This window comes from Micromonospora sp. NPDC049048 (assembly GCF_043197615.1).
Classification (GTDB): Bacteria; Actinomycetota; Actinomycetes; order Mycobacteriales; family Micromonosporaceae; genus Micromonospora.
Genome location: NZ_JBICTM010000003.1, coordinates 801,406 through 916,748, shown reverse-complemented (window position 1 = coordinate 916,748; position 115,343 = coordinate 801,406). Strand labels below are relative to the sequence as shown.

Here is a 115,343-nt window from a genome sequence, read left to right as displayed (position 1 = left end):
TCTGCGCCGGGGCGCCCCAGCCCTGGCTGGGCCGCTGCTGGAACAGGCCAACGGAGTCGCGGTCGCCGCCGCCCAGGTTCCGCAGGCTGGACTCGACCATCGCCGTGGCCACCGCGATCACCCAGCCTCGGGCCGGTATCCCCCGCTGCTGGCCCACTGTGACGATCGTGGCCGCGTTGGTGACCTGCTCGCCGTTCCACCGGCCGACCCCGCCGCGCGTGCCCGCGCTGCTCATGGCCTGGGCAGCAGCGGGAGCGCAGGCCACGGCCGGCGCTTCGGTGATCACCGACGCTAACGGCAGGCCACACACCAGCAGCAGCGCAGCCACCACAGCGACGCCGATGCCGGCCCGCTGCCCGTTCATCGCCGGGTGTCCTTCGGCATCCCGAGGGTGGCCACCAGCCAGCGTTGCCCGTCGCTTACGCACACCACGCGCAGGACGCCCGCGTCCGTGCCGACGTCGACCTCCGCCCGGTCAGGGGTGGTGGTGACGACGCGGGCGGGTGCGGTGATCCGGGTGGCGGGCACGTTGGCCGGGTCGACGGTGTCGAGCAGGTCCGCGTAGCCGGGCACGGCGTAGCGGCGCACGTCGGCGCGCCACTGGGCGGCGGGCAGGTCCGGGCGTGCCCACCGGGCGACGAACCGTGTCGCCGTGGCCGCGGCTGCGGGGTCCGCGGCGGTGGAGCGGGTGGGCAGGACACCGTCAGGGTCCGGAAGCATATCGGCCGGCGGTGTCACCGCCGGAGGGCTGCTTGCCTGCGGGGCGGGAGCTCCGGTCGTACGGCTGGTACAGCCGGCCGCCAGCAGCATCGCAGCCACCAGAAGTGCGCCTCGGCTGCAAGTGCGGATCATGCCTGCTCCGAGGGCTCGTGGGGCGACGGGTCCTGGGCTGGCGGGGAGCCGAGCGCGGCGTTGACGCGCTGCCCGAGCAAACGCAACTGGTGGTGGACGTCCACCAGCGCGGCGCGCCGCTGCGCGGTGGGATGCCGGCTGGCCGCGTCAACGAGGGCGCCGACGTCGCCGCGCAGATGGGTGAGGCTGTTGCTGATCGCGGCGAGCGGAGCGTCGAACGAGGTGCTTGTCGTCACTCGTCGACGTCGCGGGTGTAGTCGCCGTCGAGGTGCCCGTCGCTGGCCCAGTCCAGCTCCGTGTCCCGTCGTGTCTGCTCGTCGATGTCCGTCCACTGCTGCCTCTCTTCGTCGTCGCGCCAGGTGTCGCGTGTCTCGTGGATGCCGGCGATGAAGTCGTCGAGGGTGTCGACCCCGACGCGCAGCCCGGTAAGGGCGGCCTCGAACCGCTGCCAGTCCCAGACGCTGGTGATCTCGGCTGGATGTGTCATGTCCTGCCCCCTGTCTCCTGGGCCGCCGCCGCATGCGCTGGCCGTGTGCGGATGTCCTCGCTGACCGCATGGTCGGCGATGTCTGGCCAGGGCTGCGACCAGACGGTGTCCGGGCTGCGGGGGGTGTGCTGGCCGTGCCTGCAGCGGGTGGTGTCCCACTGCTGCCAGCGGGTCCGTGCGCGGTGCAGCGCCTCGTGCCATCGCAGCGGCGCGTCGGGGTCGGCCTTGGCCGAGTAGGCGTGGTGCCACGACACGGCCAGGGCGGTCAGCTCCTCCACCAGGGCCGGATGCGCCGGCCAGCACGCGCCGAGGTCCTGCGCCAGCCCGTACCGGTCGGACAGCCACCGGGTCCAGGCGATCAGCCACGCCCACAGCTCACGGGCGTCGTCGCGGTGAAGGTCCCGCCAGCAGTGCCGTGCCGGCACGAACCCGGTCGGGCTGTCGAGAGCGTCGACGCGGTCGGACAGCGCGACGTGCGCCTCGGCGAGCTGTTCCACCGCGCCGCGCAGCGTGTCGATCAGCCCGGCCAGCTCGGCGGTGGCGCGCTCCTGCGGTGACGCCTGCTCTGGGATGTCGAACAGGAAGGTGCGATCCGGCATCAGCGTGCCTCCCGAAGTCGGGCGCTGAAAGCGGCCTGCGCCCGCTGGAACCGGTCGGCGTCCGTGCGCTCCCACCAGGCCGGTTGCACCACCTCGACCGGTGGCATGTTGCCCAGCAGCACCAGGGCATGCCCGGTCGGCAGTGTGCGCAGCTCCGCCAGGTCGACCAGGTACTCCCGGCGGGTGTTCTCCTGGACGCTGGCCCGACCGCCACCCCAGGACGCCGCCGAGGACAACTCCTGCACCTGCCCGAGCAGCGACTGGGCGTCCTTGAGCGCGTTGACGTCCTGGGTGCCGCCCATCACGAAGCGGGCGTTCGCGCCATCGCGTAGCGCTTGGCCGCCGTCGCGACCCCACCGTTCTTCCAGTTGGTGGGTGTTCTGGCAGGCGATCGACAGGGCGATGCCGGCGCCGCCGCCCTCGGATGCCAGCGCGGGCAGCGACGGCAGCGGCGCAATGTTGGTGATCTCGTCACCGATCAGGTACAGGCAGGGCTCGACCCGCCCGCCCGGCGCGAGGAACGACCGCTGCAGGGTGCGGTAGATGATGTCCTCGGCGATGGCGGCGAACAACGGCGCGATCAGCGCCTGCCCGCTGCGGGTGCCGACCAGGTAGAGGGTGCCGGACTCGTCGAGCCACTGCTCGGGATGGAACTGCTGCCCGCGCGGCGGTGAGCACGCGTGCAGGATCCGGGGGTTGCTGAACGCGTCAAGCGCGCCGAACACCACCGACTGGATGGCGTCGCGGCTGCGGCCCGTGGTCTCCCGGTGGAACGCGAGACGGTCGGCCCACACGATCTGCCCGTGGTGGCGCAGAATCCGCTCTGCGCGCGGGTCGGCGGGGTTGGCCGCCCAGCTCGCAACCTCGGTCATCGTGGCGCGCTCGTCCAAGGCTGCGGCGTGCAGCAGACCGCGGATGATCGACGCCGCCTGATCCTGAAAGTATTGGCCGTTGTCGACGTTTTCCTTGAGGCCGGCGCCGGCCGCGAAACCTTTGGCGCGCAGCGCCGCGATGTCGGGATCTTCCGCGCCGTCGATGGGTGACCAGCGCAGTCGTGGCACCCCCGGCACCTGGCCCTGCGGCTCGAAGATCCACGTCGGGCCGACCTCGGCGCGCAGGTCGTAGGTGACCGATGCGACGTCGAGGCGGGTGGAGGTAGAGATGACCGCGCCGCGGGCGTCGGCGACCCTCGGGATGATGTAGCGGCTCGTCTTGTTGGCGAACCGGGCCGCCCCGGCCAGCAGTTCGGTGTACTCGTTGGCCAGGTACAGCGGCTCACCCGTCAGCGCGTGGTGGCCGAGCAGCCGGGCCACCTCCAGCGGGTCCATACGGCGCCGCTGCTTCACCGTCACGGTCTCGGGTGGGTCGGCGTCGCGGATGGTCAGGCCCGGCCGCAGCACGTCGACGCGGCGCAGCACCGCCTCGGCCGTCACCACCCGGTCGAGGTCCTTACGGCCGGCGAAGCCACGCCGGCGTACCCACCGCCGCGCCACCCGCATCGTCACCGCGCCGATGCCGACGACAGTGGCGCTGAGCAGGACGGCCCACAGCCCGTACAGCAGAGGCGCTGGCGGCAGCGTGTCACGGGCGGCGGGCGGCCACGCCCGGACCGGGTCGCCCGGGTTGGTGATGAGCCGCACGGCGATCCCTGGGGCGTCCGCAGGTGAGCTGTCCGGCCAGGCCGCGTGGGTGAGCAGCCCGCCGGCCTGCCCGGCGAGCCACAGCGTGACGGTGCCCGACAGCACCAGCAGCGCCGCGATGCCCGCAAGCGTCAGTCGGGCCAGGATGTCGGCGCGGGCCACTCCCCGGCGGGGCAGCCGGTGCCCCGGGGACATGAGCGAGCCGGCCATCACCGCACCCGCCCCACCACGACGGCCTGCTCCCCCAGCGACGGCGCCCTCTCCGGCTCGGCATCGGGGGTTTGCCGCATCCGGCTGTCGGTGTCGACCATGCGCCGTTCAATGGAGGAGAGCTGGTGCTTGACGACGTAGGAGCGCAGCCCGACCTTCCACAGCCCGACACCGCGGCGCAGGTGCAGCAGCAGGTTGGTCTCCACGTCCGTGGTGCCCAGGAACTCGCGCGCCGCATCCAGGGAGCCGGGCGCCTGCCGGTAGGACACCCGCACGCCGGTGTCCTCGATCAGCCCTCGGGCGATGCGAACCTGCTCGGAATCGGCGCTGCCGCTGGCCGACAAGTCCGTGAAGCGATGGAAGGCCAGGATGTTCGCCGTGCCAAGCGCTCGGGCAAGCTTCAACTGCTCGCGCATGCGCCTCATCAGCCCGAGATGGCGGCTAACCAGCGCGAACTCGTCGTACAGGCAAACGCGGGCGGGGGCGTTCGGGCGAGTCAGCTCAGCCTCCAGCCACGACTGCGCGCAGGTCATCGCCATCGCGGTCATCTGGTCGGACGCGCGGACTGCCCGCAGGTCCAGGATCGCGCCCGGCTGATCGAAGTCGATCGCCAGCGTCGACGCGGCCGGGGCGTCGAAGATCCCGCCGAGCGCGCCGGTGATCAGCCGTTCCAGGGCCAGCCGGACGCGGCGGCTGTCGGCGGTGAACTGGTCGACGTCGTAATGCACCCCAGCCAGCCGGTGCGCCCACCGGGACGGGTCGCCCATCGCGGCCAGGACCCGCGACAGGGTCGGGGTGGCCATCCGGTCCGGGCTAGTGCCGTCGTCGGCGCGGGTGACCGCGTCGAGGGCGTATTCGACCAACGATCGTTCCGCCTCGCTCAGCGGCCCGCCGAGCTGAATCTCCAACAGCCCTTCCAGCAGCAACAACCTGCGTGCCCGCTGGATCTGCAACCACTCCGCCTCACCCTGATCGGGCAGCCGGCGGATGCCCGCCAGAGGGTTCATCACCACGCCGGAACCGGGGCCGACCCGCACCGGCTGGATGCCGGCTACGTCGGCGAGAGTGTCGTACTCGCCCTTGACATCGACGATGTAGAACCGCACCCCGAACGGGATCCCGCGGAACGCGATGGTCTTGAGCAGCGACGACTTCGCCGACCCGATCTCCCCGGTGACCACCATGTTGGGAGCGCTGAGCACGCCCGCCCGATACAGCTCGTGCACCGAGAACACGAACCCGGCGCGGGAGTACACCTCCTGCCCGATCAGCGGCCCGTCCACACCCAGGCCCGGGTCGGCGACGAACGGGTACACGCTGCACAACTGCGCGCTGGTGGTGACCAGCGGCGGCAGCCGCAGCCGCCAGAACACCCGCCCCGCGGCCCGTCCAAACGCACCCCGCCCGTCGACGGAGGGCGGGCCCAACAGCTGCTCAGTCAGCCGCCGCAGCGCCCGCTGCTCCCGTGCCAAGTCCGCCTGCGCCGCCGCAAGGTCGCGCCGGGCGGCGGAATCCGCGAGGCGCTGCGACCACGACCCTTCCCGGCGTACCCGGGGCGTCGCCTGCCTGCGTGTACGGGTCATGCGAACCACCCCCGCATCGGCTTGAGGCCGCGCGCTAGGGGCAGCGCCCCGGCCACGAATGCTTGGTCCTGCTCGCCGTAAAGCACCACCGCCTGGCAGCCGCACCGGCCCAGCACCCGCCTGACGGCGCGCACGTCGTAGCGCAGCTGCTCCGGGCTGTCGGCCGTCACGGTGACCAGCACGGCGTACCGGTAGCGGACGTGCCCGGCGGCTTGCTCCCGGTCGATCTGCTCGACCGCGCGGGCTTCCTCGTCCTCCCGGGCGGTGCGGACCAGCCGCATCCTCCGCTTGGTCACCTCGTCACCGGCGCGGGCGACCTTGTCCCGCCGGGTCGCCAGTTGCGCCAGCTGCGCCGGCACCGGCTCGGCGACCACCGTCACCGTGCGCCGGCCGACGGTGCGGGTGAACAGCGGCGTCATCCACGTCATCGGCACCGGCTGGCGGGGCATCTCGTACACCCACAGCGTCTGCGAGAAACCGGAGTCGTGCCGGTACGACGACCAGCCCACCGTCTCCGCCGCTACCGGCCCCGCCGTGTGCGGCGCCACCTCGAGGTCGCTGTCCTCCGGGTCGAACTGGCCACGCAGCACCGCCGCGTACTGCCGGGGCGTCAACCAGCCCCCAGTCTCGATGCCGGCCTCCCGCACCGCCGCCCGAACACCGGTCAGCTTGTCCAGCACCACCGTGGCGATGGCAGCGTCCGTGCCGCCCGCGTCCGCGACCTCTCCGGACAGCTTCCGAACGTCGAACACCACGGTCAGGAACACGTCGTGGCGCTGCGTGCCAGGCCCTGCCGCCGCAGTGAGCTCGGCCAGCGACCGGTACGCCGCCGTGCCGGTGTCGACCGCCTGCTTCGCGAGGTACCGCTGTGCCCGGTTGCTGACATCCGGCACGGCCCGCGCCGTCAGCGACCACCGCGCAAGGCCGCTGTCGGCGTACTCGGTGCCGAGCAGGTTCGCCACGTCCGCCCACGCGGTGAGCCGCTGATGCTGCACCGACGTGTCCGCCAGGACGAGGTTGCTGCCCGCGCACGCCAGCGTCGCGGTCACGCTGCCCTCCCGCCGGTGGTGCAGCAACCCCACCTCGGTCAGCCCGTCCGCAGCCACCGCCGGTAGCCACTGGTAGCCGGCCGCCGGGCCGGGCAGGTGCAGATGCTTCGTGCCTGGATTCGCCGCCCAAACCGCGCCGCGGTAGCGGTCCTGCCGGGCTACCCGCTGCGCCAAAGCCCCCGCGACGATCGGCGTCCACTCGGTGACTCGGCGACCCCGGATCCGCAACAGCCCCATCGTGAGCAGCAGCACCGCCGCCAGCAGCAGACCACCGGCGGCGCCCTGCCGGCCGACCGCCAGCATGTTCGCGGCGATGACCAGGCAGATCACCCCGGCCACCGCCGTGCCGATCTGCCCCCAGGAGAAACCCAGGATCGACCCGCGGGTGGACCGCGGAGGAAAGTGGAACTGAGTCACGCCTACTCCTCTGCTCGCCTAGACGGGCACGATCGGAATCTCGGCGGCTGCACCGGCAGCGGCGGCACTGCCCTGCCCGCCCGCCGCCCCGCCCGCCTGGCCGGCAGCCGGGCTACTGCTCGTCGGTGTCGCGCCTCCGCTACCGGCCTCGTCGACCGGCGGCAGCTCGGGGCTGCTGCCAGGACCCGGCGCGCCGCTGACAGCAGACGGTGGGCTGCCGGCGACAGGGGCATCAGTTCCGGTGAACGCGGTTGCCTGTTCGCGCGCCCCCTGCGGGGTCACCGGCAGCGCACCCTGCTCGCCGGTGGCGTCGCCGGGCAGCGTGAGCTGGCCGTGGGCCACATCGCCCTGCGCCGTGCGGGAGTCGCGCTCCACCCCGGCGGCCTCGTCGGCGTTCTCGCCCCCGCCCTGCTCGCCGCCCGCCTGCCCGGCGGGCTCGCCGAACTGATGGCTGTCCCCCCGGCCGTGCAGAGCCTCGACCGTGTCGGGTAGCCCGGCGAGCGCGCCGACTGGCCCGCCGGGGTTGGTCGGGCTGGTGGGGATCGCCTCGGAGTTGCCCTGCATCAGCGACGTCGCGTCCATGTCGCCACCGCCGCCGCTCAACGGCTCGGCCAGACGCCGCGAAGCGGCGTCCATCCCCACCGCCGTCGCCGCCGAGGTCAGGAACCCGCGGGCATCGACGTCGGCGAGGTAGCCGTCCCACATGCTCGTCAGCCGCAGCAGGATCCACGGCGCGAGGACCATCAGCACGATGATGAACAGGCCGCGCAGCACGTTGACCACGTTGTCGCTCTCGTAGCTGGTGCGGGTGCCGTAGATCCAGAGCGCGGCGATGAAGAACTTGCTGCTGGCCAACGCGTTGCACGTCCAGAACCACTTCCGGCCCCACGCGCGGGTCTCGGCCATGACCTGGCCGGTCATCGCCATCGCCCCGAACAGCGCCGCCCCGGCGGCCAGCAACGACCGGAACAGCAGCATCACGAACACCAGCACCAGCCCGATCACGCCAACGATCGCGACGATGAAGGCCAGCAGGATCGTGCCGGTGTCGGCGGTGAGCGTGTTGAGCGCGTCGACCCACATGCTCGGCTGCCAGTCCCGCTGCTGGTTGCGGGCGATCAACGCCACCGTCGCCTCGTCCCAGGCCGCCATCAGCAGGTACGCGATGCCGCCAGCGAACGCGATGCCGAACATCGCCCGGACCAGCCCGCCCAGGCTCGACAGCGGCCCAGGTCCACTCAGCCGGAGCCCGTTGATCGCCGTTGAGAGCACGAAGACCACCAGCACCACGACAATCAGCACCCCGCTGATGTCGTTGTAGACGCCGTAGAACGGTTCGTCGGCGACGGTGGAGGACTGCGTAAACACGACCTCGGCCAACTTGCCCAGCGCCCACGCGAACCCTGCGACGGCAATGTCGGCCAGGCCTTCGAAGCCCGTACGGGCCGCCTCCTTGACCTGCGCTCCAACCTTGCAGGACACGTCCACCAGGCCACATTCCGACGACGGCTTCAGTGACGACGACGCCACCAGCACCGGGCGCAGCGCACGGCAGCGGTCCGCTTTCGCCTTCCACCGCTCGGCATTCTCCTGGTCCTGCGTTGCTTTCTCGTTCAGACGCTCGCAGCGCACCGGCTGCTCACCACCGGCAGGCAGGCGCTCGTCGAGGACCGATGGCGTGCCGTCCGGGGGCGGTGACTGCTCGGTCAGCGCCACCGCGTCGCAGCGTTCCTGATCGGCGGCGCTGGCCGCCGCGCTGCACACCGTCGTCCAACCGTCGCCCTCCTGCCACCGCACCCACGGCAGGCACCAATTCACCTGCGGCTGCGCCAGCGGCACCGCCCCAGCACCGGGCCGGGCATCAACTGGCGGGGATGGGCACGCCGAAGCGGACGGTGACGGCACTGGCGTCGGTGCCGCCGCAGCCCGTCCCGCCGCAGCCAGCCCGACCGTCGTCAGCGACAGCGCCGCCAGCAGCAGCCGCAGCATCGCGGGCACCACGGCCATCTGTCACACCGTCCCCGGCGCCCACGACCGCGCGCGGAGCACGTCGACGAGGGGCTGAGTGTCCCGCGGTCCGCCGTCGCGGCGCGCACCGCGCTGATCCGGAGGCGGCACCGGCACCGGGCGCTCCGCTGTCACCAGCCGCCACCGAGCCTGCGACCAGCGCACCGTCACCGACTGCACATACCAGCCGCCCGCCAATCCGGGATTCGGATCCGCAGGGCTGCTCGTCGTGACGCCGCTCAAGGTGCAGACGAGCATCCGCACCAACACCTCGCGGTCCTCGGGTACCACCGCGTCGAGGTCCGCGTCAGGCACCCAGACCCGCGCCACGACCGTCTGCGAGATCGTCTCTCCGTGCGCCGCCGGCCCCACGAGGGGCTGCACCGCCGATCCGGCTCCCTCGGCGGCGATCAGGTCCAACACTGCCTGTCTGCTCGTCGCAGACCGCGTACCGGCAGAGGCCAGCGACTGCGTGTACGCCGCCGCCGCGTCTCCGCCGCCGCGTGGCGTGCCCGGGAAGCCCACGGGCACCCCGGCCTGAATCCGCTCGACATACCGCGCAGGCACCTGCCGTTCCGGCGTACTCGCGCGTCCGGCGGCGAACACCGCCACGCCGGCGAGCGCCACCACGATCAGCACTGCAGCCACCATCGGCATCCGGCGGCCGGTGGTCGGCTTGAACTCCGCTCTGCTCATGACCGCCACCTGCTAAATCTCGGTGAGCAGGAACGCGATGATCGACGTGGCTGACCCGACCACGATCGCCACCAGGCCCGCTTTCCACATCATCGACTTCCCGCGATCGCTGATGATGTGCGCGCCGAAGATCGGGCCGATGCCGAACGCGATCGCCCCCGCCGCCAGCCCCGCCACCGCCGAGATCACGCCGAGGAACAGCGCGGCGTTGGCCAGCTTGTAGAACAGGTCCGACCGCGGCACGGCCGACGGGTCCGGGCTGATCCGGCTGAAGTCGAAACCATCGCCCGACGGTTCGGGCGTCGGCGTTGGCGCCAGCAGTGCCGCCACCGCCGGGGCACGCACCGTCAGGGCCGCCGCAAGCTGATGCAACACGATTAGTCCTCCCCGTTTGAATCCGGCGATGAAGTGCCGGAGAAAGCCGCGGGCTCGACCGGGCACCGGTCGATCACCGCTGCGGCGACCTCGGTCAACGCCGACCGAGTGGCCTTACTCAGCGCCCGCGGGTCAAGCGGATCCGCCCGCGCAAGCCCTGGGTCATACGGCACACGCACCAGGTCCGCAGCGGCCTGCCGCGCCAACTGCTCCACCGCCCGCACCTCACGCGCCACGGACGGAGAGGTTGCTATGACCACCACCACTGCCCGGTTCGGCACATGCGCGAGGCCCGCCGCCCGCATGTGGGCCAGCAGCCGCAGTGTGTGCTGCACCCCGTCCACCGTCGCCCTCGACACCAGCACCGGCACCGTCGACCAGCCCAGAGCACGCCACGTCGATGTGCTGTCGGCCGTCGGCAGATCCAACAGCGCCAACCGATAGACCGACCGCAGATGGCCGATCACGCCGAACATCTCCGGCCACGTCGGTGGGCGCCGCTGCGCGGTCAACTTGCTCTCCCCCACCAGCACCCGCAGCCCCGTCGGCCCTACCTGCGTCAACCGCTCCGCAGCCCCGCTGTCCGCCAAGCCGGCATCCGCGGCCACCGCGTCCCACACCGTCGACGAGCTGCGCCGGGCCACCCGATGCTCCAGGCCACCCCACGCCCGCAAAGTCGCGTCGACCGCCACCACCGGGTCGGGAACAGCAAGAGCCAGCAGCCCGCCTAGCCCGACGGTCAACACCGAACGGCCCACACCGCCGTCCGCTGAGGACACACACACCAGCGGACAGCCCGATCGCAGCGACGCCGCCCGCCACCACAGCCTCTCCACCCGGGTTCCCGCGCCGAACTCTCGCGGAATCTCCCGCACCGCCGCCTCACCAACAAGGCGCGGCCCCGAAGGCACCAAGGCCAGAGCCCGGGCGGCAACCTCCTCGGGGGTGGGAGCCGGCGGGAGGGCCCTCTCCCTACCCGCCGGCTCCCCCTGCTCACCGCCACGCCCGCCCAAAGGCGCGCGGGCGGCGAGCTGTTCGGGCTGCTCGTCCGATGGACCTTGCACGTCCGCCTCCCCGTAAGGCTTGCCGTACAGCACAGACCGACGTCGACATCGACGCGGCCGGTCCCCCGTTACTGTCACGACCTGGACGCTGACCAGACGAAGCAGGCCCTACAGCGACGACGTGTCCCCTCCTGCGCCGCCGCTCGCGGCCGGGATGCCATCTCGCGCACGGCGGCCCGATCCGCTACGCTCCAGGCAACTCCAGTTCGGGTTCAACCGAACCGCAGTTGCGAGCGATACCGAGAGCTAAGCACAGGTCACAGAAGAGCGTCAACCGCAGTTTTTGTTGTGGCCAACTGTGGTTGGAGTTGGGGGACTCCATGAAGGACACACCAGCCGACCAGGCCGAGGCTGCAGCCTCACACCTGATCCAAACGAGGCTCCGAACCCTCTTCGAGGCCCGCACCGAAGGTCGGCCACCTTACACAGAGGCCGAGGTTGCCCGGGAGCTCACCAAGGCCGGCCACCGCATCACCGCCGAGGGCATCCGCAACCTGCTGCGCGCACCTCGAATCAACCCCAAAGCATCCACGCTCCGCGCGCTCGCCCAGTTCTTCGACGTGCCCGCCGGCTACCTACTCGGCGACCAAGAAGAGCCTGAAGAACACAGCCGGCGCGTCCGCGTGATGGCACGATCCATCACCAAGCTCTCACCGGCCGCCCAAGACGGCATCGCCGTCATCATCGACAACCTTCTACGAGTTGAGGAAACCGCTCGAGGGGGCGACAGCAAGAGGCCAAGCCACCGACCTGGCCCTGAGCAGGAACCAGACAGCTCAAGGCAATAGGCCCCCATCTGCTTGGGGCCCTCGCAGCCGGCGACGTCGGCCGCGGCCTGCGTCCAGCCTCGCCAGTTCAGGAACGTCGTGGTCTGCTCGCAGCGGCCGATCGTGGCACACGGGACCGACAACTGCTTACCCTCACACCTCACAGAAGTGGCTCGTCGTAAGGCATAGAGCACGAGCGGAGCAGGGGCCGAAATTTTGGACCCGGAAGCCTAGCCGTTCAACCTCGGAGGGCAATCGTCAGGACTGCTCCTTCGTGAGCCAGTCCTTCGCCTTCTGTGACATCGTGTCCGGATAGTTCTTCTGAACAAACTCCAAGAACTGTTGCATACCTGCCGATTGGTCGTTGCCGTACGAGTCCTTTGTCGGTAGATCCAGCAAGCGGTCGAGGTCAGCTTCGGTGACCTCATCGACCACGAGCTCAAGCCGCATCAGCACGATGTTGCTGTGGTCGTAGCTCCGGGTGAAGTCAGCCTCGTCCAGCCACTTGGTCTTGAGCACCTTACGCACCGCAGAGGACTGAACTTTGGCAGGGAGCGTCAGGTTTCGAAGCCACTTGCCATCCTCGAAGTCACGGTAAAAGGCGCCTGCGGTTCGGTAGCTCTGGCGCTTGGCGAGAACCAGATCTTCAAGCTCTTTGATCGTGTCTTCGCTGACGTATCGCGTGATCAGGTCGTAGGCGAGGCTCGCCAGCGAGATGTAGTGCACGGCAAGGTTGGGTTCGAGAGGTGTTGCCGGTGTGTGGGCCTTCTCGTTTCTGAGATGCTGGACACCCAAGTGTAGGTACCCGATACCTCGGAAGAAGTCTGCTTCCGCGTCGTTGGCAGGTGTCGCCTTACCGAACAGGGCTTCGTAGTGTGCAGTGTTCTGGGCGCTGTTGTTGAAGACGTCCGAGGCCTTCTCCTTGCCCGTGATCTCGCGGAGCTTCCCGCGCACCAGCTTGTAGGACTCCTCGACTGCATGGAAGTAGTCCCCACTCGCCAGGTACTGCCCGATGTGGTTGTAAATGTCCCCGTGGATCTCGACCTGAATCTTGTTCTTTGAAACCGTCGCTTCGGTGGTGAAGATGGCGGGCGTGGGGTCAGCTACGTCGTCGGCCGACGTTGTCTGCCCCATACCAGCAGACGGTGCACCATCGAGATCCGCCCCGATCCTTCGGATCCTAGCGATCTGGTCATCCGTGATCTCCTCGCGGAAGCCTGAAAAGCCCGGAGCAGCCTGCTTCGCTTCGATGTAGTCCGCGAGGGTACCGAGCGTTGATGCGACCTCGGAATCTGAGCCGATCTTCCACAGAGTCCTCAACCTGTTTGCCTTCGACACTCCGTACTCGGCGTACTTATCCTCGTAGATGTCGATGGCGAGGTCGTCGAATAGCTGCGCCAATGATGTGTTTGTGAGGTCGAGGACATATCCACCACTCATGCCCAGCACAGCCTCCAAGAAGGTCTTGTCTGGCAACGACAGCTTGCTCACGATTCGTTGCTCCTCTGCTCGGCCTGTCGTTCCGTAGTGAGCCAGCATGATGACGTCTGCCCGTCTTCACGACCGAGCACAGGATTATTGCCAAGATCGGGTGTGCTGTCATCGGCACGTCGGACATCCGACACCACAACCTCCGTCATGCTCCGTAGCGAGCGGTTCACGGCTACTTAGAGACCGGATGTCAAGATCGGTCGAGGACTGCAATTCAGTCAGGCCGCACGCCGGGCTTGTAGGGCTGATGAACGCCGCGTCCTGCCCGATTATCGGTCCCGACAGTGGTGGTCACTGGAGTCGTAGAGGACGAGGAAGCCCCAGCGGGTTGGTGAAGGCTAATCCCGAGCAGGTATACGAGCGCCTGCCTGCCGGGTGGAGCGCAATGCAGTCCTGCGACCGCGATGGGTGTGGGTCTCAGTCGATGGTGCCTTCGATCTTGTCGGTCAGGTCGAGGATGTCAGGGACGGCGTCCAACACGGTGACCTCGACCAAGGCGCCATCGCGGCCGTACCGGCGGCGGTACTCGGCGTAGGGGTAGTCGGCGATCGGCAGCCAGGATCGATGCCCCCGCATGGGGTGGTTCTTCTGCGTCACGGCCCCGGAGTTGAGCCGGCGGAGTTCGATTCGTGGGCCGTGTCGCTCGACAAGGGCGCGGGTGTCGACGTGCAGGACCACCTGGTCCTCGGTGCGGTACTCCTTCGCTTGACGCAGCCGGTCCAGCCGCTCAGCGCTGGCCCAGAAGAAAACCCGGGAGTTGATGGCCGCGAGCGGCGTCATGCCTCGCACCACAGTCGACGAGCCCGTACAAGCACCACCGTCGAGACATCTTTCTGCTTCAAATGTGGCGGCGTCCAGGCAAGCACTACTTTGGCTGCGGTAAACGCCCGTCTCAACGAAATTCCGCTCAATTCGCCCCATTTGGACGCCGTCGCCGGCTTGGATGACGCCGTACACCTACTACGTTGTGAGCAGGCAGCGACATGTCACTATTTCTTAGTGGCTGTCAATGAGAATGTCGACGTCGAAGCGCGGGTGGCGGCCGTCGAGGTGTGGATCGCCGCGACGAAGCAGGCGCTTGTCATTGGTGACCTGACCTGGGATGCAGCCTGGTCCGACCTTCGCCGGATCGCGGTTAACTACATCCTTCGGCGTCAGCTCGAAGCGCTTGACGCCACCGTGGTGCTGGCCAAGGTCGGGCTGGGTCATCTGGCGGTCGGGTTCATCCGGCCCGCTCTCGATGAGTTGCTTTGGATGCTGTGGGTGAAGGACCTGCCGCAGGAGGATGCGCAGAATCTGCTCATGGTCATGGGGCGGTCCGACGGTATCCGCTCACTGCTCGCCCAGCGTGCCTACGTCGGCGATGCTGTGATGCAGGAGCTGTGGTATCCGGTAACCTTTTTAGACGCCCAGGAGCAGCAGCTAACTCGTGTGAACGATGAGCTGGCGAAGATCCGCGAACAGTTCAATTGGTCGGGGCGCCCGCTGCCGAGCGCGAGTTGGGTCGCAAAGCAGACCGGCCATAAAGACCTGTACGACTACTTGCATGCCGCCGCGAGTCGCGCCCTGCACTTTTCGATGGGCGAAGTGATGCGCAACGGTTGGGGCGAGCCTGACGGAAAGGTGGTCACCCTGAAACCAGAGTTTCGCGAGTACCGGACCAACTTCGCGCTTTACCAGCTACCCTCGCTATTCCTCAAAACCGCGTCTGCCTGCCAGGAATTCTTCGAATATGCAGGGATCATAGAACGGGAGGACGAGGCCGTGGGGAAGCAGGTTCTCGCCGCAACCGAGGCCCTCGGCAAGTTCGGACGCGTACCGCTCGTCCATGCCCACGAATGGAATCTGACGCCAAGCGGTCCGCTGAGGCTTCCTAAGAAGAATTGACAAAGCCCAAGGCTGCCAAACCGCATCAGCCGTGCAAGTCGGCGAATGGGCGAACGCCCTGACATCGGCAACCTCGTGCACCTGATCATGACGCCGTCCCGGGCCACGGTCGAGACCCGCACGCAACAGGCTGGTTCCGTTCGGATACCTACGGGGTTGCTGGTGTTACCGATCTTCGCTGATAGGGGTGGCCTGCCAGTTGAGCCTCAACCGGCCGTGCAACGGCGATGATTGCGTTCGCGCTGACTCGGCGCTAAAGATCGTAGGCCGAGTCACAGCCCTATTGTCGTGCCGGAACCTCTGTTGGCAGTTCACGAGACCGCTGCGCGAGCACGGAAGTGTAAGCGTCGATGTTCATAGCTGAGACCGTGCCCATTTGTTGGAGCCGGGCAAGGAGCCGCATCGCGAAGAATGCTAGGCCGACCTCGGCGTCCGCGGTGACGAGGCCGGGATCTGCGGTGGTGTGTTCGGGTAGCTCGAACGCGCCGTGTTCGAGACCGCAGCCGAAGTCGATGCGCTCGTCCTCGGTGAGATTGTCCAAGCCTTTGCGCAGTGCGTGGCCGAAGGGTGGATTCCAGTCGCTTCGGCAGGCCAGCAGGCCACTGAGGATTCGTGGCGGCGGCTTCGGATTGTTGACGGTGCCGCCTGCGTGCACGATGGGCGCGGTTGTGCGATGCAGCTGGCGGACACTGGCCGCCTTTTCTCCGGCCTCGCGCAGATATTCGAGGTTGAGTTCCTGCTTGGCTTCGAAGACGGCGTAGACGCTCTCTGCGGGCAGGAAGAGAGCATCGCCCATCTCCCAGAACAATGGGGTGAAGTGCCGGTCGTATACGACGACGTCGAGTTGGAGGCTTTGGTGGCCGCAGCTGTCGACGACGAAGGCCTTGTCGACGGCGTATCGCCTCGGTAGGAAGTCGCGAAGCATTGTGATCCATTCGGCTTCGCTGCCGTCGCCGATAGTCGGCATGTGACCGACGAGCTCCGGTGCGGCCTCCATGACGGCCCGTAGTCGCTTCGACTTCGCGGCGAAGGCGGTGCGCAGGTTAAATGGCCGGTTGTCGTCGGATTTGGCGCTCAAGAAGACTCCCTTGTCGTGAGGGCCGTGGCTTCGGCTTCCAGGCTGGCTGCCGGGTCCTCGGTGATCGCTACCTCAGCCTTCTCGATCTGGACGGGGTTGATGGCGACCACGGGCCAAATGTCTTGGCGGATTGCAACGCGGCCGTGGAGATGCGAGAGCCCCTGGGCTGGGTCGGCGAGGACGACGAGTGCTACGGGCCCCTGGGCGAGGCGGGCGATGGCTGCGAGGGCGCGCAGGTCGGTCCGGCTCGGGCCGATGTCAACGGGATGGGTGTGCCATTCGCCGACGTATCCCACCACGGGCGGGGCATCGCCGCGCCCGATGGCCATTCGGGCTTGTGCTTGGCGGTGGCGCCGCAGGTAGCCGCGTCGGCTGCTCTGCGGATCCGCGACCGTGACCGTGCGGGTGACCACAATGAGGTTTGGTGTGCGAAAGCCGAGCAGGATGCCGCCAGTTTCGTGCGGAAGCGCCGCCATCCCGTCGGCGATCGTCGCGTCGAGGGCTTGCCGGGTAATGAGGATGTCGCCCTGGTGCGCAGTCACTGATCCTGCCCTTCGGCGAGGGCACGTTGTTCGCCAGGCGCGGCGGCGCCGGGATTTAGCAGCAGGCCGATGGTGTGGCGGACGGCAAGGGCGGCGGCCTCCCACACCGCCGCCGGTGGTGTCTGGCTGATGGGACTGCCGCACCCGGTTTCGTAGACGTCGCTGCGGGGTGGCGGCAGTTGCGGGAGTGGCAGCGGCTGCTCGCCGTCACGGACGGGAGTGCGGTCGACTCGGATGGCGTAGCCGTCAGCGAGGACGCAGACGGACAGCAGGTGCCCGGCGCCAGCTCGCGCCGCCGCCGTGAGCATTGCGGTGGCGGTGGAGTCGGCCGTGGCATCGACGACAACATCGTGACCGGCGAGCAGGGTGAGAGCGTCGGCAACGGATCGCAGCCGCTCGTCTTGCCACTGCACGGCACCGAACCGGGGACGTGTCTTGCACAGGGCTTCCGCGACTGCACGGGCCTTCGGCAACCCGACCGCATCGCCGTCGAGCAGGTGGCGCGTGGTGTTGCCCGGCAGAAGGAGGTCACCATCGATCAGCACCAGTTCCCCGACGCCGCTGCGATGTAGCAGGTCAGCGACCACCGACCCGATAGCGCCGACGCCGACGACCGCGACTCGTTTGCTGCCGAGCACCTCCGCTCGGGGGTGAGCGCGGATGGTGCGCGTGGCGAGGTCGTCGGGAGCCGTTTTCAGGGACTTCACGGTCACCTTGTCGTCCTTGTCGGCGGCGAGCGCGAGTCCCAGTACTCCTCGAACGGTGCGGTGGCGGTAGATCAGCATTACCTTCCGCAGGCCGTCGTCGTAGGCGCGGGCCAGAGTACGGGCACCGTCAGCATCAACGGCGGCGCAGAGGTCGTCCCAGTCCCGGATCGGGCCGTCCAACTCCTTAGCGTCCAGAATGAGCACGGTGTCGGACGGCCAGATTCGGTGGCCGCTGGCGCGGCCCCGCCGCCGAGGCGCCGCTACTGGGCCGACGCGAAGAACGCCGTGGCGTTTCCGGCGCAGCTGGAGCACTTTGCCCTCGTGTCCGGCCAGATTGCCGTACAGGATGAGGGCTCGCTCTGCCGAGGGGTGCAGGTACCGGTCGAGGTCCAGCGCGGGTACGTCGTCGCCCCACCCTGCCGCGTCCTGGGCCAGCCAGGCACGGGCCTGGTCCAGCAACTGCTCGCCGTCGGCCCAGGGGATCCGAGTGTGATCTGCCTGGATGAACAGGCACATCGCACGGTCGAGGTCGCGGTGCCAGCCGTTGCTGGCCTCGTAATAGCTGTCGGTGAACGTTCGCCCGGTTACCTGCTCGGCCCAGCCACGGCTCAGCGGCAAGACCTTCGGTGCAGTGAAGGGGAAGTCTTCCTCAAGGACGACCTCGACCAGCGTCGTTCGCACCGACCCGTTGTCTCGATTGGCTGGCTGGAACGTCAGGGCACCGCGCCAGCGATCCTCTGGGCCGGCAACACGCCGGAAGCCGGCCTGGGCCAGAACGTCCAGGAGCGCGTCGCGGGCGACGGCCCTGCCGATACGCAGCGCTTCGGCCGCGTCGCTTCCTTCGACGGTGGTCATCCGAACCGGCGGTTACCTGCTGGAACGGCACGGTCTCCAGCGGTCACTGACGCGAACCGCTTGGCGGTGCCGTCAGCGTTGCAGTCCGCGGGCATCGGGAACACGTAGTCGTTGTCCCCTTGGTCATCGACGGCCTTACCGAGCAGATCACGAAACGCCTTCGCGGCAGCGCACCGATTATCGCTGGCCAAAGCTTCCTCGGCCCGATCGGCGGCGTCCAGAAAGGCATTGGCGAGGTCGCGCTTGTCCTCGTCCTCTGCCCGGACGGCCACCTTCTCGCCGGGGATCGTCGGATCATCGAGCCCGAAGCCGAGTACGAACGCGTCGTGCAGGACGTTCCCGGTCTCCCGTAGTGCGCTGGCGTAGTAGTCGGCCTGCGTCGGCCCCTCAACCAGGCCGGTGCGGAAAGCGTGCAGGGCGGCAATCTCGACGGTGAGCCCACCGGGCTTGCGCTTACCCATCAGACTTCGGCGCGTCTGCCGCAGCAGCTTGATAGTTGGCACGTAGAAGCCGTCGAAGTTGTCCGCGTTGTTCAACTCACTGGTCAGGCGGGTCAGCTCGTGAGGGTTCGTCGCCTGCCAGCCCTGCGGATCGTCACCGTCCTCGCGCTTCGGCAGCTGCCACGCCTCGACGCCAGTAGGCGAAGTCCATGGCCGCGCCGGGACCGCGTCCACGTACAGCCCGTCGTACTCCGGAAAGCTCACCTGGAGGCTGCGCGCCTGCCGGTGTACCCGCGTCTTGCCGTCAACTGGCGGGAACGCCTTCCTCAGTACACGCTCGAACTCGCCCAGGAGCGTGCTCGGCAAGACGTCACTCCCCACCTCGGTTAGCCGGCCGAATACGTCGACGTCCTTGATCCGCCGGATGCTGACGTGCCGCTTGTAGCTACCGATGAGCAGCCGCTCGAAACCCCAACCTGCGATCACCGAATCGTCGGCGAGCGCATCACTCACCTCTGCATGAGCCAACGGCGCGTTCGTCTTGTCGGCCTCCGTCGGCTCGATGTTCCTCAGCGCTTCGTCGAACTGCGTCACCAACGCCGGCATCGCCTGATCTCCTCCACGTGCCACCTACCCGACGTCTCAACAGTGAGTGCCCGGGCTGTGGGCCGTCCGCTAGCGAATCCACGGGGAACGCCTACCGTGGTAGCTCAATTCGTCCTGCTCACCCCGGCTATCGACAGTAGCGGGAGGGACTGACAAGAATGGTTCCTCAGCTGACGGTCGGACGCTACGAAGCGCACCAGCAGCCGCCCGAGTCCTCGGCCACCCGGGCACTCACCGTTCATTGCGGCCTTGGAGCGCGCTCTCATCGGCCAGAAGCGGATGCAAGCGGCTCGGGCTCAGGTGACTGTTTGAGGCGTGCTGCAGCGGATCCGGCAGCACCCGCCGCTCATCAGCAGACCCACGGACACTCACCCCAGGTCGCCGAAGTAGCCCTCCTCCTCGCCGAGCAGCAGCGGTACGTCGTACACCGACATGTCCGGCCGGAAGCGCGCGTACCTCACCCGGTGCCGCCATCGTCCGTGTTCGAACGCCACGTCGGCGTCGATCTCCGCCACCGCGCTGGGTTCCACCTGCACGTACCGCAGCGGCTCCGGCCGGTCCAGCTGTCCGGACCAGGACGCGGGTAACGGCTCCGGCCACGGGTGCACCACGGCGGCACCGTAGTGTTGCCGAGGCCGTAGCGGAGACAGCAGCCCGGCGAGCTCCGTCCGCTGGAGGCCCGTCAGCGGGTGTGTCCGCCCCGTGTACCGCAGCCGTCCCCTCCGATCGAACCGGCCGAGCAACAGGGTGTCGGGGTTGCGGATGCTGCCCGTCACTCCGCCGACGATCGCCTCGGTCACGATCCGGGTCCGGAACTTCCACCAGCCGCGCCGGCCAGGCTCGTACCGCCCGGCCAGCCGCTTGCTAACCACGCCCTCGATCCCGGCCGCGACGGTCCAGGTCAGCAGCCAGTCCGCCACCAGCCGCATGTCGGTCGTCTGCGGCGTCACGGCGAGCTGCGCCGGCGCGTCAGCAAGCAGCCGCTCCAGCCGGACTCGCCGCTCCGACAGCGGCAAATTCAGAACCACCTGCCCGCCGGCGTCCACGAGAAGGTCGAACAGCACGTAGTGGGCGGGGCAGTCGTGGACCAGGCGCAGCAGGCCGCGGCCGGCGGTGACGCGCCGCTGCAACTGCGCGAAGTTCGTCCGGCCGCGCTCCCACACGATCAGCTCCCCGTCCAGCACCACCCCATGCGGGAGCGTCCGGATCGCCCGGGGGATGTCCGGGAAGTAGGTGGTGAGGTTCCGGCCAGCCCGCGACTGCAGGTACACCCCGTCGGTCTCGCGGAAGGCGATGCACCTCCACCCGTCCCACTTGGGTTCATGAAGCAGGTCGGGACTTTCGGGTACCACATCGACCGGCGCGGCGAGCATCGGCGCGACCGGCCGGCGCAACGCGAGATCCGCCGCAGCCCGGCGCCGGGCCGGACTCACCGCCTGCGCGGGCTGTGAAAGCTCATCATCCCTGTCCCCTCGCCCATCGTCGGTGAGGGGCCACCCGGAACGGGCGAAGATCGGCTACAACAAATGTTCGTCTTGTCAGCCTTCAGGGTCACTTCGACTCAGCCGTCAGCGCCCGTCGCGGCGGCGTCGCCGCTTCGGCTCGTCAGGGGCGAGCACCTGGGCAACGACGTCGTGCACATGGCCGCCAACGAACCGAAGCTGCACGATGACGAATTCGTCAGCCTGCCGGAGGCTGTCGAAGACCCGTGATCCCTGAGGTCTACCTGCATTGCGACCCGTACACGCGAGCCCACCATGCCCCAGGTAAACCGCCCCTGTCGCGACAGCGCATGTACTTCCTGCTGCTACTTCCCCAGGTATCCGCACCGTCATCGAGCGCGATGGCGTCCAGCACTACGTACGCCCTGACGGCCGTGCCGAGCCTCATCGCTACGGCGAACCGGTTGCCGAAGACCGGGAACTGCGGCTTCACGGGTACGACGTGTACCGGTTCGGCGCCGCCGAACTAGTCGATCAGAATCTCGCCCGACAACGGCACTCCGCCATCTTCAACCGCCTCCCTGCCCGACACCGCAGCCAAGGTTTCGGCGCCAGCCGGGTTTGGTTGCCTACCCTCTCCCTGCCTGGGACCCGGGCGCGCCCGGTCGTCCGGCAGCACATCCGGCTTCGGACTGCGGCTCTCTGCGGCTGCTGGGCTCACCGCTCGCGGGCGAGGCGGTTGGGCAAGCACATGAGCGACCATGCTCGCCGGATCACCCTCGGCGCCGGACCCGACAATCTGCCACAACGCCCGGCTGAGGTCGCGCACAAGGTCATCGTCGGCTGTTGCGGGCCGCCAATGGGGAGCGGCTCGGTAGACCAGCGAACCGGCGGGACGCTCGAGGATGGCATCCCCTCGAACGAACAGATTCCGCCGCTGCGTCGCCGTGCGTAGGCCTCGGTGGAGGGCGGCGGCCATCAGCAACATCTCGCTGCCGAGCCGCGCGGCGTCCCTCCCCCGATGCTGCATGTGCCCCCGGGCTGCTGCAGGGCCCAGCAGCGAGCGGGCCCACCGCAGGGCCTCGCCCATCTCGGCGACGGTGTCCTGGGCCGGGCCGGCCGCCGGTGCCGCGCGTAGCTCGGCAGCGGCGATCGCCGCCTGCCGCCAACCCCCGGTCATCGCCAGGGATCCGTCGGCCGTGAGGACGTGCGCCGCCAGGCCGAGCTGCGTCCCGACCTGAAGGTGCACTCCCGTGACCTGGGCGGGGTGAAGCCACAGCCAGGTTCGCGCAGCGCGGACCGCTGCGATCGCCGCATCGACGGTGTCCACCGCCGGTGCCGGATGCAGCGGCGACCGGGCGATATCAAGCTCACGTAGGTCGGGCTGAGCCTTCGCGGCCGCGACCAGCTCCTTGGCGACGGCGCTCAACCGGCTGCCGCTCGTCCATCTGGCTGCCTCCGCCGCCGGCCTGTACGTCTGCGCCAGAGGTCCACCCCGGTCCAGCCAAGCGGGAAGGCGGCCGTCGAGCCGCACGGCATCCACGGCGAGCCGGGCAATATCACCAAGCCCTCCCTGGACACCGCCCCCGGCACGGATAGCGATCCCCTCTGGCGTATCGGGACGCCGCCCGGGTGGAACGTGACCGGCGATGATGTCACCCATGACGCCAATCGCGTCAGCGGCCCGGCGCAGCGACCGTGCCGCGCCATCGGAGACCTCCGGTGCTGGCGGTAGCCGCTCGTTCACCACTGCGGCGGCCCGCAACCCCACATAGAACCGGGTCAGGCTCTGCCCATGCCGCCCGAGAACCAGCGCGGCAGCCGCCTTGTCCGGCACCTCCGCCACCGGACGACCACCGACCAGCAGCTCCGTCACCCTGGCCAGCTGGTGATAGAGGTCCGACCGGGCACCCACCAGACCGTTGATCTCCCCAGCGGTCCCCGCACGGCGTCTGGTCACCGCCGCAGTGGCCGCCCGCATCGCCCGCTGCGCCTCCTCGTACCAGAAGCCGACCGTCATGCCAGGGCCGCTGCCGCCCGGCGTAGTTGCTGGGCGGCCGCGTCGTGGTCGAGCCGTTGAGCCAGCCCATCCTCGGCGACGGCACGGCGATCGTGGTGCTGGGCAAGGTGCTCAATGAGATCCCTCACCGCAGCCCGCACCTCGGGCCCGTCGGCGTCCGGGGCAGCCGCGTCCACGACGACGTCGTCCTCGTAAAGGCGGCTGCGGACGTCCAGGACCTCCAGTCCGAGGCGGTCCCACGCGGGATCAACCCCGCCCAAGTGCTTCCAGGCTTCGATGGCCAGGTGGACGGCACCGGCGGCGGCGAGGCTGTCACCGCCAGCGGCGAGACGCGCACTCAGGATGGTGGCTGCTTCCGGGAACTCCATGCGGGAAGCCTCCGACAATCGGCCGCGCCTCGTCCACCCCACCTGGTGCTTCCCTGTGGATATCCCGCGTCCGAGCAGGTCAGCGACGTAGAGCCTCACACGAGGTCTGGCTGGAGCCGAACAACCTCATCGCGCACCAGCCCACCGCACCGTCGCCGAAAACCGCGGGCCGGCGGATCCCCTGCATAGTGCGGTGACCACGAACGTTCACCGGGTCTGACCTCCGGCTGCTTGATCCTCGGTCCCTACCCATCGCCTCATGTACTGATCGACGACCCCTCGTACCTGACGGCGGAGGTCCGTGTACCTCATGTCGCCCATTCCCTCGGCCTCGAAGACCCCATCAGTGAAGCTGTCCACCTCACCCGGAGGGGACTCGCGAAGCCGTTGGCTCTCCTCGGGTGGCAGGCAGAAGCCCAGCTTGATGCACAAATCGTCGAGGAGCCGTCGGACATCAGACTCCCGGTTGTCACGTTGGCCCATGAGGGACAGCGTGACGACTCCTGCCTTGGTGCCAACCCGGCCAAGGTTTATGGTCACCGCAACAGCTGAGCTATGCCGACATGTGGGTCAGCCCCGTCGGTCGATCTTCATGTGCTCGCACGCGCCGTCGTGGTTCTCGGTAAAAGCCCCATCCGTTCGCCGCGCGACCTTCTGCCAAAACGTCCCAGCGGTGTCGTACTGAGTGGTCGTGTACCAGGTGAGGCCCGGGTACCGCCGATAGAGCTTGAGCACGGCGCGGGTGCCGATCCCATAGCCTTTGGCGGCCCCATCAACGCTGATCTTCCGCAGGTAGCCACGCCGACACCCCTGGCACACCTGAAAGTCGACCTGACCGACGACGAGCAGGCCCCGACGAAGGACCAGCCGGTGGAACCCGGCAGGCGCGCCGGCTGGTAGGTGGACCGCGCGGACGCGCAGTGCCGCCAGGCGGCGCAGCCACCACACAGGATCGCGGCGTCGCGCCGTGTCCCACCGGAAGGGCCCTGGATCCGGGAAGAGTTGTCCGAGGAGCCGGACCCGAGCATCATCGTCGTTGTCGGCACCGGCGTCGTGGACTATGCGCAGGGCCCGGTCCAGAAGGTTCGCAGTCTCCCCCCAAACATCCTCGTCCCCCTCGCCCTGCCGGCGTCGGCACACCGCGGCCGCCGCCGCAAACCGACCCGAATCCGCCTGCCAAGTATTGACGAGCACAGCGGCCACCGCAGCGACCCGCTCCGGTGACGCGTCGTCCAGTCCGATGGCAAACGACAAGGCCTGGTCAGCGTCATCCTCGGCGGACCGCCGAGGACCCGGCACCTGCGGAAAGCCCATAGCCGTCACCGTAACCGCGCTGTACGACGGCGAGCGCCTACCGGAGGGCCCACTCCAATCGTTTGGGGCGGACCCAGTCCGCCTAGGACAGGGCCCGCCCCAACACCCCACTACGCCAGCGGATGTGGCTCACCGGTAAGTGCCGCCAGCGCGGCAGCAACCTCGTGGATAGTTGCGCGTACGTAGGTGGCGGTGGTTCCGGCATCTCCCCCACTGGCGGAGTGACCGGCATAGGCCCGGGCGATGGCGTAGCCGAAGTTGCGCTCCACCCAGGTCAACGTGGTATGCCGTAGCCAGTGCGTGCTGATCTGCTGCGCGTGCACCCACGGCAGGTGCTCACCGATGCGCACCCACAGGTGGTCGTACCGCCGGTAGGTGATCGGCTGGCCGCTGCGGTACCGGAACAACGGTCCCATCTCGGTGGCGTGCCGCTGCTCGGCGTGCCGCTGCAGGTACCGCATGAGTGTGGGCGACACCGGCTGCCACCGCACCGTCTCACCCTTCTCCCGCAGCAGGATCAGGCACTGGTCCGGGTCCAGGTCGACCGGCCGCAAAGCTAGGGCCCCACCCCGGCGGCACGCCGTCTCGGTGTGCAACCGCAGAAGCAGACTGTCTAACGCCGGGTCGTCACCCGTGGACGCCGCTACCTCGTTGATCTCCGCCAACCGGGTGTCCGCCAATGCCCGCCGGGTGCTCGGCAGCCGCCGTGGCTTCGCCACCTTCAACGCCGGGTTCTCGGCCTCGGACAGGAGCCCGTCGGCGACCGCCCGCCGGTACAGGCATCGCAGCGCCGCGATCAGATGCTCCGCCGCGCTGCGCCCGCCCCGCGCGTTGCGGCGGGCCACCACATGCGTCTTGACGTACTCCGCAAGCCGCTCGATCTCCGATGGTGTCGGCTCATCGATACGCCGCTGGCCCCACTGCTCCACCACGCGCTTCCAGTACGACCCGTACGCCCGCCGCGTCCCAGCACTCACCGCAGCGGCAACCACCGGCACATACTCCGCGAACGTCGGAGCCGGCGGACGATCGGACGTCGCCGCCACCAGATCCGCTGGAGAGATGCCCATCCGCGATAGCAACAACCGAGCGGCCTCCAGTTCGGCCTTGCCCGCCACGCTGCTCACGACTCACCACCCGCGAACGCCTCGTCCTGCACCCGCGCGACCACCGCGTCCAGCGAGGCCGGCGGATGAAGCACGAGACGTCCGGCCTTCGGATCGGCCGCCAGCAGCACCCGATCGCCGGCTGTCAGCCCGCACCACTGGCGGACCACCGCGGGCAACCGCACATGGCCCTCTTTCGTCACCCGGAACACCCCACGCGGGTCAGGGTCGACGATGATCAGGCCGCCGCTTTCCCTGATGCCCAGCCTGAGGCCAGGAGCCCAGCCGAGAGCGATCATCACCGCCCGATCAGCGACGCGGCCGTGCACATCAAGAGTCGCCAGCCCATACACCGTGCTGCTGTCACGAGTAGGAGCCAGTCGCGCCAGCGGCAGAGGTGGTCGCTTCATCGCGGTACGCGAGTCGCCGCGGATCTTGAGCCCGCCTGATGGAACCACCGCCGGGATCACCGAATCGATTGGCCGGTCTGTCATGACCCACCTCGCCGAACGACGAGGCTGGCACCAACGGCGATAACAGAGAGTGAAATCAGGTGGTCAAGCATGCTTGACCACCTGTACGTCCAACGTCGCACGGTTGCTACGCGGGAGTGTCCGAGGGGGGACTTGAACCCCCACGCCCTATACGGGCACTAGCACCTCAAGCTAGCGCGTCTGCCATTCCGCCACCCGGACCTGCTCGTCCAGCCTACCGTGTCGGCCGAGGTGATCTTTCACCCGTCGGCCGCCCTGGTGGGCCGCACGGGGAGTTACTGTACACGCCCCGGGTGGATCATGCACATCGGCTTCCGTGGGGTGGAGCAACCCAGGTCGAAAGGCTTCTCGCCGCGCGCGAACCGTGACAAAGCGGCGAGCCTGGGTAGCGTCCGGCGGGCCTCACGCGGCAGCATGGCCACGTGTCCCATCCCTCTCCCCTGGCCGCCGTGCAGCACCGGGCCCTCGCCCTGCGCGCCGCGGGCGATCTCAGTTCCGCCCGCCGACTGCTCACCGACGCCGTCGGCTCCGCCCGACCGCCGTACGGCAAGGATCACCCGGATGTGCTGAGCACCGCGCACCTGCTGGCCCGCCTGCACCGGGAGGCGGACGACCCGGGTGCCGCCCGCCGGGTGCTGGAGGAGGCGTTCGCCGACGGCGAGCGGCTCTGGCCGCCGTCCGATCCGCTGATGCTGGCGATCTCCTTCGAACTGGCGGCGGTGGCCGACGAGTTGGGCAACCGCCACGAGGCGCGCCGCAACTACACCCGCGTCGCCACTCTCGGGCCCGCCGTGCTCGGCGTCGACCACCCGGCGGTACGCACGGCACGGCAGTATCTCGGCGACGCCGCTCCCGCCCCTCAGGCTGCCCCACCGCTCGCGCGGCCCGCCACGTCGGCGCTCTCCGAGCCGACGATGTCGCTGGCGGTGCTCTCCACCGCCTGGCGACCGCACGAGCCGGCCTCGGTCGGCCCGCCGCAGCCGCCGTCCGCGCAGCCGGTCCCGCCGCACGTCGCCAGTGGCCCGCCTGCGGCGCCGGCACACCCGCACAACCCATCTGTCCCGCCGCCGCCACCCGTTCCGGGCGTACGCGGCGTGGGGCGGGCCACCCCCGTTACTCCCGCGCCGCACCCTGCGGCGTCTCCGTATGTTCCCCGGCAGGTCGACTACGCGCCGCAGGTGCCGCCCGGACCACCGCAGCCGTACCCGGGCCCGCCGCAGGCCGCCCAGGTTCCGCCCCCGCCTGTGGTGCCCGCCCCGCCCCACCAGGGCTGGGCCCCGCCGGTGCCACCGCCGCACGTGCCAGCCCCACCGCAGGTACCCCATGCTCCCGGGCGGGGGCAGGCCACCCCGTACGCCGCTCCGCCGCAGCGGATTCCGCCACCACCGACGATCCCGCCGCCGCCAGTCGTGCCCGCGCCACCGGGGCCGGCCCGTGCCGCCGTACCGCCGCCTCCGGCCATGCCGACCTCGGCGGCTGCCCCGGCGCAGCCGCACACCCCGGTGGCGCCCATACCGCCGCCCCCGATCGTGCCGCCGGCGTCCACCGCCGCCCCGGCGCAGTTGCCCGTACCGCCGCCTCCGGTCGTTCCCGCGCAACGCCCCGCACCGGCGCCGCCACAGTCCCCCTGGGCGCCTCCCCCCGGTCCGGCCCAGCCGGGCCCGTCCACCCCGGCGCCGCAGCCCCCGCCCCGCCCCGCCCCGCCGGCGGCGGCCGGGGTGGCCTCGGTCGTTCCGTCCCCCAGGACAGCTCCGCCGCCCGCCATGCCGGTACCGGAGGCCCCGCCGTCGTCGCCGACGACCGCGGCACCGCCCGCTCCGCCCACCCCACGCCACGCGGCGGCCGCAGCCGAAGCGCCGGCCGCCACCGGTACGACGACCACGGCCCCACCGCCGTCAGTGAGCGCCCCGCCAGCGGGGCCGGCCGCACCCCCCTCGTCGCCGGCTAGCACGCCGCCCGCAACTCCGTCGGCGGCGGCGAGCAAGCCGCCCGCCACCCCACCGTCGTCGGTGGGTACGCCGCCCTCCGAGCCAGCGGCGACTGCCGTCGAGCCCGCGCGGCCCGCCAGGCCCTCCGTCGAGGCACCGGTCGTTCCCGCGTCGGAGGCGGCACGTCCGGAGGCAGCACGTCCGGAGGCGGCACGTCCGGAGGCGGAGGTGCCCGAGCGCCCGGCCGGTCCGGCGCCCGGGTGGGCCAAGCCGACCATCCAGGTCAAGCAGATCGAGCCGCTGCTCGCCGAGGAGATCGCTCGCGCCGCCGGTGCTTCCGCCAGGATGGATGCGCCGGTCAGCCCCGCGCGGTCGTCCGAGGTGCCACCAGCCGACGCGCCGCCGCCGGCGACACCCGCCGCGACGGTCAGCGCACCACCGGCACACCCGACGAGCAGCCCACCCGTCAGCGCACCCCCAGCGCCACCCGTCAGCGCGCCCCCGGCACACGCGACGAGCAGCCCACCGGTCAGCGCACCGCCCGCGCCGCCCGTCAGCGCGCCGCCCGTCCACCCGACGAGCAGCCCACCGGTCAGCGCACCGCCCGCGCCGCCTGTCAGCGCACCGCCCGTCCAGCCGACGAGCAGTCCACCCTTCAGCGCGCCGCCGCGCGGCGTCAGTTCGCCGCCGCTGCCCCCGATCCCGCCACCGCCGTCGGTGATGCCGCCGCCGGTCAGCGCGCCGCCTGCTCCGGTGCCGCAGTTCAGCGCGCCACCGCAGCCGGTGAGCGCGCCGCCCGGGGGCCCGTCGGTCAGCGCACCGCCGTGGAGCATGTCCGCGCCGCCGTGGAGCAGCACGGCCCCGCCGCAGGCGCTGACGGGCCCGGCGACCGAAACCGGCGTCGACGCCGACCACACGGACGTCGAGGAGGAACTGGAACGGGCGGAGTCCGAGCTGGAACGGGGGGAGGTGGAGCCGGTCGAGCCGGAGCGGGAGAAGGTCGACGACCTGCCGCCGGCGTACCTCGACATCGACGAGACGTTCCCGATGAAGGCGCAGCCGGTGCGCGCCGGCACGCCTGCCGGCCGCCCTGCCTCCCCGCCCGCGCCCCTCGTCCCGCCGCCACCGGCGTACCCGATGATGGCGGAGCCCGAGGAGGGCGGCCGGAACCGGACGGCGGTCATCGTCGCGGTGGTCGTCGCGGTCCTGGCCGTCGCGGCGGTCGTCGGCGTGGGCGTGCTGCTGCTCAACCGGGAGGCGGCGCCGCCGGCGGGGCCCGCCTCGCCGGGTGCCGTCCCCGGATCTTCGGCGACCGCCGCCGGTCCCCCGCCGGGCGGGCTGACGTTGAAGGACCAGTCGGCGACGGTCACCCTCAACTGGACGGACCCGGCGGGCGGCGGAGTGCCGTTCATGGTCGCCGGCGGGCGGGTCGGGCAGGCGCTGGGCGTGATGGCCACCGTGGACCCGGGCCAGACCAGCTACACGGTCAACGGCCTGAACTCGCGGGTCGACTACTGCTTCACCGTGCTGGCGGTCTACTCGACCAACTCGTTCGCCACGTCCGGGCAGGTCTGCACGCAACGGGAGAACGACACGCCGTCGAGCTGACCGTCCACTACGGCGTGGCGCACACGCTGGGTGTCGACAGGGGGACGGTGCGGGTTTCCCCGCCTTCGACCGGGCCATATGATGGCAGCCGGCTCAGGGGAGGGTCGCCGGACATGGCGCGCCACCTGCCAGGGACGACACGGGAGGCAGCCGGTAGTGGCCACCATCGACGATGCCGGAACCGCCGGCTCCCCGCGTCCCCGGCCCCGCCGGATGCGCGGCGGGCTCGTCACCATCGCGACGGTGGCCGCGCTGCTGGCCGCCATGGGGCTCACCGTGCACGGTCTCGGCGCGGCGGACAACGCGGTGGCGAGCCACGACGCGAGTTCCTGGTTGTGGAGCGCGGCGCGCAGCGAGCTGGCCCGCGTCAACGGGATCACCGCGCGGGTCGACACCCGCGTCGGGGTCCCGGGCGCCCGGCGGCACCCGGTGCAGGTCGCCCAGACCGACCGGCTGCTGGTCCTGCGGGACCTGAACACCGGCCAGGTCAGCTCGCTGGACCTGGCCACCCTCCAGATCACCGCCACCACCCCGACGACCCCGGGGCTGGGCGTCAGCGTCGCCCTGCACGAGGACGCGGCGTTCGTCGTCGATGCCGTGCAGGGCGTCGTCCGGCAGCTCGACCCACGGTCGCTGACCCCCGTCGGCGAGCCGGTGCGCTACCCGCCGGGCATCACCGGTGGGTCCTTCGACGGCGAGGGACGACTGTGGATCGCGGTGCCGAGCGAGGGCACCGTCTCGGCGGTCACGGCCGCGCCGCTGCCCTCCGCGCCCGTGTCGGCGGCCCCCGCCGGGGCCGGCCTCAGCCCGAAGAGGGTCGAGACGTACGACGTCGCGTCGGCGAGCCACGAGCTGGTCGTCTCCACCCTGGACGACGGCGTCGCGGTGCTGGACCGTACCGCCGGGGCGCTGGTCACCGTGCAGCGCGGAAAGGTCCGCACCACGCCGCTGACGATGACCGCGCCGGGCGCCCTGCCGGCGCGTACCAGCGGGCCGGACGTGCCCGTGACGGTCCCCGGCGAGCGGCGGGTGCACGTGGTCGACGACGGCGGCGCGGTGCGGGCGTTCACCGTGCCGGGCACGGGCGACAAGCTCAGCCCGGCCGTGGCGTGGGCCGGCCGCTACTACTGCGCCGACGAGGCGTCCGGCACGGTCTACGCGTTCGACTCCGGCGGGCAGCTCGTCGGCACCATCCGGGGTCGGGGCACCGGGCCGCTGGAGCTGGAGGTGCGGGAGAACCACCTGTTCATCAACGCCCCCGACTCGGCCACCGCGCAGGTGGTGGACGACCGGCACCAGGTTCGCGAGGTCGACAAGTACGCCAACGACGTGCTCGGCGGCGACCCGCCACCGGCGCCCCCGCCGCCGCCTCCGCCGAAGAAGCCCGAGGTCGGCAAGCCGGGCGCGCCGCGCGGCGTCACCGCCGCCGCCGGCAACGCGCAGGCGCGGGTGAGCTGGCGGCCGGCCCCGGCCAACGGCGCGGAGATCGTCCGGTACGTGGTGCAGGGCGCGGGCCAGCGCGTGCAGGTGGGCGCCAACCAGCGGGCCGTGGAGATCAAGGGCCTGACCAACGGCGAGACGTACCGGTTCTCGGTACACGCGGTCAACGCGAAGGGTGACGGTCCCGCGCGTACCAGCAATCCGGTGACGCCGACGGCCGCGGTGCCGGACCCGCCGGCCGCCGTCACCGCGCAGGAGCGTCCGGACGGCACGGTGCTGGTGAAGTGGCCGGCCGCGAACGGTCAGGGCAACAGGATCGCCAAGTACGTGGTGACGGCCACCTCGGCGGGCACCAACGCCCCCGCCGGCGAGTCCCGCCGGACCGAGCTGGTGGTGCCGGCGGGCGAGCTGGAGTACGGCACGCAGTACGCGTTCACGGTGGTGGCGGTCAACGACCGGGGCGCCGGCTCGGCGGCCTCGCCGGTGAGCAACACCGTCGTGCCGTACGCGGCCCCGGAGCGCCCGGCCGAGCTGCGGGCGAGCACGGTGGCCGACCGGCCGGGCGCCGTCGCGGTGCAGTGGTCCCCGGCGACGGCGAACGGCCGCCCGGTGACGAAGTACCTCGTGGACGTGGGCGGGCGCGGCAGCGAGGTCACCGACACCCGGGCCACCGTGGACGGGCTGGGCAACGGCCAGAACGTCACCGTGAAGGTGCGGGCGGTCAACGAGGCCGGCCCCGGCCCGGAGGCCACCACCACGGCCCGTACGGTGGCCGAGCCCCGGATCACCGTCACCGGCTCCTCGGCCACCGCCACCTCGGCGACGGTGACGTTCACCGTGGACGCCGGCGGCGGCAAGGCAACCTGTTCGCTGGGCACCGGCGGCGAGCCGGCGAAGACCGGGAACTGCTCCAGCATCACGATGACGGGCCTGACCCCGGGCACGAAGTACACGTTCACCGTGACGGCGAGCAACGCCGCCGGCAAGGGCACCGCCACCCGCGCCCAGGCCACCGGCGCCCTCTACGGGATCGCGACCTGCCGCAACGGGCCGGACGGCGACCAGCGCACGTACTGCGACAAAGACGTCGACGGCCGCAACGGCAACGAGATCTTCTCGGTGCCCCGGCAGGACAACGACCGGCAGGTCGGCTGGGCGAAGCCCGGCACCCGACTCAAGGCGTACTGCAGGAAGTCGGGTGAGCACGTCGACTCCTGGATCTACAACAACCAGAAGCAGAGCACCTGGTGGGTGCAGGTCGAGTACAAGGGGAAGAACTACATCCCCTGGGCCTGGCTCAACCTGGAGGGCGGCGACGACATCAAGGACCTGCCCACCTGCTGACCCACCCAGGCAAGGAGCACCACCGCCGTGAACCCCCCAGAACCGCTCACCCAGCCGGAGGTGCAGGGCTTCGCCGCCCTCGCCGCCAAGCTGGCCGAGAACGTCAACGCGGTGGTGCTCGGCAAACCGCAGGTCGTCCGGCTGGCGCTCACGGCGCTCTTCGCCCAGGGGCACGTGCTGCTGGAGGACGTGCCGGGGGTCGGCAAGACCACTCTGGCCCGGGCCATCGCCGCCACCGTGAAGGGGCAGTGGCGGCGCATCCAGTTCACCCCCGACCTGCTGCCCTCCGACGTGTCCGGGGTGACCATCTTCAACCAGGCCACCCGCGGTTTCGAGTTCCACCCGGGGCCGGTGTTCGCCAACATCGTCATCGCCGACGAGATCAACCGGGCGTCGCCGAAGACCCAGTCGGCGCTGCTGGAGGTGATGGAGGAACGTACCGTCACCGTCGACGGGGTCCGGCACCCGGTGCCGCAGCCGTTCCTCGTGGTGGCCACCCAGAACCCGGTGGAGATGGACGGCACCTACCGGCTGCCCGAGGCCCAGCTCGACCGGTTCCTGGTGAAGCTCTCCGTCGGCTACCCCGACGAGTCGGTCGAGGTGGAGGTGCTGCGCGGGGCGACGGTCCGCTCCCCCGAGGCGCTGACGGCGGTCACCGACACGACCACCGTCGGGGAGATGGTCCGGATGGCCCGCCGGGTGCACATCGCCGAGCCGCTCTACGCGTACGCGGTGCGGCTGGCCGCGGCCACCCGCAACCATCAGCAGGTACGTGTCGGGGTCAGTCCCCGGGGCGTGATCGCGCTGACCAGGGCGGCGTGCGCGTACGCGCTGATCGACGGGCGCGGCTGGATCATGCCGGAGGACCTGAAGACCCTGGCCGAGCCGGTCTTCGCGCACCGGCTGCTGCTCACCCCCGACGCGCAGGTGCGCGGGGTGACCGCCGCCGAGGTGCTGCGCCAGGCGGTCGCCTCGGTGCCCGTGCCGCTGCCCTCGGGCCGGCCGGCCCCGGTCCAGGGCTGACCGGCGACGCCGGTGTCCGCGCTCACCGCCCGCTGTGTCGGGCTGCTCGTCGCCGCCGTCGTGCTGCTCGGTGTCGGCTTCCGCTTCGCGTACCCGGAGCTGACGGTGCTCGGGGCGGCGGCCGGCATCGCCGTCGGCTACGCCGTGCTGTCGGCGGCCTGGCGGCCCCGCCTGGAGGTGACCCGCAGCGCCGACCCGGACCGGGTGGCGCGGGGCGAGCCGGCGACCATGACCCTGACCGTGCGCAACGCCGGACGGCTGCGGGCGGCCAGCCTGGTGGCCGAGGACCGGTGCGGGGACCGGACGGTCCCGGTCCCGCTGCTGCGGCTGCGGCCGGGCCGTGACACCACGGTCCGCTACGAGGTGCCGACCACGCGGCGGGGGGTGGTGCCGGTGGGGCCGCTGCGGGTGACCCGGCGCGACCCGCTGGGCCTGGTGGCGCTGGCCCGCCCGTACGGCGGCACGGTGCCGGTCTGGGTGCACCCGCGCGTGCACCCGCTGAACGCGGTGCCCACCGGCGCGGGGCGCAGCCTGGACGGCAGGGTGGACAAGGTGCCACACGGGTCGATCACCTTCGACTCGCTGCGCGAGTACGTGGTCGGCGACGAGTTGCGCCGGGTGCACTGGCGCACGAGCGCCCGGGTGGGCGAGCTGATGGTGCGGGAGAACGTGGACACCAGCCTGCCCCGGTTGGTGGTGCTGCTGGACAACCGGGCGGTCGCCCACCCGGAACGCCTCGACGGCGTCGCCGAGTCGTTCGAGTCGGCGTGCGAGGCCGCCGCCTCGGTGCTGGTCGCCGCGTACCGCGAGGCGCTGCCGGTGGTGCTGCTGCTGGTCGCCCCGGAACCGGCCGGCGACGACGTGGGAGCGCACGGGCCGCTGGACCGGCTCGCGGCGGCGGGGCTCGCCGACGCGGGCGACCTCCAGCCCGCCACCGCCCGGCTGCGGCGGGAGCGGCTCGGCGACACGCTGGTCTTCCTCACCGGGCCGGGTGGCCGTGACGACCTGGGTGCGGTGGGCGCGCTGCGGGCCGCGTACCCGTCGGTGGTCGTGGGGCTCTTCGGGGCGGCGGAGCCGGCGCCGTCGGGCGCGGCCGGCCTGGTGGTGATCGACGCCGCGAACGGCGCGGCGTTCGCCGCCGAGTGGGACGGGGTGCGCAGGTGGTGACGGTGGCCGGCGACGCCCCCGAACCAGCCGGTGGCGGTGGGGCGGCCGGGGTGATGCGGGCGCTCGGGCGGGCGCTGCGGGCGGTCCCGGTGCCGCTGGCGCTGATCGCGATGATCGGCCTGGCCGGCGCGGTGCTCGGCCGGGTCTACGCCGGCCCGATGCTGAGTTGGCTGGTGCTCGGGGCGGCGGTGGGCTCGGTGCTGGTCAGCGTGGCCGCCCGCCGGCTGCCCTCGTGGCTGGTCGCACCGGTCTCGGTGCTCGCGATGCTCGGCTGGACGGCCTGGTCGCTGCGGCTCACCGCGACCCGCGCCGAACTGCCCGGCAGCCTGGCGGAGGTCACCGCGGACGCCGCCGCGAACGGCATCCCCCGGCTGCTGACGGCGATGATCCCCGTGGAGCCGACCCCCGACACGGTGCTGGTGCCGCTGGTGGCCGCGTGGCTGGCCGGTCTCGCCGCGGCGGAGGTGGCGATGCGGGCGGGCCGGGTGCTGCTCGGCTACCTGCCGCCGGTGCTGCTCTACGCCGCCGCGCTCTACGTGGTCGGCCCGAACGCCGATCCCGCGATCGGGCCGACGCTGGCCCTCGTGGCCGTGGCGCTGCTCGGCCTGGCGGTTCCGGCACGCCGTGCGGTCGGCGCCGATCCGGCCGCCGGGCTGGCGCCGGCGGTGCGCGCCGCCGTGCGGGCCCGGCTCGCCGCCGCCTCGGCCGCCGGCCTCGCGGTGGTGGTCGGGCTGGTCGCGCTGCTCGGTCCGCTGCTCGCCGGCCAGGTCGACGGGCGGCCGGTCGATCCCCGCCGGTACGTGGAGCCGCCGCAGGTGGAGACGCTGGACGAGAACCCGCTCATCCGCATCTCCGGCTGGGCGTTGCACCCGGACCAGCAGCTGCTCGACGTCCGCACGCAACGGTCGGGCCCGCCGATCCCCGTGCCGGCGCCCGAGCCGGGGGCGACTCCCGCGCCGGCCGCCACCGCCCGCCCGGTGCCGATCCGGCTGGCGGTGCTCAGCGACTACGACGGGGTGACCTGGCGGGTCGGCGCCACCTACCGCAACGCCGGGCGGATCCTGCCCGTGACGGCGCCGGCCGGCGACAGCACCGTGGAGACGGTACGGCAGGAGGTCACCGTCGCCGGGTTGAGCGGCCGGCTGCTGCCCGCCGTCGCCACCCCGCGCGAGGTCACCGGGGCGCGGGTGGCGTACGACCCGACGACGGGGACGCTCATCCGGCCGGAGGGGCTGCTCCCGGGGCTGCGCTACCGCGTGACGTCGGCGCTGGAGACACCGGACGCCAATCTGCTCGCCACGGCGGAGGTGCCGGCCGGTGAGGAGGTGGCCCGGGTGCTGCGGGTCGCCGACGGGGTGCCCGATCCGCTGCGCCGCCTCGCCGCCCAGCTCGCCGAGTCCAACGGCGCCCCGTACGCTCGGGCCGCCGCCGTGGAGCAGTTCCTCGCCGAGCACTACCGTCTCGTCGCCGACGCGCCCAGCGGGCACGCGTACCCGAACCTGAACTTCTTCCTCTTCGGACCCCGCAACGCCGGCGGCCAGCGGGGCACCTCCGAGCAGTTCGCGGCGGCGTTCGCCGTACTGGGCCGGCTGGCCGGCCTGCCGACCCGGGTGGTGGTCGGTTTCCGTCCCGCCGCCGACGGTCCGGTCCGCGCCGGCGACGCGTACGCCTGGCCGGAGGTGCTCTTCGAAGGTCTCGGCTGGGTGCCGTTCGACCCGCTGCCCCGCCCCGACGAGGAGCCGCGCCCGGTCGAGGAGGACTTCCGCCCGACGCCGGAGGACCCGCCCCCGTCGGAGGTGCCGGAGCCCACGACCGAGCCGACCGCGCCGCCGGAGCCGGTGGCCGCGCCGGGCCGGCCGGCCGGCACCGGACCGTCGACGGCGCTGCTGGTCGGCGGCGCGACGGGCGGCACCCTGCTGCTGGTGGTGGCCGCCCTGCTCACGCTGCTGCTGATGCGCCGCGCGCTGACCCGCACCCGGTTCGAGGGGGGTGACCCCGGCCAGCGCATCGCCGGCGCCTGGCGGGAGGTCACCGACGCGCTGCGGCTGGCCGGCAGCCCGGTCGGCGAGGACCTCTCCGCCTCCGAGATCGCCGCCCATGCCCGTGCCGTCCTCCCCACCGGGGCCGGCGTCGAGGAGTTGGCGGGGCTGTTCAACCAGACGGCGTTCGCCCCGGGTACGGCCAGCGCGGAGCAGGCGGCCCGGGCGGTGGCGACGGCCGGCGAGTACGTCGCCGCGCTGCGCGCCGCCCGCCCCTGGTGGCGCCGGCTCCTCTGGTCGGTACGCCCCGGTCCCCTGCGCTGGCCCCGCTGAGTCCGCGCTCCGTCAACCCGGTCGGACAGTGGGATTTTGCACTCACAGTGCACTTGTCTCGGCCTCGGGGGCTGCTTAGCGTCGCATCATGCCTGCTTCCTGGACCTTCGCCGTGGCCCGCGACGACCTGAGCCGGACCACCCTCGTCGACGGCACGACGCCCACCCCGAACGACGGCGAGGCGCTGCTGCGGGTCGACCGCGTCGGCCTCACCGCCAACAACGTGACCTACGCCGTGCTCGGCGACGCGATGCGCTACTGGCAGTTCTTCCCGCCCGGCCCCCGCGGGCTCGGACCACAGTGGGGACTTCCGCCGCTGTGGGGCTTCGCCGAGGTGGTCGCGTCGGCGGTCGACGGGGTCACCGTCGGGCAGCGGGTCTACGGCTACCTCCCGCCGGCGGGCCACCTCCTGGTGCGTCCGGACCGCGTGGACGCTGCCGGGTTCCGCGACGCGAGCGAGCACCGGGCCGACCTGCCCTCGCCGTACAACGGGTACCGGTCGACCACCGGCGACCCGGCGTACCGGGCGGACCATGAGGACCTGCTGGTCCTCTTCCGGCCGCTGTTCTTCACCTCCTTCATGCTGGCCGACCAGGTCGTCGACGACGACTTCTACGGGGCGACGGCCCTGGTGCTGTCGTCGGCCTCCAGCAAGACCGCGTACGCCGCCGCCTTCGAACTGCACGGCCGGGGCCCCCGCCTGATCGGGCTCACCTCCCCCGGCAACCTCGCGTTCACGCAGTCCCTCGGCTGCTACGACGACGTCCTCACCTACGACGACATCGCCGCCCTCGACGCCGTACCGACCGTCTATCTCGACCTGTCCGGCTCCCCCGCCACCCGCGCCGCCCTACGGGCACGCCTCGGCGACCTGCTCGTGCGGGACGTCGCGGTCGGCCTCACCACCCAGACCCCGAACGCCGACGCCGCCGGGGAGGTCTTCTTCGCGCCCGTACGGATCCGCAAGCGCCGCCAGGAGTGGGGCCGCGACGGGCTCGACCGGCATTTCGCCGAAGCCTGGCAGCGGTTCACCGGCGTCGTGGACGGGTGGCTCGACGTCCGGGTCGACACCGGCTCCGAGGCCCTGCGACGCGCCTGGTCGGAGACGCTCGCCGGCCGGACGCCGCCACGCGTGGGTCAGATCGTCCGGCTGTGAGCGGCCCGGAGGATGAGGTCGGCCACCGGCCTCAGCAGGGCCGACCCCAACCGCCGGGGTGCGGGAGACCGCACCCCGGCGGTCGAACGATTCGCGTCACCAGATTCGGGCTTCTGGGCCGACGTAGCCCTCGCCGGGGGCCAGGGCGCACTCGTACCCCATGATCTTGGTGACGTTCCCAGCGAAATTGAACTCCCGGGTGACGGTCGTGCCTGACCCGCCGCGGTTCATCACGGTCTCGCTCCGCGTGCCGCCGTCGTTGTACTCGGCGTTGAGGATCAAGATGGCCGCTCGACCGTCGGCAACGGTGTCCTTGACCTTCACCTCCAGGTACAGGCGCCCGCCGGACCACCACCAGGTGCCGTGCGCCCAGACGCCGTAGGCGTCCCCGACGGTGCCGCTCAGGCTCCAACTGGTCGCCGCCTGGGCGGGTGCCGGAGCAACAGCCACCGCACCGAACGTCGTGGCTGCCGCTGCGGTCACGGCCGCGACGAACCGGCGCATCCTCATGTCGTACCTCCGTCGGGATCGGTCTGGCCGGAATACTTCCGCAACGTTCCGTGGCGGGCGTCAACCGACGAGTTGGCTTTCCGCTGCCACCTGCGCGGTACGGACCAGCGCGCACCTACTACCGGCGCGGTACCTGACACACCGGCCCCGTCACCGTCGCCGGGCGTCGCATCGGCCACTTAGGATCTACCGGTGTCACACCGTGAGCGGCTCCGGCAACGACTGCATGACGTGCCCGCGACGGTCGTCGACGCGGCGGTCGCCACCGCCATCGTGACGGTCACGGCCTGGATGGGGCGTGACTACCAACTGCCCGGCTTCCGCGAGTTCGACGGCGCCGCGCTGGTCCTGACCTGCCTGGCCAACATCCCGCTCGCGGCACGCCGCCGCGCCCCGATGGCCGTCCTGCTGACCTGCTGCGCCGCGGTGGCGTGGTTCCTCAACCTCGGCTACGTGCCCAGCCTGAACCTGTTCGGGCCGCTGCTCGCGATGTACACCGTGGCCGCGACGCGTCCCACCCGCAACGCTGTGCCGGGGGCCGCGGCGACGGCCACGGTGATCTTCTACAGCGGCATGGTGATCGAGGTCTACACGCCGTGGACGGCGCTCGCGCAGGCGCTGGTGGCGACTCTGGTGGCCTGGCTGTTCGGGGCCGGGGCCCGACGGCTGGCCGACCGCAACCACCGACTGCTCGCCCTGGCCGAGGAGCTGCGCCGGGAGCGGGAGGCCCGGGCCCGCAGCGCGGTCGTCGCGGAACGGATACGTATCGCCCGCGAGCTGCACGACGTGGTCGCCCACCACATGTCGGTGATCTCGGTGCAGGCCGGCCTGGCCCGGTACGTCCTCGCCACCGATCCGCCGACGGTGGGCGCGGCACTGGACACCATCGCCGACAGCAGCCACGAAGCGCTGGAGGAGATGCGCCGGATGCTCGCCCTGCTCCGGGTGTCCGACACCGACCCGCGAGGCGAGGGCGACGGCCGCGACCCCGCACCGGGGCTGGGCCGGCTCGACGAACTCGTCGAGCGGATCAGGGCCGCCGGCGTGCAGGTCACGGTGGTGGTCGTGGGCTCGCCCCGCCCGCTGCCACCGGGGGCGGACCTGTGCGCGTACCGGGTGGTGCAGGAGTCGTTGACGAACGTCCTGAAGCACGCGCGCGGCGCCCGGGCGAGCGTGACGCTCGACTACGGTCAGTCGGAGCGGCTGACCATCTGGGTTGCCGACGACGGTCCCGGGGCGCCTGGCGGGCCGGCGCACGGCCACGGTCTCGCCGGCATGCGCGAGCGGGCACGACTGTACGGCGGAAGCCTCTACGCCGGCACCGCCCCGGGCGGCGGCTTCACCGTCACCCTCAGCCTGCCCGTCGGAGTCGTCCTACCTGACAGGCACGAGCCGGCGGTCGGCGCGGCCGATGCGGGCGTAGAGCCAGGAGCGGGCCCGCTCGTCACCGGTCGGCGGCCGTCGCCCCCGGTCCGGGCCGCCTAGCGGAGCGTGCGCGCTCACCTGGACGGTACCCGCACATGCTGCTCATGCGCACCGGGGACCAGCACCCCGTGCTGACCGCGTTGCGGGACCACCTGCGAGCCTCAGGACCGCAGACATGCGATGACGTGTGGATCCCGGACTGGGCCCGCCGACCGGCCGATCTGGCCGACACGTCCTGCGCCTGAGGCCCGATCGACGGCGCGCCACCCTTCGGGGCTGCCGGGCCGCCGCGGGGTGGGTGAAGATGAGGGCATGCCGAGCCGCCTCGCCGTCATCGCCATCGACGCAGTACGACCACGACCGATCGCCGACTTCTGGTGCGCGGTTCTCGGCTGGCAGGTGGTCGACGAGGACGACGAGGTGATCACCATCGCGGCCGCCGACCGTTCCTGGCCGATGATCGACGTGGTGGCGGTGCCGGAGGGCAAGGCGATCAAGAACCGGCTGCACCTCGATCTGCGCGCCGACGGCGTCTCCACTGAGGAGGAGCTCGACCGGCTGCTCGCCCTCGGCGCGCGACGCGTCGACGTGGGACAGCCCTCCGACGTGAGCTGGGTCGTGCTCGCCGATCCTGAAGGCAACGAGTTCTGTCTGCTGTCTCGTCCTGTCCAGGAACTCCAGGGCAGCTCCCGGTGACCGGCTCCGGCAGATGCCCTGGGGCAGTTCCGATGGGGTACGGGAGATCTAGGCCGGCCGCACGGCCTTGCGCTGGGGGTGGCGGGTGCGCTCGATCCACCAGTGTGCGACGAGCAGGTTGAACAGCCAGCCGAGCCAGGAGACGCTCTCCACGAAGATGGTCGGGTCGAGGTTCTGCAAGCCCATGATCGCCGGGATGACGAGGGCCAGCACCCGGACGCTGAAGGCGTCGAGCGTCAACGCGTAGCTGTAGATCATGTAACGGCGGTGCTCGGCGTACCGGCGGCGCCGGACCATGTAGTACGCGATCCCGGTCGTCATCACCCACAGCGTCCCCAGCGCACTGCGGCCCACGAATCCCGGCCCGCCGGTGTAGCCCAGCAGCACCACAGTGGAGACCGCCCCGGGCAGCACCCCGCCGAAGACGTAGACCCGCCCGAGATAACGGTGCGCCGTCGGATACCTGCGCCGAAATGTCCCCCATAGCTGGAACGATCCCGCAACCAACGCGACCGAGCCAAAAAAGATGTGCGCGATCACCATGGGATACTTCAGCGGGTACGCGGCCGGCAGTTGCACCTTCGCCAAGCTGCGGTCGAGTGCGATGTAGTTCGACCAGATGTAAATCAGGGTGGCCAGCACCAGCACCCACAGGGCGATCATCGGTGGCTGCCGCCACCACGGCCGTTCAGTTCCCGACGCGCGGTCAACCTCGGCCTGCGCGGCTTCGATCTGCTGGGACATCCGGCGTTCCTTTCCGTGCGAGCAGCTCTTCGGCAGGTTGCTTCGTCATGACGTAGGGCCCGCCCTGCCTCGGCTGGCATGATCCGAGCTGGATGTTGGGCTGATCGTGCGGCTACCGGCCACCGCGCGCATCTTCTTTCTTGCGCACTTCGGCCCGCGCGGCGAGGTCTGGCCGCACGGGGGACACGGGCATGGAGAACCATTCACCGGTCCGTGACGTCCTGTTCCGCTGGGCGTGCCCGCCACGCCTGGATTGGCAGCGCCGCCCCGCCCCGACCTTCCCAACAAAATGCTCATTCCCGCCCCACTCAACGCATCCCGGCCGCATTCAACCGACTTTACTTTTGGCGGGATGACCGCCTGGATGTCGATTTACCACCGCGATCAAGTGACTACTTCGGGGTAAATCCGGTATGCGTCCACCGGCCGGGCAATCGGAACATAAACGTTTGTCGCCACGACGACCGTACTTTCAGTGGTCTGCGTGGTAAATTGCCCAACCCGAACCGTCGACCTTCACAGGAGGAATTAATGATGAGCACCCCGGGCCGGCGTATGCGGCGTGCGCCACGCCTGCTCACCCTGGCGGCAGCCGCGCTCTGCATCGCGCCCGCCACCCCCGCCGCCGCGACGCCACAGACAACGGTCGACGCCGATCTGACCTGCTCGATCACCCTGACCATCAACCTGTACCCCGGCCTGACCATGGAGCCACGCCACCAGGTCGTCACCAGCCACGGGCCGAACGGCACCGCCGTGTGCACCGGCACCGTCAACGGCCGACCGGTCACCGGTCCTGGCCACTTCGGCGACGCCTTGCACGGTGTCGGCTCCTGCGCCGAAGCCGTCTTCACCGGAATTTTCGTGCTGAAGGTCCCGACCACGGCGGGCATGCAGACGATCGCCGGACAATTCACCGAGACCGGCATCGCCCCACTCCCCGCCACCCTCGCCGGCGGCCTGACCGGCACCGTCGTGTCGGGCGTCGCCCTTCAAGGCGACTGCGTCACGACCCCGCTGACCCGCGCCCAGCCGGTGATCGCCGTCACCGTCACCACCTGACGGTCCCACTGCCGGGCAGCCACGCGGCTCGCACCGCTCCAGGCCGAGGCGGACGCCGAGGGACGACCCGCCGGTCCGCGCACTTCGATGCGCGTCCCGGCGGGTGCTGGCGAATGGTCCTGGCGTACGTGGAGACGCCGGTCACGGGAAGTCCGACGGCGACGGAGGCCGCCCCGTCGGCACCTGGTCGCGCGTCGACATCAGCCGACGACGCGCCCGACTTCCACGCTCGCGCGCTTGTCCGCCTCGTCGTTCGCCGCTCGGACCCGTTGACCGTTCACTCCGTGGCGGCCACCTGGGCGCTGGGCAGCCTGGTCTGGAAATCGAGGAGGCCGACCCAGGTCGGACGCACCGCGATCCGCGCCATCCGCGTGCCCGCGCCGCCCACGAACCCGAGGATGGCGCTGGCCACCTCCGCATCGACGTACCGCTGGGTGGCGAGGACGTACTCGTCGACGACGCCGGCGACCTCGTCGACAGTGGCCAGTCCCCGGATCAGGAGTATCTCCGGTGGGAACTCCTCTGTGTCGATGGTGATGGCGACGTGCGGGTTGGCCCGCAGGGCCGCGATGCGGCGCGCTGGACGGCGCACGCCCGGGCCGGCGATCTTGGCGGCTGTCACGATCTCCTCGCCGGTCCAGTGGAACCACACCGGGATGACCCTCGGCGAGCCATCGGTCGACGTGTAGGCCATCCGGGCTGGGATGGCCGAGTGGAGCAGGCGTTGCGCGAGCTCGGTATGGAGCAGTTTCGGATCGCCCTGCGCCAATACCTCAAGGGCGTCGACTGTGTTTTCGATGGCGCTCATCATCGAATCCTGCCACAGGTTTGCCGACGGGCATATGGGCAAGGAAGTGCAAACTATCCGACTGTATTCGCGGACGGGGTGGCCGCGTCCGCTGAGGGCGAGGTTGTCGGGGCGGACAGCGAATTTCGGCTTTGCCTGAGAGAGCGTTTTTATTCATGCCTTTCGCGCCTTGTGGGGTTAGCGGATCACTCGCCAAGTTGGTGCGCTTTCGCCGGTTATGCGGTTGGCCAGGATGCCGTCTCGGCAAAGTGGATCATGACTTTACGGCCAGCGGGGAGGGCTTATGGTCGCGGGCCGGGCGGCGGGGCACTCATCGCAGCCGCCACCCAACCCGCGCTTCATTTCGTCGGGTGGCTCCTCGGCCCGCGATCCTTCTTCGACGGGCCCCGCCCGGTCAGCCCGTGTCCGATTTTGCCAGGCCCCTCTCATGACGCCGGTCGCGCGGTAGGCATGCACAGTGCGGCACGAGGAGAAGTCGCGGGGCGGCTTTTCCCGGCGATACCGGTCGCTCCACGCCCAGAATCGCGTCGAAAACCACTCGCAATTCCGCGCGGAGGGCGGGCTGGCCGGTGAACCGCAGGTCAGCGGGGCCCACCGCCGAGCGGTCAACGTCGGGCTCCATCGGCCCCGACGCGCTTCGGGCAACTCACCCGGGTAACGCCTTCCGCCCGTCCAGTCGGATCAACCACACCAGACAGCGCCATTCGCGCCGACCTCCCGTTCTTTCAGGGAGGTTGGCGCGTATTCCCAGACCAGACGGAACACCGCCCTGACTGCCGACCAAACCGACTCCCTGATCGCGCTTGCAGAGCGAAGAAGCGCAGCGTGCGGAGCAAATCGCCTAAAAAGCGGGCAGGACATGCAGCTAGGGCAGATCGCTGAACGCCCTCTCGCCCGGCCGGACCAGACCGGACTCGTACGCCAGGACCACCGCCTGCGCCCGGCTGGCCAGGTCGAGCTTGGCCATCGTCCGGTTCAGATGGGTCTTGACGGTCGCCTCCGCGATCATCAGTCGCCCGGCGATCTCCGAGTTGTCGAGGCCCGTGCCGACCAGCCGCAGCACCTCCCGCTCCCGTCCGGTGAGGACGTCGAGGGCCGGCGCCGCATCGGGTCGCGGCGCGGCGGAGGCGGCAAGGGACTCGACGAGTCGGTGGACCACACGGGGTGTGAAGAGCATGTCCCCGCGCGCCACGGTGGCGACGGCGGCCAGCAGCCGCTCCGGGGGCGTGTCCTTGAGCAGGAAACCGCTGGCCCCGGCCCGCAGCGCGTCGTAGACGTACTCGTCGGTGTCGAACGTGGTCAGCACGAGGACGCGGGGCGGATCGTCCCCGGCGGCGGCGATGATCTCACGGGTGGCCGCGATCCCGCCGAGGCCAGGCATCCGGATGTCCATGAGGACCACGTGGGGCCGGGTGGCGGCTGCCACGGCCACCGCCTCGGCGCCGTCGGCGGCCTCGCCCACCACCCGCATCCCCGGAGCGGCCCGGAGCAGGGCGGCCAGGCCGGCGCGGATCAGCACCTGGTCGTCGACGACGAGAACGCCCACCGACCTATTGCTGCGGGACATGAGCCTCCTGGTCCTTACGGTTCGCCGCCGGCAGCGGACGGGTCCGACACCGCCGCGGGTTCGGCCCGGGCCGCGGGCGGGCGCGGCCCACGCTACGCCCACACGCGGCACGAATTTCGGCCACGCGCGCCGCCGGGAACCGGACCCCGCCTGACCTGTGCTGTCGCCGGTCGACCTCCGCCCGACGGCAGCGGCTAAGCCCTCAGGCGACGGACGAGTTTGCGCAGGCCGGACTGCCAGCCGTCCGGGTCCTCGGCCTTGCGGCGCGCGTAGTCGGCGACCTCCGGGTGCGGGAGGATCAGGAAGCGCTCCTCGGCGAGACCGGCGACCACCGCGTCGGCGACCTGTTCTCCGGTGAGCACCGCACCCGAGGCGGCCACGACGCGGGCGCCCAGGTGTCCGGCGGCCAGCCCGTCGGCGAGCATGGGCGTGTCCACGCCCTGCGGGCAGAGCGCGCTGATCCGGACCCCCTGGTCGCGGTAGGTGACGGAGAGCCACTCGGCGAAGCCCACGGCGGCGTGCTTGGTCGTGGCGTACGGGGCGTCGCCGACCGAGGTCAGCACGCCCGCCGCCGAACAGGTGTGCAGCAGGTAGCCACCGCCCCGGGCGAGCATCGCCGGCAGCACCGCGCGGGCCGCGTAGACGTGGGAGAGCACGTTGATCCGCCAGGCGCGGTCCCAGCCGGCGTCGTCGACCTCCAGCCCGCCGCCCGAGCTGACGCCCGCGTTGGCGCAAAACAGGTCGATCCGCCCGTACTGCTGCTCGGTGTCGGCGACCAGCGCGCGGACCTGTTCCTCGTCGGTGACGTCCAGCCCGACGGCGTGGGCGACCGGGCCGAGCCCGTCGGCCACCGCGCGGGCCCCGTCGGCGTCGAGGTCGGCCACCACCACGGCCGCAGCGCCCTCGGCGACGAAGCGGCGGGCCAGTGCGGCGCCGATGCCGCCGGCCCCGCCGGTGATCACCACGACCCGGTCGGTGAGGTTCACCGCGACCCACCCCCGCCCAGGCGCGCGATCAGGTCACCCAGCGCCGCCGCGCCGCCGGCGGCGGCCTCGGGGGTGGGCAGCAGGGCCAGCACCGGTACGTCCACGCCGGCGTCGGCGTAGCGGCGGACCTGCTCGCGGCAGTGCTCCGGCGAACCGTGCAGCACCAGCGCGTCGACCACCTCGTCGGGCACCGCCGCGCCCGCGCCGCGCCGGTCCCCGGCGGCCCAGGCCCGCCACATCGGCCCGAGCACCTCCTCGCGGCCCAGCCAGCGGTGGAACTCGGCGTACGCCGGGACCGTGAGGTAGCTGGTGATCAGCCGACGCCCCAGCGCGCGGGCGTGCGCGGCGTCCTCGGTCGGGCAGACGAAAATTCTTGCGGCCACCTCGAAGCCGGGGCGCCGCTCGCCCACCTCTGCCAGCGCCCGGGGCACGTCGGTGGCGGCGAGCCAGTTGAGGATGACGCCGTCGGCCTCGGCACCGGCCAGGCGCAGCATCCCGGGGCGCAGCGCCGCGAGCAGCAGCGGCGGCGGCACGGCGGGCTTGCGGTCCAGCGTGAAGCGGCGCACGGCGAAGGTGTCGTACTCCTCGTCGACCGTCGCGCCGGACAGCGCCGCCCGCAGGAACCGCAGCACGTCGCGGGTACGGCGGAACGGCTCGACGAACGGCACGGCGTTCCAGTTGCCGACGACGACCGGCGAGGACGCGCCGATGCCGAGCACGAACCTGCCCGGGGCGGCGTCGGCCAGCGCCGCCGCGCTCATCGCCAGCAGGCCCGGACCCCGGGTGAATACCGGCGTGACCGCGGTGCCCAAACGCAGCCGGGGCTGCCAGGCGGCGGCGAGCGCCAGCGGGGTGAACGCGTCCGCCCCGTTGACCTCCGAGGACCACACGTCGGTGAAGCCGGCCCGGTCGAGGGCCGCGTAGACCGCGGCGTGCTCGGCGAGCGGGATGCCGTCCAGCGGCACGGTCATGCCCCATCGCTTCGTCATCGGTCGATGGTGCCCGTTCGCCGGGCCGCAGAGCAAGATCCCGTTGAGGATCCCACACTCATGAAGCCAGCGGACGTACGCGTGGCGGCGGAGCGGTGGCGCGACCGTCGGCCCGGAGGACCGCGTGGCTGCCGTTCGGCGCCACGGTCGAGGCGCTCTCCAGCGCCTGGGCGGGGGCCTCGGTCGACGCGTCGAACCTGGTAGGCCTGGCGATCACCGCGGTCGCCGGTGCGACCGTCGCCGCGTTCCTGTTCCGCTGGAACTAATCTCGAGGAGTGACCTTCTCGCTCGTCGCCCGCTCCGACGACGGCCGCCGCCACGGCGTCGTCGTGGCCAGCCGGTTCCTGGCCGCCGGTGCGCTCGTCCCGGCCGCCGAGGCCGAGGTCGGCGCGCTCGCCACCCAGGCCCACGTCAACCTCGCCTACCGGCCGCAGGGGCTGACGCTGCTGCGCACCGGGGTGGCCGCCGCCGACGTGGTGGCCGGGCTGGTCGCCGCCGACCCGGACCGCGACCACCGCCAGCTCGGCGTGGTCGCCGCCACCGGCGCCGGCGCCACCTGGACCGGCCCCGCCTGCCATCCCTGGGCCGGGGGCCAGGCCGGGGACGGCTGGAGCGCGCAGGGCAACATCCTGGCCGGCCCGCAGGTGATCGACGCGGTCCGCGACGCCTGGCTGGGCGGGGCCGCGCTGCCGTTCGCCGACCGGCTGCTGGCCGCGCTGCGCGCCGGGGACCAGGCCGGCGGCGACCGGCGCGGCCGGCAGAGCGCCGGGCTGCTGGTGGTCGAGCGCGGCGGCGGCTACGACGGCACCGGCGACGTCCTGGTCGACCTGCGGGTCGACGACCATCCCGACCCGGTCACCGAGCTGGGTCGGCTGCTCGCGGTGCACACCCTGCTCTTCACCCGGCCCGACCCGGCCACCCTGCTCGACCTGACGGGCGCGGTCGCCGCCGAGGTCGGCGCGCTGCTGGTCGCGCTCGGGCACCCGGTCGATCCGGCACGGCCGGAGGAGGCCCTCTTCTCCTGGGCCGGGCTGGAGAACCTGGAGGAGCGCCTGGTGCCCGGCCGCATCGACCCGGTCGTGCTGGACCATCTGCGCAAGGCCGTTCCGCACGTGCCCGCCCCCCGCCCGGCGGCGGACCCGCTCGGCGCCGACGCCTGACCCGCCGGGTTCGGCGGCGCGCTCTTCCTCGCCGTCTCCGCCCGCCCGGGTCCATCGGTCGGCGGGGGTCAGCCGCCGAAGGAGAGCCAGCGGAAGCCGCTGGCGTCGACGGCGGCCCGCTCCCGGTCGGTGAGGTCGGCCCGGCCGGTCGCCTTGCGGATCAGCGTGAGCCGGTCCCAGCCCAGCGCGGGCGGGACCGGCCGCCCGTCGGTCAGCAGATCGGCGACGACCTGCGCCGCGGTGGGCGTGAGCCACGGCCGCCGCCCGAGCGCCGCCGCCAGGTCCAGGCCGTGCACGCCGACCTCCACGACGCGGGTACGCAGGAACTCGCCGAGCGCCATCGCGTCGCCGTGCCGGGTGCGGACCACCCGACCCGGCGGTGCGGCGTCGACGGCAGCGAGGGCGGCGCGCCAGGCCCGGTCGAAGTCGGTCACCAGGGCCGCACCGTCGAGTTCCCGGGCTTCCCGTCGGCCGGCGTCGACGCGGGCGGCGTCCACGGGCGGGGTGAACTTCGCGGCGCCGTAGTAGCCGGCGGCGTCCACCCGCGCGTGGGACGGCGCCGGCGCGGCGAGCATGTCGACCAACCGGCCCGCGCCGGTGCGTACGTGGGCCAGCAGTTCGCGTACGGTCCACGGCCGGCAGGCGGTCGGGCGGTCGAGATCCGCCTCGTCGACGCCGCGCAGCACCTCACCGAGGCACTCGCACTCGTCCCGGAACGCCGACCGTACGCCCTCCACGGTCCCCCACCGTACGCCCGACCCCTCGCGCACCCGCGAGCGCGCGCCTATGGGGACCCCATCCGGGGCCGGGTACGGCGGGATGGCGAGCGGTCAGGGCGGATGGGAGTGGTTCTGGCGCGTTCTGACGTGCGCGCGGGCGGCACCGAGTGTGACGGAACGGTGGCAGCTTGGCATGGCAGACGTCGACGCAGAGGTGAGGGGGCACACGTAGGTCTGCTGCGGGAGGCCAACGGTGGGCAGCAGGCGACCTTCGTCGAGCTGTTCTTCGACCTGGTGATGGTCTTCGCGCTGACCCGCCTGGTCGCGCAGGCCGTGCCCGGGTTCGACAACGACGAGTTCGCGCCGAGGTGGGCCAACGTCGGGCGCACGCTGCTGCTGTTCGCGCCGTTGCTGTGGCTGTGGACGACGACGGCCTATCTCACCGCGCGTTTCGCGCCCCGCTGGCCCGGTACCCAGCTTGTGGTGGTGGGCAGTGCGTTGGGCCTGTTGTTCATGGGTGCGGCGGTTCCTGACGCGTTCACCGTGGGTGGGCTGGCGTTCGCGGTGCCTCTGGTGGCGGTGCAGTTCGGCCGGCTGGCCGGGCTGGTGCTCTTTCTCGACTCGCACGCGCTGCGTCGCCAGTACGCGCGGGCCATGGTGTGGTACGCGGTCAGTTCCGTGTTCTGGATCGTCGGGGGATTCGCCTCCGGCGGGAACCGGGTGGCGTGGTGGACGGCGGCGGTCGTCGTGGATCTGGGGGCGGCCCGGTTGGGGTGGCCGGTGCCGGGCCTCGGCCGCGAACGGACCTTGACCTGGCGGTACGGGGGCCAGCACCTGGCCGACCGGTTTCCCCAGTTCCTGCTCATCTCGCTCGGGGAGACCATTCTGGCCGTCGGCATCGAATACTCCGCAGGTCCGCGCAGGGGCTACCAGACGGCCGCGTTGCTGGTGGCGTTCTTCACGACGGTGCTGTTGTGGCGCATCTACTTCTTCCGCGTCGGGGACCTGCTCGCCGACGCCTTCGAGCGCAGCCGTGACCCCGCGGGTTGGGGACGGCGCGTCGGCTTCGCGCACGGCGTGATGGTGCTGGGGGTGGTGGCCACCGCGATCGGCAACTACCTGGTGCATCACCACCACACCGACTTCACCTTCCCGTCCTGGCGGGTAATGATCATCGGCGGGCCGGTGCTCTTCCTGCTCGGACGCAGCCGGCTGGAGTACCTGGTCTTCGATCGAGTGTCCCGCCGGCGCGTCATCGGCATCGCCGCACTGCTCGCCACGGGCCAACTGCTGTCCGACACGCCTCCGCTGGCGCTGGCTGCTACGGCCGCGACGATCCTGCTGATCATCGCCGTCCTCGACCAGCTTCAGGCCCTCAGGCGACCCCCTGAGCACGCCAAACCGGCCTTCTGACCTCCGCCCACGGGCGGGACACGATGGTGGCCGCTGCTTCCGTTGGACGCTCAGCCCTTGACCCGGGGCACCAGCCGGTGCACGGCGGCGAGCACCAGCGCCATCACCACGCCCATCGTGCCGACGATCCCGGCGGCGCTGCCGGCGTACCCGACGAAGAGCGGCCGGCGGGCCAGTTCGCTGGGCGGGGTGGCGCGCAGGTCGACCAGCCAGGCGAGCGCGAGCCCGCAGGCCACCACCGCCAGGAGCCCGCTGACACCGAGCACCGTCGCGGCGACCCGGTGGGCGTCGGCCGACTCCACCTGCGCCTGCTCCCGCTGGGTGATCAGCAACAGCAGCCCTGCCAGCGCCGCCCAGACCCCGACGACCAGGAACGCCGCCACCGCGTCGCTGGGCCGGTGCCAGCCGGCGGAGAGCGTGGCCACCCCGGCGATCGCGGCGTAGCCGGCGCCGACGAACGCGCCGAAGACCCGTACCGTGCGGGGCAGGACGAGCACCAGGGCCACCGCGACGGAGGCGGCGACGGTGGCGTGCCCGCTGGGCAGGCTGTTGCCGGCGTAGATGCGTTCGGGGTCGATGCCGAAGTCGGGCCGGGCGAGGCCGTACTTGAGCAGCTGGGTGGTGGCGTTGGCGCCGGCGATCAGCAGGGTCGCCGTGACGGCCAGGGCGATCCGGCCCCGGATCAGCGCGATGAAGCCGATCACCGCGGTCGCCGCCAGCAGCGAGACGACCGACATGGCGTTGAGGATGCGGTCCACCGGACCGTCGATGCGGTCCTGCCCGATCCGGTTGCCGGTCAGGGCGACGGTGTCGACCCACTGGCCGATCTCGACGTGCACGGCGACCCGCCAGACCGCGAGGAAGGCCGCCGTCTGGACGATCGCCAGGACGACCAACCAGACCGCCGTCCAACCCCTCGCCGTCGCTCGCACCCGCACACCGTAGCGGCAGGCACCGCCCCGACGAAGGGTGGCCTGCCGGTCCGGGACGGCTAGGTTGATGGCGGACGTGAGGAGGTTACGGTGACGCGTACACCGGATCGTGCGGCGGCCCCGGCGGACCGGACGGAAACGTTCGCGGACCTGCTCGGCGGGCGCCGGGGCGCGGTCGACGCCAGCCTGCCGCCGGTGGCGTTCGCGCTCGGCTGGCTGCTCGGCGGTCACTCGCTGTGGGGCGGGGTGGGCGCGGCGGTGCTCACGGGTGCCGCGCTGGCGGGCTGGCGGCTGCGCCGGGGCGACCGGCCGCGTTCGGTGCTGGTCGGGCTGCTGGCCGTCTGCGTGGCCGCGCTGATCGCGTTGCGCACCGGTCGCGCCGAGGACTTCTTCCTCGTCCAGCTCCTGTCCAACGCGGCGAGCACGCTGGCCTGGGTGGTCAGCATCGTGGTGCGCTGGCCGCTGCTCGGGGTGGTGGTGGGCGCCGTACTGGGCCAGCGGACCCGGTGGCGGCGGGATCCGGCGCTGCTGCGCGCGTACGGCCGGGGTAGCTGGGTGTGGGCGGCGACCTACGTGCTGCGGGTGGCGGTGTTCCTGCCGCTGTGGCTCGGCGGCCAGGTGGTCGCGCTGACGGTGGCCCGGGTCGCGCTGTCCTGGCCGCTGGTGGCGGCGGTGCTCGCGGTGAGCTGGGTGGTGGTGCGCCGGTCGCTGCCGGCCGGTCATCCGGGGCTGCGCCACCCGGTCGTCGCGGCCGGGAGGCCGGCGGAGCCGGCGGCAGACGTGAGCGGCCGCGCCGGCGAAGAATAAGGGAGAGGCCGCCACGGGGGGAGCGGCCTCTCCGGTGACGTACGTTACTCCGTTCCGGCCTCGTACGTGATCCCGTGCCGGCCGGTTTTTCGGGCGTTTTCGCGCCGGGTGCGTATCCGGGTGTCGGTGGGGTGGGCCGGCTGCCCCGCTGCGTCGGCCGGTTGACCGGCCCACCCCGGCCCGACCGTGGGAGTCGGGCCGTCCACCGACCGGGCGTTCGACGTTCCCCCAGGCCCGGTCGGTCCCCGGGTGGGCGGGCCGCGCCGCCCACCCGGAGGAGCCGGTTCAGCCGTTGGGGAACAGCTTGCCGTAGTCGGCGTACGCCATGGCGATGTCCGCCTGCGCCCAGAACCGGTGGTACCGGAACTCAGGCTCGGGACCGCCGTCGAGGTACGCCTGGACCTTCGGCCAGGCCGGGTCGTTCTTGTAGAAGGAACGGATGTCGAGGAAGCTCTTGCCCGCGGCGATGGCGTCCCCGTTGGGCATGGTGCCCGTCCAGCCCGGCGGCACGTAGAGGCCCTGACCGGTGCCGGCGTCGTAGACGTCGTCGAAGCGGCGGTAGTCGCCGCGCTTCTCCACCGTGGAGACGCCCTGGGCGTCGCTGGCCCCGTGCAGGGCGTCCAGCAGCCCCTTGGCGGTGTTCTTCGCCGCCGCGTTGCCCGACTTGGCCGCGTACGCGATGAGGGTGCGGGCGTAGGCGGCGGCGATGCCGACGTCCTGGCCCTTGACCGTGACCTCGACGTGCAGGTCGGTGTTGGGCTGCGGGTTGGTCGGGTTCCAGGTGGTCGGCTGGCCGGTCCACTTCAGGTCCGACGGGATCGACCAGTCGGTGCCCAGGGTGGTGTTGGCGATCGCCCACGGCACCCACTTGTCCAGCAGCGCCTTGGCCTTGGCGTTGCCGGTCTGCAGGTACAGCTCGGCGATGCGCTGCATCGACCAGGCCTGCATGCCGAACCACTGGTTCGACGGCGGGTCGTTGTAGACCGGGTCGACGTCGTAGTACATGCCGTAGAAGGTGGACGTGCCGGCCGGGGGCTGGCCGTAGTTGCCGCCCCAGCTGTTGGTCGCGCCGCCCGCGATGCCGCCCTCGGCGGACTGGAGCCAGGTGTAGAACTCCAGCTGCCGCTCCAGGCTCTTGGTCCAGTCGGTGACCGCCGTCGGCGACTTCGGCTTGAGCTCGTTGACGTTGGTCAGCGCCCAGGCCGCGAACGGGTTCTGGTAGCCGAAGTGGTTGTGGCTGGAGCCGATGCGCCACGACCAGTTCTGGTTGGTCTCGTACGCGCCGCCCCAGGCGTAGTACCAGGACATCAGGTAGTGCGCCGAGTCCTTGCCGGTGCCGGCCGGGCAGGCGCTGGCGCCCACGCAGTTGCCGATCTTCTTGAAGTACTTGTCGAACATGGCGTAGCGCAGGTAGTCGCCCATCTTCGCGGCCTTGGCCACGGTGGCCGCCACGTCGGCCTCCTTGCCCTGCTCCTTGGCCCAGGTCAGGGCCCAGTACGCGGCCTGCACGGCGCGGGCGTCGGCATCGGGGGCGTTGGTGTACTTCCACTGCTTCGCCGGCGCGTTCGCCTCCTTGACGAACAGGTCGAGGTAGCCGTTGCGGCCGCCGTGGGCGAAGGTGTCGCAGGACGGCTGCGGCACGGTCTCCCACACCGACTCCTGGGTGCCCCGCTGGAAGGTGTTGATGTACGCCGGCCGGGTGGTGCCGTCGCCGCAGCGGCCGTAGCCGTAGGTGTTGTCCACGTCGAGCAGCCAGTGCATGCCGTAGATGTCGCCGGTGCCGTAGGTGCTCTGCAGCTCCGAGCGCAGCGGGTCCTGGCCGACCGGCACGGACGCCTCGAGCTGCGACGGGTACTGGCTGGGCAGGTCGTGCTCGGCGGCGTACTGCGGGGTGCCGGCCGCGCCGGCCGTCGGCTGGTCTGAGTGATTCGGAATTATATATTTTTCCATCACCGTCCAGGAGTTGTTGAACGGGGCCCAGTTCTGGGTCACCCGGCCGTACTGCGCCTCCAGCCACAGCCAGAAGCTGAACGCCTCGGAGGTCGTCTCGTGGCCGTGGTCGGGAGCCTCGACGATCAGCGTCTCGATGGAGTGGTACGGCACGCCCTCGGGGCTGAAGTAGCCCGAGTTCTTGATCTTGCCGTACTGGTCGAGGAACCGCTTGACGTACGTGTCGTCCCCGCCGCCGGTGTCGTTGTCGATCTCGGTGGCGGTGATCGCCAGCGGCGCGTACCCGGTGGCCGAGGCGGTGATGGTGGCGGTGCCGCCGAGCGTGTCGGCGTCCTCGGCCGCCGCGACGGTCACGTTGACGCCGGTGTTCCAGTTGCTCGGGGTCAGCGTCACCGTGGCCGGCGAGACGGTGATGTCGGTGTCGCCCGTGCGGGCGAGGGAGACCGGCACGTTGGCCGTCGGCGCGGCGCTGAGTTTGAGGTTGACCGGCGAGCTGCCGCCCTCGGCGACGCTCACCGCCGACGGGGTGGCGACCAGCACCGGCCCGGAGGCGGCCGTGACGGTGAAGGACTTCTCCGCGGTGGCGGTCAGGTTCGCGTTGTCGTACGCCTTGGCCTGCACGGTGTACGCGCCGGCGGGCAGGTCCTCCAGCGTGTAGCCGTACGGTGCGGTGGTGTCGGTGTTGACCAGCAGGCCGTTGCGGTAGAACTCGACCTTGCTGATCGTCCCGTCCGGGTCGCTGGCGGTGGCGCTCAGCGGCACGTCGGCGGGGGCCTCGAACGGGCCGGCCGGCACGCTCAGCGCGACCGTCGGCGGCTGCTGCTGGGTGCCGCCGCAGGTGACGTCGTTGACCGAGAACGACGTCGGCTTCGCGTTGGTGCCGCTGTGCGAGCCGTTGAAGCCGATGCTGGTCGAGGCGCCGGTGCCGAGGCTGCCGTTGTAGGACTCGTTGGTGGCCGTGACCTGGTTGCCGGTCTGGCTCCACCTGGCCGACCAGCCCTGGGTCACCCGCTGGTCGCCGGGGAAGGCGAACTTCAGCGTCCAGCCGTTGATCGGATCGCCGAGGTTCTTGATGGTGACGTTGGCGGTGAAGCCGTTGTTCCAGTCGGTGGTCGCGTAGACCACGTCGCAGGCGGGGGCGGCCTGCGCGGCGCCGGCCGGCAGGGTCACCCCGCCGATGGCGAGCGCGGCGGCGGCGACCATCGCCAGGCGGCGACGTCTTGCCAGATTTCTCATGTGCGCGGTGTCTCCTCGGACCTGGCCGGGGACGCGAAGGTCCCGGCGGGGCGCCTCCCGCGAACGGGGATTCGAGGCGCCCGGGATGGTGGTCGCCCCGGCCCGGGGCCGGGGTGCGGCGGGCGGCGCCCCTGCGGGGCAACTCCACCGACTGCGTCGGATGCCGTACCGGAGACACCGGCTGCCCTCGGCGACCCACGCTTGCGCGATCTGGCTCCGCGTCGCGGTGGCGACAGTGTGCCACGCATGGAAGCGCTCCCACAATGGCGACGACGCACCAACACAGCAACATGTTTCGATCTCGTTTTGGGGCTTTCACAAAGTCGTGACGGGCGTTACAGTCGCAGCATCGGTCGATGGGAGCGCTTCCATCGACGGAGTTCCAACTAGAAGATCACTTGGGTCGGCCACCCGGCCGACTCGAGGACTCAGCCCGAGGGCTGACGGCGGGCCAGCCCGGACACCGCCGTCAGCCATCCCACCGAACATGGAGGGAGGTGGATCTCCAGCCACTCGCGTGGCCCGGCTCCCGCGCGACACGCACGACAGGACGCCAATTCCGCCCGTGCGTGTGCAGCAATGGTGGGGACGGGGGTTGCCCTCCCCCGTCCCCACACACTAATCCCCCATCCCCGATGGGAACAGAGGCCGACGGGACTGGCCGTGTCGCCGTTCCGACCGGCCTCGTCCGCTGTCCCGCCCGTACCGCCCGGTCGACGCCCGCGCCCCCGGCGCCCCGGCGTCCCGCGGCCGGCCACCCGAGCGCCGGCGCGCCGCCGCCGGCCCGCTCCCGCGTGGGCGTACGACACACCCCTCCACCACCCCTGTCGCCCCCACCCCTGTCGGGCGGGAGCGATCGCGACGGGTCCCCTGCTCTATGCTGGGAGCGCTCCCGGCCCGGCGGTGGCCACGCAGACCATGAGGAGAACCGATGTCGATGCCCACCCCGCGCCCGCCCCACGGCGCCGCGCTCTCCGCCACCGCCCCCGCCGCCACGACCGGCACCGCGACAGACGCCGCAGACGACGGGGACCGGAGCGCCGACGCCACGGCGCGGACCGACGAAGCGGCGGCCGGGCTGCGCTTTCCCCCGGGCTTCGGGTGGGGAGCGGCCACCTCCGCCTACCAGATCGAGGGCGCGGCCAAGGAGGACGGCCGGGGCGAGTCGATCTGGGACACCTTCAGCCGCACCCCGGGCCGCACCCGCAACGGCGACACCGGCGACGTCGCCGCCGACCACTACCACCGCTACGCCGAGGACCTGGACCTGATGCGCGGCCTCGGGCTGGACAGCTACCGGTTCTCCATCTCCTGGCCGCGCGTGCAGGCCGACGGCACCGGCGCACCCAACCAGCGCGGGCTGGACTTCTACCGCCGCCTCGTCGACGGGCTGCACGACCGGGGCATCGCGCCGATGGCGACGCTGTTCCACTGGGACCTGCCGCAGGCCCTCCAGGACGCCGGCGGCTGGGAGTCACGCGACGTCGCCCACCGCTTCGCCGACTACGCCGAGATCATCTTCCAGGCCCTCGGCGACCGGGTGCCGGTCTGGCTGACCGTCAACGAGCCGAAGACGGTGGTGCAGAACGGCTACCTCGAAGGACACCACGCCCCGGGCCGGCAGGACCCGGCCGCCGCGTACCTGGTCGCCCACCACCTGCACCTGGCCCACGGGCTCGCCGTCGCGGCGCACCGCGCCACCGGCGCCGGCCGGATCGGCCCGGCGCTCAACCTGCACCCCTGCTACCCCGCCGACGACTCGCCCGAGGCGGCCCGGGCCGCCCGGCTCTACGACGGCTACGAGAACCGCCTCTACCTCGACCCGATCCTCACCGGCCGCTACCCGCAGGACGTGCTGGACGACCTGGGCCCCGACAGCCGGCTCGTCCGCGGCATCCGCGACGGCGATCTCGCGACCATCTCGGCCCCGGTGGACCTGCTCGCCGTGCAGTACTACACGCCGTACTACGTCACCGGCGACGGCGCGACGATCCCGCGCTGGCCCACCTCACAGGCCCCCTGGCAGCAGATCTACCCCGACGGGATGTACGACATGCTGACCCGGGTGACCCGCGACTACGGTCCGATCCCGCTGACCGTCACCGAGAACGGGCTGCCGACCCCGGACGTCCTCGCCGCCGACGGCACGGTCGACGACGCCGGGCGGGTGAGCTTCCTGCGCGAACACCTCGCCGCCGCCCACCGGGCCCTGGCCGCCGGCGTGCCGCTGGAGAGCTACCACGTCTGGTCCCTGCTCGACAACTTCGAGTGGGACGCCGGATACGACGAGCGCTGGGGCCTGATCTACGTGGACTACCGGACCCAGCGGCGCGTGCTCAAGCGCAGCGCGCACTGGTACCGCCAGGTCATCGCCGCCAACGGCCTCTGACCGCGGAGCACCCCACCCCGGCGCCGGAACCGGCACCGGGGTGGGGCGGCGGCCCGCTCAGCGGGGCAGGGCCTGCTGGAGTTCCGCCCGCAGCGCCGGGGTGAGCATCTCCCCCGCCTGCTTCGCCAGCCGCGCCATCTCGTAGCCGACCACGCCGATGTCGGCCTCCGACCCCGCCATGGTGGCCAGGATGGACCCGTCGCGCACCTGCATGACCAGCAGGTAGCCGCGCCCCATCTCGACGACCGTCTGCTTGACGACGTCCCCGTCGAACATCTGCGCCGCCCCCGCCGTGATGCTCATCAGCCCCGAGGTCACCGCGGCGAGCTTGTCGGCGTGGTCCCGGGGCAGATGGTCGGAGATCGCGACCAGCAGCCCGTCGGAGGAGACCACGATCGCGTGCACCACCCCCGGCACCCGCTCCGCGAACCCACTCACCAGCCAGCTCAGGTCGCGGGCCTCCCGACTCAACGTCGTCATCGCTGTCTCCCTTCGGTGCGTACGCCGCCCGGCGGCATGACAATCTCCGTGGTCTCCTCGGCCTCGGCCCGCCGTACCCCGCTGTAGAACCGGGACAGCATCCCCGCGACCGCCTCCGGGTCCGGATCCTGGTGCACCGCCGACGGCTCCGGCCGCGCCGGCCGGGTGTTGGCGGTGAGCTGCGCCATGGGCACCCGGACGGGCAGACCACGCTCGTTGGTCCCACCCGTGACCGGCACGGCCGGCGGCGTGGGTGAGGTCCCGGGTGCCGGACCGGGCGCCGGGCCCTCGCGGGACCACCAACCCCCACCGGTCGACGCGGGCGGCCGGCCCGCCGGGGCGAGCACGTCGTCGGCCCGCACCGGGACCGAGCGGGCCTGCCGGGGCGGGACCGGAGGGCGCCCGGCCACCGGCCGCTGAACCGCCGGCCGCGGCCCGACCCACACCGGCGGCCGACCGGCCACCGGCAGCTCGCCGGCCGGCGGCGCACCGGCCGCGGTGGCGGCCAGCATCCGCGCCGGCACGGGCGTCTCCCGGTCCGGCGCGGGCGCCAGCAGACCTCCGGGCAGCCGTACGCGGGCCACGAGCCCGTCCTCGCCGCCGTCCAGGCGTACCTCGACGCCGAGGCGGGCCGCCAGATGACTGACCACGAACAGGCCCATCCGCTCGACCGTCGCCACGTCGGCGGCCGGCGGGGTGGCCAGCACGGCGTTCGCCCCCGCCAGGGCGGCCGGGCTCATCCCGAGCCCCCGGTCGGTGATCTCGATGACCGCACCGGCGACCTCGGCCCGGGCGGTGACCGCCACGACCGTGTCCGGGCGGGAGAAGGAGGTGGCGTTCTCCAGCAGCTCGGCGAGGATGTGCACCAGCTCACCGACGGCGTGCCCGACGACGTGCAGGTCGGCCACCGTCCCGTGCCGGACCCGCTGGTACTGCTCGATCTCGGCGCTCGCGGCGAGCAGCATCGCGCGGAGCCCCACCGGCCGGTTCCACCGGCGGGTCGACTCCGTCCCGGCGAGCACCAGCAGGCTGTCGTCGTTGCGTCGCATCCGGGCGGCCAGATGGTCGAGCTTGAAGAGGTTCTCCAGCTGGTCCGGGTCGCTCTCCTCGCGCTCCAGCTCGTCGAGCAGCTCCAACTGGCGTTCCACGAGCACCTGGCTGCGCCGGGCGAGGTTGACGAACATCGCGTTGACGTTGCGCCGGGTGGTCGCCTGTTCGACGGCGACGTTGACCGCGCTGCGGTGCACCGCGACGAACGCCTCGGCCAGCTCGCCGATCTCGTCGAGCGAACGGACCACCGCCGGCGGCACCTCGATCGCCGGTACGCCACCGCTGACCGTACGCAGCCGGTCCAGGGCGTCCGGCAGCTCCAGCTGGGCGATCCGCAGCGCCTGACCGCGCAGCAGCCGCATCGACCGGGCGATCGACCGGCCGACGAGGACGGAGATGAGCAGAGCCACCAGCAGCACCGTCACGACGCTGCCGACGACCAGCAGGGTGGTCCGCAGCTGCGACGTGCTCACCTCGTCGGCCTGCGCCACGGCGTCGCCGAGCACCGACGCCTCGACCCGGCGGAGCAGCTCCTGACGCTGCTCGCTGGCCGCCCACCACTGTGGAGCCGGCAGTACGGCCGGCGCGACGCCGCCGGTCGGCAGGCTCTGCTCCTCCAGCCGGGCCGCCGCCAGGAACGCCGGGTCCGCCGAGGTGTCGTCGTAGCGGCGGATCTGCTCGGCGGTGGCGGCGACCCGGAACGCGCCCAACGCCGTCAACTGCTGGGCGCGCAGGTCGGTCAGGAGCACCTGGTCCTCCACGCCGTAGCGACCCGCGCGCGCGGCCTCGTAGAGCTCGGCCCGCACCCGCGAGGACAGCTCCTTGACCCGGGCGAGCTGCACGTAGCGCAGCACCGCGTCGCTCAGGGCCGGCCGCTCCTCGCCCGGGGAGGGTTCGGCGAGCAGGCGCAGCAGCGCGTCGACGGCCCGGTGGTAGTGGCTCAGGATGGTGTCGCTGCCCAGCACCGCCGGGGGAATCGCCGCCCGGATGTAGACGACCTGGTCGTAGGCCTGCAACACCTCCAGGTAGGAGACCCGCCAGGAGGCGTCGGCGTCGGCCAGCGGCGCGGCGGCCCGACGCAGGTCGCGCAGCGCCTCGTCGGTGGCGGCCTGCAACGGCTTCAACATGACGATCGCGGCGTCCCGGTCGGCGCCCGCGCCGCCACGGCGCAGCTCGCCCAGCTCACCGGCGGCCCGATCGCGTTCCTGCTGGAGCTGGTGCACCGCCGCCACGATCTCCCGGCCGATGCCCACCTGCTGCGCGAAGTCGCCCAGGGCGGTCGTCCGCCCCACCAGGGTGTGGGTCTGCACGCCGGCCAGCACCAGGAACGCGACCGACGGGATGACCAGCACCGTGGCGAGCTTCGTCCGCATCCGCCAGTCCCGCAGGCGGAACGGGGAGCGGCGGCGGTGCGGCACGACCCGGACGTCGAACCGGCGTCGACGGTGCGGCGACGGCGCCCCGCCGGACGCTTCCGGACCTACCCCCACTCCTACCGCCTCCCTGTCCCGCGTCCGCCGCGAGCCGGGGAGCGGAGTCCATCCAACCAGGCCCGCGAGCTGTGTCAACGGGTCGGGTTGAGGTGCTACTGGGAGGGTGAGCCGGGCTCATCCGTCCGGACGATGGCGGCGAGCCGCGAAGCGTCACCGACGCGTCCCAGGGCCACCAGCGCCGCGCCGCTCGCGCCGACCTCCGGGTTGCGCCCGTACCACACCGGCCGGGGCGCGAGCGCCGCGGCGAACGCCGTACGCCACCAGGCGGAGGCCGCCATCGCTCCCCCGCCGAGCACCACCTCCACCGGGCTGTCGACGCTGGACTCCAGCACGGCGAGGTCGGCGGCGACCAGGTCGCACAGGCCCCGCATCAGCCCCGCCAGGATCTCCACGGCGGTGGTGTCGAAGCTCAGACCGCCCAGGACACCCGAGCCGGCCGGAGCCCTCCCGGGCGGCCGGTCCCCGCCGAAGCGGACGTTCACCGGCAGGCCACCCCGGTACGGCACCCGCGCCAGGGCCGCCTGCAACTCGTCGCCCCCGGGCAGCCGCAGCTCCCGGTCGGCCCAGGCGAAGAGGTTGCCCCCGGAGGAGTACGCGGCGCCGGTCACCACGTGCTCGTGGTCGACCCGGTAGCGCCACAGCTCCGCGGGCAGCGGCGGCATGGCCTGCCCCGCCGGGACACGCTGCATCAGCCGTACCGCCGCCGACGTGCCGACCGTCACCGCCACCCGGTCCGGCCGCACGCAGCCCGAGCCGACGTTCGACGCCCCGCCGTCGCCCACCGGGCCGGCCCAGGGTGCGTCGGCGAGCTGCGGCCAACGCCGCGCGTACGCCGGGCGCAGCCGACCCCGCCAGCCCGTCGGGGCCAGCTCGGGCAGCTCGTCGGCCCGGCTGTCCGCCAGCGCGCACGCCTCGGCGTCCCAGTCCAGCGTGCGCAGGTCCAGCAGGCCCGTGCCGGAGGCCTGGGAGATCGACATGGGCGCCGCGTCGAGCAGCTCGCCCAGCACGTACTCGGCCAGGCCGGCGAACCGGGCGATCCGGCCGCCGGTGTGCCCGCGTAGCCAGGGCAGCCGGATCGACCAGTAGCAGCGGTGCCACCACGTGCCGGTACGCCCGTGGAAGTCCTCCGGGTCCGCCGGGCCGACCGCCCCGGCGGGGGCCTCCGGGCGGGTGTCCAGCCAGGTCAGTACGGGCCCGAGGGGCGCGCCGTCCGTGCCGATCGGCACCACCGAATGCCACTGCGCGGACGTCGCCACCAGCGACACGTCACGCAGGTGCCCGCCGGCCGCCAACTCGTCCAGGCACTGCGCGAGGCAGGCCAGGTAGCCGGGGCCGTCCAGGGTGCCGGTGCCGTCGTCGCGCACGACGAGACTCACCTTGCGCCGGCTCAGCGCGCCGGGCAGCGGCCGGGCGTCCGCGTCCAGCACGAGTCCGCGTACCGAGGAGGTGCCCAGATCGAGCGCGAGAATGTTCATCGCGGGTCAAGTTACCCGGTGTGCCGTGTCCCGTCGTCCCAGCCGGTGGGCCGTACGCCCGATCGGCTTTCCGGTGCCGGCGCGGGACCGTAGGGTGATCGCATGCTCGCGCACCTGTCCTGCTGGTGGCCCGCCGACCCGGCGGCCATCCCCCGCGCGTAGCTTCCCCACGCGGCCGCCCGACGAGGCGGCCGCCGGTCTCTTCCCGGCCCTCCCGGTCGCCCCGCCGGGCGCCGCCCGGCCCGAGGAGACCTGATGACCGACCTGACCGAGCTGCTCGCCACCGCCGGCGCCGGCGGCGACCCCGGCCCGTTCGCGCTCGTCCGCCGCGAGGGCGCCGCGCACCTGGAGCTGTTCACCGGCACGGTACGCACGGCCGACCGGCTCGCCGACCTGCCCCTGCCCGACGGGACGCCCGGCCCCCGGACGCTGGCGCTCGTGCCCTACCGGCAGGTCACCGAGCGGGGCTTCGCGTGCGTCGACGACGGCGCCCCGCTGGAGTTCCTCGAGATCGCCGGGCATCGGCGCCTCGACCTGACCGAGGCGCTCGCCGCGCTGCCCGACGTGCCCGTCCGTACCGCCGACGCCGGCTTCGACGTCACCGACGACGAGTACGCCGCCACCGTCGGCCGGGTGCTCGCCGAGGAGATCGGGCGCGGCGAGGGCGCCAACTTCGTCATCCACCGTTGCCTGCGCGCCACCGTGCAGGGCCCGCCGCTGGTGGCCGCCCTCGCCGCACTGCGCCGGCTGCTGACGGGCGAGCGGGGGGCGTACTGGACGTTCCTGGTGCACACCGGCACCCGCATCCTCGTCGGCGCGAGCCCGGAGCGGCACGTCAGCGTCGACGACGGCCTGGTCATGATGAACCCGATCAGCGGCACCTTCCGGCACACCGGCGCGGACGCCGACCGCGCCGCGCTGCTGCGCTTCCTCGCCGACCCCAAAGAGGTCGAGGAGCTGTACATGGTGCTCGACGAGGAGCTGAAGATGATGGCCACGGTCGCCGAGCACGGCGGCCAGGTGGTCGGGCCCCTGCTCAAGGAGATGTCCCACCTGGCCCACACGGAGTACCTGCTCGCCGGCCGGGGCACGAAGGACGTGCGGGAGGTGCTGCGGGAGACGATGTTCGCGCCGACGGTCACCGGCAGCCCCATGGAGAACGCCTGCCGCGTCATCGCCCGGCACGAACGCACCGGGCGGCGTTACTACGCCGGGGTGCTGGCGCTGCTCGGGCGCGACGACGCCGGCCGGCAGACCCTCGACGCGCCGATCCTGATCCGTACCGCCGAGATCTCGCCGGCCGGCGAGCTGCGGGTGCCGGTCGGCGCCACCCTGGTGCGGCACTCGACCGCCGAGGGCGAGGTGGCCGAGACGCACGCCAAGGCGGCCGGCGTGCTGGCCGCGCTGGGCCTCGGCCCGCAGGCGCCCGCCACCGGGCCGCATCCCGCCGTACGCCTCGCCGACGACCCGGAGGTGCGGGCCGCGCTGGCCGCGCGCAACACGCCGCTGGCGCGGTTCTGGTTGGACCAGCGCTCACCCGGTGCCGGTGCCCTGCCCGGGCTGGCCGGCCGGCGGGCGCTCATCGTCGACGGCGAGGACACCTTCACCGGCATGCTGGCTCACCAGCTGGGCGCGCTCGGCCTGGCCGTGACGCTGCGGCCGTGGCACGCCGCCGGCCCGGTGGACACGTACGACCTCGTGGTGGTCGGTCCCGGCCCCGGCGACCCGGGCAGCAGCACCGAGCCGAAGATGCGGACGATGCGCGGGCTGCTCGCCGACCTGCTCGCCGAGGGCCGGCCGACCCTGGCCGTCTGCCTGGGGCACCAGCTCCTCGCCGGCCTGCTCGGGCTGGCGCCGCACCGCCGGGACGCGCCCTACCAGGGGCTCCAGCGGGAGGTGGACATCTTCGGCACTCGCCGCCGGGTCGGCTTCTACTCCACCTTCACCGCCCGCGCCGACACCGACCGGCTCACCACCGGGTACGGCCCCGTGGAGCTCGCCCGCGACGCGGCGGACGGCGCGGTGCACGCGCTGCGCGGGCGGGGGTTCGTGGGAGTGCAGTTCCATCCGGAGTCGGTGCTCAGCCCCGACGGCATGGCCGTGCTGGCCGATCTGCTGAGCGGGCTGCTGCCGGCGCAGCCCTCGACGCCGACCGGGGAGGCAGCGCAGCCCTCGACGGCGGCTGGGAAGGCACCGCGGACGTCGACGGCGGCCGGAACGGCGACGCAGGCCTCCACGGCGGCCGGGAACGCCGTCGGGAGCGGCCGGGCGTGCTTAGCCGACCCGATCGGGGGGTAGAGGTGCTGCGACCGGCGGTCCGGACGGGTCGAGAGCCCTCGCCCGGGCCGTCGGTCCACAACGGCCCGACACGCGGTCGTCCGGGGGAATCCGACCACCCGGTCGTCCGGGCGGTCCCGCCGCCTGAGCTGGCAGGCGGGCCCGAGCACCTGATCTGGCAGCGCGGGCCCGCCGGTGGTGACGGCTCAGCCGCCCAGGCCCGCCTTCAGCGCCGCACCGATCTGCACGGCCCGCTTGGCGGTCAGCGCGCAGGCGCCGAGCGCGATGTCGTCGGGCGCGGTCTCGCCGTTGTTGCTGGTGTGCGAGGCGCCGTAGGGGTTGCCGGCGACGAACTGGCTCGGATCGGTGTAGCCGGGGGTCACCACGACCCCGCCCCAGTGGTAGAAGACGTGGAACATCGACAGCAGCGTGGCCTCCTGCCCGCCGTGCGAGGTGGCCGTCGAGCAGAACGCGGAGTAGACCTTGTCCGCCAGCGCGCCCTGCGACCACAGCGGCCCGGTGGTGTCCATGAACTGCTTGAGCTGGGCGGCCATCACGCCGTACCGGGTCGGGGTCCCGAAGATCACCACGTCGGCCCAGGACAGGTCGTCGAGCTGTGCCTCGGGGACGTCCTGGGTCTCCAGGTGGTGCGCGTGCCAGCCCGAGTTGGAGCGGATCGCCTCGTCGGGCGCCAGTTCGCGCACCTTGCGCAGCCGTACCTCGGCACCCGCCTCACCGGCGGCTTCGCACGCCGCCTGCGCCATCTGGTACGTGATGCCGGTGGCGCTGTAGTAGATCACCGCGACCTTGGTCTGCGCAGCCATCGGATGGTTCCCTCCTCATGTCGGGTCAGCTCCGGCGATTACCCGACGACCGCATCGTCAAACGGTCGTCCCCGGCGGCCGCGCGCGGGACCACCTGCGTTCAGGGGGTCGACCGCGAAGATCGCCACCAGCCGGACGGCAGCTCAAGAAATCCGCAAGGTTCGATCCGCTGACCGCCGTTCCGGCCGTCGGCCGGGGATGCTGGTCGCACCCGGAGTCGACGGACCGGCAACCGTCCGGCACCGGCCAACCTGAACGGGGGATCGCGCTGTGCCGCCATCGTCGCCGGCGCAGCGCGATCAGGACACCCGTGCCGGCGCAGCGCGATCAGCGCACCGGTTCCGTGCGGCGGCGCGTCCGCGACACCGCACCCGACGGCGGCGGAACCGCCCGGTCAGCTGTCGAGGCGGTCGCGCAGGTCGTCGACCTCCCGTTGGATCCGGTCGACGGCACTCTGGTCGTTGAGGAACGTGGTGACCCCGGCGGCGAAGGCCAGCCCGATCAGCACCGCCAGGGCGCTGAGCACCAGGCCGCCGATCGCCACGCCCCGGCCGGTCACGCCGGGCCGAGCGGCCATCTTGAGCCCGACGATGCCCAGGATCACGCCGATGATGCCGAGCAGCAGGCCGATCCAGGACAGGATCACCGTCAGCACGCTGATCAGCGCGGCCACCCCGAAGACCAACGCGAAGGCCGCCGCGGCGCTGGTCTTGGCGGCGGGGCCGCCACGACGGGCACTGGTCGTCACGCCGGCACCCCGGCCCGGCTCACTGGACGCGGTCATGTCGCTCCCTCCGGGCGCGCGGACGGCGCCCCTGGCGGTCGGCCGCATTCCCGCCGCGGCGGCCTTCATGCGTCGGGTGTCGTACCTCGGCCCTAGGCTGGGGCCTCATCCCGATCCGAGGAGCCCCATGCCAGCGGAGCTGACCGGGCGCGAGGCGCTCGCGCTGCGGATGACCAGCCTGCTGCTGCGCCCGCACCCCACCGTGTCCCCGGGCGCGGTGGCCGACGTGGTGGAGTGGTTCGGGGCCATGCAGGCGCAGGACCTGGCCAGCGGCATGTGGTCGCTGGGGGTGCGCCTGCCCGCGTTCACCCACGCCGACGTGCACGCCGCGCTGGAACGCCGCGAGGCGCTGCGCACCTGGCCGATGCGGGGCACCGTGCACCTCGTGCCGCCCCGCGACGCCCGCTGGATGCTGGAGCTGACCGGCGTACGCTCGCTGGCCGGCGTCGCCGGGCGCCGGGCGCAGCTCGGGCTGACCGAGGCCGACGCGGACGGCGCGCTCGACGTGCTCGGCGCCGCGCTGGCCGGCGGCGGTCGGCTCACCCGGGCACGCTGCCTCGCCGCGCTGGAGGCCGCCGGCATCGGCACCGGCGACCAGCGCGGCTACCACCTGCTCTGGTATGCCAGCGTCCGCGGCGTCACCTGCCTCGCGCCCAACGTGGGCACCGAGCAGACCTTCGCCCTGCTCGACGAGTGGGCGCCCGCCGCACGCCGGCCGGAGCGCGACGAGGCCCTGGCGATCCTCGCCCACCGCTACATCCGTGCGCACGGGCCGGTCACCGCCCGGGAGTTCGCGGGCTGGACGGGGCTCACGCTCACCGACGCCCGCCGGGGCTTCGCCGCGGCCGGCGACGCCCTGGCGGCCGTACGCGTCGACGGGCAGGAGGCGTTCGTCGACGCCGCTCTGCTCGACGCGCCCCGCGAGCCGGTCGACGACCTGCTGGTGCTGCCCGGCTTCGACGAATACCTGCTGGGTTTCAAGGACCGCTCGCTGATGCTGGATCCCGCCCACGCCCAGGCGATCGTGCCGGGAGGCAACGGCGTCTTCCGGGCCACGGTGGTCCGCGACGGGCGGGTCGTGGGCACCTGGAAGCGCACCGTCGGCAGGGCCCGGGTGACGGTCGCGGTGTCCCCGCTGGTGCCCTTCGACGAGGCGACCCGGACCCGCGTGGCGGATGCCCTGAGCCGTTACGCCGGCTTCCTGGGGCTGCCGCTGCACATCGACTGGCCCGGCGCAGCGGCGAGTCTGCCCGGCTGAGCGGCGTCCCACGGCCCGGCTGAGCGGCGTCCCACGGCCCGGCTGAGCGGCGTGCTCGGCCTGGCTGCGCAGGGCGTCGGCGGCGCTCGCCTCGGCAGTCCCACCGGTCTTCGCAGCCCCAGGCGTCCCGGCGGGTGTCCCCCTGCTCGCGGCGCTGCTCCTATCCGTCGGGTCGACGACGAATCCGGTGGGGCCGGCCGGGTATCCGGCCCGTGACACGAGAGGGAGGTAGACGACCGATGAAGCTCACCGAACAGCAGGCCAACTCGCTGTACGGCCAGGACGTCAAGGACCGCTCGGGGTCGAAGATCGGCAGCGTGGGCCAGATCTGGGCCGACGCCGCCGGCGAGCCGACCTGGGTCAGCGTGCGGACGGGTCGGATGGGCCACAAGGAGTCGATGGCTCCGCTGGACAAGGCCCGGATCACCGACGGCGGGCTCACCGTCGACTACGACAAGTCGACCGTGAAGGACGCCCCGGCCGTGGACGCCGGCACCGACCAGCCGCTGGACACCGCGCAGATCGAGCAGCTCTACGGCCACTACCGCCTGACGCCGCAGGTCCCGCCGACCCCTGACCGGGGACGGGCGCCGGCGGCCGGTGGGGACCTGATCCGCTCGGAGGAGCGGCTGCGGGTCGGCACGGAGAGCCAGCCCGCCGGAGCGGCACGGCTGCGCAAGTACGTGGTCACCGAGGACGTGCACACCACCGTGCCCGTCGAGCACGACGAGGTGTACGTGGAGCGGGAGCCCATCGCCGCCCGCGACGCACGCGGCATGCGCGCCGACATCGGCGAGGCCGAGCAGGAGATGACCCTGCGGGCCGAGCGGCCGGTGGTCGGCAAGGAGGCGGTGCCCGTGGAGCGCGTCCACCTGGCCAAGGAGGAGGTCGTCGAGCAGCAGCCCATCGACGACCGCATCCGCCGGGAGCGGGTGGACGCGGACATCCCGGAACGCAACCGGCGACGCCGCTGACCGTCGACCCGACGACGGGCGGGTGGGTCTCTTCGACCCGCCCGCCCGTCGTGGCGTACGTCAGCCGGCGAGCGCGCCCGCCGCCCGTCCCTCGTGCAGGGTCAGGTTGCGCCCGTTGGACGGGTCGAACAGGTGGATCTTCTCCAGGTTGCACCACACCCGCCGGGTCTGGCCCTCCTCGACCGGGGACTCGGCGGACAGCCGCGTGACCAGGCTGGCGCCGCCGCCGCTGAAGTCGGCGCCCGCGTCGGCTGCCAACTCCTCCAGCTCGGCGGCGCTGGCCCGCTCCCCCTCGACGCTGAAGTAGACGTACTTGTCGGAGCCCATCGACTCGACGATGTCGACCGGCGCCTCGAATTCCATGCCCCGGCGGCGGGTGTCGTCGTCGACGAGCGCCGCGTCCTCGAAGTGCTCCGGCCGGATGCCCAGGATCAACTCGCGCGGGGCGTCGGCCCCCTCCAGCTCGCGCCGGATCCGCTCGCCGATCGGCACGTCGCCCAGCGCCGTACGCAGCTTGCCGTCCTCGATCGCGGCGTGCAGGAAGTTCATCGACGGCGAGCCGATGAAGCCGGCGACGAAGAGGTTGCGCGGGTGGTCGTACAGCTCCTGCGGCGGGCCGACCTGCTGCACCGCGCCGCCCCGCATGATCACCACGCGGTCGCCGAGGGTCATGGCCTCGGTCTGGTCGTGGGTCACGTAGACGGTGGTGGTGCCGAGCTTCTTCTGCAGGCGCGACACCACCGTACGCATCTGCACCCGCAGCTTGGCGTCCAGGTTGGACAGCGGCTCGTCCATCAGGAACGCCTTGGGCTGCCGGACGATCGCCCGTCCCATCGCCACCCGCTGGCGTTGGCCGCCGGAGAGGTTCGCCGGCTTGCGGTCCAGCAGCGCCGACAGCTCCAGGACCTTCGCCGCCTCCTCCACCTTCTGGTGGATCGTCTCCTTGTCGAGCTTCGCCAGCCGCAGCGGGAACGCCATGTTCTCCCGGACGGTCATGTTCGGGTAGAGGGCGTAGGACTGGAAGACCATCGCGATGTCCCGGTCCCGGGGGGCCTTGTCGTTGACCCGCTCGCCGCCGATGCGCAGCTCGCCCGAGCTGATGTCCTCCAGGCCCGCGATCATGTTGAGGGTGGTCGACTTCCCGCAGCCGGACGGGCCGACCAGGATGACGAACTCCCCGTCGGCGATCTCCAGGTCGACGTCGGCCACCGCGACGGTTCCGTCCGGGAACTTCTTGCTCACCTTGTCGAGCACGATGTCAGCCATGAGTACCACCTATCCCTTGACTGCGCCGGAGGTCAGGCCGGAGACGATGCGGCGCTGGAAGAAGAGGACGAACAGGATGATCGGAATGGTGATCACCACGGCGGCGGCGCAGATCGCCCCGGTGGGGTCCTCGAACTGCGACTCGCCGGTGAAGAACGACAGCGCCACCGGCACCGTCCGGGCCCGCTCGGTGGAGGTCAGCGTGATGGCGAAGAGGAAGTCGTTCCAGCAGAAGATGAAGACCAGGATCGCCGTGGTGAACAGTCCCGGCGCGGCCAGCGGGGCGATGACCCGCCGGAACGCCTGGGCCTGCGTGGCGCCGTCCATCTTCGCCGCCTTCTCCAGGTCCCACGGGATCTGCTTGAAGAACGCCGACAGCGTGTAGATCGCCAGCGGCAGCGCGAAGGTGATGTACGGCAGGATCAGGCCCGGCCAGGTGTCGAAGAGGCCGAGCTGGCGCTCGATCTCGAACAGCGGCGACACCAGCGACACCTGCGGGAACATCGCGATCAGCAGGGAGACCCCGACCAGCAGCCGCTTACCGGGGAAGTCCAGCCGGGAGATCGCGTACGCGGCCATGGCGCCGAGCACCACGGCGATCACGGTGGCGATCAGCGCGATGCCGATCGAGTTCACCAGGGCGCGGACGAACTGGTCGGTGGAGAAGATCGACCGGTAGTTGTCCAGCGTCCACTCCTGCGGGATGAACTTCCCGTCCGTCAGGGTCGCCGGGGTCTTGAACGACAACGACATGATCCAGAGCACCGGCACCAGCGCGAAGACGACCACGATGGCGTCCAGCAGGCCCCAGCGCAGCTTGGCCCGGGTGGTGGTGTCAGCCATCTCAACGCCTCTCCCCGTCGTCGCTGCCGGGGGCAGCGGTACCGAACAGCTTCACGAAGACGAAGGCGATGATCGCCACGGTGAGGAAGATCAGCACCGACATCGTCGATCCGATGCCGAGGTTCAGGCCCCGGATCAGGTTGTTGTAGGCGAGCATCGACACCGACGAGGTCTCGTTGCCGCCGGCGGTCAGCACGAAGATGTTGTCGAACACCCGGAACGCGTCCAGGGTGCGGAACAGCAGCGCGACCAGGATCGCCGGCTTCATCACCGGCAGCATCACCTTGGTGAAGCGCTGCCAGGAGGTGGCGCCGTCGGTGGAGGCGGCCTTGAGCAGGTCCTCCGGCACGAGGGCGAGACCGGCCATGAGCAGCAGCGCCATGAACGGCGTCGTCTTCCAGATCTCGGCCAGCATGATGATCGCCAGCGAGCTGGCGCGCTCGGTCAGCGGCGCGCCGTCGCTGAACAGGTTGGCCAGGTAGCCCGTGCCCGGCGTCCACGCGTACCGCCAGGAGAAGGCCGCGACGACCGTGACGATGCCGTACGGGATCAGCGCCGCCGTCCGCACGATGCCCCGGCCCACCAGCGTACGGTGCATGATCAGCGCCAGCCCCATGCCGAGCGCCAGCTCGACGGCGACGGTGACCACCGTGATCAGCGCGGTCACCCCGAACGCCGTCCACCAGAACTCGTTGGTCAGCACCGTGACGTAGTTCTCCAGGCCCACGAACTCGCGCTCGGCGGGGAAGCGCAGGTCGTAGCGCTGCAGCGACAGCCAGACCGAGTAGATGATCGGGTATGCGGTCACCAGCACCATGACCAGCGCGGCGGGCGCGCAGAGCAGCCACCCCAGCCGGCGTTCGGCCTTCTTGTTCTCGCTCAACGGCGCCTTGCGGCCCCGTCCGCCGCGCTGCGCCGGCACCCGGGATTCCCGGCCCGACCGGGCGGCGGTCTCCTCGGCGGTAACGTCGGCGCCCGCCGGCGTGGCGTTGACGCTCATCCCGCCACCTCCCGGCGGTCGGCGTCGAGTCGCCGATTGCGCTCGCTCACGGCAGGACCCCCTTCGATTCGAGGGCGTCGGCGATGGCGTCGCGCAGCTCGTTCGCGGTCCGCTCGGGCCGGATCGCCGACGGCGGCGACAGGATCGCCGACATGACGGTGGAGATGCTCTGGTACGCCGGGGTCAGCGGCCGGACGGCCGGCTCCTTGAGCTCTTCGAGGATGGTGTCGCGCATCGGGTACGCCTCGGCCATCTCCGGGTCGTCGTAGACCTTCTCGATGGTCGGCGGGACGCCGTCGTTGACGGCCGAGAACTTCTGGTTCTTCTCGTTACGGATGCAGCGGGCCGCCTCGAAGGACTCCTCGGGGTGCTTCGAGTAGGCGCTGACCGCCATGTTGATCCCGCCGATGGTGACCTTGCTCGGGGTGTTCTCGTCGACGCCCGGGATCCGGGCCCAGCCGACCTGCTTCGCCAGCTCCGGGTTGGCCTCCTGCATGGCCGGGTAGACGAACGGCCAGTTGACCTGGAAGGCGCCGTCGCCGGACTGGAACTCCAGCCGGACCGGGTCCTCGGTGGCGTTGCTGAACGACGGCGACGTCACGCCCGACGTGGCGAAGCGCTGGAGCTGGTCCAACGCCCGTACGGTGCCCTCGTCCATCACGGCCTGCTTGCCGTCGTCGCTGAGGATCTTCCCGCCGGCGCTCTCGGCGAGGGTGTTGTAGAGCACGACGAGCCCCTCGTACTGGGCGCCCATGGTGAGCACCTGGTACGGCTTGCCCTGCTGCTTCAGCTCCTGGGCGACGGAGATCATCTGGTCCCACGTCTTCGGCGGCTGCGGCACCAGGTCCTTGCGGTACCAGAGCAGCTGGACGTTGGTGTTCTTCGGCGCCGCGTAGAGCTTGTCCTCGTAGCGCGCCGTCTCGAGCGGGCCGGCGAGGGTGCCCTGCTCGACCTCGGCACGGTCCTGCCCGGTCCACTCCCTGATCCAGTCGGCGCTGGCGAACTCCTGGGTCCAGGTGACGTCGAGGCCCAGGACGTCCATCCCGCTGTCCTGCGCGGCGAGCCGGCGCACCATCTGCACCCGCTGGTCGTCGGCCTGCCGGGGCAGCACCCGGTAGACGATCTGGTAGCGCCCCCGGGCCTGCGCGTTGCAGTCGTCAACGACCTTCTGCAGGTTCTGCTCCGGCGGGTAGTACAGGTTGATCGTGGGCGTACCGTCGTCGCCGCCGGAACCGCAGGCTGCCGCCATCGGTGCCACCAGCGTCAACGCCGCGACGGCGGCCACCGCGCGCACGCGTGGCCGCCGTCGGCGTCGGGCCTTGTCCGGGTCGCTCATCACCCCTCCCCTCGTGTCGGCCAAAGGCCGGGGTGAGGCTTCGTGCCCCGGCGCACGGCGAGCCGTCCGGGCCCTCTGACCAGCGGTTCCTTCGCCCGAACGCGTCGTGGCCCAACACTGCCCGACCTGCGAAGTTGCGAAACCTGGCACTGGTGGGACGATGCCGGCCCCGTCGGACGTGACGCCGGGTCACTGCCGTGCGGGCCGGCCTGGCCGCCCGTAGGCTCGACCGATGGACGCCACCTTCTTCCTCGACCCGGCCTGCCCGTGGACCTGGCGCACCTCCCGCTGGCTGGTCGCGGTCGCCGACGCCCGGGGCCTGCACATCGAGTGGCGGGCGTTCAGCCTGGCCATCCTGAACGCGGGGCGGGTGCCACCGGAGTACGCCGACGCGATGACCGCCTCCAGCCGCGCGCTGCGGCTGGTGGAGGCGCTGCGCGCCGAGGGACGCCACGACGACACCGCCCGCTTCTACGCGGAGGTCGGCGCCCGCAGCCACGACGCGGGCAACCCGCTGTCAACGAAGATCGTGGACGCGGCCGTCGAGGCGGCGGGCCTGGGTGCCGCCGCGCCGGCACTCGACGACGACCGCTGGGACGAGGCCGTACGCGAGTCGCACGCGCTGGCGTACGCCTCGGCCGGCCCGGACATCGGCGCGCCGGTGCTCATGGTGCCGGGCGCCGAGCGCGGCATCCACGGTCCGATCCTGACCGAGGTACCCGGCACCGACGACGCCCTGACGATCTGGGACTCGCTGCTCCCCCTGCTCCGGATGCCCGCCTTCCACGAGGTCAAGCGCGCCCGGCACTGACGGGCGGCGGGACCGCCCCGGTAGAGACGGCATGGCGCGCCGGGCGTTCCAACCGACCGCGAAGGTTACACGCAGCGTCCCATCCCGTGAGCGGAGAGCTACCCAGGAGCGGGTGGGTCCGCTAGCGTTTCCCTGGCTCCACAGCCAGCGTTCGCCGCCGACGTCGACACGCCTCCGGCCGACCGGCCCGCCCCGATAGGTGGGTTCTCGCGGGAACCTCCCTCCGCCGCCGCACCGGTTGGGCAGGATCGTTGCCAACGAGGAGGTGCCGTCGTGCAGGACACCCGCGCTCTCGCCCTGACGTTCGAGGTGAGCGGCCTGCCACCGGTCAAGACCGAGGCGCTGTCCATCTTCGCCGCCGGGCACCGGCAGGCGACGAGGGTCCGCGCCCTGCTCCAGGCGGCCTGTGCCGCGGCCCAGCACACCGGCTGGACCCCGCTGTCCGGGCCGATCGAGGTGGACCTCGTGCTGCGCTGCCCGCCGGGCCACCGCACCGCCGACGCCAGCACCCTGCTGGGCGGGGTGTTAGCGGTGCTCCAGGACAAGAAGCGGGTGTCCAGCATCGGCCTGGCGCACCTCGGCGTCCTGGTGGACGTCGCCCTCTACGACGACGACCGGCAGATCCGCCGGCTGTCGTACGCGGAGGAGCCGGCGGAGGACTACTCGTACCAGGTCCGGGTGGCCGCCGTACCGACCGTGGTTTGACCGACGGACGCGGTGGGGTACCGCGGACGCCGACGAAGGGAGCGCCGATGTCGGAGCCACATGTCACGCTGGACCCTCGCGGGCTCGACCCCGTGCAGCAGAAGCTGCGGGGCCCGCTGGAGGACCAGCTGACCTCGGCGTTGCAGGCCGCCACGGAACGGGTCAGCGCCAGCTACGCCGGCGAGCCGGTGGAGCAGGTCTGCCAACGCCTGCTCGACGAGACGCGCTCGGGGCTGCACCCCGACATCGCCGCCGGCTTCACCCCGGACATGGACGAGTTCTGCCGGGTCGCGGTGGCGATCGTACGCGGCGAGGTCTCCTAGGAGAGGGTGCGTGGCGGGCCGGTCAGGGTTCGCCCCCGCTTCGGCCCGCCATCGGTCAGGCGACCAGCGGACCCACCCGCCGGCCCGTCGACGCGCCGGTCACCAACCTCGGCTCGGCGGCCAGCTCGGCCGCGTACTCCCGCACCAGCGCCGGCAGCAGATGACCCCCGGGCTCGTTGCGGTGCGCCTGGAGCAGGTGGGCATCGGCCAGGTCGTCCAGGGTGCGGTGCAGCCGCGCGGCGGAGATCCCGAGTTGCCGGGCGACCCGTTCGGGCTGGCGCAGCGCGTCGGGTGCCGCGCCGAGCAGGGCGAGGATCCGCCCCGCCACGTCGTCGTCGGCGCGGACAGCGGCCACCACGGTGTCGAGGCTGGTCCGTACCGACAGGTCCTCGTAGTCGAGCAGGTCCAGCCGCTCCCGCCCGTCGGCGAGCTGACCGACCAGGGCGCCCACCGACATGCGCCGTCGGGCCGCCAGGCGCGTGCCGGCGACGCGCAGCGCCAGCACCGAGCCGGCGCAGAGACGTACCAGCTCGCCGGTGGCCGCCGGGTCGACGGCCAGCCGCTCCGGGCCGGCGAGCGCCGCCAGCAGGTCGCGGGCGTCGCCGGCGGCGAGCGGGCGCAGCGTCACCCGTCGTACGCCGTCCAGGCTGCCCAACCGGCGCTGCGCGACCACGACGAGGCCGGGACCGGGCCCGGCCGGCAGCAGGGGGCGGACCTGGGCGGCGCGCGTGACCCCGTCCACCACCAGCAGCAGCCGTCGCCCGGCCACCAGGGACCGGTACCAGCCGGCCCGCTCGTCGGTGTTCGCCGGCACGTCCGCGGGGTGGACGCCGATCGCACGCAGCACCCGGGCCAGCACCTCGCCGGGGGCCGCCGGGTTCCGGGTGTTGAGGTCGACGTAGACCTGCCCGTCCGGGAAGTCGGCGGCGACGACGTGCGCGGCGCGTACCGCCAGGGCGGTCTTGCCACTGCCGAACGCGCCGGTCACGACCACGGTCGCGGGGGTCGGGGCACGCAGGGCGGTGGTGATCTCGTCGGTCTCCCGTTTCCGGCCGACGAAGGTGACCACGCCCGCCGGCAGCTCGCGGGGCACCGCCCAGCAGGCACCCCCGGCGGGCCGGGACGGGGGCGGCGCCACCCCGGCGGCGTCCGGCGCCGGCGGGGCGACCGGTGCGGGCGCCGTCGCGACCGGTGCGGGCGGCGGGGTGTACGCCAACGCGGGCGCCCGGTCGAGCATCGCCCGGTGCAACGCGGCCAGTTCCTCGCCCGGCTCGATGCCCAGCTGCTCGTCGAGCGTCCTCCGGGCGTCGCGGTAGACGGTGAGCGCCGCCGGGACGTCCCCGCACCGGTAGAGGGCCAGCATGAGCTGAGCCCAGGCCCGCTCGCGCAACGGGTGGGCGGCGACGTGTCCGCGCAGCTCGGGCAGGAGATGCCCGTGCTCGCCGGCGGCCAACCGCGCCTCGGCCAGCTCCTCGAAGACCTGGAGGCGCTGCTCGTCGAGGCTGGCCCACCGGTTGTCCAGCGCGGTGCCTCTGGGCAGACCGTCGCCCGAGACTCCGCGCCACTGTGCGAGTGCGGCGGTCAGGGTGCCGACGGCGCTGGCCGGGTTCGTCGTGGCGAGCAGGGCCCGCCCCTCACCTGCCAGCCGGTGGAACTCCGTCACGTCCAGCTCGTCCGGCGAGAGCCGCAGCTCGTACGCGTTGGGGCGGGCGACCAGCCGGTCGGCCAGCACCCGCCGCAGCGCGGCGGCGTGGGAACGCAGGTTCGCCGCGGCCGAGGCTGGTGGCACGTCGGGCCAGACCATGGCGGCCAGCCTGGACAGGGAGACCGGACGGTTGGCCTCCAGGGCGAGGCCCGCGAGGACCGCTCTCCGCTTCGCCGCGCCGGGCGTGACGGACTGGCCGTCGACGCACAACTCCACACTGCCCAGAAGTCTGATCTGTAGTTTCATGGTGCCGCTCCCCCGTTGAACCTCGAGCGCGCTCATGCTAAATGGGGAGGTCCGGACGGAACAAGACACGCAGGGAGGGGTAGAGGGTGGCAAACATCAATGCCCTTCGGCGGCGTGTCACCGTAACGAAATCAGCCAGGAAGACGCTCCCAACGATCCTTGACAGGCTGTGACGGGCCTCGTCTCTCATCGAGCCAAAATACCCGATCGGTGAGGCAGAACACCCGCCCAGGAACCCGACGACGGTCGTAATGCAGCAGCCGGCACGCATGGCCCCGCGACGTCGCAAAGCCAAAACGGTGGCCTCTGGCGCAGGTTGCCCGGCAGCAGCAGGCGGTGATGTCCCTGTGAGCCCTGCGCAACGGTCACGCGATCGCCCGCTCAGCACAGGCCAGATGGGCGGCGACGAAACCAACGGCCCGGTGCACCCGACAGGCGCACCGGACCGCTGGCGACATCACTTCATTGCACGGTCGTCAGATGAAGGTCGAGCGTTGCTCCCCTCGGCCTCTGGTCATAGCGGTGACCGCAGCCAAGCCCGCGGGCTGTCGATGAACAATTCGAGAACCTTCAGTGATGGCGCGGCCATACCTACGCTATGTCCACTCACCTGTCACGACTCCTCTTGCCACCCCTCCACATGCAGCCGATTCGAATTCGCCTCATCGCAGACCTGCTGAACCTGCCCAACAGAAAGATGCCGAACATCCCAGATAAGACCGGCTACGTCAACTGCCGCAGGATTAACTTTCGAGCTGGCGTGAGTTGCTTCAACGCCAATCAGGGCGGCCAGGTCGCGATCAGAGATCGCTAAGACCGCCGCAAAGCCCGTCAACAATTCAGGAGACAACTCCTCGCGCCCATGGGCAATGGCTCCGACCGTCGATGCAGCCAGAGGGCCAATGCCGGACAGCCGGAAGAGAACCTTGGCTGAGTTCAGCCAATCCAGATTTCTGTTGTGCAGCATACGCACGATCAAGGCTCCAGCGTGCGATCGATACTGCTCGTGTGCCGGTCGAGGCGAAGCATGCCCTACACGCGCCCGAGGTAATGATTGGGCATACCGTCGCAGCCGACTCCGCTGCTCCGGCTGCAACTGAACGGCGCACCTTACAAGCTCGCCCACTGCCGAGGCAGCCCTCTCCCCTGACGGGGAAAGATCATCCGGCATCTCCAGCTCAGCCATTATGAAGAGATCGGCCGAGTGAAGGCCGAGCGCGGGAGCGAGCCGCCGAAGCATCGGCGAACTTGGCGCCAGACCATCGAGTACCGCCTGAAGTTCTGGTTCAGGGACTGCAGCGGCTCGCGACAAACCAGCAACGTCCAGCTTCCGACAATCCAGTAGACGGGCTAGGCGCACCCCAAAGTTCAATAGCTCCGTCATTCTGCCAGCCTAAGCCATTCCAGCGACAACGTCTTGAATAGCAAGATCCGGCTCCTTCTAGGAAAAGTCATACTCCCAGACACCTGGCGAAAGCCCATGCCTCTTGAAGGCAGCGCGAGCTATATCTTCGAGCGGCGTGAATCCCCGCACGTTCTGCGGCCCATAGCGGCCCGACCAATTACCAAATTTCGTAATTCGGCCAAACTCATCCACTACAAAAGTTCCCGCCATGTGAACAGGCCGATTCCCAGCCAAGCTCGTGTGTCCTGCACTTGCGTCAAGGCCAAACATGTCATCGTTGTGCATTGCGCGAAGAGATCCGTCTTTCATAACCACGTAGTGGTGCTCACCCTTGCGGAGAGCCTCACCTGGCTTGATTCCGACATTTGATGGAAGCGGTGCCTGCTTATCAGTTGCGAGGCCCGGTCGGTTTCCTGGCTTCCAATCATACGCGCCTCCACAGTTGTGGACGAGCACCGGCGCATCGTCCGCCACCACATAGTACGTGTGGATTCCCGCAACGGTGAGGTTGTGCACGCGGGCGAATTGTGTCCAGGCGCGGACCGCGAGAACCTTTACCAGCTTCCCGTCCGACGACCGCAGCCAACTTCCTGGCTGAATGTCCTCGGCGTTGGCCCACTTCTTGAGGTCTTCGAGCCAGAACGGGTGCTGGTCGGTGGCGACAACCATGCCCGTCTTGTCGCCACCATCGCCACCGGTGTCGACGGTGACCTCTATGAGATCTTTCTGCCCCTCGCCAAGGATAAGGGCCTCGACACTGCGCGCCTCGGTCCGGCCAGTCTCCGGGTCGGTGGCGAGAACCTCGTCGCCAACGCGTATTTTATCGATAGCCTTGCGCGACCCGTCAGCCATCACCACGAGGGTTCCGGGAACAAAACTGTTTCGGCAGCCGCCCAGCCGCACCTTGGCCGGAGCCACGGAAGTAGCTATGGTCAAGCCGTTCTTGGTGCCGGCGCGTGCCCAGCCCTCCAAGTCTCCCTCTGCGGCGGCCTGCACACCGCTCCACCAGGTGGTGCCAACGTCGGACACCATTCCCCACAGCATCTTGTATGGCTTGGTGTACGTGTCGACCGCCAAGCCGCCCGCCCGCTTTGTTGCGCTGCCCCAATCGCCGTTCGAAGCGTCCTCGACCACTTGTCCCGCTTCGGCGTAGCTGCCGGAGATATCGGCCCAAAGACCCTTTGCGCCATCGACGACACCACCGAAGAAATCCTTGGCACCGCTGACGATTCCGCTACCGATGTCGGAGATGAAGCTGTGCCCGTCCATTTCGATGGCACTGATCGGATTGCCGCCACCGAAGGCGTACCGGCTGGAGTATTAGCCGATCTGAGCCACCGAGGTTAGCCAGCTCAATAAGCTTTCCATCCTCGATCGCCACGGAAACCCTTTCATCCCTCGAATACTCAACACCTCCTTCGCATGTCACGACGGCTCCAAGTCTCCCGTCTGGGAGTGTGGACAAGTTGACGAAGGCTGGCTGAGGGCAAAAGCCGACTGGCGCAAGAGCCACTTCTCGTGGCATTTCCTTCCCGGAGGTGAACTCGACGAGCTTGGGCTCGTCTTCGGCTCGAGCACGATGAAGGCCGAAGATACTGTAGCGCCGTCAGCTCGCCATGCGATGTCTTCGACATGGCCGCCGATAGGCTTACCCAGCCGCTTCCCCGGGGGCTTGGCGTCAGAGCTGCAGGCCGTCGCAGAGAGGAGGGATGAGGCGGCAATGGCGGCCAAGCAGCATCGCATGAACCGATTGACACCAGTGGACGCCATTACTGAGATGCTTCTATAGCTGTCAAGTGGTGCTGGTGGCTGGGTGGGCGCCGTTCAGAGTCCGGAAGAGTTGCCGGCTGATGTAGCGCTTGAGGCTGCGCATGATCTCGCGTTTGGTGCGTCCTTCGCGGGTGCGGCGGGTCACGTAGCCGCGGGTGCGAGGGTCGTGGCCCATGCGGACCAGCGCGACGGTGTAGAGCGCTCGGTTGAGGCGTCGGTCGCCGCCGCGGTTGAGCCGGTAGCGGGTGGTATTGCCTGATGAAGCTGGTAGCGGTGACGCGCCGGCCAGGGCAGCGAACGCGGCTTCGGAGCGAACGCGGCCAGGGTGGGACCAGGCCAGCAGAACGGTGGCGGCGACAACGGCGCCGACACCTGGCAGGGCGAGCAGTTGTGGCGCTTGCGCGGTGACAGCTTTGTGCAGCGCGGTGTGGTTGGCGGCGAGTTCTGCGTCGAGAGCGCGGATGCGACACGCCAGCCGGATCGCCTCGGCGCGGCAGACGGCCAGGGTGGCGTTGTCGCTGCGGGTGCGCCAGGCCGCGACGGCGGCGATCGTCGTGGTGGTCAGGGCGCGGCGGGCGTCGATGCCGAGGTCGACGGTGCGCAGCAGCGCGGTCAGCGCGTTGACCGCGGGGTGCGTTCGCCGCTCATCTGTTCGCGAGCCACTGTCAGGACGCGCAGTGCTGTGCGATCGCCGCCGGCGCGTGGCCAGCATAGTTTGTTGATGTCGAGGCTGCGAGCTGCTTGAGCCATCGCGACGGCGTCCACGGCGTCGCTCTTGCCACGGCGACGCCGGGTGGTGGCCGCAACGTCGGGGGCCTCGGCGACGGTCAAGCCGGCTGCAGAAAGTTGCTCGGTGAAGGTGGCGCCGTAGGAACCGGCGCCGTCGATGACGATCAGCGTCGGCGCCTGGTGGGTGTGGCGTTCGATCCAGTCGACGGCACGGCGCAGCCCTGACGGGCTGGTCGGGAACTGAGCCTGCTGTCCGACTGCGCCGGTGCCAGCGGTGATCAAGGCGAGCGTGTGGGAGGCGGCGTGGGTGTCCACGCCGATGACGAAGTCGTACTGGTCTGCGACGATGGCCATTGCGGCGTACTGCCTTCCCGGGAGACGTCGTGACGGCGTCGGCCCGGGCTGTGTGCTCTCGCGGCAGGACTGTGATGAGCCACGATCCGCTGCAACGGACCGGGCAAGCTTCTGATCAAGCCACCGAGAGGGACAGGGCCGGCGCCCGACCGCAGACCGGATGGGCAGATCTCACTGAGAGCACCTCGTGGGGCCACCATTTTCATGAGCCACACCCAGCCGCGATCATGACGCTGACCCTGCCAGCTAGCCCCAGGCCAGCCAACACCTACCTTCACAGCCCTTTTCATCGTGGTGTTGCTGGTCACGAGACAGCCCTTGGCCATTGATCATCTCCCCTCGACAAGAAGAGTGATCAAGCAAGGGCTGTCACCATGACCAGCCGGAGTCACCAACCGGCCGCCATAGGTTAAAGATCAAGTTAGCGCAAAATTCGAGGGGCCGAACACCTACGCATTCCCAACGGGGAATTTCGATGATTCCCACCCTTAGCCTCGAATCCACAGCTATCCGCAGCCATGGGAGACGGTTGCAGCAGCCAGCAAGGTGCTCTTGTCGAAGGTGGTTGTCCACGGCCCGCCAGCCTCGGTACGCACCTCAACCTCGTACTCACGCACGAATCTGGCGCTCTCAAAGGTGTTCTCCGGATCGAATTGTCCGAACGTCTCCACGAAACAGGCAAGGTCCTGGCCCGCCTCCCGGCTTGTCAGACCGGCACGCGACCGGACCCGCACAATCTCGTAACGCGTTGTCAAAACGACGTGGTCAATTACAACCAGGTCAAAATCGCCACCTGGCGATACCGCCACCACGGTACGTCCGCCATCTGCGCTGACTTCTTCGAGAATTGAATCAGTCGCCGAGATCCGGTAGCCAACTGCACACATAAGAACCGTCAGGGCCACTACGGCGCTTGCCAATATCCGCACCGCTCGCTTTTTTCTGAGAAGCAGCCACACCGCGAAGCCCAGTATCGCCGGGGACAGCATCAATACCGCCATGACGACCGGCGTCCGGCCAAATGGGATCAGATACACGTAGTGCCGCGGGTCGTGAGCGGCAACCAGGACGATGAGCACAGCTAGGACCACCATGCCGATAAGAGTTCCTGCAAACAGGCGACGGCGTCGCACGACGCCAGTTTCGCACTTAACCCGGTTCTCGGCCATATGGTCAATTCCTCCACAGCACGGGACTCCACATCAGCGGACTCGCCATTAAGTACCTACAGCGATTAAATTCTCGCCATTACCAGTTCAACAATCGCCGCAAGTGGATGCCATCTCATCAGGAGAGACGACACCCACTCACGGATTGTTAAATCTGACCGTTTACCAATCAACTCTCAGGCAGTTGTTGCCGCATGCGCTAGGGTCCATTGCCTGAAGAGCCAGTTTTCCCAACTCAGCCAGAGGATCGTACCTCCAATTCGGAACTCCAGCTCGTCCACCCGTGTACCCACCGGGCTTCCGAGCTATAGTCTCGCCAGTTCTTGCCTGTTCCCCCAGTCGCAGGCTGACGAAATTGTTATGCATGTCCTTGTTCGACTCCGGGCCATAAAGAGGCGGATCCTTATCCGAAGAGTGATCAAGTTCGTGAGCAACTCCGAACATCATCGCATCATGTTCGGAAACTCCCAGAACGCGCATGGCTCCCATCCAGAGTCCATGCTGGTACGCATTCGCCTCCTTTGGATCCCAGCCATACTTCTTCCTCATTTTGGCGACTTCCGCCCAGGTCCACTCCGAGGCTTTCTGCACAGCCATACAGTCCAGTCCGAGGTAATTACACACTGCGATCTCGTTTGGCCCCAGCTTGTTGCCTTTAGGGCCATCGCCTTGACGAGCGCACGTCAAGGAAGGGCCGTCGTCAGTAAGGCAGAGGCCCGCTTCCTTGGTGTTGTGCGTCTTCGCTATCTCCTCAACCTCCGTCTTGAGCGCGCTGAGCGGTCTCGCATCAACCGTCTGCCCATCGGGACGTTCGTACAGTTGGCAACTGTCGTCGCCGCACGGCTTGTGGCCGTCGTCTTCGATAACACTGATCGGATTTCCGCCGCCGAAGGCGTAGCGGCTGCTGGTCCAGGGGTCGAGGCTGAGCCGCAGGTCAGAGAGCGCGCCGTTGTAACTGTCACGGGATAGAAATCGATTGAGGCCAGGACTGTAGTCGCGGAAGCCCATGTCGTAGGTGCCGGAGCCCTGGTCCCAGCGCTTGGCATTATACCGGTAGGCGTTGTACGGCTCCTTCGTCGGATCCGTGGCGTCGGGCTTGTCGATGCCGGTGAACTGCGCGTCGTCGTTCTTGCCGTAGGCGGTGTAGCCGTAGGTGGCCTTCGTGTTGCCGGCCTCGTCGGTGATCTGCTCGACGTCGGTGTGCGGGTTGTAGCCGTAGTAGGCGTCCTCTTCGCTGCCGTCGTCCTTGTGGGTGATCTGCGACAATCGCTGACCCCACGGTGAATACTGGTACGACTTGGTGACCTGGCCAGCCACCTCCTCGTTGAGGACCTCGCCGGAGAGACCAAGGTAGTTGAAGGTCGTGGTCTTTCCCGCGGCACTGCCGGCGTCGGACGTCTTCGTCGTCGTCCGGTCCAGGGGGTCGTAGGTGTATCTCGTGATCGAGGTGGCCGTGCCGGTCGTCTTGCGGTTCTCGATGACGTGGTCGAAGCCGTCGTAGACGTTCCGCTCGATGACCGTTCCGGCCGCTGTGACCGTGTCGAGCCGGCCGAAGGGGTCGTAGTTGTACGACGCCTTCACACCGCCGGTGGTCGCGGTGAGCAGCCGGTTGCGGTCGTAGTTGAAGGTGGTCGTGGTGTTCTTGATGGTCTGGTCGATGACGTTGTTGTTGGCGTCGTGCACGTAGGTTTCGGTGTCGGCGCCGTGACCGGTCTTGACCAGTTGGGACAGGCGGTCGCGCGGGTCGTAGGTGTAGTCGCTGGTGGTGTCGAGGTACGCCGAGTGGTTGTCGGCGTTCATCTTCCTCGCGACGTCCCGGGCCCGGTTGCCGTTCAGGTCGTAGGTGTAGGTGTGCTCCGACACCAACGTCCCGTTGGACTTCTTCTCGGCCTGGGTCTTGAGCGCCCCGTCCAGGTAGTAGATGTGGTCAACGGTGTTGCCGTTGCCCTTGGTCATCCTCAACAACTCACCACGGTCGGTGTACGTGAGCGTGGTGGTCTTCTTGTCCGGGTCCGTGGCGGACTTGCCGTTGACCACCGTCGAGACCAGGTCACGAGGGTCGTAGGCGTAGCTGGCGTACTGGCTGTCGTGTGTGGTCGTCTTCGGTGCGCTGTTCTCGTTGTAGGTGTAGGTGGTGTTGTTCTTGACCGTTCCCGACTTGCTTTCGGTGACCGTCTGCACCTGGTTCAGGTCGGTGTAGGCGACCGAGTAGGTGTCGACGCGGGCACTGGGTGACGAGTCGGTGATGGTCTTGAGGTTGCCGTTCGGGTCGTAGCGGTAGGCGTAGTCGGCTTTCTCGTTGTCGGTCTCGCCGGTGTTGTTCCGGACCAGCTTCACCGCGTCGGCGACGACCGTGCCGCCGGCCTGGTCGGACAGCGACACCTTGTGGCTGTTGCCCTCGGTGAAGCTGTACGAGCCGAGGCTCACCCAGGTGCCGGCGTTGGCGGTCTGGTTGACCGTCTTCACCGTGTTGCCGCCGCCGTGGTTGACCGTGAACTTCGCGTCGGTGGCGGCGCCGGACACGCTCGGGTAGCGGGCGAACGCCTCGTACGTGCCGGCCTGGGGCACGTTGAGTTGCCAGGTGAAGGTGTTCGTGCCGGTTCCCGCCGGGCGGGTGACGTAGTTGTGCCCGTACTTGTTCGTCGCCGAGGTGGCCGCGGTCCAGGTGCCGGTGGCCGCGGTGTTGTTGAAGTCGGAGTTGTCGACCAGGACGACCTGCCTGCCGACCGGCACGCCGTCGTCCGTGCGGGACTTCAGCTTGCCGTCCGGGAAGTAGGACCAGGTCATGGTCCGGTTCGACGATCCGCCCGCCGAAGTGACCGTCCGCGCGGTCTGGGCACCCAGCTTGTCGTAGTCGTAGGACGTGACGATGTCCCACGGGTCGCTGCTGGTCTTCGTCAGGCCGTTGTCGAAGTAGGTGTATGTCGTGTCGTTGCGGACCGACTCACCCGCCGACGGCGGCATGCTGACCTTCGCCAGCTGGCCCACGGAGTCGTACTCGTAGGTGGTGACGTCCGCCGTCTTGTAGCGGGCGTCGTCCTTGTCGTACGCCGTGCGGGTCTCCTTCGCCCGGTTCAGCTCGTCGTAGACGGTGACCGTGGCGAAGTCGTCCGGGTCGTCCGTGGTGGCCACACCCCGCGGACTGATCGTCCTGGTCTGGTTGCCGACCTCGTCGTACTCGTACTTCGTCGTGCGGTAGGTGATGACTCCGGCGTCGTTCTTGTGCGGCACCTTGACCTGGCTGGGCAGTCCCCGCGGGTCGAAGGTGACCTCGGTGGTGTTGCCGAGCTGGTCGGTGGTGGCCTTGACCAGACCGTCCCGGTCGTACGTGCTGGTGGTGAACTTGCCCAGCGCGTCCGTGGTCTTGGTCAGCCGGTGGGACCAGTCGTACTCGTACAGGGTGGTGTAGTCGTCGGTCGCGGCCGACGCGTTCTTGATCGGGTCGATCACCTTGCGGACGTTGCCGACGTTGTCGTACTCGTAGGTGATCCGGTCGCCCTTGGCGTTGACGACGCCGGTGAGCTGGTAGATCTCGTCGTACACGTTGGTGGTGACGAAGTCACCGGCCAACGTCGTGAGGTTGCCCTTCGGCTCGGTGGTGGTCAGCAGGTTGCCGACCTTGTCGTAGGTGAACGACGTCTTCCGTTCCGGATCGCCTGCGACGTCGACCGGGGCCAGCGTGTAGGTCACCTGGTCGGCCTGGTCGTAGACCGCCTTGCTGACGGCACCGTTCGGGGCGTACGACTCGTAGACGTTGTCGTTCTGGTCGTACTTCGGCGCCGGGGTGACGACGAAGTCCCCGGCGGCCTGGTCCTTCGGGACGCGGTTCTCCAGCGGACGCCCGAACGTGTCGTACGTCTGCGTGGTTTCCTTGCCGTTGGCGTCGGTGACCTTCAGGACGTTGCCGCGCACGTCGTAGACGAACGTCGTCGACTTCTGCTTCGCGTCGGTGATCGTCTGCGGGTAGCCGTTCGGGTCGAAACTGTTGTTGACCGTGGTGTTGCCGTTGGCATCGGTCGCCGTCAGCATCTGGCCCCACGCGTCGTACGTGTAGGAGGTCTTGTAGTCCTCCGGGTCCGTCGTGGTGTTGCCCATCGGGTCGACCACCCAGGCGAGGTCACCGTCGGCCTCGTAGCCAAAGGTGTGCTTGCGCCCCTCGGGGCTGGTCTTCGCGGTGACCTCCGCGACGTAGCCGTTGAGCTGGCGCTGGTAGGTCAGCACGGTGCCTGACGTGCCGTTCCTGACCGCCTCGGCGTCCTTGATCTCGGTCGGGTAGCCGGTCTTGGCGTCGTACGTCCAGGTGGAGACGGCCTGGTTGGCCTCCTCCAGGCGGATCACGTTGTGGTTGTCGTCCCAGCCGAACTTCGTGGTCTGGTTCTTCGCGTTGGTCGTCTGGGTCGGCCGGCCGTAGCCGTCCATCTGGTAGGCGGTGGCGTGGTTCTCCGCGTCCGTGACCGTGGTGTGGATGGTGTTGCCCTGCGGCCCGTCCGGGTCGACGTAGGCGAACTGCGTCAGGTGGGTGAGACGGTCCTTGTACGACTTGGTGGTCCAGTGCCACTTCGGGTCGTCGCCGGCCTGAGGGTAGTTGTAGGTCACCTCGGTGGCGTTGCCGCGCGGGTCGGTGGTCTTGACCAGCTTGACGTTCTTGTTGCCCTGCGTCATGTCGTAGGCGAACTTGAACGTCTTCGGCTGGCTGGAGCCGGCGCCGTCGATCAGCTCACCCAGCAGACCCTTGTCGGTGTAGGTGAAGGTGAGCTTGCGTCCCGAGATGTCGGTGATCTGCGAGACGTGGTCGATGATCTTCGGGTTGGTCAGGTTGGTGCCGGACTGTCGGGTCCAGGTGGTGTCGTCGATGTAGTCGAACGCCTGGCCCTTGGCGTAGTAGTCGACGGTCAGCGTCTGCCGGCCGGTCGCGTCCGTAACGTACCGCAGGAACTTCGTCGGCTTGTTGTTGGACTTGCGCTCCTCGTAGGTGAAGCGCAGCTCGTTGCCGTTGCTGTCCACCACGCTCGACAGGAAGCCCTCGCAGTCGTAGAAGAACTGCGTCCGGTCGGGCTTGGTGAGCACCCACGCCTTCGGCTCCTGCGTGTTGGGCTTGCACTGCACGCTGCTGTGCTTCTGCAGGTGCAGGTGCACACCCTTGGGGCTCTTCCACTCGTTCGCCGCCGCGTCCCAGGTGAACCGGTGGCTGGTGCCGTCGCCGTCGGTCAGGGTGACCTTCGTCGGGTTCGGGTTGGGGTGGAAGTCCAGCGGCGTCCCCAGGCGCATCAACGACGACGCCTGCAACGACCAGCCGTAGCCGGCGACGGTGTCACTGGTGTCCAGCGAGTTGTACGCCAGCCGGACGAAGGTCGACAGTCCCCGCGACGGGTTGTTGAACGCGTTGTACGACCAGACGGTGTTGCCGGCGTACAGGTTGTTCATCAGCGTGCCGCCGGCACCGGTGTTCTTCCCCGCGTACGAGTAGAACTTCTCCAGACCGAGCTGGTCGGAGGTCGGCTCCTCCACGGCGATGTTCTGCGGCAACGCCTTGATCGCGGGGGTGGTCTCGGAGAGTTTCTTGCCGGTGACCTTGTTGCGTAGCTCCCAGTCGAGCACGTAGTCGGTGCGCTTGTTGCCGTCCGACGCCGGCGGTGGGGTCTTGACCTGGGCGTTGACGTCGACCGTGCCGGCGATCGGCACGGCGGCCGGCAGCGGCGTCGGCACGTGGATGGCGGCGTCGGAGACCGGCAGGCCGTCGGCCCGCTTCCACTGGTAGGTCAGCTCCCACTCGGTGGCGGCGAACGCCGCGCCGGTCGGGTTCGACACGGTGACCGGGACGGTGTACGTCGAGGCCGGTGCGAGCTGGTGCGGGGTGCTCGGCGCGTGGTAGGTCGACTCGGCGCTCTGCTCGAGGTAGGTGACCTCCAGCGTCGGGCGCAGCAGCGGCTCGGGTGCCTCCGACGACAGCATCATGGCCCGCGCGGTCTGGGTGGCCTCGTTACGCATCCGCAGCAGGAAGCCCTTGTTGCTGCCCGGCGTGGCGACCCAGCTCTTCACCGGGTCGGTGACCGTCCAGGTGGCCCACTCCGGGTCGTTGGTGAACCCGTTGAACCCGGCCTTCCAGGTGGTGTCGTAGTCGCCGCCGGGGGTGGTCCAGGCGGTGGTGGCGTTCGCCTTGTCCCAGGTGGCGGTCGTCTCGTCGAACCCCTGGGTCAGTTTGTGGACGTCGACGTACTCGGTCTGGTTGTCGCCGGGGAACAGCGAGGTGTTCCACATCCGCAGCTGCGCGTCGACGACCCGCGCCGTCGCCGGGATGCCGGCCAGGGTCGGGAACTTCACCAGGCCCCGCGTGGTGCCGAAGTACGTCGAGTTGTTCCCCACCCCCAGGTACGGGTCCCCGACGTAGCTGTCGACGTTCTCGGTGCGCCGGGTCAGCGACAGGTTCGTGTCGACCACCCCGTTGACGCCGGTCGGGTCTCCGGCCGCCGCCGCGTTCCGGTAGATCCGGGTGATCTGCCCGGCCTTGGGCAGCATGACGGCCTGGCTCGGCCCGGCCAGGACCTGCCCGTCGCGGGTCTTCACCGCGACCATGTAGTAGTAGAACTTGCGGGCCATCGGGTCGGTGTTGTCCGCCGCCGTCGGCACCGCCGTGGTGTCCTGATAGGTGAGCGTGCTCGTGCCGACCGGGGCGATCAGCGTCGCCGACGACGGCCGGAAGTCCTGGTAGATGCTGCGGTGCACCTGGTACTCCACCGCGTCGTCACCGGTGCTCGACGACGGGTCCTGGTACTGCGGCCAGGTCAGCACCGCGCCGGTGGCGGTGACCGTGGTCGGCGGGTGCACCGCCACACCCGGCCGGCCGTACGTGACGATCAGCCGGGGCAGGTTCTGGTCACGCCGGTCGTTCTGGTACGCGTACTCCGACGCCTCGTAGATCGGCCCGCCGCGGCCCTTGGTGTCCTCGTCCACCGCCTTGATCACGAACCCGTGGTTCGGCGTGCCGTTGAGCCACTGCTGCACCACGTCCCGGACGGCGAACGAGTTCCACACGCTGGAGACGTTCTTGGCCTTGTTCGCCACGCCCCACCGGGTGAAGCGCACCGCGTCGGCGATCACCGCCTTGCCCGCCACGTCCTGCAGGACCACCCGGCCGGAGGTGCCGGCGTTGAAGCGGTACGTGCCGAGGGTCGCCCAGGCGCCCTTGCTGTCCGGGGTGGTCTGGTTGACCGACGCCGCCGTCGAACCGTTCGCGTGGTGCACCGTGTACGGGGTGGGGTTGGCCCGGTCGGACGCGCCCACGTAGTGCACCTCGACCTTGTAGTCCCCGGTCTCGGTGATCGTCGGCGTCCAGGTGTGGGTGTCCCCCGCGGTGGCGTCGTTGTTGAACCGGTAGTCGGCCTTGACCGCGTGCTTGGTCATGTCCGGGTTGCCGGACCAGGCCCACGAACCGGTGACCGAGGTGCCCGCGTCGCCGTCGTCGACCTGCACGAGGTTCCCGGCCGGCTGCGGGGCGATGTTCTGGTGCGTGTTGTTCCACGTCGCCGACTCCGCCGTCCACGGCTGCGTCATCCGACGCGCCTCCATCAGCACGTCATGCTCGTGCGAGGTGTGGGTCTGGTCGTAGTACAGCTCGAGCCGGGCGTCGTCGATCGCCGTCCCGGACGGCACCGCCGCCAACGGGAACCGCACCAGCGACCGCCAGATCCCGGTGTCCGTGCCGACCCGCAACGGCCACGTCGTGGCGTCCTTCTGGTATTCGTGATCCGGGTTGCCCGAGTAGACCTGCACGTCCTGGGAGTCGGTCGGCACCGGCTGGATCCGGATGGTGGGGTCGATCACCACCGGGTAGACCCGCTTCGGGTCGGCCAGCCAGGCGGCGTCCGCGGTCACCGTCACCGTCGTGTCCGCACCCGAGCCGGCGACGGTCTGGGTGACCTTGTCACTCCACACCTTGCCGTGCGGCGACGCCTTGTCGTTGCGGTCGTCGTACATGAACGGGGGCGGCATCACGAAGACCGGCGCGCCACCGCCCGGGGCGACGAAAGCGATCGACCCGTCGGCGCGCTGCTGCGCGGTGAGGCCGGTGGCGTCCAGGGTGAACGTGTACGAGGCCGGACCGCTCGGGGCCCGGTGCAGGACGATCTTCTCCTTCAGGGCCGTCGAGGTGACGTCGTAGACGACGTCCGCCCCGTCCGCCAGGCCGGGATAGGTGACCGTCGAGCCGGCGACCTTCGGGGTGACGTCCCGGGCGGCCCCGGACAACCCCAGTTCGATGCTCCGGCCGTCCCGCTCGAACCGCACCAGGTCGTCCGAGCTGTCGCCGAAGAGGCTGGTGAAGCTGTTCGTCTTGTTGCCCTGGACGTATCCCTTGTCGTTCGCCGGGCGCACCGTGGTGTCGATCGTCTGGTAGCGCCCCTTGGCGTCCCGGTAGTGCAGCGGGACAACGGAGATCTCCGCCTGGGTACGCCCGTCGGACAGCTGGTAGACCCGGCTGTTCTCGGTGCGCTTGCCGGTGAGCTCCCGGACCCGCTTCTGCGCCGGCCACACCTTCGCCGGCGGCGTCTTCTCCTGCACGGCCAGGCCGGCGCTGACCACCTCCGGCCTCCCCGGACGCGACCCGCCGTCCACCAGAGCCTTCGCGGCGTCGCCGAGCCGGGACAGCAGGCCGTCGTCCTGCTCCGCGGTCGCGGCGTTGTCCGGCTCCCGCTCGGACAGGACCTGTGTCCCGCCCACGGTGGCGGCCAACGCCACCACCAGGCCCGCGATCAGCGGCCCCCGTAGTTTCCTCTTCACCCGTCACCCTCCGACCAGGAGCCAGTACGACGGGTAGAAGCTAGGAGGGCCTTGCATATCGACAGCTATCGTCCGGCTACCGCACGGATCGGCTGGTTGCAGGCAGCTGAGAGCGGGGTTGGCGGCCGCTGAGAGCGGGCTGGCGACGCCCCGGCGGCGCGGGTGTCAGGACCGGGGCCGCAACTCCCCGGTCCTGTCCCCAGCCGTCCGGCGTCGTGAACGCACCGCGCGAGCGCGTGGGCGTGGCACGCCGCCCACGCCGGGCTCTACGCGGCGAGCCTGCCGCTGCACTCAGCTCCGTGTGCCCGGCCACCGGACTTCGGCACGCTCCCGGCCCACCCCGAAGGGCCGCGAGCGCCGAATCAGGCTAGGCGGGCCGTCGGGGCCCGGACAAGGACGAGCCGGGGTCGACGCGAGTGATTGACATCAAGGCGAAAACGCGGCATGTCGACGTAACACGGCCCTACCGGCCAGCGCTGTTCCCCGTCGAGGCCGGCAGTGCGCCCACGGGTCATTCGGCCCCGGCGTCCTCGGGGCTGGAACGGGCCAACGCCGCGAGTGTGTCGAGCGCCCAGGACAGGGTCGACAGCGGCGGTGCGGCCAGCCCGAGCCGTACGGCGTTGGGAGCGTGGCTGGTCCCGACGGTGAACGCGGCGGCGGGGGTGACCGCGATGCCCCGGCGGGCCGCCGCCGCGACGAACATCTCGGCGCGCCACGGTTCGGGCAGCTCCCACCAGCAGTGGTAGGCGTCCGGATCGGAGCGCAGGAGCTGGCCGGCCAACCTTTCCCGCGCCAACTCCTGCCGGGCACGGGCGTCGTGGCGCTTGCCGGCGGTGATGGTGTCGACCGTCCCGTCGCCGAGCCATCGGGTTGCCGCTTCCAGCGCGAAGCGGGGAGCTGCCCAGGTGCCGGACCGGATCGCGGTCGCGAGCCGGTCGGTGAGCTGCGCCGGCGCGGCGGCGAAGCCGACGGTGAGGCCGGGGGCGAGCCGCTTCGAGAGGCTGTCGACGAGGATGGTGCGGGACGGCGCCAGCGCGGCCAGCGGTGTCGGGGCGTCGGTGAGGAACGACCAGACGTCGTCCTCGACGGCGTACACGCCGAGCTGGTCGAGCACGTCGGCGAGGGCGGCGCGACGGTGCGCCGGCATGGTCGTGCCGAGCGGGTTGTGCAGGGTCGGCTGGAGGTAGACGGCCCGTAGCGGCGCGGCACGGTGCGCCTCGGCGACGGCCTCGGGCAGCAGGCCGTCCTGGTCGACCGGCAGCGGGACGAGGGTGACGCCGAGCCGGCCGGCGATGGCCTTGACGACGGGGTAGGTGAGCGCCTCGACGCCGAGCCGCCCGCCCACCGGGACGAGGGTGGCGATGGCGGCGGCGATCGCCTGCCGGCCGTTGCCGGCGAACAGGATCTGCCGCGGGCCCGGGGTCCAACCGGCGCGGCCGAGGAGCCCGGCGACGGCTTCCCGCGCCGCAGGCGTGCCGGCCACGCCGACCGGGGGCAGCGCCGTCGCCAGCGCGTCGGACCGCAGCAGGGCGGCCAGCGCACCGGCCAGCAGGGCGGGCTGTTGCGGCAGCACCGAGAAGCTCAGCTCCAGGTCGACGCGGACGTCACCGGGCTCGGCGAGGGCGGGCTCCGGCGGCGGGGTGGCGGCCCGGACGAAGGTGCCCCGGCCGACCTCCCCGGTCACCAGCCCGCGCCGGGTCAGTTCCGCGTAGACCCGGGCGGCCGTGGAGCTGGCGATGCCGTGCCGGCGGGCGAAGGTGCGCTGCGGGGGCAGGCGGTGTCCGGCGGCGAGCCGGCCGGCGGCGATGTCGGCGGCGATCCGGTCGGCGATCCGCCGGTAGTCGTCCACGTTCCGCTCCAAATTGCTCCGAGGCCATTGTTTTTATTGCACTCGACTATTGCACCGCCTAGCGTCCTTGTCGAGATCAACCGGAAGGAAAGACGATGGTCATGGCAGAGGTCGACGGCATCGACATCGCGTACGACGACCGCGGCGACGGGGACACCCTCGTCCTGGTGCACGGGCACCCCTTCAACCGCTCCATGTGGCGTCCACAGGTCGACTTCGCGGTGGCTGCCGGCTGGCGGGTCGTCGCCGCCGACCTGCGCGGATACGGCGAGAGCACGGTGGTGCCGGGCCGCACCACACTCGACGTGTTCGCCCGCGACGTCGCCGGCCTGGCCGACCGGCTGGGCGTACGCCGGTTCGTCCTCGGCGGACTCTCGATGGGCGGGCAGATCGTGATGGAGTGCCTGCGCCAGTTCCCCGAGCGCATCTGCGGGGTCCTGCTGGCCGACACCTCCGCGCCGGCCGAGACGGACCTCGGGCGCGCGCAGCGCAACGCCCTCGCCGACCGGCTGCTCCGGGAGGGTATGGCCGGCTACGCCGAGGAGGTCCTGCCGAAGATGCTCGCCCCGCGGAACATCGCGGCCCTACCCGAGATCGCCCGGCAGGTCGGCGACATGATGCGGGCGACCTCGCCGGTCGGTGCCGCCGCCGCCCTGCGCGGACGTGCCGAGCGCCCCGACTACGTCGGGACGCTGCGCCGGGTCGAGGTGCCCACCCTGGTCGTGGTGGGCAGCGACGACGAGTTCACTCCGGTCGGCGACGCCGAACTCATCACCGGGTGCGTACCGGGCGCGAGGCTGGTCGTGGTCGACGGCGCCGGCCACCTGCCCAACCTGGAGCGGGAGGCGGTCTTCAACGCCGCGCTCGGGCACCTGCTTGAGCAGGTCGAGGCGGTAGGGGCGCAGCGGTGACGACCGTCTTCGTGACCGGCGCCAGCAGTGGTTCCGGCGCCGCCTTCGCGCGGCGCTTCGCTGCCGGGGGCGCCACCAATGCCTTCGGCGCGGCCCATCTCCGCAGCGGCTGCCTCAGAAGTGGTGCAGCAGGTCGGGGAAGGCCGACAACCGCAGCACCCCCGGGTCGGCCGGGTCCAGCTCGTCGTGCTCCAGCACCCAGGTGTTGTCGTTGGGGATGAACACGGCGTTGAGCCCGGCGGCGCGGGCAGGCCGAATGTCGGACTTCGGGGAGTTGCCGATCATCCAGGTGACGGCGGGATCGATGCCGTGCTCCCGGGTCAGCCACCGGTACGTGTCGACGTCCTTCTCCCGCACGATGTGCGCGGCGCGGAAGTGGTGCAGCAGGCCGCAGGCGTCGAGCTTGCGCTGCTGTTCCTCGCGCTCGCCCTTGGTCAGCAGCAGCAGTTCGTGGCGGCCGGCCAGGTCGTCCAGCGCCTCGGCCACCCCTGGCATCAGCTCCACCTGGTGGGCGACAAGGGCCGCCGCCAGCTCGTCGATCCGGCGGCGCTCCGCCCCGGTGGCGGGCCGCTGCCGCAGCCGCTCCAGGCACTCCCGGAGGCTGCGCAGGAACACCTTGCTGCCGTAGCCGTGCGCGACCGCGTTGGCCCGCTCGATGTCGTCCAGGATGGCCCGCGTCCCGGCCCGGTCGAGGGTCGGATGGTCCAGCCACTCCAGGAAGTCGTCGATCACCCGCTCGAACAGGACGTTGTTCTCCCAGAGCGTGTCGTCGGCGTCGAAGACGAGCACCTGCCCGTCGCGCCGGCGCGGCCCGTTGCCCATGGCTCCCCTCCCCGCGATGCGACTCCGGCCCGACCTGGCGGGGGCGCACCCATCTGGATCGTGGACAGTTTCCGTGCGGCGCGAACCGTAACCGTGCACGATTCCGCGCGGCAAGCGGGTTGCGAGCGGCCCACGACAGGGCGCGGGGTCACGGGCTGGCGAACACCCCGGACACGATCATGTCCTCGCGCTGCTCCTGCTTGTCGGGGCGCAGCCGCCCGCCCCGGGTCAGCATGACGGTGCCGTGCAGCAGCGCCCAACCGACCTCGGCGAGCGTGTCGGGGTCACGGCCGGCGGCCAGCGGCGCCAGGGCCGCGCGCAGTTCGGCGAAGGCCGCCCGGGGCGCCCCGGGACCCGGGTCGCGGCCCAGGGTGAGATCCGAGGTGTGGGCGAGCATCGCGTCGTAGACCTCGGGACTGGCGTACGCGAAGTCCAGGTAGGCCGTCACCACGGCCGGCCACTCGCCGTGCCCGCCCCCGATGGCGGTCTCCCGGGCGGCGGCGAGCGCGGCGGCCAGGTCGGCGAAGCCGAGCACCGCCACGGCGGACATCAGCGCGGCGGGATCCGGAAACCAGCGGTAGACGTCCTCGATGTCGACCCCGATCCGCTCGGCCAGCCGGCGGTGGGTCACCGCCGCCCACCCCTCCGCCTCGGCCAACCCCCGGGCGGCCAGCGCGACACGCTCGCGCTCGGCCGGTGCGGCGTCTGATCCGTCTGCTGGCGACACGCCGCCGATGCTAGCGAGCGTCACCGCCCGTGACGACTCCGCGACGGATTGACGACTGTCGTCGGCCGGGAACGGCGGACCGGAGCCGGGACGCACCTCGGCAGAGACAGCGAGGTCAGCGCCGCCGGGTGAGGATCAGGTCGGCGACCAGCGCCGTCCATCCGGTCTGGTGCCAGGCGCCCAGCCCCGCGCCGTTGTCGCCGTGGAAGTACTCGGGGAAACAGATCAGGTCCCGCCAGTCCGGGTGGGTCTGGAAGAGCTGGGCGGCACCGTAGATCGGCCGCCGCCCCCAGCCGTCGCGGGTGAACAGCGAGATCAGCCGGGCGGAGAGGTCGTCGGCGACCTCGTCGAGGGTCCGCTTCACGCCGGAGCGCGTCGGATACTCCACCTGCAGGTCGTCGCCGAAGAAGGCGGCGTAGTCGCGCAGCGCGCTGATCAGCAGGAAGTTGGTCGGCATCCAGATCGGGCCGCGCCAGTTCGAGTTGCCCCCGAACAGGCCACTGGTCGACTCGGCCGGTTCGTAGCCGACGCTGAACTCCTGCCCGCCGAGGGTCACCGAGAACGGCTTGTCCAGGTGGGCCCGGGACAGCGTACGCAGGCCGTACTCGGAGAGGAACTCGTCGGTGTCGAGCATCCGGGCGAGCAGCCGGACGATCTGCTCCGGGCCGACCATGGACAGCAGCCGGTGCTGGCGGCCGTCGGGCCCCAGCCGCCGGGCGCCGATGACGTCGGCGTACTCGGGGCGGTTGGTGAGGAACCAGCGCAGCCGGGCGTGCAGCTCGGGCAGCCGGTGCAGCGTACGGGCGGTGAGCCGGGTCGTCGCGGCCAACGGCAGCAGGCCGACGACCGAACGCACCCGCAGGGGCACCTTCGTGCCGTCGGCGAGCCGCAGCACGTCGTAGAAGAACGCGTCCTCGGCGTCCCACAGCCCCTGCTCGTACGCGGCGGCGGCGATGTAGGCGAAGTGCTCGAAGAACTTCGTGGCGGTGTCGACCCAGGTGCGGTCGTGCTCGGCCAGCACCACGGCGATGTCGAGCAGGTTCAGCGCGTACATGGCCATCCAGGCGGTGCCGTCGGACTGCTCCAGCACCCCGGCCACCGGCAGCGCCGCCGAGCGGTCGAACGGGCCGACGTTGTCCAGCCCGAGGAAGCCGCCCTCGAAGACGTTGTTGCCGACGGTGTCCTTGCGGTTGACCCACCAGGTGAAGTTGAGCAGCAGCTTGTGCATCACCCGGGCCAGGAAGTCGTGGTCCCGCCCGCCGTCGATCTCGAAGACCTTCAGCGCCGCCCACGCGTGCACCGGCGGGTTCACGTCGCCGAACGCCCACTCGTACGCCGGGATCTGGCCGTTGGGGTGCAGGTACCACTCCCGCAACAGGAGCAGCAGCTGCTCCTTGGCGAACCCGGGGTCGACCCGGGCGATGCTGACGCAGTGGAAGGCCAGGTCCCAGGCCGCGTACCAGGGGTACTCCCACGGGTCCGGCATGGAGATCACGTCGAAGCTCGTCATGTGCCGCCAGGCGCTGTTGCGCCCGTGCCGGCGGCCGGAGGGCGGGGGCGCGGAGCCGGGATCGCCCTCCAGCCAGCGCTTGACGTCGAAGTGGTAGAACTGCTTGCCCCACATCAGCCCGGCGATCGCCTGCCGGGCGACCAGGGCCTCGTCCGGGGTCGCGGCGGCCGGGATCACCCCGGCGAAGAACCGGTTCGCCTCCGCCCGGCGGGCCCACACCACCGCGTCGAAGCCGTCACCGAGGTCCGCCCGCGGTGGCGGGGCGCCGCCGGGCGGCGGGGCGGTACGGGTCAGCCGCAGCCGGATCCGCCGCTGTGCCCCGGCCGGCACCTCCAGCACGTAGTGCAGGGCGCCCTTGGTGCCCTCCCGGGCGGGGTTGACGGTCTCGGCCCCGTCGACCACGTGGTCGTTGATGCCGTCCTTCGGGTAGCGGGAGCGGCCGGGCAGCCCCCAGAGCCGCTCGGCGTTGGTGTCGTTGTCGCAGAGCAGCGGCGTCGGCTCGCCGTCGCCCTCCAGCAGCAGCTGGCCGAGCACCCGGTGCTCGCCGACCAGCCGCGATCCCTCGCCGACCAGCCGGGGCACCCGGTCACCGCCGGGCAGCCCCCAGGCCCACGTGTTGCGGAACCAGAGGGTGGGCAGCACGTGCAGGGTGGCCTCCCGGTCACCCCGGTTGGCCACGGTGATCACGACGCACAGGTCCGTCGGGGTCGCCTTCGCGTAGTCGACGGTCACCGCCCAGTACCGGTCGTCGTCGAAGATGCCGGTGTCGACCAGCTCGTACTCGGTGTCGTCCCGGCCGCGCAGCGCGTTGACCGCGACCAGCTCGTCGTACGGGAAGGCCGCCTGCGGGTAGTGGTACCGCCAGCGCATCCAGGAGTGGGTGGGGGTGGAGTCCTCGTACCACCAGTACTCCTTGGCGTCCTCGCCGTGGTTGCCGCCGTCGCCGCCGAGGCCGAACATCCGCTCCTTGAGGATCGGGTCCCTGCCGTTCCAGAGGGCGAGCGCGAAGCAGAACGTCTGCCGGTCGTCGCAGACGCCGGCCATGCCGTCCTCGCTCCACCGGTAGGCTCGGGACCGCGCGTGGTCGTGCGGGAAGTAGTCCCAGGCCGTACCGTGCTCGCTGTAGTCCTCCCGCACCGTCCCCCACGCCCGCTCGGACAGATAGGGACCCCATGCGCGCCACTCCTGCTCCCCGGCGTCGGCCTGAGCCAGCCGGAGCCGTTCGGGGTCGGGCGCGTGGTCGTCGGAGAGCGGCACGTCGGTGATCACTCGGACATCTTCGACGTCGCCTGGAGACTTCACCACAGGAGCCATTCTCGTCGTGGCGTGTTACACCCCGCCGCCGGTGGAGGAAAGTTGATCGACATTCGTTTCGGTCCGCAGGTCTGCGGCGACCTGACCGGCGGGGCCGCCCGGGAGTGGCTGGTCACCGACGGTCTCGGCGGCTACGCCACCGGCACGGTGAGCGGGCTGCGCACCCGCCGCTACCACGGCCTGCTCGTGGTGGCCGGCGAAACGCCGGCGTCCCGCCGGGTGGGACTCGTCGGCCTCGATCCGGCCGTGCTCCTTCCCTCCGGCGCCCGGGTGCGCCTGGGCGCGCACGAATGGTCCTCCGGCGACGTCGACCCGCGCGGCTTCGAGCTGCTGGAGCGGTTCGACCTGAGCGACGGCCTGCCCCGGTGGCGCTGGCGGGTCGGCGACGTGGTGATCGAGCGCGAGCTGGCGATGACGCACGGCCGGTCGTGCGTGGCCGTGGTGCACCGGCTGGTCTCCGGCGGACCGGTGCGCCTCGACCTGGCCGCGGTCTGCACGTGGCGCGACGCGCACGGCGAGCGCCGTGCCGACGGCCCGGCCCCGCGGGTGGAGCCGGTGCCGGGCGGGGCGGTGGTCGAGGGCGCGTTCCGGCTCGCCGGGCCGGACTGGGCCCCGGAGGGCCAGTGGTGGCACGGTGCGCACCACCGGGAGGAGGCGGCGCGCGGCCTGAACCCCGACGAGGACCTCTGGTACGCGGGCCGGTTCTCGGGCGCGCTGGAGCGCCCGGGCGACACGGTGTCGGTGCTCGCGTGGGCCGGCGAGCTGGCCGAGGAGCCGTCCCCGGCCACCGAGGTGGTCGCGGCGGCGCGCGCCCGCAACCGTCGGGTGGTGGCCGCGGCGAAGCCGGCCGACGAGGTCGAGGCGACGCTCACGCTGGCCGCCGACGCGTTCGTGGTCGGGACGGCCACCGGGCCGGACGTGGTGGCCGGCTACCCGTGGTTCGGCGCCTGGTCGCGGGACACGATGATCTCCTACGAGGGGCTGTTCCTCTGCACCAACCGGGCCGACGAGGGCCGCCAGCTGCTGCGGTCGTACGCGGCGACGCTGTCGCAGGGGATGCTCGCCAACACCGCCGACACCGGGCGGGTCGAGTACAACACCGTCGACGCGACCCTGTGGTTCCTGCACGCGGTGAGCCGGCACGTCACCGTCACCGGCGACACCGACCTCGGTGACGAGCTGCTGCCCGCGCTGCAGGGCGTGGTCGACGCGCACCTGGCCGGCACCCGCTTCAACATCGCCGTCGACCCCGCCGACGGACTGCTCACCCAGGGCGGCACCCCCGGCACGGCGCTGACCTGGATGGACGCCCGCGTCTACGGGGTGCCGGTCACCCCGCGTACCGGCAAGCCGGTGGAGGTCAACGCGCTCTGGGTCAACGGGCTGGCCGGCCTGGCCGAGTTGACCGAGCTGGCGGGGCGGGACGCGGGCGAGCTGTGGCGGCTGCACGGGCGGGCGGCCGCCGCGTTCGCCGACCGGTTCCCGGCACCGACGGGCTGGCTGCACGACGTGGTGGACGCGCCCGCGCCGGCGTACCCGCTGGGCGGGGCCACCCAGCACGACGACGACCTGCTGCGCCCCAACCAGCTGCTGGCCTGGTCGCTGCCGTACGCGCCACTGGAGCCCGACGAGGCCACCGTGCGCCGGGTCGCCGCCGGGCTGCTCACCCCGCTGGGCCCGCGCAGCCTGGCCCCCGACTCGCCCGAGTTCGTCGGGCGGCACCGGGGCGGTCCGGCCGAGCGGGACGGCGCCTACCACCAGGGCACCGTCTGGCCGTGGCTGCTCGGCCCGTACGCCGACGCCGCCCGACGGGCCAGGATGCCGGTCGACGACCTCTTCGTCGGCGTCGAGGCCCACCTGACCGAGTACGGCCTCGGATCGGTGAGCGAGACGGCCGACGGCCTCGCGCCGCACGCCGCGACGGGCTGCCCGTTCCAGGCGTGGTCGGTCGCCGAACTGCTGCGCGCCCGCAGGAACGGTCGGTAGCGCTTTACACGACCGCAACGGCGGCGTCTCCGCCGGTTAGCCGGCCACCAGCAGGATGGGTCCCGATCCGGGCGCGACCCCGGTGGGCGCCGGTTCGGCGCCCACCGGACGGGCTCGGGGACAACTCAGAGGGGGCCGCATGTCACCTGACGCCGACGTGATCGACATCCATCCCGCCCGGCGACAGCGGGTGCTGATGCTCTCCTGGGAGTACCCGCCGGTGCTGGTCGGTGGCCTCGGCCGGCACGTGCACGCCCTCTCCGTCGCCCTGGCCGCCGCCGGGCACGAGGTCACCGTCGTCACCCGGCACACCGACGGCGCACCCCTCGAGGAGTACGCCGACGGCGTCCGCATCCTGCGGGCCGCCGAGGACCCGGTCACCTTCCCCCTGGCCACCTCCTCCCTGCTCGCCTGGACCATGGCCTTCAACCACACCCTCACCCGCGCCGCCCTGCGCGCCACCGAGGCCGGCGCCTACGACGTCATCCACGCCCACGACTGGCTCGTCGCGCACACCGCGACGACCCTCGCCGAGCACCTCGACCTGCCCCTGGTGACCACCATCCACGCCACCGAGGCCGGCCGGCACCAGGGCTGGCTGCCGGAGGAGATGAACCGCACGATCCACGGCGTCGAGCACTGGCTGAGCAACGCCTCCACCCGGGTCATCGCCTGCTCCGGCTACATGCGGGACCAGGTCACGACGCTCTTCGACGTGCCGACCGGGCAGGTCGACGTGGTGCCCAACGGGGTCGACGACCGGGCCTGGCGCGCCGGGCCGGGGGCGGTCACCGCCGCCCGGGCCCGCTTCGCCGGCGACGGCCCGCTCGTCGGGTACGCCGGCAGGCTGGTCTACGAGAAGGGCGTGCAACACCTGGTGCACGCCGTGCCGTACCTGCGCGAGCGGCACCCCGGGCTGCGGGTGGTGATCGCGGGCGAGGGCCCGTACCGCGCCGAGTTGGAGGACGAGACCCGCCGCCTCGCGCTCGGGCAGACCGTACGCTTCACGGGGTTCCTGGACTCGACCCGGCTGCCCGCGCTGCTCGGCGCCACCGACGCGACCGTGGTGCCCAGCCTCTACGAGCCGTTCGGGATGGTGGCCCTGGAGGCCGCGGCGGCCGGTGCGCCGCTGGCCGTGGCCCGCACCGGCGGCCTCGCCGAGATCGTCGAGCCGGGCGTGACCGGGGTGACCTTCCCACACAGCGACCCGGACGCCCTCGGCGCGGCCGTCGACCGGCTCCTCGGCGACGAGGTCTTCGCCAGGCGGGTGGCCCGCCGGGCGCGCACCATGGTCGGCCGGCGGTACGGCTGGGCGACCATCGCCACCCGCACGGCGGGCACGTACGCGACGGCCCGCCGGGAGCACGGCACGACGCGGGCCCGGCACGCCACCGCCCGGCTCGGCGGGGCCCAGCGGAAGATCACCATCCCGGAGGGGAACCTGCTCGCGGTCGGCGGCGCCCGCTGAACAGCCGACCGCCGGGCCGTCCGGTGTCCGACAGAGCCACCCCGTAGGCCGCCTCGCAGGGCATACTTCCTGCCGGTGTGGCGGAGCCACCCACCCCTCCCCCGCCACCGTCCCCGGTGGACCGTCCGGGCGATGCCCCTGCGCCACACCGGCGAACTACAGTGGCGTAGTTTTGGCGCTCAAGATCCCTGGGGAGGGCGAGCCGACATGATGGGACCGTCCCACGCGCTGTCCGGCGCGGCGGTATGGCTGACCGGATCCTGGGCGCTGCAACAGTTCGCCGACTACCACCAGTCGCCGCTGGAACTCGCCGTCGGCACGGCGGTCTGCGCCGGTGGGGCGCTCTTCCCCGATCTCGACCTGTCCGGCAAGGTGACCCGCAACCAGGGCGGGGCGACTGTCGCCCGCACCTTCGGCGTGTTCTCGCTCTTCATCGCCGAGGTGATGGAGAAGATCTCGCTCGGGGTCTACTACGCGACGAAGCTCAGCAAGGACCCGCGCCGCAACAACGGCCACCGCACCCTGACCCACACCATCCCGTTCACCCTGTTGGTCGGCTGGGGCACCACCACGCTCTGCGCCGCGTACGGCAAGTGGGCCGTCATCGGCATCCTGTTCTTCATGTTCGGGCTGGCATTGCGCGGCCTGTTCGACAAGTGGGCGGAGCGTGCCGGCTGGGTCATCGTGACCCTCGCGTCGGCCGCCGCCGCCTGGTACACCTTCGCCAACCTGCCCGGCGGCCGGGGCTACCCGCTGATCGGCACCGCCGTCGGGGTGGGCTGCTTCGTGCACATCCTCGGCGACATGATCACCCGGGCCGGGGTGCCCATCCTCTGGCCCATCCCGATCAAGCGTCGGATGTGGACGCCGATCGGCCTGCCGAACAAGATCGCCCTGCGGGCCGGCGGCAAGACCGAGGTGGTGGTCGTGCGGGCCGTACTGACCGTGATCTCGGTGCTCGCGGCGGCCGGGCTGGTCGCCCCGTCGGTGCTGCAACGCTTCAACATCGACATCTGACGGCCTTCCTCGCGCCCCGGGCCGGTGGCCGGGCGGCTAGGCGCCGATGCGTTGCGGCGGGACGGTCAGCCCGTAGAGCGCCATCAACTCCGGGGTGTCGACCCGGCTGCCGTCGGCCACCGAGTCGCAGGAGATGTCGACGATCTGGTCCTTGTGCGCCAGCAGGTACGGCCGGGCGCCGACGTCCGCGCTGGCCAGGGTGGCGATGCCGGACCAGTGCCGGCGTCCGAACAGCATCGGGTAGCCGCGCAGCCCGTCGTAGGTCGCGCAGACCAGCACGTCGGGGTACGGCAGCGCGACCACCCGGCGTACGGCGGCGGCGGTCAGGCCGGGCATGTCGACCGGCACCACCACTACCGCCTCGATGCCCTCGTCGTCGAGCGCGGCCAGGCCGGCCCGGATGGACGAGCCGACACCGGTCCCCCACGCCCTATTGATCACCACCGTGGCCCGGCTCAGGTCGGCCGTCTGGCGAACCTGGTCGGCGGCGGCGCCGAGCACGACCACGATCCGCTCGCAGCCCGCCTCGGTCATCGTGTCGATCATCCGGCCCACCAGGGGCTTCTCCCCCTGGTGCAGCAGCGCCTCCGGGCCGCCGATACGACGTCCCCCGCCCGCGGCGATGATCATTCCTGCGATCCGGTTCAGCTGGGCCCCCTCCACCGTGGAGCGGGCCGTGGCCCGGGGGCACGGCCCGCTCCGTCGTACGGACATCGGGAGCAACGAGGACAAGGCAGACCGGGTAGCGGGGCGAAAAGGGAAAATAGTGCAACTGTTACCGAGGGCGGAACGTCACCGGACGCCCGTTCCGGGCCGTACCCGCGAGAGCGTCAGGCTGCGCGTGCGGGAGCGTCAGGCTGCGCGTGCGGGAGCGTCAGGTCGCGCATGCGAGAGCGTCAGGCCGCGTCGGCGTAGCAGTCGACGACGGACAGGTCCAGCGGGAAGCGGACCGGGGTGTCGCCGAAGAGCAGCGTGGCGGCCTGCTCGCCGCACCGGGTGACGGCCTCGGCGACCGCGTCGGCCCGCTCCACCGGGCAGTGCACGATCACCTCGTCGTGCTGGAAGAAGACCAGCTCACCGCCAGTGCCGGCGAGCTGGCCGCGCAGCGTCGCCAGCAGGGTCGAGGCCCACTCGGCGGCGGTGGCCTGGATGACGAAGTTGCGGGTGAACCGCCCCCGTGACCGGGCCGCCCGCGCCCGCGGCGACCGCGGATCGTCGCCGCCGTCGGGGATGTCGGCGTCGGGATCGCCGAACCCGGCCGTGCCGGGCGGGCAGGTGCGCCCGAGCCAGGAACGCACCAGCCCGCCGGTCTCCCCCGTGCGGGCGGCCGCCTCCACGTAGGCGAAGGCCGTCGGATAGTTGCGCCGCAGCACCGCCAACGCCGGCACCGCAGCACCGCCGGTCTGCCCGTACATCGCGCCGAGCAGCGCCACCTTCGCCCGGGGCCGGTCGCCGCCGAAGGCGTCCTGGGCGAGGGCGGCGTATAGGTCACCGGCACCGCCGGCGGCGGCGAGCCGGGCGTCGCCGGAGACCGCGGCGAGCACCCTCGGCTCCAGTTGGCCGGCGTCGGCCACCACGAACCGCCAGCCCGGATCGGCCACCACCGCCCGCCGGATGACCTTGGGGATCTGCAACGCGCCGCCGCCCCGGGTCGCCCAGCGGCCGGAGACGACCCCACCCGGGACGTATTCCGGCTGGAACCGACCGTCGCGCACCCAGGCGTCGCGCCAGGCCCAGCCGTGCGCCGTCCAGATCCGGTAGAGCTCCTTGTATTCCAGCACCAGCGGCACCGCCGGGTGGTCCACCCCGCGCAGCACCCACGCCCGGGTGTTGGGCACCTCCACGCCGGCGCGGGCGAACGCCCGCAGCAGCTCCGCCGGGGAGTCGGCGTGCAACTGGCGTACGCCGAACGCGTCGGCGATCCGCGCGGCCAGCTCGGCCAGCCGCCGGGGCGGGCCACCCACCGGCGACGGCTCGCCGAGCAGCTCGGCGAGGATCTCGTCGTGCACGTCGGCGCGCCAGGGTAGCCCGGCGACCCCCATCTCGACCGCGATCAGCGCGCCGGCCGACTCGGCGGCGACCAGCAGCCGGAACCGGCCGGGATGCTCGGTCGCGGCGATCCGGGTGAGCTGGTCGGCGTACACCCGGGTCAGGGCCTCGATGCCGGGGCCCGGCGGACCGGGCAGGGCGTCGAAGAGCGCACCCTGGCCGTGGCCGGGCGGCGCGGCCGGGCGCGGCGGCGGGTCGGCCGGCACCGGCGCGCCGGTCAGCCGGGCCCAGGCCGCCGCGAACGAACGCGGCTCGCCCCAGCGGCCGGCGTGACCGAGCAGCAGGGCCTCGGTCAGCTCGACGTCGTGGCAGCGCTCGACGCGCACCCCGGCACGCAGCAGCGCCGGGTAGATCGTCGCGCCGGAGGCCCACACCCAGCGGGGCCGCTCCGCCGCCTCGCGCTGCGCGACGGCGGCGGCGAGGTCGGCGACCGGGCACACCGGACCGGCCGGACGCCCGGCGACGTCGAGGGGTTGCAGCGCTCCCCCGCCCCGCTCGTCCGAGACCACCGCCACCAGCACGGACGTGATTCTGCCTCGTCCCTGCGACACTCCACCCACCAGCCGCCGCACCTCGGCCGGACCGGTCCGCCGCGACCGTGGGCCGAACCTGCCGACGGTCGGCAAGGCGAGGGGCGGTGCGGCGGTGCCCGGCTCGGTAGCGTGAGCCGGTGCCACCACGGATCCCCCACCCCGAGCCCGGCACTCCCGACATCCGGGGGCCCCTGCCGTACCTGTGGTGGCTGGTCCGCTGCCAACCGTGGCGGGTGCTGCGCGGCAGCCTGCTCGGCACCGCCTGGATGACCGCCCTGTCGGTCCGGCCCTACCTGATCTCCCGCGCGGTGGACGACGGACTGCGCACCGGCGACACGCGCGCCCTGGCCCTGTGGGTGGCGGCGATCGTCGTCGCCGGCCTGGGGCTGTCCTTCCTGGGCATCATGCGCCACCGCACGATGACCTTCATCCGCGAGGACGCCAAGGCCCGCTCGGCGGCCGTGGTGCTCCGCAAGCTGTCCCGGGTCGGCGCCGCGCTGCCGAACCGGGCGGCGGCGGGCGAGGTGGCCACGGTCGGCGGCACCGACATCGACCGGGTGGCGCAGGTGATGACGCTGACCGGGCCCGGGGTCGGCGCGGTGGTCGCCTACTTCGTGGTCGCCGCCGTGCTCTGGTCGATCTCGCCCCTGCTCGCGCTCTGCGTGCTGGTGGGCGTGCCCTCAGTCGGCCTGGTCGTCGCCCCCATGCTGCGCCGGCTGGAGCGGGCGGAGTCGGTCTACCGGCAGCAGCAGGGTGAGCTGACCGCCCGGTCGGGCGACATCGTGGCCGGGCTGCGGGTGCTCGCCGGGGTGGGCGGTCGGGACCTGTTCGCCCGCCGGTACGCGGCCCGCTCGCGCGACCTGCTCGCCGAGGGCTACCGGGTGGGCGCGGTCAACAGCTGGATCGACGCGGCGACGGTGGCCGTCCCCGGGCTGTTCCTCGCGGCGGTGGTGTGGCTGTCGGCCCGGATGGCCGTCACCGGCGACATCAGCGTCGGGGAACTGGTCGCCGTCTACGGCTACGTCGCGACACTCGTCGTGCCGGTCTGGTTCCTGTTGGAGGGCGGCCACCAACTGATCCGGGGCCGGGTCGCGGCGAGCCGGATCGTCGCCCTGCTCGCCGTGACGCCGGACGACGTCGGCGGGACACCAGCCACGCCGGACGACGTCGGTCGGACACCCGCCGCGCCGGACGGCGTCCGTGGGACATCCGCCGCGCCGGCCCGCGTGGCGACTGTTCCGGGCAGCCGGCGGCCGGCGGGCCCCACCACCCCGGTCGCCGCCCCGGTCGGCCCCGCCGACCTGCACGACCCGGCGAGCGGGCTGACGGTCCGGGCGGGCCGGCTCACCGCGGTGGCCGCCGCCGACCCGGCCGAGGCGGTCGCGCTGGCCGACCGGCTCGGCCGGTACGCCGTCAGCGACGTCACCTGGGGCGGCGTGCCGTTGACCGGCGTCGGGCTCGACCAGGTGCGGGCCCGCATCCTGGTCGCCGACCACGACGCCCACCTGTTCGCCGGGACACTGCGCGACGTGCTCGTCGGGGCCCGCACCGACGCCGACCGCGAGCGGATCACCGCCGCCCTGCACGCCGCGTCGGCGGAGGACGTCGTCGACGCCCTGCCACGCGGGCTCGACACCGCGCTGGACACCCGCGCCCGTACCCTCTCCGGCGGCCAACGGCAACGCGTCCGGCTGGCCCGGGCGTTGCTCGCCGACCCGGAGGTGCTGATCCTCGTCGAGCCGACCTCGGCGGTGGACGCGCACACCGAGGCGCGGATCGCCGAGCGGCTGCGCCGCGCGCGGGCCGGGCGGACCACCGTCGTGCTCACCACCTCGCCGCTGCTGCTCGGCCGGGCCGACGAGGTCGCGTACCTGGTCGCGGGGCGGGTCACCGCCACCGGCGGGCACGCCGACCTGCTCGAACGGGACCAGGGCTACCGGCGGCTCGTGGCCCGCGGCGACGCCGACGCCGAGCAGGCGCTGCGGTGAGCGGGCTGCCGGTCGCCGACCGGTCCGCCGTACGCCGGGCCACGCGCGGGCTGATCGCCGGGGACCGGCGCGCCGTCGGAGTCGTGCTGGCGTTGAACGCGAGCGCCACGGTCGCCGGGCTCGCCCCGCCGTGGCTGCTCGGCACCATCGTCGACCGGGTGTCCGCCGGGGCCGGCGTCGCCACCGTGGACCGGCTCGCCCTGGCGATCGGCGGGGCCGTGCTGGCGCAGACGCTGCTGTCGCGCTACGCGCAGTACGCCGGCCACCGCTTCGGCGAGCGGACCGTGGCCCGGCTGCGCGAGGAGTTCGTGCGGCGGACCCTGAACCTGCCCGTCGGCGTCGTCGAGCGGGCCGGCTCCGGGGACCTGGCGACCCGCAGCTCGGTCGACGTGTCGACGGTCGGCACCACCGTCCGGGACGTGGTGCCGACCATCGTCATCGCCTCGGTGCAGCTGACGCTGCTGTTCGGGGCGGTCTTTCTGCTGCACCCCCTGCTCGGGCTGGCCGCGCTGGCCGGGCTGCCGACGATCGTCGGGATGACCCGGTGGTACCTGCGGCGCGCCAGCCCGGCGTACCTGGCCGAGGGGGCGGCCGCCGCCGAGCTGACCGAGACGCTCACGAGCACCGCTGAGGGCGCCCGTACCGTCGAGGCCTTCCGCCTCGCCGACGAGCGGATCGGGCACGGCACGGCGCGCATCGCGCGGGTCTGGGCCGCCCGGCGGGCGACCCTGGCGCTGCGCACCGTGTTCTTCACCGTGGTGGAGGCCAGCTACCCGCTGCCCGTCGCCGCGCTGCTGCTGGTCGGCGGGCTGCTGCTGGCGCAGGGCGAGGTGTCCCTCGGCGCGGTGGTCGCCGCCGCGCTCTACCTGCAACAGGCGATCGAGCCGCTGGACCGGATCCTGCAGTGGACGGAGCAGGCGCAGCGCGGCTTCGCCTCGTTCGCCCGGGTGCTCGGCGTCGGCCAGGTGCCGCCGGAGCCGCCCGGCCGGGCCGCCGCCCCGGTGGACGAGCGGCTGGTGGTCCAGGGGGCCCGGTTCGCGTACGGCGACGGGCCCGACGTGCTGCACGGCATCGACCTGGAGGTACGTCCCGGCGAGCGGTTGGCGCTCGTCGGACCGTCGGGGGCCGGGAAGTCCACGCTGGCCCGGCTGCTCGCGGGGATCGACGCGCCCCGGGAGGGGGTCGTCAGCGTCGGCGGCTGCCCGGTGACCGACCTGGACCCGGCCGAGCGGCGGCGGCGCATCGCGCTGGTCACCCAGGAGCACCACGTCTTCATCGGCTCGCTACGCGACAACCTCGCGTTCGCGGCCCCGGACGCCTCCGACGACCGGATGCGCGCCGCGCTGGCCACGGTCGGCGCCGACTGGCACGCCCGCCTGCCCGATGGTCTCGACACCCCCCTCGGCGACGGAGCGCACCAGCTCGGCGCCGCCGAGGCCCAGCAGCTCGCGCTGGCCCGGCTGGTGCTCGCCGACCCGCACACGCTGATCCTCGACGAGGCGACGGCCGCCCTCGACCCGACCACCGCCCGGCGCACCGAGCGGGCCCTGGCCGCCCTGCTCACCGGGCGGACGGTGATCGCGATCGCACACCGGCTCAACACCGCGCACGACGCCGACCGGGTGGCCGTGCTGGAGGGGGGCCGGATCACCGAGCTGGGCAGCCACGACGACCTGGTCCGGGCCGGCGGCCCCTATGCCGCCCTCTGGCGTTCCTGGCACCCGTGACCCGGCCGGGTCACTTCACCGCGCCGGAGGTGAGGCCGGACTGGATCTGACGTTGGAAGATCGCGTAGACGATGATCATCGGGAGGATGGCGATGGTCAGGGCGGCGAAGAGGCCGGACCAGTCGGCCTCGTAGCCGGCGTTCACCGAGATGTCGGCGATGCCCTGGGTGAGCACCCACTTGTCCTTGGCGTTGGAGAGCAGCACGAGCGGCAGCTGGTACTGCGCCCACTGACCGATGATGTTGAAGATCCCGACGCTGATCAGGCCCGGCTTCGCCATCGGCAGCATCACCTGGAAGAACAGCCGGGTGTGCGAACAGCCGTCGATCATGCCCGCCTCGGCGACCGACGTCGGCAGCGTCTTGAAGAACGCGGTCAGGAAGAACACGGTGAACGGCAGCGAGTAGGCAATGTAGACCAGCACCAGCCCGGTGTGGGTGTCCAGCAGCCCCAGGTTCTTCACCACGAAGAAGAGCGGCACCAGGGCGAGGAAGACCGGGAACGCCAGCCCCGAGACGAACAGGTAGTAGATCGCCCGGTTGCCCCAGAACCTGTAACGCGCCAGCACGTACGCGGCCATCGAACCGAACAGCATGGTGCCGAGGACGCTGAACGTCACCACGATCACACTGTTCAGGAAGTATCGGCCGACGTTGGCCGTGGTCCACGCCCGGGCGTAGTTCTCGAACCGCAGCTCCGCCGGGAGCGTCCACGGGCTGCTGAAGATCTCCGTGGTGTTCTTGAACGAGGCGAGGAAGGTCCAGAGGATCGGCACGATCACGATCACCGCCCAGACCGCGAGCGCCACGTGCCCGAGGCTGGCGAAGAACCGTACCTCCGAGCGTCGGCCCCCGCCCCCGCGCTTGCCCGCGGCGCCCGGCTTGACGTTCTTCGGCGGTAGTGCCGCCGGTGTCGGCGGCAGCGTCATCTGCGGGTTCATCAGTACTCCACGCTTTCCCGCTTGGTCAGCCGCAGCGTCAACGCCGCGAACGTGAGGGTGAGGAAGAACAGCGCCACGCCCATGGCCGAGGCGTAGCCGTACTTCGAGTAGTGGAAGGCGTTGCGGTAGATCTCCATGGCCAGCACCGTGGTCGCGCCGTCGGGGCCGCCGCCGTCCACCGAGAGCACCGAGACGATGGCGAACGCGTCGAACGCGGCGATGCCCAGGTAGACCCAGGCGACCTGGAGGGTGTCCCAGAGCAGCGGCAGGGTGACCCGGAAGAAGAGCGTCACCCGGCTCGCCCCGTCGATCTCGGCGGCCTCGTAGATCTCGCCCGGAATGGAGGCCATGCCCGCCGAGAAGAGCACCACGTAGAAGCCGACCGCCTGCCAGACCAGCACGGCGATGATCGACCAGAGCGCCAGGTTCGGCCGGACCAGGAAGAGCACCGGGTCGAAGCCGAGCTTCATCAGCACGCCGTTGATCAGACCGGACTCGTTCGGCCGGTAGACCATCTGGAACAGCACCGCGATGATGGCCACCGCCAGGACCTGGGGGAAGAAGAACACCACCCGGTAGAACTTCGACCCCCAGACCCCCTGACGCTGCCCGCCGCTGCTCTTGCCGCCCACGTTGAGCATGAACGAGAAGAACAGCGCGATGGCGATGGTGATCAGCGGCAGGGCAAGCAGCAGTACGCCGTGGTGCTGGACGGCCTTCCAGAAGTTGTCGTCGTCGAACAACCTCCGGTAGTTGTCGAGGCCCACCCACTGCGGGGCGGAGAACCCCCGCCAGTTGGTCGTCGAGATCTGGAACGCCTGCGCGTACGGCGCGATGACGAAGACCACGTACAGCGTGACCGGGACGAAGAGGAACCCGATCACGAACGGATACTTGCCGTGCCGCATGACCCTCACGCCCCGATCAGCGCTTGAACTTGGTGGTGGAGCTGTCCTTCTTGATCGCGTCGGCCCGCTTCTGGATGCGCTCCACGAAGGCGTCCGCCTTGATCCGGCCGAACATCAGCTCGTTGGTGGCCGTGCGGACCTCCGTGTCGAGCTCCTTGTACCAGCCGTCGAAGTAGATGTTGAACACGTCCTGGCCGGCCGCCTTGAGCGCGGCCTGCGAGCTGGCCACACCGGGCGGGAAGGCGAAGCCGTCCGAGCCGGCGGTGACCACGGTCGGGGCCTTGACCGTCTCGGTGAAGCCCTTCGCGCCGGCCACCGAGAGCATCCGGCGCATGTACTCCAGGCCGCCCTTGGGGTTCTTGCTCTTGGCCGAGACGAAGTAGCCCTCACCGGCGGTCGCCCGCAGCGCCGTCGCCGGCAGCTTGTCCGCCGCGGACAGGCTCGGCACCGGCATCATCTGGTAGTCGAAGCCGGACGGGGTGTCCTTCTTCTGCTCGCCCTCCAGCCAGTCGCCGCTGGGGTAGAACGCCAGCTTGTACTGGTTCTGCCGCAGCTGCACGTCGGTGTGCTTGAGCCCCTCGAAGCTCTTGTCGACGTACTTGGCGCCGATCTCGGCCCACGCCGCGGCGGCCTGCTTGACCGCGTCCTGCTGCCAGGCGCCGTCCTCCAGGTTGTCGATGTTCTTCAGCACGTCCGTGCCGCCGATCTTCGCCGCGTGGGTGAGGATCACGTTCCACTGGTAGTACGCGGCGTTCGCCCCGGCGTAGCCGTACGGGGTGATGCCCTTGGCCTTGATCTTGTCGAGCAGGGCGGTGAACTCCGACCAGTCCTTCGCCGGCGCCCAGCCGTTGTCCTTGAACAGCTTGCCCGAATACCAGATGCCGAAGACGGTGGAGACGTAGTACAGGACGTACGGCTTGCCGTTGAAGGACCCGGCCTCGACGGTGCCCGGCACCACGGTGTCCCGGACCTTCTTGTTCGGGTCGTCGACCGACGGGGCGTCCCACAGCTCGGTGAGGTCCTGGAGCTGGCCGTCGGCGACCAGGGCGCCGAAGTCCATCATCTTCTCGCCGGAGTTGTTCACGAACTCCGGCGGGTTGCCCGAGGCGAACCGCGGCTGGAGCACCGTGGACACGGCCTGCGTCGACTGGTGCTTGATCTCGGCCTTCGGGAACGCCGTCTTGTACAGCGGCTGGTGCACGTCGGTGGCGTACTTCTCGCCGTAGCCACCGTTGAAGATGACCACCTCGATGGCAGCGTCCTCGGCGACACCGAGCGGGTTGGTGGCGCTCTTGGTGCCGCCGGCGACCTGCTCGTTCTCCTCGTCGCCACCGCTGGTCGCGCAGGCGCTCAGCAGGCCGATGGCCGGGGTGGCGAGCAGGCCCACCGCGGCGGCCCGGCGCAGCACGGTCCGGCGGCTCAGGTCGGCCGGGTTGTCGGGGGTAATCGGCATCGTCGTCTCTCCTTGGGATGTTCGGGTCAGGCGGTCCGCCGGAGGCGCCCGGCGTACCGCGACTCGAGGGCGTGGTTGTGCTCGTCCCCGCCGGGGACGTTGGCGGAGAGGTAGATAGGGGGTACCTCCCCGGCCTGGTGGAACCGTCGTACGACCTCGGCGGTCAGCAGCTGCGCCAGCAGCGCCGCGGTGACCGAGGAGACCGCACAGACCGCGCCGCCGCCCTCGAGCGGCAGCAGTGCGTCGCCGTACGGCGCGCCGTTGTCCAGCACGACGTCGGCGAGGTCGGCGAGGCGCCGGCCGGACGGGTGCCGTGGGGCGACCCGTGCGGTGTGCGCGACCGAGGTGACCGCGATCAGCGGGTGGCCGCGTCCGGTGACCAGCGTCGCCAGCTCGACCACGGAGCCGTTGATGCCGGACTGGGACGCCACCACGAACACGTCCCGCGGCTGCGGGGCCGCCAGCGCGTAGAGCTGATGGGCGACGGCGGGGTCGCGCTCCAGCTTCGGGTCGGCGAGCACGTCGCGCGGGGCGTCGCCGTGCAGCACCAGGTCGTGCAGGGAGAGCCGGTTGGTGGGCACCAGCCCGCCGGCCCGCGCGACCAGCTCGGCGGCGAACGCCTCGGAGTGGCCGGCGCCGAACGCCTGGAGCACCCCACCGGCACGCAGGCTGGTGGCGATCAGGTCGGCGGCGGCGCCGATCCCGTCGGCGCTGGCGTCGACGAGCCGGTCGAGCACCGGGCGGACGGCGTCGGCGTACGCCTGGGCGCTGATCATGCGCTGGCCCCCTTCGCGGCCTTGTGCCCGTCGACGGCCTGGGCGGTACGCCGGAAGGCCGCGTGGGCGCGGTCGTGGGTGCGCTGGGCGACGGCGATGTAGAGCAGGTCGAGCACGACCAGCTGTGGGTGCCGGGCGGACAGCGCGTCGGGGCGGAAGGTGGTGGCCTGGCTGGCGGTGAGCAGCACGATGTCGGCCAGCTCGGCCAGCGGCGAGCGCGGGAAACCGGTCAGCGCCACGGTGGTCGCGCCCCGGCTGCCCGCCTCGGCGAGCATCTCGATGGTCTCCCGGGTCTGGCCGGTGTGCGAGATGCCGAGCGCCACGTCGCCCTGACGCAGCAGGGCCGCGCTGGCCAGCCCCTCGTGCACGTCGTTCCAGGCCCAGGCCGCCACCCCGATGCGGTGCAGGCTGAACTGCATCTCCTCGCCGACCAGGGCGCTGCCGCTGGCGCCGAAGATGTTCACCCGCGACGCACCGGCGATGGCGACGGCGGCCCGTTCCACCTCGGCGAGGTCGAGCAGCGCGGCGGTGTCGTGCATGGCGCGGGTGTCGGCGGCCATGATCTGGTCGAGGACCCGGGAGAGGGGGTCGCTCGGCTGGATCTCGCGTCCGATGTCGACGGTCCACCCCGCCGAGCGGGCCCGGCCGGTCTCCGCGGCGATGCCCAGGCGCAGGTCGGCGTAGCCCTCGAAGCCCATCGCGCGGCAGAACCGGGTGATCGTCGCCGGTGAGGTGCCGCTGCGCTCGGCCAGCTCCACGATGGTCGCCCGGGCGGCGGCCTCGGGGTCGCTGAGCACGTGCTCGGCGACGCGGCGCAGGGCACCCGTCAGCTCGCCCACGCCGGCGCGGACCCGCGCCAGCACGCCGTCGGGGCCGACCCCGAGCGCCCCCCGTCGGTCGACCGCGACGGCGTCGACCACCGCGGTCCCCGCGGGGGTGTCGACCTCGTGATCAACCATGGGGCACCTTTTCGAAAAGAAGGTTAACTGTTAGTGGTAAAAGTTCTTACTGAAAGCCCCTCCGTGTCAAGACCATGGGCGAAGTTTTCAAACTGTTACCTGGCGCACACGCCCCGAGGCGCTCCGCCCCTTGCCCGCCGCGGCCGGGCCGACCAGCATGAACGCGGCGTCGATCGAAGGAGTGGCTGCGGATGTCCGACACCGTCGTGGTCGGTCTCGATGTCGGCGGTACGTCGACCCGGGCGACCGCCCTGGCCCTGGACGGGCGACGCTTGGGCAGCGGTCGGGCGGGCGGCGGGAACCCCACCAGCCACGGCGCCGAACGGGCCGCCGGCGAGCTGCTGGCCGCCCTGCGGGAGGCGCTCACCGACGTCGACCCCGCCCGGGTACGGGGCGGCACGATCGGGCTGGCCGGAGCGGGCCGACTCCTCGCCGACCCGGCCGGGCGGGACGCCTTCGACCGGGCCTGGCGCGACGCCGGCCTGCGCTGCCCGTACGCGGTGCACGGCGACGCGCTGGTCGCGTACGCGTCGGGCACCGCGAGCCCCGAGGGCACCGTGCTCATCGCCGGCACCGGGGCGGTCGCCGCCGGGGTCCGCGAGCTACGGCTCGACCGGGTGGCCGACGGTCACGGCTGGCTGCTCGGCGACGCCGGATCGGGCTTCTGGCTGGGCCGCGAGGCCGTCCGCCGGCTGCTCACCGACCTGGACCGGGCCCAGGCGCCGGGCGCGCTGGCGACCGAGGTACTCACCGCGCTGCTCGGCTCCGCCGAGGTGGCGGCCCGCCCCCGGGACACCGTCGACGCGCTGGTCCAGGCGGTCACCCGGCAGCCTCCCGTGGAGCTGGCCCGGCTCGCGCCCCTGGTGGTCGCCGCCGCGGTGGCCGGGGAGCCGGTCGCCGCCGGGCTGATCGACGAGGCCGCCGCGCACCTGGCGGCGAGCGCCGCGCGGATCCGACCGCCCGGTGACACCACCCCGGTCGTGCTCGGCGGCGGCCTGCTGACCGGCGACACCCCGCTGGCCGCTGCGGTCCGCGACGAGGTCGCCCGGCGGTGGCCGGACGCCCCGCTGCACTCGGCCGGCGACGGCGCCGCAGCGGCCGCCTGGCTGGCCGCCCGCGACCTGCCCGAGGTGACCGAACCGGTCGCCCTGCACGCCCGCCTGGTGCCGCCGACGTCCTGACCGGCCCGCCCACTGACCGGCCTCCCGATCGGCGGCGTCGCCCTCCCGGGCCGGCGCCCGGGGCCGCGACCGCCGTGGGTGGCCTTCCTCCCGACGACCGTCGCCCTCCCGCCCCTCGATCAGGGAGCGGGAGGGCGATGACGGTGAGGGCGACGGCGCGAGCCGCGCCTGCCGGCCGACAGGTGATCGGGAACGGACGAGGCTACTTGAGCTGGCCGGCGGTCAGACCCGACTGGATCTGCCTCTGGAAGAGGATGTAGACGATCAGCACCGGCAGCGTGGCGATCGTCAGGCCCGCGAAGAGTCCGCTGTAGTCGCCCTGGTAGCCCTGGCTGACCGCCAGGGCGGCAAGGCCCTGCGCCAGCACCCACTTGGAGTCGTCGCCCTGCATCAGCACCTGCGGCAGGATGAACTGGTTCCAGTGGTTGAGGAAGTTGAAGATCGCGATGCTGATCAGACCCGGTCGGGCCATCGGCAGCATCACCCGGAAGAAGAGCCGGAAGTGGCCGCAGCCGTCTATCAGCGCCGCCTCCGCGACCGCGGTCGGCAGGGTCCGGAAGAAGGCGGTGAGGAAGAAGACGGTGAACGGCAACGAGTAGGCGGCGTACACCAGCACCAGTCCGGTCCAGGTGCCGAAGAGGCCGGCGTTGCGCACCACGAAGAACAGCGGCACGAGGGCCAGGAAGACGGGGAACATCATCCCGCC

At 71.4% G+C, this 115,343-nt stretch carries 90 protein-coding genes, 1 tRNA gene and 2 pseudogenes (2 of these 93 only partly in view); 31 read left to right on the top strand and 62 right to left on the bottom strand.

Annotation, left to right across the window (positions count from 1 at the left end):
• From ACGFIG_RS14680 to ACGFIG_RS14625, 12 genes are all read right to left on the bottom strand, one after another.
• Positions 1–364 carry the beginning of a M23 family metallopeptidase gene (locus tag ACGFIG_RS14680; protein WP_393002817.1) on the bottom strand. It extends 716 nt beyond the left edge of the window, so 364 of the gene's 1,080 nt are visible here — the first part of the coding sequence; the start codon lies at positions 362–364; its stop codon lies beyond the left edge, outside the window.
• Positions 361–720 (bottom strand): hypothetical protein, encoded by a 360-nt coding sequence (locus ACGFIG_RS14675; protein ID WP_393002815.1) that lies wholly within the window; start codon positions 718–720, stop codon positions 361–363. Before ACGFIG_RS14675 ends, ACGFIG_RS14680 begins: the two co-directional genes overlap by 4 nt.
• 128 nt (positions 721–848) lie before the next feature.
• Positions 849–1,088 (bottom strand): hypothetical protein, encoded by a 240-nt coding sequence (locus ACGFIG_RS14670; protein ID WP_393002813.1) that lies wholly within the window; start codon positions 1,086–1,088, stop codon positions 849–851.
• Positions 1,085–1,339 (bottom strand): hypothetical protein, encoded by a 255-nt coding sequence (locus tag ACGFIG_RS14665; RefSeq protein ID WP_123111538.1) that lies wholly within the window; start codon positions 1,337–1,339, stop codon positions 1,085–1,087. The genes ACGFIG_RS14670 and ACGFIG_RS14665 overlap by 4 nt, the downstream gene beginning before the upstream one ends.
• A complete protein-coding gene (locus tag ACGFIG_RS14660; RefSeq protein WP_393002811.1) occupies positions 1,336–1,938 on the bottom strand; it encodes a hypothetical protein in 603 nt (200 codons plus the stop codon). The genes ACGFIG_RS14665 and ACGFIG_RS14660 overlap by 4 nt, the downstream gene beginning before the upstream one ends.
• Positions 1,938–3,788 carry a type IV secretory system conjugative DNA transfer family protein gene (locus ACGFIG_RS14655; protein WP_393002809.1) on the bottom strand — a complete coding sequence of 617 codons (1,851 nt, stop codon included), beginning with the start codon at positions 3,786–3,788 and terminating at the stop codon, positions 1,938–1,940. Before ACGFIG_RS14655 ends, ACGFIG_RS14660 begins: the two co-directional genes overlap by 1 nt.
• A complete protein-coding gene (locus tag ACGFIG_RS14650) occupies positions 3,788–5,104 on the bottom strand; it encodes a hypothetical protein (RefSeq protein WP_393002807.1) in 1,317 nt (438 codons plus the stop codon). Before ACGFIG_RS14650 ends, ACGFIG_RS14655 begins: the two co-directional genes overlap by 1 nt.
• A gap of 263 nt (positions 5,105–5,367) precedes the next feature.
• Complete coding sequence (locus ACGFIG_RS14645; RefSeq protein ID WP_393002805.1) at positions 5,368–6,837, bottom strand: SCO6880 family protein; 1,470 nt, start codon at positions 6,835–6,837, stop codon at positions 5,368–5,370.
• Between the two features lie 18 nt (positions 6,838–6,855).
• Entirely contained in the window at positions 6,856–8,844 is a 1,989-nt protein-coding gene (locus ACGFIG_RS14640; RefSeq protein ID WP_393002803.1) for a hypothetical protein, read from the bottom strand.
• A gap of 3 nt (positions 8,845–8,847) precedes the next feature.
• Positions 8,848–9,540: a hypothetical protein gene (locus ACGFIG_RS14635; RefSeq protein WP_393002801.1), complete on the bottom strand. Its 693-nt coding sequence runs from the start codon at positions 9,538–9,540 to the stop codon at positions 8,848–8,850.
• Positions 9,541–9,552: 12 nt separating this feature from the next.
• Positions 9,553–9,870, bottom strand: a complete 318-nt coding sequence (locus ACGFIG_RS14630; protein WP_071099045.1) for a hypothetical protein — start codon at positions 9,868–9,870, stop codon at positions 9,553–9,555.
• A gap of 47 nt (positions 9,871–9,917) precedes the next feature.
• Positions 9,918–10,790, bottom strand: a complete 873-nt coding sequence (locus tag ACGFIG_RS14625) for a MinD/ParA family protein (RefSeq protein WP_393002799.1) — start codon at positions 10,788–10,790, stop codon at positions 9,918–9,920.
• A 509-nt stretch (positions 10,791–11,299) separates the two neighbouring features.
• Here ACGFIG_RS14625 and ACGFIG_RS14620 point away from each other — a divergent pair.
• Positions 11,300–11,767, top strand: coding sequence for a hypothetical protein (locus tag ACGFIG_RS14620; RefSeq protein WP_393002797.1), 468 nt, complete (start codon positions 11,300–11,302; stop codon positions 11,765–11,767).
• 237 nt (positions 11,768–12,004) lie between these two features.
• Here ACGFIG_RS14620 and ACGFIG_RS14615 read toward each other — a convergent pair whose 3' ends face one another.
• Both ACGFIG_RS14615 and ACGFIG_RS14610 read right to left on the bottom strand, forming a co-directional pair.
• The gene (locus ACGFIG_RS14615) at positions 12,005–13,237 is read right to left on the bottom strand and encodes a TIGR02391 family protein (RefSeq protein ID WP_393002795.1); all 1,233 of its coding nucleotides are present in this window, start codon (positions 13,235–13,237) and stop codon (positions 12,005–12,007) included.
• A 417-nt stretch (positions 13,238–13,654) separates the two neighbouring features.
• The gene (locus ACGFIG_RS14610) at positions 13,655–14,194 is read right to left on the bottom strand and encodes a DUF7002 family protein (protein WP_393002793.1); all 540 of its coding nucleotides are present in this window, start codon (positions 14,192–14,194) and stop codon (positions 13,655–13,657) included.
• Positions 14,195–14,236: 42 nt separating this feature from the next.
• Here ACGFIG_RS14610 and ACGFIG_RS14605 point away from each other — a divergent pair, with 42 nt between their 5' ends.
• Positions 14,237–15,124, top strand: a complete 888-nt coding sequence (locus ACGFIG_RS14605) for a DUF5677 domain-containing protein (RefSeq protein ID WP_393002791.1) — start codon at positions 14,237–14,239, stop codon at positions 15,122–15,124.
• A 280-nt stretch (positions 15,125–15,404) separates the two neighbouring features.
• Here ACGFIG_RS14605 and ACGFIG_RS14600 read toward each other — a convergent pair whose 3' ends face one another.
• From ACGFIG_RS14600 to ACGFIG_RS14580, 5 genes are all read right to left on the bottom strand, one after another.
• A complete protein-coding gene (locus ACGFIG_RS14600) occupies positions 15,405–16,202 on the bottom strand; it encodes a DUF6602 domain-containing protein (RefSeq protein WP_393002789.1) in 798 nt (265 codons plus the stop codon).
• On the bottom strand, positions 16,199–16,744 hold the full coding sequence (locus ACGFIG_RS14595) for a Mov34/MPN/PAD-1 family protein (protein ID WP_393002787.1): 546 nt from the start codon (positions 16,742–16,744) through the stop codon (positions 16,199–16,201). The genes ACGFIG_RS14600 and ACGFIG_RS14595 overlap by 4 nt, the downstream gene beginning before the upstream one ends.
• Entirely contained in the window at positions 16,741–18,306 is a 1,566-nt protein-coding gene (locus tag ACGFIG_RS14590) for a HesA/MoeB/ThiF family protein (protein WP_393002785.1), read from the bottom strand. The genes ACGFIG_RS14595 and ACGFIG_RS14590 overlap by 4 nt, the downstream gene beginning before the upstream one ends.
• The gene (locus ACGFIG_RS14585; protein ID WP_393002783.1) at positions 18,303–19,352 is read right to left on the bottom strand and encodes a hypothetical protein; all 1,050 of its coding nucleotides are present in this window, start codon (positions 19,350–19,352) and stop codon (positions 18,303–18,305) included. The genes ACGFIG_RS14590 and ACGFIG_RS14585 overlap by 4 nt, the downstream gene beginning before the upstream one ends.
• A 368-nt stretch (positions 19,353–19,720) precedes the next feature.
• A complete protein-coding gene (locus tag ACGFIG_RS14580) occupies positions 19,721–20,725 on the bottom strand; it encodes an ATP-dependent DNA ligase (protein ID WP_393002957.1) in 1,005 nt (334 codons plus the stop codon).
• A gap of 153 nt (positions 20,726–20,878) precedes the next feature.
• Here ACGFIG_RS14580 and ACGFIG_RS14575 point away from each other — a divergent pair, with 153 nt between their 5' ends.
• Positions 20,879–21,064, top strand: a complete 186-nt coding sequence (locus ACGFIG_RS14575) for a hypothetical protein (protein ID WP_393002781.1) — start codon at positions 20,879–20,881, stop codon at positions 21,062–21,064.
• A gap of 256 nt (positions 21,065–21,320) precedes the next feature.
• Here the strand turns inward: ACGFIG_RS14575 and ACGFIG_RS14570 are convergent, their stop codons facing one another.
• The 6 genes from ACGFIG_RS14570 to ACGFIG_RS14545 all read right to left on the bottom strand — a co-directional run bounded on the left by ACGFIG_RS14570 (position 21,321) and on the right by ACGFIG_RS14545 (position 26,297).
• Complete coding sequence (locus ACGFIG_RS14570) at positions 21,321–22,814, bottom strand: hypothetical protein (protein ID WP_135241043.1); 1,494 nt, start codon at positions 22,812–22,814, stop codon at positions 21,321–21,323.
• A complete protein-coding gene (locus tag ACGFIG_RS14565; RefSeq protein ID WP_135241044.1) occupies positions 22,811–23,182 on the bottom strand; it encodes a hypothetical protein in 372 nt (123 codons plus the stop codon). Before ACGFIG_RS14565 ends, ACGFIG_RS14570 begins: the two co-directional genes overlap by 4 nt.
• A gap of 570 nt (positions 23,183–23,752) precedes the next feature.
• Entirely contained in the window at positions 23,753–24,496 is a 744-nt protein-coding gene (locus ACGFIG_RS14560) for a hypothetical protein (protein WP_393002779.1), read from the bottom strand.
• Between the two features lie 110 nt (positions 24,497–24,606).
• Positions 24,607–25,623 (bottom strand): site-specific integrase, encoded by a 1,017-nt coding sequence (locus tag ACGFIG_RS14555; protein WP_046569954.1) that lies wholly within the window; start codon positions 25,621–25,623, stop codon positions 24,607–24,609.
• Complete coding sequence (locus tag ACGFIG_RS14550) at positions 25,620–26,096, bottom strand: hypothetical protein (protein ID WP_393002777.1); 477 nt, start codon at positions 26,094–26,096, stop codon at positions 25,620–25,622. The genes ACGFIG_RS14555 and ACGFIG_RS14550 overlap by 4 nt, the downstream gene beginning before the upstream one ends.
• Positions 26,097–26,213: 117 nt before the next feature.
• Positions 26,214–26,297: transfer RNA gene (locus ACGFIG_RS14545), tRNA-Leu, on the bottom strand.
• A gap of 221 nt (positions 26,298–26,518) precedes the next feature.
• Between ACGFIG_RS14545 and ACGFIG_RS14540 the strand changes: the two are divergent.
• A pseudogene (locus ACGFIG_RS14540) lies at positions 26,519–26,689 on the top strand (hypothetical protein); the annotation flags it as partial.
• Positions 26,690–27,261: 572 nt separating this feature from the next.
• On the opposite strand, the gene ACGFIG_RS14535 reads toward ACGFIG_RS14540, so the two are convergent.
• Positions 27,262–28,857 carry a hypothetical protein gene (locus ACGFIG_RS14535; protein ID WP_393002959.1) on the bottom strand — a complete coding sequence of 532 codons (1,596 nt, stop codon included), beginning with the start codon at positions 28,855–28,857 and terminating at the stop codon, positions 27,262–27,264.
• Here ACGFIG_RS14535 and ACGFIG_RS14530 point away from each other — a divergent pair.
• The 6 genes from ACGFIG_RS14530 (at position 28,856) to ACGFIG_RS14505 (ending at position 38,074) form a co-directional block, all read left to right on the top strand.
• Positions 28,856–29,632, top strand: a complete 777-nt coding sequence (locus ACGFIG_RS14530; RefSeq protein WP_393002955.1) for a fibronectin type III domain-containing protein — start codon at positions 28,856–28,858, stop codon at positions 29,630–29,632. The two genes, ACGFIG_RS14535 and ACGFIG_RS14530, sit on opposite strands and share 2 nt — an antisense overlap.
• A 156-nt stretch (positions 29,633–29,788) precedes the next feature.
• Positions 29,789–32,416: a fibronectin type III domain-containing protein gene (locus ACGFIG_RS14525; protein WP_393002775.1), complete on the top strand. Its 2,628-nt coding sequence runs from the start codon at positions 29,789–29,791 to the stop codon at positions 32,414–32,416.
• Positions 32,417–32,443: 27 nt separating this feature from the next.
• The gene (locus ACGFIG_RS14520) at positions 32,444–33,439 is read left to right on the top strand and encodes an AAA family ATPase (protein ID WP_393002773.1); all 996 of its coding nucleotides are present in this window, start codon (positions 32,444–32,446) and stop codon (positions 33,437–33,439) included.
• Positions 33,440–33,451: 12 nt separating this feature from the next.
• The gene (locus ACGFIG_RS14515; protein ID WP_393002771.1) at positions 33,452–34,606 is read left to right on the top strand and encodes a DUF58 domain-containing protein; all 1,155 of its coding nucleotides are present in this window, start codon (positions 33,452–33,454) and stop codon (positions 34,604–34,606) included.
• A 53-nt stretch (positions 34,607–34,659) separates the two neighbouring features.
• Entirely contained in the window at positions 34,660–36,918 is a 2,259-nt protein-coding gene (locus ACGFIG_RS14510; RefSeq protein WP_393002953.1) for a transglutaminaseTgpA domain-containing protein, read from the top strand.
• 88 nt (positions 36,919–37,006) lie between these two features.
• Positions 37,007–38,074, top strand: a complete 1,068-nt coding sequence (locus ACGFIG_RS14505; protein WP_393002769.1) for a DUF2855 family protein — start codon at positions 37,007–37,009, stop codon at positions 38,072–38,074.
• Positions 38,075–38,170: 96 nt separating this feature from the next.
• Here ACGFIG_RS14505 and ACGFIG_RS14500 read toward each other — a convergent pair whose 3' ends face one another.
• Positions 38,171–38,578 (bottom strand): hypothetical protein, encoded by a 408-nt coding sequence (locus ACGFIG_RS14500; protein ID WP_393002767.1) that lies wholly within the window; start codon positions 38,576–38,578, stop codon positions 38,171–38,173.
• A gap of 198 nt (positions 38,579–38,776) precedes the next feature.
• Between ACGFIG_RS14500 and ACGFIG_RS14495 the strand changes: the two genes are divergently transcribed.
• Both ACGFIG_RS14495 and ACGFIG_RS14490 read left to right on the top strand, forming a co-directional pair.
• The gene (locus ACGFIG_RS14495; RefSeq protein WP_393002765.1) at positions 38,777–40,069 is read left to right on the top strand and encodes a sensor histidine kinase; all 1,293 of its coding nucleotides are present in this window, start codon (positions 38,777–38,779) and stop codon (positions 40,067–40,069) included.
• 252 nt (positions 40,070–40,321) lie between these two features.
• Positions 40,322–40,705, top strand: a complete 384-nt coding sequence (locus tag ACGFIG_RS14490; RefSeq protein ID WP_393002763.1) for a VOC family protein — start codon at positions 40,322–40,324, stop codon at positions 40,703–40,705.
• A gap of 48 nt (positions 40,706–40,753) precedes the next feature.
• Here the strand turns inward: ACGFIG_RS14490 and ACGFIG_RS14485 are convergent, their stop codons facing one another.
• The gene (locus ACGFIG_RS14485; RefSeq protein WP_393002761.1) at positions 40,754–41,449 is read right to left on the bottom strand and encodes a DUF2306 domain-containing protein; all 696 of its coding nucleotides are present in this window, start codon (positions 41,447–41,449) and stop codon (positions 40,754–40,756) included.
• A gap of 492 nt (positions 41,450–41,941) precedes the next feature.
• Here ACGFIG_RS14485 and ACGFIG_RS14480 point away from each other — a divergent pair, with 492 nt between their 5' ends.
• Positions 41,942–42,511, top strand: coding sequence for a hypothetical protein (locus ACGFIG_RS14480; protein ID WP_393002759.1), 570 nt, complete (start codon positions 41,942–41,944; stop codon positions 42,509–42,511).
• 277 nt (positions 42,512–42,788) lie between these two features.
• Here the strand turns inward: ACGFIG_RS14480 and ACGFIG_RS14475 are convergent, their stop codons facing one another.
• The 4 genes from ACGFIG_RS14475 to ACGFIG_RS14460 form a co-directional block, all read right to left on the bottom strand.
• Positions 42,789–43,319 carry a pyridoxamine 5'-phosphate oxidase family protein gene (locus tag ACGFIG_RS14475; protein WP_393002757.1) on the bottom strand — a complete coding sequence of 177 codons (531 nt, stop codon included), beginning with the start codon at positions 43,317–43,319 and terminating at the stop codon, positions 42,789–42,791.
• An 865-nt stretch (positions 43,320–44,184) separates the two neighbouring features.
• Positions 44,185–44,886, bottom strand: a complete 702-nt coding sequence (locus tag ACGFIG_RS14470; RefSeq protein WP_393002755.1) for a response regulator — start codon at positions 44,884–44,886, stop codon at positions 44,185–44,187.
• Between the two features lie 194 nt (positions 44,887–45,080).
• On the bottom strand, positions 45,081–45,872 hold the full coding sequence (locus ACGFIG_RS14465) for an SDR family oxidoreductase (protein WP_393002753.1): 792 nt from the start codon (positions 45,870–45,872) through the stop codon (positions 45,081–45,083).
• Positions 45,869–46,843 (bottom strand): LLM class F420-dependent oxidoreductase, encoded by a 975-nt coding sequence (locus ACGFIG_RS14460; RefSeq protein WP_393002951.1) that lies wholly within the window; start codon positions 46,841–46,843, stop codon positions 45,869–45,871. The genes ACGFIG_RS14465 and ACGFIG_RS14460 overlap by 4 nt, the downstream gene beginning before the upstream one ends.
• Before the next feature lie 113 nt (positions 46,844–46,956).
• On the opposite strand from ACGFIG_RS14460, the gene ACGFIG_RS14455 reads away from it, so the two are divergent.
• The gene (locus ACGFIG_RS14455) at positions 46,957–47,127 is read left to right on the top strand and encodes a hypothetical protein (RefSeq protein WP_393002751.1); all 171 of its coding nucleotides are present in this window, start codon (positions 46,957–46,959) and stop codon (positions 47,125–47,127) included.
• Between the two features lie 9 nt (positions 47,128–47,136).
• On the top strand, positions 47,137–48,021 hold the full coding sequence (locus ACGFIG_RS14450; RefSeq protein ID WP_393002749.1) for a DUF1028 domain-containing protein: 885 nt from the start codon (positions 47,137–47,139) through the stop codon (positions 48,019–48,021).
• Positions 48,022–48,089: 68 nt separating this feature from the next.
• On the opposite strand, the gene ACGFIG_RS14445 is transcribed toward ACGFIG_RS14450, so the two are convergent.
• On the bottom strand, positions 48,090–48,791 hold the full coding sequence (locus ACGFIG_RS14445; protein ID WP_393002747.1) for a maleylpyruvate isomerase N-terminal domain-containing protein: 702 nt from the start codon (positions 48,789–48,791) through the stop codon (positions 48,090–48,092).
• A 129-nt stretch (positions 48,792–48,920) separates the two neighbouring features.
• Between ACGFIG_RS14445 and ACGFIG_RS14440 the strand changes: the two genes are divergently transcribed.
• Positions 48,921–50,153 (top strand): low temperature requirement protein A, encoded by a 1,233-nt coding sequence (locus tag ACGFIG_RS14440; protein ID WP_393002745.1) that lies wholly within the window; start codon positions 48,921–48,923, stop codon positions 50,151–50,153.
• Positions 50,154–50,203: 50 nt separating this feature from the next.
• Here ACGFIG_RS14440 and ACGFIG_RS14435 read toward each other — a convergent pair whose 3' ends face one another.
• Positions 50,204–51,091 carry a phosphatase PAP2 family protein gene (locus tag ACGFIG_RS14435; protein ID WP_393002743.1) on the bottom strand — a complete coding sequence of 296 codons (888 nt, stop codon included), beginning with the start codon at positions 51,089–51,091 and terminating at the stop codon, positions 50,204–50,206.
• 84 nt (positions 51,092–51,175) lie between these two features.
• Between ACGFIG_RS14435 and ACGFIG_RS14430 the strand changes: the two genes are divergently transcribed.
• Positions 51,176–51,892, top strand: a complete 717-nt coding sequence (locus tag ACGFIG_RS14430) for a DUF3159 domain-containing protein (RefSeq protein ID WP_393002741.1) — start codon at positions 51,176–51,178, stop codon at positions 51,890–51,892.
• Between the two features lie 285 nt (positions 51,893–52,177).
• On the opposite strand, the gene ACGFIG_RS14425 is transcribed toward ACGFIG_RS14430, so the two are convergent.
• A complete protein-coding gene (locus tag ACGFIG_RS14425) occupies positions 52,178–55,069 on the bottom strand; it encodes a glycoside hydrolase family 48 protein (RefSeq protein WP_393002949.1) in 2,892 nt (963 codons plus the stop codon).
• 940 nt (positions 55,070–56,009) lie between these two features.
• Here ACGFIG_RS14425 and ACGFIG_RS14420 point away from each other — a divergent pair.
• Positions 56,010–57,467 (top strand): GH1 family beta-glucosidase, encoded by a 1,458-nt coding sequence (locus ACGFIG_RS14420; RefSeq protein WP_393002739.1) that lies wholly within the window; start codon positions 56,010–56,012, stop codon positions 57,465–57,467.
• Between the two features lie 57 nt (positions 57,468–57,524).
• On the opposite strand, the gene ACGFIG_RS14415 is transcribed toward ACGFIG_RS14420, so the two are convergent.
• The 3 genes from ACGFIG_RS14415 to ACGFIG_RS14405 all read right to left on the bottom strand — a co-directional run bounded on the left by ACGFIG_RS14415 (position 57,525) and on the right by ACGFIG_RS14405 (position 61,965).
• On the bottom strand, positions 57,525–57,938 hold the full coding sequence (locus ACGFIG_RS14415; protein WP_393002947.1) for a roadblock/LC7 domain-containing protein: 414 nt from the start codon (positions 57,936–57,938) through the stop codon (positions 57,525–57,527).
• Between the two features lie 5 nt (positions 57,939–57,943).
• On the bottom strand, positions 57,944–60,487 hold the full coding sequence (locus ACGFIG_RS14410; RefSeq protein WP_393002737.1) for a nitrate- and nitrite sensing domain-containing protein: 2,544 nt from the start codon (positions 60,485–60,487) through the stop codon (positions 57,944–57,946).
• A 95-nt stretch (positions 60,488–60,582) separates the two neighbouring features.
• The gene (locus ACGFIG_RS14405) at positions 60,583–61,965 is read right to left on the bottom strand and encodes an FGGY family carbohydrate kinase (protein ID WP_393002735.1); all 1,383 of its coding nucleotides are present in this window, start codon (positions 61,963–61,965) and stop codon (positions 60,583–60,585) included.
• Between the two features lie 255 nt (positions 61,966–62,220).
• Between ACGFIG_RS14405 and ACGFIG_RS14400 the strand changes: the two genes are divergently transcribed.
• Positions 62,221–64,263 (top strand): anthranilate synthase family protein, encoded by a 2,043-nt coding sequence (locus ACGFIG_RS14400; protein ID WP_393002733.1) that lies wholly within the window; start codon positions 62,221–62,223, stop codon positions 64,261–64,263.
• Between the two features lie 185 nt (positions 64,264–64,448).
• On the opposite strand, the gene wrbA is transcribed toward ACGFIG_RS14400, so the two are convergent.
• Together wrbA and ACGFIG_RS14390 are read right to left on the bottom strand one after the other, a co-directional pair.
• Positions 64,449–65,066, bottom strand: a complete 618-nt coding sequence (wrbA, locus tag ACGFIG_RS14395) for an NAD(P)H:quinone oxidoreductase (RefSeq protein WP_393002731.1) — start codon at positions 65,064–65,066, stop codon at positions 64,449–64,451.
• A 394-nt stretch (positions 65,067–65,460) separates the two neighbouring features.
• Complete coding sequence (locus tag ACGFIG_RS14390; RefSeq protein WP_393002729.1) at positions 65,461–65,850, bottom strand: DUF4190 domain-containing protein; 390 nt, start codon at positions 65,848–65,850, stop codon at positions 65,461–65,463.
• Positions 65,851–65,977: 127 nt separating this feature from the next.
• Here ACGFIG_RS14390 and ACGFIG_RS14385 point away from each other — a divergent pair, with 127 nt between their 5' ends.
• Positions 65,978–67,108, top strand: a complete 1,131-nt coding sequence (locus ACGFIG_RS14385; RefSeq protein WP_393002727.1) for a winged helix DNA-binding domain-containing protein — start codon at positions 65,978–65,980, stop codon at positions 67,106–67,108.
• Positions 67,109–67,347: 239 nt separating this feature from the next.
• Entirely contained in the window at positions 67,348–68,082 is a 735-nt protein-coding gene (locus tag ACGFIG_RS14380; RefSeq protein ID WP_393002725.1) for a PRC and DUF2382 domain-containing protein, read from the top strand.
• 60 nt (positions 68,083–68,142) lie between these two features.
• Here the strand turns inward: ACGFIG_RS14380 and ACGFIG_RS14375 are convergent, their stop codons facing one another.
• From ACGFIG_RS14375 to ACGFIG_RS14360, 4 genes are read right to left on the bottom strand one after another with little or no spacing between them, the layout of a single operon-like run.
• Entirely contained in the window at positions 68,143–69,348 is a 1,206-nt protein-coding gene (locus ACGFIG_RS14375) for an ABC transporter ATP-binding protein (protein ID WP_393002723.1), read from the bottom strand.
• A 9-nt stretch (positions 69,349–69,357) separates the two neighbouring features.
• Positions 69,358–70,191, bottom strand: coding sequence for a carbohydrate ABC transporter permease (locus tag ACGFIG_RS14370; RefSeq protein ID WP_393002721.1), 834 nt, complete (start codon positions 70,189–70,191; stop codon positions 69,358–69,360).
• A gap of 1 nt (position 70,192) precedes the next feature.
• Positions 70,193–71,191, bottom strand: coding sequence for a carbohydrate ABC transporter permease (locus ACGFIG_RS14365; protein ID WP_393002719.1), 999 nt, complete (start codon positions 71,189–71,191; stop codon positions 70,193–70,195).
• A 46-nt stretch (positions 71,192–71,237) separates the two neighbouring features.
• Positions 71,238–72,527: an ABC transporter substrate-binding protein gene (locus ACGFIG_RS14360; RefSeq protein ID WP_393002717.1), complete on the bottom strand. Its 1,290-nt coding sequence runs from the start codon at positions 72,525–72,527 to the stop codon at positions 71,238–71,240.
• Between the two features lie 232 nt (positions 72,528–72,759).
• On the opposite strand from ACGFIG_RS14360, the gene ACGFIG_RS14355 reads away from it, so the two are divergent.
• The 3 genes from ACGFIG_RS14355 to ACGFIG_RS14345 all read left to right on the top strand — a co-directional run bounded on the left by ACGFIG_RS14355 (position 72,760) and on the right by ACGFIG_RS14345 (position 74,366).
• On the top strand, positions 72,760–73,338 hold the full coding sequence (locus tag ACGFIG_RS14355) for a DsbA family protein (protein ID WP_393002715.1): 579 nt from the start codon (positions 72,760–72,762) through the stop codon (positions 73,336–73,338).
• 273 nt (positions 73,339–73,611) lie between these two features.
• Positions 73,612–74,043, top strand: coding sequence for a hypothetical protein (locus ACGFIG_RS14350; RefSeq protein WP_393002713.1), 432 nt, complete (start codon positions 73,612–73,614; stop codon positions 74,041–74,043).
• 47 nt (positions 74,044–74,090) lie between these two features.
• Positions 74,091–74,366: a hypothetical protein gene (locus ACGFIG_RS14345; protein ID WP_393002711.1), complete on the top strand. Its 276-nt coding sequence runs from the start codon at positions 74,091–74,093 to the stop codon at positions 74,364–74,366.
• A 55-nt stretch (positions 74,367–74,421) separates the two neighbouring features.
• Here the strand turns inward: ACGFIG_RS14345 and ACGFIG_RS14340 are convergent, their stop codons facing one another.
• The 7 genes and pseudogenes from ACGFIG_RS14340 to ACGFIG_RS14310 all read right to left on the bottom strand — a co-directional run bounded on the left by ACGFIG_RS14340 (position 74,422) and on the right by ACGFIG_RS14310 (position 92,368).
• Positions 74,422–76,317, bottom strand: coding sequence for a BTAD domain-containing putative transcriptional regulator (locus ACGFIG_RS14340; protein ID WP_393002709.1), 1,896 nt, complete (start codon positions 76,315–76,317; stop codon positions 74,422–74,424).
• A gap of 613 nt (positions 76,318–76,930) precedes the next feature.
• Positions 76,931–77,290: a hypothetical protein gene (locus ACGFIG_RS14335; RefSeq protein WP_393002707.1), complete on the bottom strand. Its 360-nt coding sequence runs from the start codon at positions 77,288–77,290 to the stop codon at positions 76,931–76,933.
• Positions 77,291–77,758: 468 nt separating this feature from the next.
• Positions 77,759–78,991 (bottom strand): polymorphic toxin-type HINT domain-containing protein, encoded by a 1,233-nt coding sequence (locus ACGFIG_RS14330; protein ID WP_393002705.1) that lies wholly within the window; start codon positions 78,989–78,991, stop codon positions 77,759–77,761.
• Positions 78,992–79,510: 519 nt separating this feature from the next.
• Positions 79,511–80,575 (bottom strand): annotated as a pseudogene (locus ACGFIG_RS14325) (IS110 family transposase); the annotation flags it as partial.
• Positions 80,576–81,081: 506 nt separating this feature from the next.
• Complete coding sequence (locus ACGFIG_RS14320; RefSeq protein ID WP_393002703.1) at positions 81,082–81,744, bottom strand: hypothetical protein; 663 nt, start codon at positions 81,742–81,744, stop codon at positions 81,082–81,084.
• A gap of 162 nt (positions 81,745–81,906) precedes the next feature.
• The gene (locus tag ACGFIG_RS14315) at positions 81,907–90,519 is read right to left on the bottom strand and encodes a DNRLRE domain-containing protein (RefSeq protein ID WP_393002701.1); all 8,613 of its coding nucleotides are present in this window, start codon (positions 90,517–90,519) and stop codon (positions 81,907–81,909) included.
• A 511-nt stretch (positions 90,520–91,030) separates the two neighbouring features.
• Positions 91,031–92,368: a PLP-dependent aminotransferase family protein gene (locus tag ACGFIG_RS14310; RefSeq protein ID WP_393002699.1), complete on the bottom strand. Its 1,338-nt coding sequence runs from the start codon at positions 92,366–92,368 to the stop codon at positions 91,031–91,033.
• 95 nt (positions 92,369–92,463) lie between these two features.
• Here ACGFIG_RS14310 and ACGFIG_RS14305 point away from each other — a divergent pair, with 95 nt between their 5' ends.
• Positions 92,464–93,279, top strand: coding sequence for an alpha/beta fold hydrolase (locus ACGFIG_RS14305; RefSeq protein ID WP_393002697.1), 816 nt, complete (start codon positions 92,464–92,466; stop codon positions 93,277–93,279).
• Positions 93,280–93,393: 114 nt separating this feature from the next.
• Here the strand turns inward: ACGFIG_RS14305 and ACGFIG_RS14300 are convergent, their stop codons facing one another.
• The 3 genes from ACGFIG_RS14300 to ACGFIG_RS14290 all read right to left on the bottom strand — a co-directional run bounded on the left by ACGFIG_RS14300 (position 93,394) and on the right by ACGFIG_RS14290 (position 97,652).
• Positions 93,394–94,101: an HAD family hydrolase gene (locus ACGFIG_RS14300; RefSeq protein WP_393002695.1), complete on the bottom strand. Its 708-nt coding sequence runs from the start codon at positions 94,099–94,101 to the stop codon at positions 93,394–93,396.
• Between the two features lie 148 nt (positions 94,102–94,249).
• Complete coding sequence (locus tag ACGFIG_RS14295) at positions 94,250–94,828, bottom strand: TetR/AcrR family transcriptional regulator (protein ID WP_393002693.1); 579 nt, start codon at positions 94,826–94,828, stop codon at positions 94,250–94,252.
• A 115-nt stretch (positions 94,829–94,943) separates the two neighbouring features.
• Positions 94,944–97,652, bottom strand: coding sequence for a glucosidase (locus tag ACGFIG_RS14290; RefSeq protein WP_393002691.1), 2,709 nt, complete (start codon positions 97,650–97,652; stop codon positions 94,944–94,946).
• Between the two features lie 42 nt (positions 97,653–97,694).
• On the opposite strand from ACGFIG_RS14290, the gene ACGFIG_RS14285 reads away from it, so the two are divergent.
• The 3 genes from ACGFIG_RS14285 to ACGFIG_RS14275 all read left to right on the top strand — a co-directional run bounded on the left by ACGFIG_RS14285 (position 97,695) and on the right by ACGFIG_RS14275 (position 102,123).
• The gene (locus ACGFIG_RS14285) at positions 97,695–99,638 is read left to right on the top strand and encodes an amylo-alpha-1,6-glucosidase (protein ID WP_393002689.1); all 1,944 of its coding nucleotides are present in this window, start codon (positions 97,695–97,697) and stop codon (positions 99,636–99,638) included.
• 139 nt (positions 99,639–99,777) lie between these two features.
• Positions 99,778–101,106 (top strand): glycosyltransferase family 4 protein, encoded by a 1,329-nt coding sequence (locus ACGFIG_RS14280; RefSeq protein ID WP_393002687.1) that lies wholly within the window; start codon positions 99,778–99,780, stop codon positions 101,104–101,106.
• A 207-nt stretch (positions 101,107–101,313) separates the two neighbouring features.
• Entirely contained in the window at positions 101,314–102,123 is an 810-nt protein-coding gene (locus tag ACGFIG_RS14275; RefSeq protein ID WP_393002685.1) for a metal-dependent hydrolase, read from the top strand.
• 36 nt (positions 102,124–102,159) lie between these two features.
• Here the strand turns inward: ACGFIG_RS14275 and ACGFIG_RS14270 are convergent, their stop codons facing one another.
• Both ACGFIG_RS14270 and ACGFIG_RS14265 read right to left on the bottom strand, forming a co-directional pair.
• Positions 102,160–102,753: an NTP transferase domain-containing protein gene (locus tag ACGFIG_RS14270; RefSeq protein ID WP_393002683.1), complete on the bottom strand. Its 594-nt coding sequence runs from the start codon at positions 102,751–102,753 to the stop codon at positions 102,160–102,162.
• Positions 102,754–103,019: 266 nt separating this feature from the next.
• Positions 103,020–104,693, bottom strand: a complete 1,674-nt coding sequence (locus ACGFIG_RS14265) for a bifunctional 3'-5' exonuclease/DNA polymerase (protein ID WP_393002681.1) — start codon at positions 104,691–104,693, stop codon at positions 103,020–103,022.
• Positions 104,694–104,938: 245 nt separating this feature from the next.
• On the opposite strand from ACGFIG_RS14265, the gene ACGFIG_RS14260 reads away from it, so the two are divergent.
• Both ACGFIG_RS14260 and ACGFIG_RS14255 read left to right on the top strand, forming a co-directional pair.
• Positions 104,939–106,693: an ABC transporter ATP-binding protein gene (locus tag ACGFIG_RS14260; RefSeq protein WP_393002945.1), complete on the top strand. Its 1,755-nt coding sequence runs from the start codon at positions 104,939–104,941 to the stop codon at positions 106,691–106,693.
• The gene (locus ACGFIG_RS14255) at positions 106,690–108,420 is read left to right on the top strand and encodes an ABC transporter ATP-binding protein (protein WP_393002679.1); all 1,731 of its coding nucleotides are present in this window, start codon (positions 106,690–106,692) and stop codon (positions 108,418–108,420) included. Before ACGFIG_RS14260 ends, ACGFIG_RS14255 begins: the two co-directional genes overlap by 4 nt.
• 10 nt (positions 108,421–108,430) lie before the next feature.
• On the opposite strand, the gene ACGFIG_RS14250 is transcribed toward ACGFIG_RS14255, so the two are convergent.
• From ACGFIG_RS14250 to ACGFIG_RS14230, 5 genes are read right to left on the bottom strand one after another with little or no spacing between them, the layout of a single operon-like run.
• On the bottom strand, positions 108,431–109,360 hold the full coding sequence (locus ACGFIG_RS14250) for a carbohydrate ABC transporter permease (protein WP_393002677.1): 930 nt from the start codon (positions 109,358–109,360) through the stop codon (positions 108,431–108,433).
• Positions 109,360–110,268, bottom strand: coding sequence for a carbohydrate ABC transporter permease (locus tag ACGFIG_RS14245; protein ID WP_393002943.1), 909 nt, complete (start codon positions 110,266–110,268; stop codon positions 109,360–109,362). Before ACGFIG_RS14245 ends, ACGFIG_RS14250 begins: the two co-directional genes overlap by 1 nt.
• 16 nt (positions 110,269–110,284) lie before the next feature.
• Positions 110,285–111,721, bottom strand: coding sequence for an N-acetylglucosamine/diacetylchitobiose ABC transporter substrate-binding protein (gene ngcE, locus ACGFIG_RS14240; protein ID WP_393002675.1), 1,437 nt, complete (start codon positions 111,719–111,721; stop codon positions 110,285–110,287).
• Between the two features lie 26 nt (positions 111,722–111,747).
• On the bottom strand, positions 111,748–112,497 hold the full coding sequence (locus tag ACGFIG_RS14235; protein WP_393002673.1) for a sugar isomerase domain-containing protein: 750 nt from the start codon (positions 112,495–112,497) through the stop codon (positions 111,748–111,750).
• Positions 112,494–113,456, bottom strand: coding sequence for a MurR/RpiR family transcriptional regulator (locus tag ACGFIG_RS14230; RefSeq protein WP_393002671.1), 963 nt, complete (start codon positions 113,454–113,456; stop codon positions 112,494–112,496). The genes ACGFIG_RS14235 and ACGFIG_RS14230 overlap by 4 nt, the downstream gene beginning before the upstream one ends.
• 191 nt (positions 113,457–113,647) lie before the next feature.
• On the opposite strand from ACGFIG_RS14230, the gene ACGFIG_RS14225 reads away from it, so the two are divergent.
• Complete coding sequence (locus ACGFIG_RS14225; protein ID WP_393002669.1) at positions 113,648–114,637, top strand: N-acetylglucosamine kinase; 990 nt, start codon at positions 113,648–113,650, stop codon at positions 114,635–114,637.
• A 202-nt stretch (positions 114,638–114,839) separates the two neighbouring features.
• Here the strand turns inward: ACGFIG_RS14225 and ACGFIG_RS14220 are convergent, their stop codons facing one another.
• A protein-coding gene (locus ACGFIG_RS14220; RefSeq protein ID WP_393002667.1) for a carbohydrate ABC transporter permease crosses the window boundary here: on the bottom strand, positions 114,840–115,343 show its 3' portion. The gene runs 405 nt beyond the window's last position; 504 of the gene's 909 nt are visible here — the last part of the coding sequence; the start codon falls outside the window, past its right edge; the stop codon is at positions 114,840–114,842.

Excerpts from the sequence above, each read along its gene's own strand:
- ACGFIG_RS14675 (WP_393002815.1), bottom strand. The coding sequence starts at position 720 with ATGCTTCCGGACCCTGACGGTGTCCTGCCCACCCGCTCCACCGCCGCG.
- ACGFIG_RS14665 (WP_123111538.1), bottom strand. The coding sequence starts at position 1,339 with ATGACACATCCAGCCGAGATCACCAGCGTCTGGGACTGGCAGCGGTTC.
- ACGFIG_RS14660 (WP_393002811.1), bottom strand. The coding sequence starts at position 1,938 with ATGCCGGATCGCACCTTCCTGTTCGACATCCCAGAGCAGGCGTCACCG.
- ACGFIG_RS14655 (WP_393002809.1), bottom strand. The coding sequence starts at position 3,788 with ATGGCCGGCTCGCTCATGTCCCCGGGGCACCGGCTGCCCCGCCGGGGA.
- ACGFIG_RS14640 (WP_393002803.1), bottom strand. The coding sequence starts at position 8,844 with ATGGCCGTGGTGCCCGCGATGCTGCGGCTGCTGCTGGCGGCGCTGTCG.
- ACGFIG_RS14635 (WP_393002801.1), bottom strand. The coding sequence starts at position 9,540 with ATGAGCAGAGCGGAGTTCAAGCCGACCACCGGCCGCCGGATGCCGATG.
- ACGFIG_RS14620 (WP_393002797.1), top strand. The coding sequence starts at position 11,300 with ATGAAGGACACACCAGCCGACCAGGCCGAGGCTGCAGCCTCACACCTG.
- ACGFIG_RS14590 (WP_393002785.1), bottom strand. The coding sequence starts at position 18,306 with ATGACCACCGTCGAAGGAAGCGACGCGGCCGAAGCGCTGCGTATCGGC.
- ACGFIG_RS14585 (WP_393002783.1), bottom strand. The coding sequence starts at position 19,352 with ATGCCGGCGTTGGTGACGCAGTTCGACGAAGCGCTGAGGAACATCGAG.
- ACGFIG_RS14580 (WP_393002957.1), bottom strand. The coding sequence starts at position 20,725 with ATGCTCGCCGCGCCGGTCGATGTGGTACCCGAAAGTCCCGACCTGCTT.
- ACGFIG_RS14575 (WP_393002781.1), top strand. The coding sequence starts at position 20,879 with ATGTTCGTCTTGTCAGCCTTCAGGGTCACTTCGACTCAGCCGTCAGCG.
- ACGFIG_RS14570 (WP_135241043.1), bottom strand. The coding sequence starts at position 22,814 with ATGACGGTCGGCTTCTGGTACGAGGAGGCGCAGCGGGCGATGCGGGCG.
- ACGFIG_RS14565 (WP_135241044.1), bottom strand. The coding sequence starts at position 23,182 with ATGGAGTTCCCGGAAGCAGCCACCATCCTGAGTGCGCGTCTCGCCGCT.
- ACGFIG_RS14560 (WP_393002779.1), bottom strand. The coding sequence starts at position 24,496 with ATGGGCTTTCCGCAGGTGCCGGGTCCTCGGCGGTCCGCCGAGGATGAC.
- ACGFIG_RS14550 (WP_393002777.1), bottom strand. The coding sequence starts at position 26,096 with ATGACAGACCGGCCAATCGATTCGGTGATCCCGGCGGTGGTTCCATCA.
- ACGFIG_RS14530 (WP_393002955.1), top strand. The coding sequence starts at position 28,856 with ATGTCCGCGCCGCCGTGGAGCAGCACGGCCCCGCCGCAGGCGCTGACG.
- ACGFIG_RS14535 (WP_393002959.1), bottom strand. The coding sequence starts at position 28,857 with ATGCTCCACGGCGGTGCGCTGACCGACGGGCCCCCGGGCGGCGCGCTC.
- ACGFIG_RS14510 (WP_393002953.1), top strand. The coding sequence starts at position 34,660 with ATGCGGGCGCTCGGGCGGGCGCTGCGGGCGGTCCCGGTGCCGCTGGCG.
- ACGFIG_RS14505 (WP_393002769.1), top strand. The coding sequence starts at position 37,007 with ATGCCTGCTTCCTGGACCTTCGCCGTGGCCCGCGACGACCTGAGCCGG.
- ACGFIG_RS14500 (WP_393002767.1), bottom strand. The coding sequence starts at position 38,578 with ATGCGCCGGTTCGTCGCGGCCGTGACCGCAGCGGCAGCCACGACGTTC.
- ACGFIG_RS14490 (WP_393002763.1), top strand. The coding sequence starts at position 40,322 with ATGCCGAGCCGCCTCGCCGTCATCGCCATCGACGCAGTACGACCACGA.
- ACGFIG_RS14485 (WP_393002761.1), bottom strand. The coding sequence starts at position 41,449 with ATGTCCCAGCAGATCGAAGCCGCGCAGGCCGAGGTTGACCGCGCGTCG.
- ACGFIG_RS14475 (WP_393002757.1), bottom strand. The coding sequence starts at position 43,319 with ATGAGCGCCATCGAAAACACAGTCGACGCCCTTGAGGTATTGGCGCAG.
- ACGFIG_RS14470 (WP_393002755.1), bottom strand. The coding sequence starts at position 44,886 with ATGTCCCGCAGCAATAGGTCGGTGGGCGTTCTCGTCGTCGACGACCAG.
- ACGFIG_RS14460 (WP_393002951.1), bottom strand. The coding sequence starts at position 46,843 with ATGACCGTGCCGCTGGACGGCATCCCGCTCGCCGAGCACGCCGCGGTC.
- ACGFIG_RS14420 (WP_393002739.1), top strand. The coding sequence starts at position 56,010 with ATGTCGATGCCCACCCCGCGCCCGCCCCACGGCGCCGCGCTCTCCGCC.
- ACGFIG_RS14405 (WP_393002735.1), bottom strand. The coding sequence starts at position 61,965 with ATGAACATTCTCGCGCTCGATCTGGGCACCTCCTCGGTACGCGGACTC.
- ACGFIG_RS14400 (WP_393002733.1), top strand. The coding sequence starts at position 62,221 with ATGACCGACCTGACCGAGCTGCTCGCCACCGCCGGCGCCGGCGGCGAC.
- wrbA (WP_393002731.1), bottom strand. The coding sequence starts at position 65,066 with ATGGCTGCGCAGACCAAGGTCGCGGTGATCTACTACAGCGCCACCGGC.
- ACGFIG_RS14390 (WP_393002729.1), bottom strand. The coding sequence starts at position 65,850 with ATGACCGCGTCCAGTGAGCCGGGCCGGGGTGCCGGCGTGACGACCAGT.
- ACGFIG_RS14385 (WP_393002727.1), top strand. The coding sequence starts at position 65,978 with ATGCCAGCGGAGCTGACCGGGCGCGAGGCGCTCGCGCTGCGGATGACC.
- ACGFIG_RS14380 (WP_393002725.1), top strand. The coding sequence starts at position 67,348 with ATGAAGCTCACCGAACAGCAGGCCAACTCGCTGTACGGCCAGGACGTC.
- ACGFIG_RS14375 (WP_393002723.1), bottom strand. The coding sequence starts at position 69,348 with ATGGCTGACATCGTGCTCGACAAGGTGAGCAAGAAGTTCCCGGACGGA.
- ACGFIG_RS14370 (WP_393002721.1), bottom strand. The coding sequence starts at position 70,191 with ATGGCTGACACCACCACCCGGGCCAAGCTGCGCTGGGGCCTGCTGGAC.
- ACGFIG_RS14365 (WP_393002719.1), bottom strand. The coding sequence starts at position 71,191 with ATGAGCGTCAACGCCACGCCGGCGGGCGCCGACGTTACCGCCGAGGAG.
- ACGFIG_RS14360 (WP_393002717.1), bottom strand. The coding sequence starts at position 72,527 with ATGAGCGACCCGGACAAGGCCCGACGCCGACGGCGGCCACGCGTGCGC.
- ACGFIG_RS14355 (WP_393002715.1), top strand. The coding sequence starts at position 72,760 with ATGGACGCCACCTTCTTCCTCGACCCGGCCTGCCCGTGGACCTGGCGC.
- ACGFIG_RS14345 (WP_393002711.1), top strand. The coding sequence starts at position 74,091 with ATGTCGGAGCCACATGTCACGCTGGACCCTCGCGGGCTCGACCCCGTG.
- ACGFIG_RS14340 (WP_393002709.1), bottom strand. The coding sequence starts at position 76,317 with ATGAAACTACAGATCAGACTTCTGGGCAGTGTGGAGTTGTGCGTCGAC.
- ACGFIG_RS14330 (WP_393002705.1), bottom strand. The coding sequence starts at position 78,991 with ATGGACGGGCACAGCTTCATCTCCGACATCGGTAGCGGAATCGTCAGC.
- ACGFIG_RS14320 (WP_393002703.1), bottom strand. The coding sequence starts at position 81,744 with ATGGCCGAGAACCGGGTTAAGTGCGAAACTGGCGTCGTGCGACGCCGT.
- ACGFIG_RS14305 (WP_393002697.1), top strand. The coding sequence starts at position 92,464 with ATGGTCATGGCAGAGGTCGACGGCATCGACATCGCGTACGACGACCGC.
- ACGFIG_RS14300 (WP_393002695.1), bottom strand. The coding sequence starts at position 94,101 with ATGGGCAACGGGCCGCGCCGGCGCGACGGGCAGGTGCTCGTCTTCGAC.
- ACGFIG_RS14290 (WP_393002691.1), bottom strand. The coding sequence starts at position 97,652 with ATGGCTCCTGTGGTGAAGTCTCCAGGCGACGTCGAAGATGTCCGAGTG.
- ACGFIG_RS14280 (WP_393002687.1), top strand. The coding sequence starts at position 99,778 with ATGTCACCTGACGCCGACGTGATCGACATCCATCCCGCCCGGCGACAG.
- ACGFIG_RS14275 (WP_393002685.1), top strand. The coding sequence starts at position 101,314 with ATGATGGGACCGTCCCACGCGCTGTCCGGCGCGGCGGTATGGCTGACC.
- ACGFIG_RS14270 (WP_393002683.1), bottom strand. The coding sequence starts at position 102,753 with ATGATCATCGCCGCGGGCGGGGGACGTCGTATCGGCGGCCCGGAGGCG.
- ACGFIG_RS14250 (WP_393002677.1), bottom strand. The coding sequence starts at position 109,360 with ATGAACCCGCAGATGACGCTGCCGCCGACACCGGCGGCACTACCGCCG.
- ACGFIG_RS14245 (WP_393002943.1), bottom strand. The coding sequence starts at position 110,268 with ATGCGGCACGGCAAGTATCCGTTCGTGATCGGGTTCCTCTTCGTCCCG.
- ngcE (WP_393002675.1), bottom strand. The coding sequence starts at position 111,721 with ATGCCGATTACCCCCGACAACCCGGCCGACCTGAGCCGCCGGACCGTG.
- ACGFIG_RS14235 (WP_393002673.1), bottom strand. The coding sequence starts at position 112,497 with ATGATCAGCGCCCAGGCGTACGCCGACGCCGTCCGCCCGGTGCTCGAC.
- ACGFIG_RS14230 (WP_393002671.1), bottom strand. The coding sequence starts at position 113,456 with ATGGTTGATCACGAGGTCGACACCCCCGCGGGGACCGCGGTGGTCGAC.
- ACGFIG_RS14225 (WP_393002669.1), top strand. The coding sequence starts at position 113,648 with ATGTCCGACACCGTCGTGGTCGGTCTCGATGTCGGCGGTACGTCGACC.